Raw genomic sequence first — 111,884 nt, forward strand, 5'->3', positions numbered from 1 at the left:
CTGTCCAGCGGAACGAAGACCATTGAGCCGATCGGCAAAAAAGCCGGTCAGAACAAAACCGAACCCAAGGAAAGCCGCCAACTCAAGGCGTTCTGTCCCTTGCGTTCTTTCATTGGAGAAGCCATGTCCTCGCTGTTCTCAAACAAGGTCGCCGCGGTCACTGGCGCAGGTTCCGGAATTGGTCGCGCCATCGCGCGCGGCCTGGCCCGGGAGGGCGTGACTGTGCATATCGCCGATCGCAATGCCGACGGACTGGCCGAAACCGCCGAACTGATCCGCGCTGAAGATGGCCGGGCGTTCACCACCGAACTCGACGTATCGAACGAACTTCAGGTGGTCGGTTGGATCGAGCAGATTCGATCCACGTCCGACCGGCTTGATGCAGCCTTCAACAATGCCGGTATCACTGGGCCGGCGAAGCGGATCGAGGACTATCCCATCGGGGATTTCCAGCGGGTCATAGCCGTCAATCTGCAGAGCGTCTTTCTCGGAATGAAATACCAGATCCCGCTTATCAAGCGCAGTGGCGGTGGCGCGATTATCAACACAGCCTCTGTTGCAGCCCTGACAGGTCCAGGCGGCATGAGTGCTTACGCGGCCTCCAAGCACGGTGTTCACGGCCTTACCCGTGTCGTCGCCATGGAAAATGCCGCTCACGGTATTCGCGTCAACGCGATTGCGCCCGGTTGGACCGAAACTCCGATGGTTGCGGCAAACAGCCAGCAGAACCCAGGTTTTGCGGCGCTTGCCCAAAATGCCATCCCCGCCAAACGCGGCGGCAGACCAGAAGAAATCGCGGCGGCCGCGATCTGGCTCGCCTCTGACGCCGCATCCTATGTCACCGGACACATGCTGACCGTCGATGGCGGCATGACGATCGGTGGTTTTGAACTCTGACACCGAACCTAGAAAGGATCATCCCATGTCAGACCAGCATGAAGCCTTAAGAGCCGTCGTGCGCCGCAACACGCTCGAAGTGCAGTCCGGCGGCAATTTCGAGCTCTTCGACGAACTGTTTGCCGACGATTTTCTCGACAACACGCCGCAGCCAGGCGGAACGCCGGACAAGGACGGTGCGCGCCGCCTTTACCACGCCCTGCGTGAAGCATTCCCGGATTTCCATGCAGAGATCCACTGGCAGGCGGTCGAGGGCGACATCGTCACGACCTTCAAGACCTACCACGGCACTCACCAAGGCGTGGTTCTCGGCATCGAGCCGACTGGCCGGAAGATCAAGTTCGAAACCGTCGATGCCATGCGCATCCGCAACGGCAAGATTGTCGAGCATTGGGGTGTCGCCAACCTCTACTACCTTCTGCAGCAGCTCGACGCCCTTCCCCCCTCGGCTCCAAAAGTGCCGGAAATTTAAGGATCACCATCATGAGCAATAGTAACATTCTTGACGGCAAGGTCGTCATCGTAACCGGCGCATCAAGCGGTATCGGCCGTGCCATCGCCATTCGGGCAGCCGAGCATGGCGCGAAAGCGGTCATCGTCTCTGACGTCGTCGAGGCACCACGCGAAGGCGGTGAACCGACCGCCTCCGAGATCCAGAAGCTGGGAGCGCAATCCGTCTTCGTGAAAGCGGACGTTAGCCGTAAGGCTGACAATGACGCCTTGGTCGCTGCAGCCGAGGAATTCGGGGGCGTCGACATCATGGTCGCCAATGCTGGCATCACCCTCAAGACGGATGGTGCCGAGGTCCCTGAAGAGGATTACCGCCGACTGATGTCCGTCAATCTCGACGGCCCGCTGTTCGGGGCTCAGGGGCGGTGTGGTGCTGATGGCAAAATCATTGGCCGACGCTCTTGGGCCGGACGGTATCCGCGTGAACGCGGTCGCGCCCGGTACGATCGACACGGAGCTTCTTCGAACAAGCCCCGGGATTGCGCAGGCCTCGGAAGGCTTCCGCCAAAGGACGCCGCTTCGGCGGCTTGGTAGGCCCTCGGAAGTTGGAGATGCCGTAGCCTATCTTGGCTCGGACCTGTCGAGCTATGTCACGGGCACAGCCATGCTGGTTGATGGTGGCCTCTTATCTGTCATCTGATTTACACAGCCCTGAAGTCGGACCCGCGCCCTCAAGAGCGTGGGTTTTTCCTGGCATTACTATTCGAAAATACCGACGATTATCCGCGATATTATCCAGCTTTTTCGTTGGGTTGGTTGGTGGCAATTTCTTCTCACGACGCAGCCACGGTGGCTACGCCCCCACTCAGGAGAACATTCATGTCCTATTCCGATGCAATCGCTCAGCGTGTTGAAACGATTTCCCAATCGGCCCTTATCAACGGTGTGACGCCGCTTGTCGGGCGCTTCCTTCTGACAGCAATCTTTCTTCTTTCCGGCGTCAGCAAGATTTCCGATCCGGCTGGTACGATCGGCTACATCAACATGGTTGGCCTGCCGTTCCCGTCTCTGTCCTACGGCGCCGCAATCCTTACTGAGATCGTCGGCAGCATCGCTCTCATCCTTGGCTTCCACACCCGGATCGTTGCTCTGATCCTCGCCGTGTTCAGTGTTGCGACCGCCTTAGCCTTCCACAACAACCTCGGCGACCTAAACCAATTCATCCACTTCTTCAAAAACATCGCCATGGCCGGCGGCCTGCTGCAAGTGGTGGCGTTCGGCGCGGGACGATATAGCCTTGACGCCCGCCGCTAGTCAGACGATCAGTAAAAGGCCGAAGCCCGGGCGGGGAGCCCGGGCTTTTTTCGTTATTACTTGCCCCACTCGGGGCCGCCGTCCGTGCAGGTCTGTCCGCCGTCCACTGGCAGGATGATACCGGTAATCCAGGCGGCTTCGTCACTGGCAAGGAGGGCAACCGCGGCAGCAATCTCTTCCGGCTGGCCGGGGCCTCTTAATGGGATACGGTCCCACGCTTTTTGCAGAGCGCGTGATCATCCATGATCGCGTCCACCATCCCCGTGACCGTTAGCCCCGGAGCGACGGTGTTTGCTCTGACGCCAAACTGCCGAGATCGCAGGCTGCAGAGCGTGTAAGATTGGCGACGCCACCTTTCGCAGCATTGTCAGCGGCATGGCTCCAACCGCCGCCAAGAGATGACACCGAGCCGATATTGACGATCGAGCCCTTCGTTTCCTTCAGATACGGGACTGCAGCCCGGCTCACGTAGAAAACGCCGGAAAGATCGGAGGCTATACACTCTTCCCAATCCTGATCACTCGTCTCTTCTTGTTTCAGGCCTGCGGAGACCGTTGCTGGTACCCGCAGATTTCCACGTCTTCGACGCACAGGTCCGGGACCTTCTCCACGAAGGCCTGGACGTAATCCGCGCTCATGTGCAGTTTGAAGTCGGAGGCATGCCGCCAGTCTTCGATCACCATCCAGACGTCAGTGACGTCTTTGGACTGGTGGATCTCGTAGCGAAGGCAGCCTTCTTCCCTTCTGGAAGAGGCGACGAGCTGAAGTAGTTCGTCGCCGAGATCTTGTGAGCGGCCCGGCTTTGCGGTGAAGTAGGCCACGTTGGTCAGTTCAGCCATTTCGGGTCTCCTTGTTCAGTGAGGCCGATATGAAACCCCGCAAAAGACGACCTCGCGGCCTTTTGCGGACCCTGTCGGGATCTCGCTCTTTTCAGACCCCGGCAAGGGCAATGATACGGGAGCCTGCAGCCGCCTGGCGCTGGGCCGCAAGCGGTGCGTATTCTGGCGAAGCGAACAGCTGGCGGATCGCTTGCTTGTCGGGAAACTCAATGATCAGTATGTTGGACGCCTGCCAGGCTTCGAGCTCAAGCGGCTCGGCGTCGAGAGCGATGAGGCGCCCACCTGCCCTTGCGACAAGCGGCAATGCCTTGGATCGATAGTCTTCGATCGATTGGGGATCGTGGATGTCGAGATCGACAACGAGATATGCGGACATGACTGTCTCCAATGAAAGAACGCAAGGGGCAGAACGCCTTGAGTTGGCGGCTTTCCTTGGGTTCGGTTTTGTTCTGACCGGCTTTTTTGCCGATCGGCTCAATGGTCTTCACCGGCATCTCAGTGATCCGTTCTCTCAGCGGACGCGGTCTCTTTCATGCCACCTCCTTCTGATACCGGAAATGATGAGATTTGTCGTGAACGGCGCCTGTCAGGGAAGATGACGCCATTTCACCATGCGGTCCTTGAGATAGAGCGTGCCACCGTCGACAGTAAAGGTGCCGTCACCCCGATGATGCATCGTCCGGCGCTCTTTGCGGTCTTCGTTGATCCAGACCCTCGTCGCCTCAAGGACGAAGAGGTTGTAGGGATCAGTGAGGGTGGTATCGATGACCCGACACTCGATGTTTGCGAGGCAATCATTGATGAGGGGGGCGGAAACGTCATTGCCAGGCCGTGTCTTGAGGCCAAACCTCTGGAACTTGTCGACACGGTCGCCGGAGCAGTTTCCAACATCAACGACCGTCTCACCGAGATCGAGACCGGGAACAGCAATCACGCATTCGCCAGTGTTCCGAAGGGCTCGATAGCTGTGGTCCCAGGGACCAATCACGCATCCAATCAGCGGCGGAGCATGCTGGATCATCATGTGAAAGCCCATCGTCATCACGTTTGGCTTTCCATTTTGACTTGTCGTGACCAAGACAATGGGTCCTGGCTCGAGAAGACGATAGGCTTGAGATGCAGGTATTTCCTTCATTGTTTTCTCCCTCGAGGGGAGCCCCCGCGCTTAGGCGGGGTCCCCATTAGGGCCGGCTTTTACCAACCCTGTTCAACAGGCAGGACGAACAGCTCGGCGACATCGACGTGAGCCGGGGCCTGAGCGGCAAACACGATCGTGTCGCCGATATCCTCGCCCTGGAGGAAGGTCATCTGACCAGCAAGCTCATCCATCTGCTTGCGGTAGCCCGGATCGGTGATGTGGTCATAAAGCTCGGTTGCGACAGCGCCAGGCTGGATGCAGGTGACACGGATGCCGTGCTTCTGGCCGACTTCCATGCGCAGGCCGTCAGAGAAAGCCGTAACCGCATGTTTCGTCGCGCAGTAGACCGAGAGACCCTTGAAGACCTTGCGACCAGCGATCGACGACATATTGAAGATGTGGCCGGAATGCTGCTTGATCATCCGCGGAAGAACGGCAGCCGTCGTGTTCAGAAGGCCCTTCACATTCACGTCCACCATGCGGTGCCACTCATCGACCTTGAACTGGTCGATATCAGAGAGCGGCATCAGGCCGGCGTTGTTGATGAGGACGTCGATCGAGCCGTAGGCATCGACAAGCTTCTTGACGCCTGCTTCGATCGACGCCGTGTCTACGACATCCATCTCGATCACCAGAGCTTCACCGCCCTTGGCTTCGATCTGCTTCTTGAGCTCTTCGAGCTTTTCGGTGCGGCGAGCCGCGAGGCCGACCTTTGCGCCAGCTTCGGCGAGTTTTACGGCGGTAGCAGCGCCAATGCCACTCGACGCGCCGGTTACCAGTGCAATCTTTCCGTTGAGGTTGGTCATTGTCTTCATTCCTTGTCTTGAAGCCCACCACCGCGGTGGGCGTTTCGTTTCGACAAGGAGGAACCTAAGTGTTTCACGCCGGCCCTTCTCACGGGGCCTTGCTCGACCTGTCGCGATCTTGCTCAAATCGCAAGCCCGTCGTAACACTAGCCTCGACGATAGTGGCTCGGCGGCAGGCCCGTCTCGCGGCGGAAGACCTGGGCAAAGTGACTTGGGCTCGAATAGCCGACGGACATGCCGATCTCGATAATGCTCGTGTCCGTTTCCTGCAGGAGCTGCTGTGCCTTCGCGACGCGCTGGCGGATGAAGTATCGGGAGGGCGAAAGGCCTGTTGCCTTCTTGAACAGACGGCTGAAATGGAATTCGCTCATGCCAACTGTTTCGGCCAGCTGAGCGAGATTGAACGGGTCGGCCAGGTGGTCTTCGAGGTAGGCAATGGCCCGTCGAAGCTTGAAGCCTGGAAGTGCTGTCTGCCGGCCGATGTCGGTCTCGCTCGACGCATAGTTACGGATGAGGTGGACGGCCAGGCTCTGTGCCAGTCCCTGGACGAACAATTGGCTGCCTTTGCCTTCAGCGGTAAGTTCCTGATGAACCAACGCCAGAAGATGCGAGAGCTGCTCGTCTTTGCCGCCGGATACATCACGCAGCGCGGGAGGCGCATCGCCGCTAACGACCTCATTTGCCACACGTTCGAAGAGAGGAACTGAAAGATAAAGGTGCATCACCTCAAAAGGGGCCGGGCCGGTCGCGCGCCAACGCATCTCATAAGGTGTCGGAGAGCGGGTCAAAAAGAAGTTGCCGACTGCTACGGTATTGGCGACCCATTCTCCATCCAAGTCTCGTTCCTCGACGATGGCCTCCCCTGACATGACCCAAACGATGAGCGGTTCGGCTACGGCCGGTACAAGAAACGGCTCTTGCTTTTTGTGCCGGGAGTAGACCTGCACGAACATATCGGCCCATGCTGGACTGTCCCCGCTCACAAGAGTGCGACCGGCGATATATTGCTCAAGACCAAGGGCGGAAGTCCGATCCGGTGTGATTTCGTCTAGGAGAGCGGCGGGCGACGCAGCGTGGCGCCCGTCTCCAACGCGGTCGGGGATGGGCGGGAGTGCTTCCGATTTTGTGGCATCTGCGATTTCCAACATGAACCCCTTTGTGAGAAGGCATGAAGCCGCGCCCTCGTGCTTGACGAGCGAGCGTTCTGTGAAACCCCTGTTCACATCTGCGCCCATGACCCTTCTAAATGATGCAACGCAGTCTTTGGTTTCAGGAGCCGGGGAAAGAATCCCTCCTCGATCATAACAAGACAACTCATGTGCCGATAATATCCTACGGGGAACTCCGGGGTGGCCGGTAGAAAGCTGCTCTCGAACCATTGCCCATTTCTCCGACCGTCCACCCTTTACGATCACACTTCGAGCCCAATGATCCCGAGAAAGCGAAACGCCGCCCACACCTTCGTTGTAAATGGCGAAGCCCACCATGCTGTTGCGTTCGCGCAGCGACAATGTCGGACGTCATGTTCTTTCCGTCGCCGGCTCGGGATTCATCGGCAGGGGGATTGGTATGAAGATCCTTTCGGACCACCGCACACCCAAGGTCTTAAAGGATCTTATCGTCAACACGGCGATTATGCTTTCGCCAAATCTAGTCGCCGACGAGTTCCAGTCCCGAGGTCTGCCCCACAAGTTATCTGGGTTGCGCTAGAAGCGATCTGCGAGCAGGTTCCAAATCCGGCGAGCAGGGTCAGCCTCAGTGAGCGGAAGGACAAGTTCGCCGTAGCGCTCGCCAAGATCGATTGGCGCATTAGCGACCTCGAATACAAAACGTTGCTCAGGATCGCCGAATTATCGCATGAAGCTCTCGCCCGTGCAGAGCTCCCCACCCCGAAACTAGAATCTTGGGCCACAGAACGGCGAACACAGGATCTCGTCATCATCGATATGGCGCACACGCTTGGTATGACGCGCATGTCGACGAGCCCGAAAACGGGTATTGCTGACGTCAATTGCAGAGTTCATGGCATCAACAACTTTTACATCGGCGGCGGCTCGGTGTTCCCCGACCAGCGGTCACGCCAATCCGACGTTGATGATCCTGTCTCTTGCAATTCGATTGGCCGATCATTTGAATAGGGAGCTTGCGCAAGGTTAGGACATGAAAATGATTGTCGCCCTTTGCTTGCTAGACAGCGGACGACAGGTCGTTTGGAGGTTTGGGAGATCTATCTGGCATGTTCGAAAAACGCGGCCGCCAATCTATCGACTTTGGTGACGACAGCGACCTCGTTTCGTTCCGACTTGAAAACTGAAAGATCGCCGTTGCCGAGCAATGCAAGCGGATTATCCGTGCTCCTCGCTTTCCGAAGCATCAAAAGCACGCCTCATCTTACGCAACACCGCCCTTCGCGCCCTGTCACCCGGCTCACGATCGAGTTGATCCCGCAGGTCAAGAACGAGGGATTGGAAATCATTGTGCCAGTCATTGCGGCCCGTCCTTATAGGATCGATCCTTGGCGGCAACAGCGCCTGGGCAATTGCCGACGCTCCTTCCGGCCCGAGGACAAAGCCTGAATCGAGACGAGGCTGGATGAGCGTCTCCTCTGACAGGAAACCTGCCAGGCGCTCCTGGAGGCCAGCAAGCCCGGCTTCCTCGCCATGGACCAGAAAGACATCCCTCTTTATCGGTTGGCGCGCTCGAACCCATTCCGCCAATTCGCGACCGTCAGCGTGGCCACTATAGATATCCAGCTTGCGGATCCGGGCACGCACGGTGATTTCTTCTCCCTGAATGCGGACAACCGTTGCACCATCCTGAAGAATTCGGCCGAGGGTACCGGCTGCCTGATAGCCGACGAGGAGCACGGTGCCCTCCTCGCGCCAAAGCCAGTTTTTCAGTCGATGACGTATCCGGCCGGCTTCGCACATTCCGCTGGCTGCAATCACGATATGGAAGCCCTTGACAAAGTCGATCGCCTTCGACTGCTCGACAGTTTCGGTGAAACGCACGTTCTTCGCCCGCATCGCCCCAGACAACAACGTGCCGTTTTCAAGCTCTGAAGCATGTTTTTCGAAGACCTCGCTGGCGCGTGTCGCCAGGGGCGAGTCGATCAGGATCGGACAGGTCCTGATTGCCCCGGAACGCATGAGAACGATGAGGTCCGTAAGCAGTTCCTGTGTCCGCTCCACCGCAAACGATGGCACGATGAGCGCTCCGTTGGGATGGTCTGCAGCAAGCACCTCGTCGCGCAACTGTCGGCGGCGATCCTCATCGGTGAGATCGTCGCGATCGACCGCACCGTATGTGCTTTCGCATATGACGTAATCCAGATCCCTGGGGCCGTCGGCGTCGAACTGCAGCAGCTTGTGACGGGGCCCAATGTCACCTGAGAAAAGCAGGCGCCGAGGAGACGTCGCCGTTTCGACTTCCATCTCAACAGATGCAGAGCCCAACAGATGACCGGCATCCCAAAAACGAAAGCGAATGCCTTCGGCAGCTTTCTGCCATCTTCCCAACGGAACCTGGCGGAACAACGTAATGGCTCTTGCAGCATCGGCGGCGGTGTAGATTGGCGTGACAGCATGCTTGCCACGCCTCTGATTGCGGCGGTTGAGATATTCAACCTCGCTCTCCTGAATATGGGCCGCATCAGGAAGCATGACCGAACACAGATCGATGGTCGCAGGCGTTGCAAAGATTGGCCCGCTGTAGCCCATGCTCGAAAGCTTCGGCAACAGGCCGGAATGGTCGATATGCGCATGGGTCAGAATGACGGCATCAATATCATTGGGCTCGAACGGGAACCGCCGGTAGTTCAGTTCCTTTTCGGTCTTTGAACCCTGAAACAGGCCGCAGTCGACAAGTATTCTTGCATCCGACGTCTCGATGAGCTGGCAAGATCCGGTCACCGCGCCGGCGGCACCGTGAAAGTGAATGGTGGGGTCCATCGGCATCTCACATGCCTCCTGAGGATAGACTGCGGCCCTGCTGAACAAGGTCGCCGCGTTTTTTTTCGCCGCGTGATGTGCCGGCCGGTTAATGCGCCAGCGTCGCCACAAGGATTGCCTTCGTGGCGTGAATGCGGTTTTCAGCCTGGTCGAGAACAATGGAAGCCTTCGATTCCAGAACATTCCTGGATGCGTCCGGCGAGCCAGTTTCGTCGCTTGCTGACTTGTGCGCATGATGACAGATGAAATCGGGCACGAAGCGCATGAACTTGCAATGCGGGTTGCCGGTCACCTCAAGTGTCGCCATTCTGACGCCGAACGGCATAAGGAGTTCAACGGCGCGGTCATTACGGGCGTTGTCCTCCACGTGGGAAACCCAGCGACTGGCGTAAATGAAGTCCGCATCGAGCACGCCGGCCGCAATGTCTTCCAGAACGGCAAACTTGCCACCGTTTTTCCATGCTTCGGCTTTGACACGATCGATAAATTGATGATCCGGCCACAGTTCCTTGGGGGACACGAGGCGGAAATCCATCCCCACCTTCGCAGCACCCATCGCCAGCGATCGAGCGCCGCTGACCCGACCGTTTCCAACCACCGACAACGTCAAGTCTGAGAGGTGTTTATGCGTGAACTCACGCATGGTCTGGAAGTCAGCCACAAGCTGGCAAGGATCGCAATGCTGTGACAGGGCATTGTGGACAGGAATGCCCGCCCGTTCGGCAAGGGCAGCCATGACATCGTCGGCAAGCCCGCAGCATTCGATTGCATCGAATGTTCTTCCCAGCATGCCCGCCATTTGCCTGATTTCATCGGGCGCTGCTTTCGCATACTGGTCCGGCCCGATGCAGACGACATGGGCGCCTTGATCGTAGGCCGCAAGCTCGAACGCCGCACGCAGGAATGGCAATTCACGCTCATGCAAAAATGCCAGGCTCTTTTGGAAAAGGTGCTGGCGTTCACTACCACAGCGTTTTGCAACCTTCAGGTCGCCGGCCAACTGCACAAGAAACCGCAACTCGCCTGGGTCGAGCGCCTCCACTGAAAGTACGTTACGGCCATGGAGATTGATCGACATAGTGTTTAAGTACCTCCCATGATTGAACCGAAACTGGACTGCTCCGATTGAGCACCCCCAAATTGCCCTTGGATATTCTTGCTCTTTCGCAGTCACACCACCGACGACAAATCCAACAAACCACAGACCAACACCAACGGCATTGACCGGCGTCAATGATCTTTCTGGACGATTGCCCGATCCTCTGCGGGCACAGGCTGGGGTCAAGTGCTCGAGGAATCTTTGATGGCTCAGGCCGGCGCCACGTGAGATGCGGATTGACCGAGACGACATCAGGGAGGCGGTAATGGCAATGGCATATCGAACCGGACCGATCCTGCGTCATCAGGTCGATAAGGCGTACCGCCTGATTGAGATCATCGAGTATCCGATCGATCTCGCGCAATGGCGATCCATCTGCGAACGTGATTTCAACCGGCGACATGTTGCATCCACACATGGCTCCATCGTCACTGTCGAGAACTCAATCGGCTATGTTCAGGGCATCAGCATCGCCCGTCCGGGCAGCGACACGAACTATGGCCACATACTCGATGTGCCCGTTTTTATTGTGGCAACGGCTGCCGACACTGTCGGCGTCTCGAACGCACTTCTGAGTCATTTGAACGCGATGGGCCGAGCAGACAACTGCAGCTACATGATTGTCGCAAACATCGACCCGAATGTGTGGCCAGAGAAAGGATCTGATCCTCGAAAGGGTATCGTCATACCCATAACGGCGTGATCATTGCCGTACCGGTCGGGCACTGAAGACATATCCCACCCCCCGCACCGACTTGATCAGCGAAGGATTGGCGGGATTTTCTTCTATCTTTCTGCGCAACCGCGCAACCTGCGCATCGATGGTTCGGTCAAATGCCTCCAGATTTCGACTACGCGTAAGATCCATCAGGATTTCGCGCGCCATCACACGGCCGGCATGTTTGACGAAGACACAAAGCATGTCGAACTCACCTGTTGTTAGCCGGATCTCCTCTCCCGCACGCGACAAAAGTTCGCGTCGCGCCAAGTCCAGACGATAGCCATCAAAGCAAAAGACTTCTTCCTCCTGGACTTCAGTCCGGCCACCGCCGACCGGCAGCCGGCGACGCAACGCAACCTTGATCCGTGCAAGCAATTCGCGAAGATGGAAAGGTTTGGAGATGTAGTCATCTGCGCCGAGTTCCAGGCCGACGACCCGATCGACCACATCGTTGCGTCCGGTCAGCATGATAAACGGAATGTCTGATCGGGCGCGAAGATCGCGGGCGAGGGCAAACCCATCTGCGTCGGGAAGGACCACGTCGAGAAGCACGACGTCGATACCGCCACGCGCCAGGCAATCGCGCATTGCACGGCCATCGCCTGCGACACTTACTCGGAACCCTTCATCTTGAAGGTACCGATCAAGCATTTGGCGGATTCGCTCGTCATCGTCGACGACAAGAACATGGTCCGGCTGCTTGCGGGAGAGCATTTTGAAGCGCCTTGTCAGCGGCCAAGTGCCGCGAGCGGTTGCACTCTGTTACAGACCTGAACGAAGTCTAGCATGTTTGTCGTCCGCCCGTCACGCGTTGGGCATCAACTTGATCGGTCACGATCAAGGAGGATGTCTGATGAACATGCCACTAAGGCTGGTTCAGCCAACAAATCATATCTCGATTGAAGATGCTCCCTTTGGTACAGCCGGGCTATCGTCTCTCTTTGCTCACCAGTCGCGTGAACACTTCGCGGCGGGAACAAGCATCTTCTGGGAAGGAGACAAGGCAACCCAGATCTTCGAAGTTGTTTCTGGCATGGTGCGCGCTATCCGCTTACTGAGCGACGGTCGCCGCATAATCGTCGGCTTTTTGCGCCCCGGTGATCTCCTGGGAGTTTCCTTCAAGGACCAGTACGTCTACACCGTCGAAGCCGTGACAAAGGTAGAGTTGCGCCGCTTTCCCCGCCATCTTTTTGAGGTCGAGATCGCTCGTCAACCGATCTTGCGGGAACTGCTCTTTTCCAGACTCTGCGATGAAATGTCGGCAGCACAAGATCAGGCGGTGCTGCTGTCGCGGAGAAGCGCCGATGAAAAATTGGCAAGTTTTCTTCTCCGTATGGCAAGCCATCGTATCGGACAGCATATGGCTGTCGATCTTCCAATGACAAGGCAGGATATCGCCGATTACCTCGGCATGACGATCGAGACTGTCTCGCGCACCACGACCAAACTTTCAAACAGCGGTATTGTCGCTACTCCGGACAGACATATCATTACGATCTTGAGGATGGATGCGCTGCGCTCGATCGCTGAGGGTGAGGAATGCGAGACATGGTTTGCTCCCTCGACGTTTAATACGCCGCCAGGCGGGGGATCCGCAAAACGCAATGGATGAACATGATCGACAACCGCATTGACGAAATCCTCAAGGTGTTTGACGACGCGAACGTCATTGTGCACGCAAGCGACGGGACGATCAGCCGTTGGAGCAGAGGATGCGAGCAGCTTTACGGGTGGTCGCGCAATGAGGCGAAGGGACAGATCGCGAGCAAGTTGCTGAACACCTCGTTTCCGATCGCACCGGAGGTAATCCATGCCCACTTGGCCTCATCAGGGGGGTGGAGCGGTGAACTGAGACATACACACCGTGATTCCAGTTTCGTGTTCGTCGCAACACGCTGGGTGCGACTAGGACCGACTAACATGATCGTGCAGACAGACACCGACATTACCAGCCTGCGGAAAACGCAGTCGGAGCTTGCCGCCAGGGAAGCACATCTGCGGTCGATACTCGACACCGTGCCAGAAGCCATGGTGGTCATCGATGAAGATGCTAAAATCATATCGTTCAGCGCCGCGGCCGAAAGCCTGTTTGGATACACGGAAAAGGACGTTCGGGGCCTGAATGTGCGAATGCTGATGCCATCTCCCGATCGGGACGCACATGATCGCTATATCGAACACTATCTACGCACCGGCGAGCGTCGGATTATTGGCATCGGTCGCGTGGTGACGGGCCTGCGCCAGGATGGATCGAGCTTCCCGATGGAATTGTCCGTCGGCGAGGCGAACGCCGATGGCCAACGCATATTCACTGGCTTCATAAGAGACCTCACCAGCCGCCAGCGGACCGAAGAGGAACTCCGACAAGCACAGAAGATGGAAGCCGTGGGTCAATTGACCGGGGGATTGGCGCACGATTTCAACAACTTGCTAACGATCATCACCGGAAATCTGGAGATGCTCGAGGCCCGCATCGGCGATGATAAGCTGCTCGATCTGTTGAGGGATGCCCAAGTCGCAGCGGATGACGGCGCAAAACTAACCGCCCAACTGTTGGCCTTTGGACGAAGGCAACCGCTCAATCCGAAGATCGTCGACGTTGGCGGACTGGTGTCAGATTTCTCAAAATTGCTGGCTCGAACACTTGGCGAAACTGTCGAACTGCGCACAGCAACCACCGGTGTCGCCAATGCGGCCGTTGTCGACGCTTCGCAGCTTCAGAACGCTTTGTTGAATTTGGCGCTGAACGCGCGCGATGCCATGCCCGATGGCGGACGCGTCAGCATTGAGACATCCACTGCGACCCTCGACCGTGGCTATGTCCTTATGAACCCGCAAGCACGCATGGGTCAGTATATCCTCATCACCGTCACCGACACCGGCGTCGGCATGACTGACGAGGTGAGACAGCGCGCCTTCGAACCGTTCTTTACAACAAGGGCTGTTGGCGCTGGAAGCGGACTCGGCCTGAGTATGGTCTATGGTTTCGTCAAGCAATCGGGCGGCCATATCCAACTTGACAGCGAACCGGGACGCGGTACTTGCGCCCGCCTCTATCTGCCTGCAGCTCCGAGGTTGAAGATCTCAAGTGATGCTGACGTCCCCGTGGCCGACGCGGTGCTGCCTCAAGGACACGAGACAATTCTCGTGGTGGAGGACGAATCCCGCGTCCGCCGCGTGGTCGTCGCCCGCCTTCGTCAGGCGGGATACAGTATCGTTGAAGCAGCCGCCGGCACCGAAGCGCTTAGCCTCCTGGCAAAGCATCCGGAGGTAGCGTTGCTTTTTACGGACGTTATCATTCCGGGTGGGATGACCGGTGACGAATTGGCACGCCGTGCACGGTTGTTGCGGCCGGATATCAAGGTGCTCTTCACATCCGGCTACGCCGAGCCAACAATATCCGGTCGCCAACTGTCTGGCGATGAGGAATGGTTGGCGAAGCCTTATACAGCACGTGAACTGGAAAGTAGGCTGCGCAAACTGCTGGACAGTTGAAGATGCTGACGCGGCCATGGCGAATCTGACCTCGGTCGCTCTATGTCACGGCACAACCGCTCGCAACTCTGGACAAGGGAAGACTTCATTCGTCCTGATCGCATGCCTGCCGCCCCGTCATGGCGGCGATATCGATGCTGTAGAACACATGTTTGTAGCCGGATGCGATCTCCGGAGTAGTCGGCTTCAGGCCGCCAGGCTCCCACCAGTTGGTGTGTTTTTCGAGCAGCGACCACGCATGGAGGTATTCCCGACGCCATTGGCCTTCCGGTGAGAGTTCCTGAAATTGCCCATGGATCACGACGCTTCGCCATTGGCGCGGGCCAGCCATTTCTTCTACCAGAACACAGACCTTGGGATTGGTCCGCATCAATTCGATCTTCTTGCCCGGCATCGAGAAGCTGTAGAGACAATTTCCAGCCATCGCATAGTAGATCGGGACCACATAGGGATCGTTATCCATGCAGCAGGCAAGCCGTGCGACGTGAGAAGCGCCGACAAGGCTGCTGCATTCGTGATGAGACATCTCTCTGACGAACATGGCCTTTCCTTTCCGAAAACCGCTCGCCTTCAACCATGGCGACAGAAGCGAACGCTTGCATTGATGCCGCGCAATGACAGCATGGACGGCGCCGGTATTCTTCCATGGACAGAATCATAGTGAGGGACAAGCGCTATGAATGACCTCAGCCTTCGACAGGATATTATCGACGAACTCGAATATGAGCCAAGCATCGATGCCGCCTGTATCGGCATTGCCGTCGATCACGGCATCGTGACATTGAGCGGCCATGTGCGAAGCTTCATGGAGAAACACACCGTTGAGCGGATTGTTCGCGGCATGCTGGGTGTAAGGGCCATTGCCCTGGAGCTTGAAGTTCGCCTGCCTGAACATCAGAGTAGGTCAGACGATGAGATCGCCAGCCGCGTGCTCGCTGTACTTGCATGGGCCGCCACGGTGTCCAATCCACGGGATATCGAAGTGACGGTCAGGCGGGGATTCGTGATACTCAAGGGCATGGTCGATTGGCACTTCCAACGCACAGCCGCCGATGCCGCTGTGCGGCAGCTCGCCGGGGTGACGGGCTTGAGCAATCAGCTCGAGATCCGCCGGAGCGTCAACCGGTTTGCCATGGCGCGGGAGATCGAGGAGGCACTGAGACGAACCACCGAGATCGATGCTGACGACATCCGGATAGAGACCTCCGGCAGCCAAGTCACGTTGCGCGGCAGCGTACGGACGCTTCGCGAGCGCGCTTTGGCCGAGAGGGCAGCTTGGTCGGCCCGTGGCGTCACCGTTGTTGAGGATCGACTGCTCGTCGACGACCAACGGGACGGTCTGTCCACCTGAGCAAGCTCTGCGGGAAAGGGATGCGATCCATTGCAGTGAGGGTCAATGAATTGCCGAAGAGGAGCGCCGGTATTCTCGCCTACAAGTTCGACCTGGGCTTGCCCCGCGTCTTGCTGGTGCATCCAGGTGGACCCTTCTGGAGCAACCGCGACTGCGGCGCGTGGTCTATCCCTAAAGGCGAATATGGTGCTGACGAGGCAGCCGAAGATGCGGCCCGGCGCGAATTCGAGGAGGAAACCGGCCGAGCTTTGACCGAGCCCCTATTTTGTCTTGGAGAGGTCCGCCAGAAAAGTGGCAAGATCATCGTGGCTTATGCCGCAGCCGTCGATTCCACAACATCTTGGCTTCAAAGCAACGCTTTCGACTTGGAATGGCCGCCGCGAAGTGGATGCATTCAACAATTTCCCGAAGTTGACCGAGCCGATTGGTTCACGTTTGCCGAGGCGCGCGGTAGGATCAATATTGGCCAATTGCCTCTGCTTGATCGGCTCGAAAAAATGCTGACCACCGGCGTTCGTCCTTGACCGCCGTCAAAACGCCGATCGCGTTTGTCGGTAAGATCACCGACAAGAGGAACGCAAGCGACGCTCCCAAGTCCAACACGGCGATAGATGCTGATCGTGCTGTTGCCAAGGCGAACGGCGCCAACCAGGGAAGGACAATACCATGCAGGTGCCCAGCGACATCCAGGCAAACCTGACCACACGATCGGGGTTTCAGCTCCGCGTTCGGCAAGCGATCCCCGCGGATGAAATGCTTGTCGCGGACTTCTTCGCCCATGTCACGCCTGAGGATCTCTCGTTCCGGTTCCTGTCGGGCATGACGGAAGTCTCACACGAACGGCTACAGGCGATCACGCGTGCCGACGACCCGAGGCGCATCAATTTTCTGGCATTCTCACCCGCGGATATGCTGGTGGGAGTTGGGGCTCTTGCGATCGACGAAAGCCTCCTCCGCGGAGAAGTCGCCCTCTCGGTGCGCGCGGACCACAAACACCTTGGCGTCAGCTGGACACTACTTTCCCACATTGCGCACTATGCGGAGCGCCGGGGTCTCAAGAGCATCGAATCCGTGGAAAGTCGTGCGAACCGGGCCGCGATCAAACTGGAGCGGGAGATGGGCTTCGAGATAACCCAGGTTCCCGACGACCCAACGTTGGTCCTCGTCAGGCGGGAGTTGCAGTCAGGCATCTAGACGGTCTCGTGCTTTCCTGGCACGGCCCGCCCGCCCATTCGATCACAAAAACGCGTACGCGACCGCGCACCGCACTACCGGCAACGATTGTCGCAATACCCAGCTGGCCCCAATAGGCGAGCGGCGAAGCGATGGCCGCGAGCACCAGCCTGCCAAACGCATTCGCGACAAGCGCCACCAGGATCGCGGACGTGTCGATGTCGGCACTTGCGGAATGGCCGAGCAGGCGAAGGGTGCTTAGTACCGATACGTCGGCATCAAAAAGAGCCGATACGGCCGAGACCACGAGTATCCCGGCATTGCCGGCGCGATTGGCCAAGGCTGCACTGAGCGTCATAGTGATCGCAAACAGTGCGGCGAACATCAAAAGCGGTGGTAGGTTGAAGGGATTGTTGGCGACGACATGAGAGCCCTGTGTCAGATTGCCTCTGACCAGCAAACCGGTGCCGCAGAGTGCAAAAACCAGAGCTGCAGCAGACATGGGCGCAACCAATGGACAAGCACCAAAATAAACACACGCAGGAGCGACACGGTCGCTGCCAGCATTGCAGCCTCGCCAAGGGCAACGGCTGCTCGCCACCGGCCGCCTTTTGCCCAAAGCTTACGGTTGCCGCCGTCGATGAAACGAGTGCGCCGGCAAGGCTGCTGACGATCAACCCCTTTGTCGTCCCAAGCAAACGGACCGCGATATATCCGACGTAGGAAATCACCGCGCTTAGAACCGTAAAAAAACCTGACTGCGCGCGGATTGAAGTCACCCAGGGGTCGATCGGTCGATCCGGAAGCAAAGGCAGAATGATAGTCGTCATGACAGCCAGCAACAGCGCCGAGCGCAGTTCCGTCCACGTCAGGCGCTGGAGCAAGCCATGCAATAGGTCGCGGCTGGACAGGACCGTTGCCAAGGCAGCACCACCTGCGGCGCCGGCACGATAGTCGCCAGAGACTGCCAGTCCGCCGAAGGCAAAGACGCACAGCCCGGCAACGACGCCGGTCACACTATAATCCCTATCGTGTCTGGCTTCTCTGACCTTGAACCAGGAAAGACTGAACGCGAACCCGATAAAGCCGGCGGCAAAGATGATCCCCTGACCCTGCTCCTGCGACAAGGCCGCAAAGACACCACCGAGCAAACCCGCTATGCCGTAGGTGCGGATTCCCGCTGTGCGGCTTCCGGCCGGCGCGTCCCGTTCGCGCCATCCGCGTTCCAGCCCGACAAGCAAGCCAACCGCCAAGGCAATCCCGAGCCGAAAGATAAGCTCTTCCATCTTAATCCACCCGAACGAACTCAGTTGCGGCCAAGCTTTGTCACAGCGCAGCACTGCGCCCAAGGGGCGATGTTCAGGACGAGCGATTTCCTCCCACCATGCAAATGGGCACCTGCCCAGGTACCTTAACCCACTGTCGTGGCCCCCGGTTGACGCGGATCAATGCGCACGTCCTGCCCACGGCTAGATTCGACGAGATTGGCCCTTGGGCAAACCATCGGGAGAAACTGCGATGACTTATAAAACCATTCTCGCTGTTTTCAGCATTCATCACAAAGAGCAGAGCCTGCGCTCTGCAGCCGAAATTTGTGCCTCCGTCGGCGCCCATCTTTCACTGTTGATTGTCAAACTCGCGTCACCTCCGCCAATTGGCGAATATGCAGCCGCTGTGTCCGTCGATTGGCTCGATGAAAGGCAGCGCGATATCGTCAGGCTTGAGACATGTGTGGAAAAGGCAAAAGCGATCCTGGATCAGACGGGAATATCCTTCGACGTCGCCACGATGTACACAGAAAGTGCCTGGGCAGACGACGAAATCGGAGAGAGGGCGCGCTATTGCGATCTCACGCTTGTCGGCGATGGGCTGATGGCCGATCCCGAACTACGCTCCCGCACACTCGACGGAGCGTTGTTTCGTTCCGCACGTCCGGTACTGATCGTGCCCAGAGGCAAAACCGCGACACTTACTCCGAAAAAAGTCGTGCTGGCTTGGGATTCGGGTTTCGAGGCGGCTCGGGCGGCCCGCGAGGCAATGGGCATTCTGGCAGGCGCAGATGACGTGCAGGTCACGATGGTGGATCCCCGCGCCAGCTACGGTCGCAACGGCGAAGAACCCGGCGCCGACATTGCGGCATACCTTGTTCGACATGGCGTCTCGGTCGCCGTCGAGCGGTTGCCAAGCGGGGGGCAGAGCATTGACGAGGTGCTGAACCGATTTGCCCAGGACGCCTCGGCCGAGCTGATGGTGATGGGCGCCTATGGCCATTCAAGAATGCGCGAGCGGGTCTTTGGCGGGGTAACCCGCTCGATGCTCGAGACCGCGTCAGTGCCGGTTCTCATGGTACATTGAACAACTGCTGAGCGAAGCCTGCTGCTTGATGGGACGCTTGGCGTGCTGTTCGGAATCGAGCGGTCAATGGGGACTGCCGCGACGGTGCTCTATTGTGGCACAATCGCCTGAGTCACTGAATGGACAGCGGGAGGTGCGGGTTGCATGAGAGCGGGTTTCTTCCACCTTTCATTCCTGGCGGTCGCTCTTACAGGCATGCTTGCCGGCTTGCTGGTTCAATACTTCGGCTGGCCGCTAGCACCCGACCTCATTTGGAGCGCCGCGACGGTTCCGGTCGTCGCAGCGCTCGCTGTCACGATTGCGCGCGATTTCCTGGTCGGGCGCATGGGTGTGGACGCCATAGCGCTCGTTGCGATGATAGCTTCGATCGCCATGGGGGAGCCACTCGCGGGTGTGGTGGTCGCCATGATGTATACCGGCGGCAACCTGCTGGAAGACTACGCACGCGGCAAAGCCGAACGCGACCTCAGGTCGCTTCGTGATCGAACGCCCCGTATTGCCCACAAGGTCGCTGAGGGCGAAGTAACGGACATTGCGGCTGAGGCGATCGTCGTAGGTGACGACTTGCTGGTAAGAGCCGGCGAGCTGTTGCCCGTAGACGGACATCTTCTTGATGAACGGGCCAAGCTTGACGAGTCCGCCGTGACCGGCGAGCCTTTGCCGGAAATTCGGCGGAAGGGTGAACAGCTTAGAAGCGGCACCGTCAATGCCGGCGAAGCGTTACACTATCGAGCGTCTGCCCCGGCCAGTAAGAGCACCTATGCCGGCATTGTCCGCATGGTCGAAGAGGCACAGACCGCCAAGGCACCGTTCATCCGAATGGCCGATCGTTTCGCCCTGCTGCTTTTGCCGGCGGCGCTTCTCGTTGCAGGTCTTGCGTGGTGGCTATCGGGCGATCGCATCAGGGCACTCGCCGTGCTCGTTGTCGCAACCCCCTGTCCCCTTATACTCGCCGCACCCGTTGCCTTCATCGGCGGCGTCTCGCGCGCCGCACGCGCGGGCGTCCTGATGAAAGGAAGCTCCGCGCTCGAGGCGCTTGCCCTTGTCCGCACTGCCATTTTCGACAAGACAGGGACATTAACCGAAGGCGGGGCGCGCATCACTTTTTTCGAAACGGCGCCAAATAGCGACGCCGAAGAAATCTTGCGCCTTCTCGCGTCCCTCGAACAGGCCTCACACCATGTTCTGGCCGAGACCATCGTTGCCTTGGCGCGAGCAAAGGGAATGCCACTGTCATCGCCGACAAATGTCCGGGAGTTTCGCGGCTCCGGATTGGAGGGCATTGTCGAGGGTAGGCATGTGCGTGCCGGGTCGCGTGCCCTTGTCCTTGGAGACGGAGAGGCACCGCCATGGGCTTGTTCGGTTGCATCGGCTAGGGAAGGCAGTTCGGGACTCGCAATCTATGTGTCCGTGGACGGTCGGATCGCTGCATTCCTCGTTTTGGCCGACGCAATCCGCCGTGAAGCGCCGGCCGCATTGGCTCAGCTTCATGCAGCCGGCATTTCGCGTATCATCATGGTCACCGGCGACGACGCCTTGACCGCCAGCGTCGTTGGATCTTCCCTTGGGATCGATGAGGTCTATGCCGATCGTAGTCCGGCTGAAAAGCTTGCAGCGGTTGCGGCCGAACAGCGTCGCCAGCCGACGATGATGGTGGGTGACGGGATCAATGATGCGCCGGCACTGGCTGCGGCTGATATTGGCATCGCCCTGGGTGCTCGCGGGGCGACCGCCTCGTCAGAAGCTGCGGATGTCGTGATCCTGGTCGATCGGATTGATCGCGTACCTCATGCTGTCATGATCGCGCGGCGCACAAGGCAAATCGCCATGCAAAGCATCGTTGCCGGTCTGGCATTGTCGGGGATCGCGATGGTCTTCGCGGCCTTTGGATACATCACTCCGGTCGCCGGCGCCCTTTTGCAGGAAGGGATAGACATCGCGGTGATTGTCAACGCCTTGCGAGCCTTGAGCGGGCCGTCAAACATTTCCTCCACCGAAGGATCAGCCTCGCCTGCCCCGGCAATTTCGTAAGTGCATATTTTCCGGAAGGTAGCGAGGGTCGCCGATCGGGCTTCGGTCTATGCCATCGCCTTGCCTCAAAACCTGATCACCACACGCTGACCACAGCCGGCCCAATTTTCGATCGTAATGCGCAGCCCCCTAGTCGTCGGCCAACCCTATCGTTGTACGGATATTGACGCCTCTCGTGGGACCGCGTGCAACCAGCTCAGGGCGATGAACACCGGCTTTGCAGTCATGTGGATATCGCCGAACTCGTCAGCGATATAAGCCGCTGCAGCCCACTTGCGGGATCCGCCAGAAGCATGAAGTAGAACAAGGTGAGCATCGCCTGCACTGCCATTTCAAAGGCCCGGGAGGTTGCCGCCGGTTTGGCTACGCGTACCAGTATCTGCAGGATTACCAGTGCAAGGATGACAAGGCCGACCCAGAAGTCTGCGCTCGCGAGCATTTCGAAATCCGGACGATTTTGTTTCACTACGACGTATGCCAGTCTCCCTGTCTTCTTGCTATTTCCTGTATATCAGGACGGGGATGCTCGAATGCGTAAGAACCTTGGCTGCAACGCTGCCGATGATCAAGGCGCCGACACCGCCGCGGCCGTGCGAAGCCATGATGATGAGATCGGCACCGATATCCTCCGCTCTCCTGATGATCTCCAGGTTAACCTCGTGCGCGCTGGAATGATCGGCCACGCAGCGAACGCCGGCCGCTTCGGCCCCAGTCCGAGCGGCGCGAAGCGTCTCGGCAGCATGCACCTCGGAAAGCGCCTCATATTGCGCGCGGGTGTTGCTGACCTGCTCCGCATCTAGAGAAACGAGGTGAAAAGGTTCCGTCACGATAAAGATGGTGATGTTCGCGCCCACTTCCTTTGCGAATGTGATGGCGGCATCCACGGCCAGCGTCGCGAGCGGTGAGCCGTCGGTGGGTATGAGGATGTTGCTGAACATGAAAGCCTCCCGATTGAAATCGGAATCAAGGTAGCCGCATCGCCCTGAGCCACATTGACCCAGATCAAGTAATTTAGCTTTGGCTTATTTACTCGTGAGCAAGCAAAAATAAAATGAATGACAAGCTTGAGTCATGGGCGTGGGTTCGGTCGACAGCGACGGAACTTCCGAAAAACGTCATTTTCAGACGTCGCGTTTGTGGGTTCACAACATAGACAATTCAACTCACTGGGAGGGAGAAAGGGTTTTTCCTGTCCGCCTGATCGTGAGGCGATCGATATAGACGAGCGCCATCGAGTGTATCTGGATGGAGATGGTGATCACAAATTCCATCCCTACAGGGCCGATACGGTCTGCGGGTAACCTCCACCAGCGCGACGCGGACTTCGGATCGGCATGCTTCAGCATTACTTTCGTCCGCGTTTCGGGAATGTCGGCAACGGTTATCGTTTCGGCGTTGAACTGCGCTTGCCCCTCGTAGATCAAGCCATCAACCGCCTTCGGCGCGGGATACCGTTAGCATCTCGTCGGCAACAGCCTGCTCTGGACGGCGGCTTGTGCGAGACGAAGCGTGCGTTGTTTGCTCGTGCTGACGGAAAGATCACCATCAATCGATTGGAAGTACATCCCTCAAGCGAGCGGCATCGCTCGTCGTCAAACGAGGAAAATGAGATCGGTTTGGGCCGCGCATTTCTTTGACGCGCATCAATGCACGTTTCTCTGGATGTGGCGTCATAGATCGATAGCCGAGTGACTACCCGCTCGAGGGAATTGGAAGTCCACAGGGTTCGCGCCTCGGCGTCGCGGCCCTGTTTATCCGAAGGAGAACCAGTCATGGCTGAACCAGCAACCCCAATGCCCACCAAACCAGAAGAAAAGGCGATCAAGCGCGGCACCGAAGCATGGCTTCCATTTGAGAGCCTTCGGGCCGAAATCGACCGACTATTCGACGATTTTCCCCCGAACTTCTGGAGCCGCCCTCTTGGAGTCGGCCTCACCCGTCGAGCGCCTCTTCTGTCCAACTGGGTAATCGCTCCCGCCGTCGACCTGATCGAAAAGGAAAACAACTACGAGATGACCGCCGAACTTCCGGGAATGGAGGAAAAGGACGTTGAGGTCAGCGTTTCGAACGGAATCTTGACGATCCGCGGCGAGAAGCAGGAAGCGAAGGAGGAGAAGGAGAAGGACTACGTTCTGTCGGAACGACGGTTTGGCTCGTTCCGCCGCACGTTCAAGATTCCCGAGGACGTCAAAATCGACGACATCGCCGCCACCTTCTCGAAAGGCGTTCTGACGCTAACGCTGCCGAAAGCCGAGGAAGCACGGCAGGACGAGCGCAAGATCCAGATAAACACAGACTGATAGCGAGCTTCTCGCTCCGCAAACGCGCGAGTGCGTTTGCGGAGCGGAGCGCACTAAGTGGAGGGAACCGATGTCTTTCAAGACCATTCTCAACGTGACCGGCGTGTCGGAGATCGATCAGGATCTTCAAGTCGCGATGGACCTCTGCAGTCAAGTGGGCGCCCATCTCAGCGTTTTTCTTGCTGTGATGGCGCCGCAACCGACCGGGCGCTACACAACGCTGGCGCCGAGCTGGCTGGAACAGCGAGAGCGCAACCTGCAGGAACTCGCGGAACGGGTAGGCAACGTCCGCGACCGCATCGCCAAAACGGAACTGTCGTTTGACGTGGATAGCGTCTATGCGGAGGTGGCCGGAGCCAGCTATGCCATCGGCCAGCGGGCGCTCTATGCGGACCTGCTTCTGGTCGGCCCGGCTGTCTTTGGGAATGAGGATCTGAAGTCGCAGATCGTCAGCGGCAGCCTCTTTCAGGCGCAGCGTCCGGTCCTCTTCGTCCCACCCGGCAGCAAAGCGACCTTGCAACCGAGAAAAGTCCTGCTGGCATGGGATTCACGCCCGAGCGCGACCCATGCTGCCCGAGACGCACTCGAAATGATGAAGGCGGCGGAATCGGTTCACGTCACCATGGTCGATCCGGTATTAGCACCAACGGCAAGCGGCGAGGAACCAGGGGCCGATGTAGCTGCCTACCTCGCCCGCCACGGTATCGACGTGTCGGTGGAGAACCTGCCGAGCTCGGGACGAGCCGTACCTGAGGTGCTGCGCCAGCACGCAGTGGACATCGACGCCGACATGATTGTCATGGGCGCCTATGGCCATTCCCGACTGCTGGAGCTTCTCCTTGGAGGCGTCACGAAATCGACGCTCAAGCACGCGAAGTTCCCCGTCTTCATGGCGCATTGAAGCGATTGGGACCTGCTCGTGGCAGGACGAGAATAGGGACAAGCCCGTACTGGGTTTCGGTCGGACGGAGGTGCCCGCGCTCAGCCGATGGCAACCGACCCACGTGCAACGTGCTGCCGGCAAGAAAGAGGATGGTACCTAGAAATGCCCCGAACACTCAGCATGCTATGTGGCGCTGTAGTTGCCGTCTCGGTGTTAGTCGGTAGCGCGAGCGCTGCCGGCGATCTTGTCGACGGGCGCCGCATAGCACAGCGCTGGTGCAGCGCGTGTCACGTCGTGGCACCTGGGCAACGTCAAGGTTCGGACACCGTTCCAACATTCGCGCAGATCGCCGAAGCTGAGCGCTTCGATAAGGCAACCCTTGCAGCGTTCCTGGCGGTACCGCACCATTCTCGAATGCCCGACCTTTCGCTCACTCGCTCCGAGATTGCCGATCTCGTCGCCTATATCGCGGCGCAAAGACATTGACTCGGCCATTGCTGATCACGGCGACTGTCGATCTATCGGTTAAGTCCGTCCTGGGCAGCGCGCGGTCGCCTTGTCGGCTGTTTGCGGGCCAAGGATTGCATTTGACGCGGCTCATTGTAGGCCGCTCATCCTAGGGTTAGCATGCAGTTGTTCGCTGTGAGGTGTACATATGCTTGACGTGCCAAGTCAGAGCGTGAAGGAGTTCCACTTTCCTGCCGGAGCCAGATCGAACGATGTCGTCAAACAACGGCGGCAATCGCTTATCGGTCACCGCGTCCTGGTGGGCCGATGATGTTTACCCGGCGCTCCAAGGACCCGTCCGCTTCATTGAATGCTCTGAAGGTGAGCAGCGACGCAACCCTCACGACTTCTCGGATTGATCGGCTCCTGGCGGATGCAGACACCGAGGCCGAATTTACGATCGGGTGGGTGCGAATTGCTGCAGGCTTGTCGCTGTTTGCGGGTGGGCTTTTCGTTTCATCTGGGATTGGCTCCTTATCTCTGGATCCATTTGCTGAAAGGTCTGCCTTCGCCGCGTTACTAAGCGTGAGCGCGTTTGTTGCCCTGAGCGCCATGTCCTTGTTGTTGATCAGCCGTCGCTTGTTTAGACCGTGGATGTCATTTCTCCTCGTTGGCGGCGATACCGTCATACTTGGGTTAGCCCTGATAGTCAGTTTGGAAGATCATGCGCTGCGCGGAAATTGGATCGCAGCAATGCCGGTCGCTTGGGCTGCGCCGCTCGTTCTGACGGTGAGCGCATTGCGATATCGCGCCACCGTCCAGTTGTGCTTCGCAGCGTTTCTGACGGTCGGATTTTTCGCAGTTGCGTACGGCCTCGGATTTGAACCCTTTCTGGAAGCCAATGACGTCGGAGCGTCATCTCCCACAAGTGATGCAGTCGCACGGCTATTTTCGTTGCCCCCCTATTTAATGAGAGGGCTTCTATTCGTCATGCTCGGCCTCACGACAGTACTGACAATGTCGCGCGCCAGACGTCTACTCCTGCGCGCCGTCGGTGAGACAGTCCACGGGGCCAATCTCGCGCGCTTCCTGCCGTTGGAGATCGCATCGCTGGTTGGCACCGGTGGAATTGTCGCATTGCGTGAGGGACGCCGGCAACAAGCGACAATCATGTTCGTCGATATCAGAGGATTCACTGCTTTGGCCGAGGATATGGATCCGGCGAGGCTCTCAATATTCGTCTCATCGTTCCGCAGGCGTGTCATGGATGCCGCAGTTGCCCACGATGCAGTTGTCGACAAGTTCATCGGGGATGGGGCCCTGCTTGTATTCGGGATCCCTGAACCGAGGACTGACGATTCCGCCCGCGCCATTGCATGTGCCCACCACATCCTGGCCTCAGTGCAACGCTGGAATTCGAACCGACGATTCAATCCACCCGTTCGAGTCGGCATTGGTCTTCACAGCGGCGTCGTATATTTTGGGCTGCTCGGTGACGATCGACGTCTTGAATTCACCGTTCTTGGTGACGTCGTGAATGTTGCCGCGAGAATCGAGCAGGCGACAAAAGAATTCAATGTCCCGCTCCTGGCCTCAACAGCTGTAGTCGAGGAAGCTGGCCAACGTAGCGACTGGCGAGAAATTACGCACGAACCACTGCGGGGACGTGGCCACGTTTTAGGTCTCCTCGCACCTCGCTAAATCACTGCTGAAACACTCTAACGAACGACCTAGTCCCCATCGACCAAAGGAAGAGCCCTGCCCACGCCATACAGCGATCGGGAGCTTCAGTTGCGAAGCTGAGCGATTCTGAAGTGGCGCAAGCGGGCTACGGTCGAGGGTCTCAAAAACCGACCGAAGGAGCCGCGTTCAACTGTTCTCAGCGAAGAAGAGGAAGCCATCATCATCGGTCACTGCGGCCCTCGTTTTCTGAACGAAAACGACAAACGGTGAGCAATTGTTTTCACTATAACGCAGGCATTGTGCCAGCTCCAACGAGTTCTCATGTGGAATGGGCCAGACGCGCGATGAAGCCGCTGTGGGGACGCTTGCGAACGGACGGCTCTCCAGACCTTCGTATGGTCCGCATGCCGACAAAAAACGCCGGTTTCCAGGTCTCAATGATCGCGCATGAAGGCCTGCATCTCCTCGGGCGTCACCTTGCCGTCCTTGTTCGCATCGACCGTCTCGAAGATCCTCTTGTGGATCGTTGTGACTTCGTCGAACGACAGGGCGCCGTCGCCATCAACATCGGCAACGGCAAACATGATCTTCATCATGTGACCTTGCATCATGTTTTGGCGCATGCCACCCATCATGCCGCGTTGCCTCCACCCCATCATCTCGCCAGGCATCATCTCAGAATAACCAGGCTGTGCATCTTGTTTCTCGGCGGGGGCCGTTTGAGCCAAGGATGGCGTGGGGCTGTTTGGTAGGAGAGTGGCGCCAATCGCCACATATGCAAGTTTTGCCGTAGTCATGTGCGTTCTCCTTTCTAGAAGCAGAAGATCCGAGGCAAGACGCGGGTTTGCGTCCGCGCTTTGGCACTCACCTGGAGTCGTATGAACATGCGACAAACTACCAATAGAGCGGACCGGTTTCCTTGCGCCACGTCAATTGGAGCACGACATTTATGATCGCAGGTTCAAGGATCGAAGTTCAGAGACCGCCCTCCACTCCGGCGCAAAGCCGATGCCAAGACCGGCCGACAACCTTGCGCCAAAGACCGCCCGCCGCATCCGCAGCGATGGCACCGACGAGGATGTTGAGCTTGAGACTGTGGCAGTCGGCGACAAGCTGCGTGTCCGTCCCGGCGAAAAGGTGCCGGTCGATGGCACCCTTGTCGATGGCCGAAGCTCGGTCGATGAATCGATGATCACTGGGGAGTCGATGCCCGTTTCCAAGGAGTTGGGAGCGAAACTGATCGGCGGCACGATGAACAGGACGGGCGGCTTCGTCATGGAGGCCGGCAAGGTCGGCCGGGACACCATGCTGTCTCGGATCGTCCACATGGTCGCCGAGGCCCAGCGCTCCCGCGCCCCGATCCAGCGTCTCGCCGACGAGGTTTCCGGTTGGTTCGTGCCGGTCGTCATTCTGATCGCCGTCATCGCCTTTGGGGTATGGATGATGTTTGGCCCGGAACCGCGCTTTGCCCACGGGCTGGTCACTGCGGTTGCGGTGCTCATCATTGCCTGCCCCTGCGCTCTTGGGCTCGCCATGCCGATGTCGATCATGGTTGGCGTCGGCAACCCTTTTGAACAAGGGCGGCATCTACAATCCTCCTGAGCCATCCTCAAATGCTGCGGCAATCTGAAGAGCCTCGGGACCGATAAACTGATCTGACCGGCGTCGGCCGGCAGATGCAAGGTGCAATTGCAAACGATGAACCCATGGGACGACATCCCGGAACGGGTGAAGCCGCCAACCTCACTGCACTTAAAGTGCGTGGATGTGATTTAGCTCCTCGTTTCGCGGATCTCATCGAGGCCAGCGGTCATGTACCGCACTCAAAGGCCGTACATATGAACGCACCGTCCTCGTGTGTGAAAACGATTGCGAAGCCCCTTGCACCGCGGGCCGTTCCACATATGAGGTTGTATAGGCCCCAGGACGGGCCGGTAATTGCTATGGGCTCAGACCGTGGATCCGCCAAAACGGAGAAATTCGATGCCACTCGAATGACCAAATTGACAAAGATCCTGATGTGAAGGGATACGAACACAGAACCCGTTTGCAAAGCGACGTCACCAAAACCGCGAGCAACAACTCGACGCACTCGGCGATGTGCTAGCGATATGGCTCCGGCCCTTTCAATGGCGCAGCTTCCCCCTCGCGGACGCTACCACCCGACGATTGATGTTTACCTGCCGGTCGTGACAATAATTTCGAGGGATAACTCCTCAAGAAGGACTGGGACATGGCGAGCCAAGAGCGGCAGGTTCACTGGCAAGGGGTCTACACAAGTAAGGCGGATACCGATGTCAGTTGGTACGAAGAGACGCCCGCCCTGTCGCTTGCGCTGCTGCGCGCGGCCGGATTGTCTCCGGAAAAATCGGTCGTCGATATAGGAGGCGGGGCTTCGCATTTGGTAGATGCCCTGCTTACGCTCCATCAGGCTCACATCACTGTCCTTGATCTCTCCGCCGCCGCGCTGGAAAAAGCAAGGACACGACTTCAAGAAGGCGCACGTGTGAATTGGGTCGTATCCGATGTCATCGCGTGGAAGCCTGATCGAGGCTATGACTTCTGGCACGACCGTGCTGCTTTTCACTTTCTGACTTCCGAGGACGACCAGCGGTCGTATGTTCGCGTCCTGGAAGACACACTCAACCCCGGCGGCAAAGCGATCATCGGTACATTTGATCTTGATGGACCGGAAAAATGCAGCGGTCTGGCGGTCGCCCGTTACGACGCCGAACGTCTACAGCGGGTTCTCGGCAGTCGTTTCGAGCTCTCCGCCTCCTGTCAGAACGAACACGTGACGCCTTGGGGAGCCGTTCAGAAATTTCAATTTGGCACCTTTGTGAAAGTTTGAGTTAAATCAGGCTTAAGACACTTCGAGAACCTGCATCAGAGGCGGCGGGCTTTTGAAAGCTGAAAGCCTTCAATCCCGTTGGTCGCCCAAAAAGGATGGTTCGTATGCTGCGCCCTTGCCCGCTTTGGGCCGAAAGCTGACTGCCAAACTGGGAGGGTTCAAACAATCCCCCAGTGGCGGTTCTCGTGATGGGTAACACAACCCAGCGGCTCCCTTGATACTCACTGTACTCGTAGGGGCATCGAAAATAGTGCTTGCAGAAATAGCAAGCGCCACTATATTTGCTAGCATGAACAGCAAGCAGAAAAAGACCCTCGCGGCGGTGTTCAGAGATCCGGTCTCGGGAACCATTGAGTGGGCCGCTATAGAAAACTTGCTTGTGGCTGCCGGCGCGAAAGTCATCGAAGGAAACGGCTCTCGCGTTAAGTTCGAAAAGGACGGCATTATCGCGAGCTTCCATCGTCCTCATCCCGATAAGGAGGCAAAGCGTTATCAGGTTCGCGACGCGCGCGAATTCCTGACGCAAATTGGAGTAGAACCATGAACACCATGACTTACAACGGTTACCACGCTCGCATAGAATTCGACGCGGAGGACGAACTGTTCTTCGGTAAGATTGCTGGCATTTCTGACGTAGTCGGGTTTCACGGGGACAGCGTTGCCGAACTGAAGAAGGCGTTCCATGAGGCTGTCGATGATTACCTTGAGACCTGCAAGAGCATCGGCAAAGAGCCTCAAAGGCCCTATTCCGGCAAGATGATGTTTCGAGTCGCTCCCGAAGTGCATCGCCGAGCTGCTCTGGCTGCCGAACTTTCGGGAAAGAGTCTCAATCAGTGGGCCGAGGAGGCATTGGAAGAAGCGGCGGCGCACTTCGCAGAGGCCCGTCTTTCGGCATAGGCCATTCGCTTCCTCGCAAGGCCGGCATTCCAGTCGATACATTATCCGATCCTAAACGCACAAAACCTGAACATATGAAGGCCTCGGACTGATCCGTACGAAACCAAGCCAGGGCTTGCTTCGGCCTCTCGTCGACCCCCACAGCGAGCGCAAGGAAGACGCGGAGAAAGTGTCTCGGCAAACAAACTGAGCATCCGCGCCTCACAGGCTGCACGGTGCCAGCTTGTCCCCACTCCTGGCCGCAATGTCCTCGGCATTCTGGAAAACGAGCTCGTCGATCGGTGTTGCCAGGAGATATTCGGCAACCGCAAGCTCAGAGCGGCTAAGCTTGGCCTTGTGCCGCTGGAATCGATCTTAAGCGTATTCTAGCCATCCAAGGCCGTGTGCATCCCGTGGTTGTCGTTGTTGAGGAGCCTGGAACGTCTGTCCAATTCGCGAACTCATCGGATCGCCAGCTCTCAGGTTCTTCCCTGCAAGCTCTACTTCTAGCAGAACACACTCAACGAAGTCACCGGTCTACGGGCGCGGCCTTTCTCTTGCTTGAATACCACCGGCATTTGCGATCGCCGGCACGGCGACCTGGCCACCGCCTCTGGGAGCCGCCGTCCATCAATGGCGATCGCAGTTTCAGTCCGCCTTCAGCGCGGCCTCAATGGTCGTGAAGATCGTCTCGACCTCATGCTCACCGATGGTGAGCGGCGGCGACAGCACGATCGTGTTTGCCACCGGACGAACGAGCACTCCGTGTTCGAAGCAGTGCTCGTAGACTTTCCTGGCCAGCGCCTTGCCGCTGACGGGATCCTCTCCAAGTTCGATGCCGGCGAGCAGACCGAGGTTGCGGATGTCGACGACCCCTGGAAGACCCTTGAGGCTGTGGGCGCATGTTTGCCAATGCGGCTCAAGGCGCGCTGCCCTTTCGAACAGGCCTTCGGAAACATAGACATCGAGCGACGCGAGGCCGGCCGCCGCTGCCAGCGGATGGCCGGAATAGGTATAGCCGTGGGACAGTTCAACGGCACCCGAGGCCGCTTTCCCGATGACCGTGTTGTAGATGACGCTTGAGGCGATCACGCCGCCCATCGGAACCGCACCGTTGGTCATACCTTTCGCGACCATCAGGAGATCGGGTATGACCCCGAAGCGATCGGCCGCAAAGGGCCGGCCAAGCCGCCCGAAGCCGGTGACGACCTCGTCAAAGATCAACAGGATGCCATGGCGCGAGCAGAGATCGCGGAGCCGTTCGAGATAGCCGACCGGTGGTACGAGCACGCCGGTCGAACCGGCGACAGGTTCGACGATAACGGCTGCGATCGTCGAGGCGTCGTAGGTCGCGATCATCTGTTCGAGTGCATCGGCAAGCTCTGCACGGTGGCGAGGCTGACCCAGGCTGAAGGCGTTCCTTGCCGGATCGTGCGTATGGGGCAGGTGAACCGCGCCCGGCAAGAGCATGCCGAACTGCTTCTTGTGCGGCCCCATTCCGGCCGCCGACAGACCCCCGAAACCAACACCGTGATAGCCGCGCTGGCGCCCGACGATACGCTGGCGCTGCCCCTCCCCCCGTGCGTGATGATAGGCAAGCGCGATCTTGATCGCCGTATCGGCGGCTTCGGAACCCGAATTGGTAAAGAACACATGGTTCATATCCGCCGGAGCGATCGACGTCAGCCGATTGGCATATTCGAAGACCAGCGGATGCCCGAGGCCGAACGAGGAAGCAAAGTCCAGCCGCGCCGCCTGCTTCTGGATCGCCTCGACGATCCGCGGATGACCATGCCCGGCGTTGACGCACCAGAGACCGGCAATGGCGTCGAGCAGACGATGGCCGTTGCTGGTGAAGTAGTAGAGCCCTTCGGCATGCGAGATGAGTGCCGCATTCGCCTTGAAATCCCGGTTTGCCGTGAACGGCATCCAATAGGCATCGAGGCTGTTCGGGCCGGGCGTGGTGAGCGTGTCCATGTGATTGGGCCTTCTGTTCGCTGGGCAAACGCACCGGCAAGGCGCGCCGGTGGGCCTTCAGGCTGCGATTTCATCTCGGTAGGTCGGGTAGCTCTTGAAGCTCGGATTATCGGCCGGCAGCACCGCGAGTTCCATCTCGCCGGCCGCAGGCCGCATCACGATGGTCGCGACCGTCGCTGAGACATGGCCACGCGACGAACGATGTGGCGGACGGCAGACGGCGTACGGATAACCGAACTTGTCAGAAAGCGCGGCCTTGACTTCGGTGACGCCGATCTTGTCGGACTTTTCGAGAATGCGGCGAACGCGCCAGTCGCGATAAAAACTGTCCGACCAGCTTGAATGTGCCTGCTCGCGCAATTTCAGAAGCGCCGTTTGGCTCTGCCAATGGTTGGCATGCACGATGAGATCGTTTTCCGGATAGATGTTGAACGCTTCGTCCGGCGCGCATTCGAAGCTGACGGCAAAGCCATCCTTGTGGCTCACGATGATGTTGTTCGACGCCGACTTCCTCGTTCCAGCCACGGCGCGCATCGCCATCGCCAGATGTTCCTGCTGCAGGACCATGCGCCGGATGAGTGCCAGTGGCACGCCGTCGCCGGCAAAGTCGCGATCGCTCTCGAGATAATTGGCCGTGACGGCGATGCCCTTGTCGTTCATGCCGCTGCGTGCAAGGCCACCGGCCTCGGTGAACGTCTGGTAGGACGGACCTTCATCCGGCTTGACGCGCAAGACGATCGCGGTCTCCGCGCATTCTGCCATCCAGTCCCAGTTCTGCGCGTGCACGAGCTCTCCCGTGGCGCTGCGCTCGGGCAGGATAACGACACCGGTGCAGCCGTCGCCCGAATGCTCGGCCCTCGCCGCCCGGGTCCTTCGCGCCCTCGCAAGGATCTCGGTACGGGCATTGATCAGCACGACGTGCTCGAACGGCAAGTCCGCACCTTCGGCGATGCCCTTCATCTCCACCACGAAGTTTGGGTCGAATGCCTCGATGAGTGGCACATAGCCGGCAACGATCGATTTCAGGTCGTCGGCCAAGACCCCTAGCGTCGCAAGCCGGCCAGCATACAGTTCGACGCTGCGACGCACACGGTCCTTCGCCTGCTGCCCATACTGACGCCCACGCTCGAGCGGAGTTCCTGAGATCGAAACGAACGGAAACGGTGCGGCGGTCATCTGTCTTCTCTTTCACTCTATATTGCGTTTTGTGCTGTTAAAATGCACTATCACAAGCAATTGTCCAGAGGAAATCGAGCAGCTATGTCAGAAGCGCACTCTAAAGACCGACCAGACCCTGGAGCAAGTTGATGAGCACGGAAAGCAGCCCGAGCGCGTTGCAGATCGACATTGCCCGGCAGATCCTGCTTCAGGCACAAAAAGAGGGCTGGCGGGCCGGTCATCCGATTGTCGAGAAGACCCTGGCAACGATGTTCGGCGTATCGCGCACACCGATGCGGGCCGCCCTCGAGATCCTTGCGACCAAAGATCTGGTGCGCCTCATCCCCAACAAAGGCTTTGTCGCCGCCACCGATCTCGGCAACGGCACCTACATCGAGACATTCAGTGAGAGCGAAACGGAACGCCTGAAGCAGCAGATCCTGCGTGACCGCTCTGTCGGGACCATTCCGCAGGAAGTGTCGGAAAACGAGCTGACGGAACGCTACGGCATTGCGCGCGGCACGATCCGCAAGGCGTTGACGCAATTATCATCGCAGGGTCTCATTCACCGCCAGCGCGGCCACGGATGGGCATTTGTCGATTCGCTCGACAGCCCGGAAAGCCTGGCCGAAAGCTACCGTTTTCGCATTGCGATCGAGCTTGCGGGCCTTGCCGAGCCGAATTATCGCGCCGATCCGGATGCACTTGGGGCCCTCATTGCGGAACACGAAAACATGTTCGACCAGATCAATGCCGCCGGCAGCGTCAGCCGCGAGAGCTGGTTGAAGCTCAACGCCTCCTTTCACGAGGCGCTGGCTGCCTGGTCCGGAAACCGCTTCATCCTGCAATCCGTGCGCATGCAAAACGACCTCAGACTGCTGCGCGAGTCCTCGGTGTTCGATCGGCTCCGGCCCGAGCGCATGGAGAGGTCGCTGACGGAACACATCCAGATCCTCACGTACATCGGCTCCGGCGAGATCGAATTCGCCCAGCTTGCGCTGCGGCGCCACCTCGAATCCACGCTGCAGAAAGTCGAGGACCGTATCCGTAGCGAAAGATAACGCCTGCCGAGAGCGCATAACCTCCTCATTTGCAGAGGCGGAAAAGGTTCGCGATTTTTTGTATTGCATTATGAGTGAACAAAAGGCACAGTTCGATCAACCACAAAAAACGGGACAGACCACAAAGAGGAGAACTGAGGTGAACCGTAGACAGAGACGTGCCGCATCGGCCGCAGCAATAGCGCTGACCTTGACCTGCGGCCCGGCCGCAGCCGAAACGCTGAAGATCGCGCTTAATGCCGACATCCGCAGCCTCGACCCGGGCGTAAACCGAGACGCCAACAGCGACGCCGTCGTGTTGCACATCGTCGAGGGTCTTGTCGCATACAGCGAGGACGCCTCAGTAAAGCCGCTGCTCGCCAAGGAGGTCGCTGTCTCGGACGACGACCTGACCTACACCTTCACGCTCAGGGATGGCGTCAAGTTCCATAACGGCAACGTGCTCACATCAGCCGACGTCGTCTGGAACTGGAGCCGCTACATGAACGAAGCCACGAAATGGCGATGCCGCAACGACTTTGCCGAGGGCGGCGCCGCCCATGTCATATCCGTCACGGCACCCGACGACAAAACCGTCGTGTTCAAGCTCGAAAAGCCGAACGCCCTCTTTCAGGCAACGCTTGCCAGGACCGACTGCGGCATGACCGGCATTCTCGACAAATCATCGTTCAACGCCGACAGCTCGTTCAACGTGCCTGTCGGCACCGGTCCCTTCCGGTACAAGGAATGGCGCAAGGGCGAATTCATCCACCTCGAAGCCTTTGCCGACTATGCGGTACGCAGCGAAGAAAAGCGGGACGGCTACACCGGCGCCAAGCGTCCGCTTGTCGAGGCCGTCCGCTTCGCCGTTGTTCCCGACCGCTCCTCCGCCAAGGCTGCGCTGCTCAATGGCGATATCGATATCGTACCGGACGTTCCCTATGCCGATGTCGAGGAATTCAAGCGGAACGCCGATACCGCCGTCTCGCTGGCGACCAATCCCGGCATCGTCGCGCTCCTGTTGCAGACGCGCGATCCGCTGCTCAAGGACATGCGCATCCGCAAGGCGATCGCCATGGCTCTCGACACCAAGACCATGGTCGAGGGAATTACGCTCGGTCTCGGCAAGGCCAACAACTCGCTGATACCGCCGACCTCAATATACCATTCCCCAGCCCAGACCCAGGGCTACAGCTACGATCCCGAAGCGGCAAAGGCGCTGCTGCGGGAAGCCGGTTACAACGGCCAGCCGATCAAGCTCATCGCCAATACGCGCTATTCCAACACGTACGATGCGGCAATCGTGGCACAGGCAATGCTGCAACAGGTCGGCATTACCGCTGAACTCGAAGTGCTGGAATGGGCAGCACAGCTCGACCGGTATCAGAGCGGCAACTACACGGCGATGGTGTTTCCCTATTCGGGACGCTACGATCCCGCACTGACCATGGACTCCGTCATGGGCAACAAGGACAAGGAGCCGCGCAAAGTCTGGGACGATCCGGACGCACAGGCCATGCTCGCCGACGCCGTGCGTTATTCCGACCCGGCCAAGCGCCAGGAGCTTTTCGACAAGCTGCATGCGCGCTTCCTGGAAACCGTGCCCTTCATCATGATCTATAACGGGCTCGAGGCGTCGGCCTACCAGAAACACGTCCAGAACTACGCGGCTTCGATCTTCTCCATGCCCAGGGCATGGGAAGTCACGATCGCCGAGTAAGAAGGTACCGTCGAGATGCTGCGCTTCATCCTATCGCGAATAGGAATGGCCGTTCCGACGGTCTTCCTCGTCGCCGTCGTCGTCTTCTTCCTGATCCGCCTCGTTCCCGGTGATCCAGCCGCGCTCCTGCTTGGAGACATGGCGTCGCCCGAGAGCGTCGCCACCCTCCGGTCGGATCTCGGCCTGGACAAGAACATCCTGACGCAGTTTGCGATCTGGTTGACCAACGTGCTCCAGGGCGATCTCGGGACGTCGATCACGACGAAGGAGCCGGTGGCCCATCTCGTCATCGAGCGTTTCAAGGTGAGCGCCGGCATCGTCCTCGTTGCCGTCGCCCTTGCCTCGCTGGCTGCGGTCCCCGCCGGCTTCATTGCCGCGCTCCGGCAGAACTCGAAGCTTGATCTGACGCTCGTATCGGTTGCGGCCTTGCTCTTGTCGATCCCGACCTTCTGGCTCGGCCTCGTCATCCTGCTCATCTTCGGCCTCAAGCTCGGGTGGTTGCCGGTGGTCGGCTACGTATCGGTTGCCGAAGACCCGAGCCGGGGGCTGCTTTACGTACTGATGCCGATCCTCACCCTGTTCCTGCACGAGATCGGCGTGCTCCTGCGCATGGCGCGCGCGTCGGCGCTCGAAGTCCTAAGGCTCGACTACATTACCCATGCCCGCGCCAAGGGCCTTCCCCAGCGCACCGTGCTGTGGCGACACGTGTTTCCCAATGCCTTTGCGCCGACGCTGACGCTGATCGGTCTGGTTCTCGGCAATATGCTGGGCGGCATCGCCGTCGTCGAGACCGTGTTCACTATTCCTGGCCTCGGGCGACTTCTGGTCGATGCGATCTTCGGCCGTGACTATCCGGCGATTCAGGGATGCCTGCTGTTCATCGCTGTCATCTACGTGCTGGTCAATCTGATCGTCGACCTCTGCTATCCGCTCTTCGATCCGCGAGTGAAAATCACATGAAGTCCCTTTCTGCCAATGCGATGGTTGGCGGCCTGTTCGTCGGCACCTTCGTGATCGCAGCCTGCATCGGTTCGGTCTGGACGCCCTACGATCCGATGGCGCTCGACTTGAAGGCGCGCCTGGCCGGACCGTCGACCCAGCACCTGCTCGGCGCCGACGAGTTCGGGCGCGACGTGCTCAGTCGTCTGATGCTCGGCGCCTCGGCGAGCGGCATCGTCAGTCTCGCGACCGTCGCGATTGCGACCGTCCTCGGCACCGCGCTCGGCTCGATATCGGGCTATCTCGGCGGGTGGACCGACCGGGTGCTCGTCGCCGTCACCAACGCCCTGCTTGCTTTCCCCGGTATCTTGCTCGCACTCGGCCTGCTCGCGATCTTTGGCGCCAACAAATACGGCATCGTGCTGGCGCTCGGCATCGCCTACACGCCCTCGGTCGCCCGGATCGTGCGCGGCACCGTGCTTTCGCTACGGGAGAGGGAATTTATCGACGCCTCGCGGATATCAGGTGATTCCGAGATATACACGCTGCTTCGCCACATCCTGCCCAATTGCATCGCCCCGTTGACGGTTCTGACGACATCGATGTTCGGCTGGACCCTGCTTTCGGAGAGCGCCCTTTCCTTCCTCGGCCTCGGTGTACCCCCACCAGCGCCGACCTGGGGCAACATGCTGGCCGCTGCCCGCCCTTACCTCGCCCAGGCCGCCTGGCTTGCGATCTTCCCGGGCCTTTGCATCTCAATTGTGCTGCTCGGCATCAATCTGCTCGGCGACGCACTGCGGGATCGGCTCGATCCGAAAATGAGAGGCATGCAATGAACACGCCAACCCTCCTCACGGTCGACCGGCTGGTGCTCGGCGCCACGGCCGTCGCCACCCAGGTCGTCAACGGCGTCAGCCTGACGCTTCGCCGCGGCGAGCGCATCGGTATCGTCGGTGAATCCGGCTCCGGCAAGTCGATGCTGATGCGCGCCGTCATCGGCCTTCTTCCGGCCGGAATCTCCAAGCTCGGCGGCAGCGTCCGGTTCGAGGATCGCGACATGGGAGATCTTCAGCCTGAAGAACTGCGCAAGCTGCGCGGCAAGGGCATAGGGCTCATCTTTCAGGAGCCGATGACCTCACTCAACCCTGCGCTCACAATCGGCCGCCAGTTGGAGGAAGGCCTGGCACTGCATACCGCGATGGACGCCACGGGACGCCGGGACGCAATCCTTGCGATGTTGAGGCGTGTCGGCATTGCCGATCCCGATGCCGCCGTTCGCGCCTTTCCGCACGAGTTTTCAGGCGGCATGCGCCAGCGCATCATGATCGCATCCGTCATGTTGCTGGAGCCTGCGTTGTTGATCGCCGACGAGCCGACGACCGCGCTCGATGCCGTCGTCCAGCGAGAGGTGCTGGAACTGCTGCACGCACTGGTCGAAGAGAAAAGCACCGCAATGGTGCTCATAAGCCACGACATGGCGATGGTGGCCCAGTACACCGATCGTGTGCTGGTCATGCAGAAGGGCGTGTGCGTCGAGGAGGGAGCGACCAGCGAACTGTTGCGCGCTCCGCGCCATGAGTACACCCGGAAACTTATGTCCGCCCTTCCCCGCCGCGCGCCGGCACGCGCGATCGCACCCAACGCGCCGCTTGCTAGCGTCAGAAACATGAAACTTGCTTATGGCAGCGGCAGCAGCGCCAAGGCTGTGTTGCACGGCATTGACCTCGACATCCATCCCGGCGAGATCGTCGCGCTGGTCGGGGGATCGGGCTCCGGCAAGACGACGCTTGGCCGCATCATCGCAGGACTGCTACAGCCGAACGAAGGCACACTGACCTTCCGCGGCCAGGCGGTGAACCGGAAAAGCGGCGGCTACGCCGAATACCGTGCCAATTGCCAGATGGTGTTTCAGGATCCCTACTCCTCGCTTGATCCCAGGATGCGTGTGCGCGAGATCGTCGCCGCGCCGCTCCGGCACGAAAAGTCGATGCGCTCGACCGCCCGCCGCGAGCGGGTGAACGAAGTCTTGAGCGAGGTCGGGCTCGGTCCGCAATTCGCCGATCGTTTTCCGCATCAGCTCTCGGGCGGACAAAGGCAGCGTGTTGCCATCGCCCGTGCGCTCGCTCGCCGGCCGGACCTCGTCATCGCCGACGAAGCGGTCTCGGCTCTCGACATGACCGTAAAAGCCCAGATCCTCAAACTGTTGACGCAGTTGCAGGAACAGCAGGGATTTGCGTGCCTTTTCATCTCGCACGACCTTGGCGTCGTCGAACAGATCGCCGATCGCGTCGTGGTAATGCATCGCGGCGTCATCGAGGAGCAGGGCAGTCGTGATGAAATCTTCGACCGGCCGACGTCGTCCTACACGAGGAAGCTACTGTCGGCGGTTCCCATGCTTACTCCGGCTGACGGCGGTGGCATCGACCTCGTCTGGCGAGCAGCTTAGTCTAGGCGTTCACCAATAGCGGACGGCGCAGTATCGCCTGTCTTGCTCTGCGCCGCCAAGAATGCCCGGCAAGGCCCGCTCGCCGATCACTTCACCTCGCGAGAACGAGGCGATGAACATTCATCAAAGGCTCTCCATGACACAGTATCCGGACATTCTCCTTCACATCGATGGCAGCTGGCGCGCCGCACGCTCCGGTAAGACCATTCCGGTCGTCGATCCCGTAACTGAAGAGACGATCGGCCACGTGGCTTGGGCCGAGATTGCAGACCTCGATGAGGCACTCGCCGCTGCAAAGAAGGGCTTCGACGTATGGAGCAAGACCTCCGCCTCCGACCGTGCCAAGGTCATGCGGACGGCGGCAGCCCTGCTTCGCGAAAGGGCGAGCGACATCGCCTGGCTGATGACCCGCGAACAGGGCAAGCCCCTTGCCCAGTCGAAGGGCGAGATCCTCAGCGCCGCCGATATCATCGAATGGTTCGCCGAGGAAGGAAAACGCGCCTATGGCCAGATCATTCCGCCGCGTTCGCCCGATGTCACCCAGATGACGGTCAAGCTGCCGGTCGGTCCGGTGGCCGCGTTCACACCGTGGAACTTCCCGATCAACCAGGTGGTGCGCAAGCTCTCTGCGGCGCTCACGACCGGCTGCTCGATCATCGTCAAGGCGCCGGAGGAAACACCGGCTTCGCCAGCCGAACTCATCCGCTGCTTCGTCGACGCCGGACTTCCGGCCGGCGTCGTCAACCTCGTCTACGGCGTGCCGGCGGTGATCTCGGAATATCTGATCGCCCATCCGGTCATCCGCAAGATGTCGTTCACCGGCTCGACGCCGGTCGGCAAGATGCTCGCATCCCTCGCCGGCCAGCACATGAAGCGCGCCACGATGGAACTCGGCGGGCATGCGCCGGTCATCGTCACCGATGATGCCGATATCGAACAGGCCGTCGCGGTCATGTCCGGCAGCAAGTATCGTAATGCCGGCCAGGTCTGCGTGTCGCCGACGCGCTTCCTGGTGCAAGAACGGGTCGCCGACCGGTTCCTGGAAGGTTTTGTTGCCGCGTCGCAAAAGATCAAGGTCGGCAACGGTCTCGAAGCCGGCGTCGACATGGGTCCGCTGGCAAACGAACGGCGCATCCCGGCGATCGAGAGCCTGGTCGCCGACGCGGTGCAGCATGGCGCCCGCCTGGCAACCGGCGGCAATCGCATCGGCAACCGCGGCTACTTCTTCGAACCGACGGTTCTCGCCGATGTACCCGTGACGGCGCGGATCATGAATGACGAGCCGTTCGGCCCGGTTTCGATCATCAACCGCTTCGCCGATCTGGATGAGGCGATCCACGAGGCCAACCGCCTGCCCTTCGGCCTTGCTGCCTACGCCTTCACCGGGTCGGAGAGAAGCGCCCATCGCCTTGCAAGCGAGGTCGAAAGCGGCATGATCTCGATCAACCATCTCGGCCTGGCGCTGCCGGAAGTTCCCTTCGGCGGCACCAAGGATTCCGGCTACGGCACCGAAGGCGGTTCGGAGGCGATCCAGGCCTATCTGGAAACGCGCTTCGTCACGCGCAAGAGCATCTGAGCCGACAGAGCGAACGCGCCCGCCCTGGGCGCCATCCAAGTTCTTCTCATCCAGTGACGAGCGCTTCCTGCAGATCGCCGGTCGATTTAGGCTCAGGACGCATTGATCTGGCAGCCTGCAACCACTGCGGCGATTCCGCGTCAAAAAAACGAATATGAGTATATCATTATGACCCAAACGACTGCTGGCTCCTGTTTGTGTGGTACCGTTAAATTTCAAATCTCAGGTGAGTTTGAGAGCTTCTTTCTTTGTCACTGCAAGCGCTGTCGAAAGGACACGGGGTCTGCACATGCGGCCAATTTGTTTTCATCGACAGCGACTGTAATTTGGGTTTCTGGTCATGACAGCATCCAGACCTATCGGGTTCCAGAGACCCGACACGAAAAAAGCTTTTGCACTAAGTGCGGGTCTGCTCTTCCGAGTGTTCAATTGAAGGGCGCTTTGGTGGTTGTACCTGCTGGGAGTATTGATAGCGCGATCGACATCCGACCAAGTGCGCATATCTGCTTTGCAAGCCGAGCCGAATGGGACGCGCGTTTGGAAAACATCCCCCAAGTAGATGGTCTTCCAGGTTAGGTTCAATACCCACTAAAATGGTTGCGGGAGATCGGATCGGTTGATTTAATGGCGGTGCGAGGAGGCGTTGCCTTTCGCGGCACTGGCAGCCAAGGGGGCAAACGGGATCAACTGATGATCGACGCCACCCATCTCAAAGCGCACCGCACGGCGGCCAGCCTGCTCAAAAAGGGGCTGTTCCCCGACGTATCGGACGCACCAAGGGCGGTCTGAACTCCAAGCTTCACGCCGTCTGCGATGGCAAGGGCCGACCACTCATCATGGTGATCAGCGAAGGCCAGATGAGCGACTTCAAGGGCGCGGCACTGATGATCGACGCCTTGCCCAGGGCCAAGGCGTTGCTGGCTGACCGGGGCTACGAGGCCGACTGGTTCCGTGCTGCTCTAGCCGAGCGTGGCATTGCCGCCTGCATCCCGTCAAAAGTCAATCGGAAGATGCCGATCCAGCATGACAAGGTGCTCTATCGCCAGCGGCACAAAGTCGAGAACATGTTCGGAAAGCTCAAGGACTGGAGACGCATCCACACCCGCTACGACCGATGCGCCCACACCTTCATGTCCGCCATCTGCATCGCCGCAACCGTCATCTTCTGGCTCAATCAATGAGTCCTGAGCCTAGCACTACTTTGGCAGATTAACCGGCCATTTACGATGATGGGCCATCTTGGGCACTTTCACAGGGGTGCGCGAGATGGCGGAGCTGGATGTTGCACTGGCGGATTGGCTGAAGCCGTTCGTTGAGAAGCTTGGTCACAAGAAGCGGCGACATATGTGCCCGGTCTATGTTTCGGGCCTCATCGGACCTGGCGATCGCAAGAGTATCGAGCCGATGGCGGAACGTCTCGCGCCTGATCGCTATGACCGTCTGCATCATTTCATCTCGGATGGGATTTGGGATGCCGGTCCCCTTGAGGCGGAACTGGCGGTGCAGGCCGACAAGATTGTCGGGGCTTCGGATGCTTTTCTAGTGATCGACGACACAGGCCTGCCGAAGAAGGGCGACCATTCTGTTGGGGTTGCGCCGCAGTATGCGTCAATGCTCGGTAAGCGCGCCAATTGCCAGACGCTGGTGTCGTTGACGCTGGCCCGCGACGAGGTTCCCGTCCCAGTGGGCTTACGGCTGTTCCTGCCCGAGAGTTGGACCAGCGATCAGGATCGGATGGCCAAGGCCGGCGTTCCCGAGCCAATGCGCCTATCCCGCACCAAGCCGGAGATCGCGCTCGACGAGATCGATCGGCTGATTGCCGCGGGTGTGCGGTTTGGCACTGTGCTTGCCGATGCCGGCTATGGTTTATCGGCTGCGTTTCGCCAGGGGCTCAGTGCACGGGGCCTCACCTGGGCCGTCGGTATTCCCAAGCATCAGAAGGTTTATCCGCATGATGTTGCCTTGATCTTTCCGGTCGCCGGCCATGGACGACCGCGCAAGCATTCGATCCCCGACACCCTGTCGACGGCAGCCGAAACCATCCTGGAAGGAACGACCTGGAGGAAGGTCAGTTGGCGTCGCGGCACGAAAAGCCGATTGGCCGCACGCTTCGCTGCCCTGCGCATTCGGATTGCTGACGGCAATCCGCAACGTATTCTCGACAAGGGACAGCAACATATGCCAGGCGAGGACGCCTGGCTTGTTGGCGAATGGCGCTCAAACGACGAGCGCAAATACTACCTGTCCAATCTTCCAGCGGAGGCGACATTAAAGCAGCTGGCGGCGGCCATCAAAGCCCGTTGGGTCTGCGAGCAGGCCCATCAGCAGATGAAAGAAGAACTCGGTCTCGATCACTTCGAGGGCCGATCATGGCAGGGCCTCCACCGACACGCACTGATGACAATGATCGCTTACGCCTTCTTGCAACATCAGCGCCTACACAAGGCAAAGCGGGAAAAAAACCAAGAGGCACGGCCCGCCTAAGCAAACACTGCCGGCCATTCGACGCATGCTGATCGCCGCGCTGTCGCAGCACCAACCACCACAACGATGTCCCCATTGCCGAATTAGGTTCCAGCCATCCCGGAAATCGAATCTGCCAAAGTAGTGCTAGCCAACCGGTTTGTGAGGGTAAGTGGCAAGACACCATAACCCTTAAAACTCGGACTTCGACTTGCGTTACCATCGCCGCGATTATTTCGAAATTGAACGCTCTTCTGTCCACCTTCGCCAGCAAGAAGTCCATCCGCACAGGCGTCAGATTGAACCATTCGGGAAGCCGCGCGTTGCATGTCAAATGGTGAGGTAACGTCGTGCCACGAATCTTCAAAAGCAACAGCAACCGTGCGAATGCCTTCCACGTTGGTTTGGCCGTATTCGCACTGCTGATCATCGCGGCTATGGTCGCACTGTTGTAGGGCGAGATGCCGCATGCGAGCCGAAACGAGGCAGGCGATTGAAAGTCCTCTCCGTATGCATCTGTAAAGCAGAGGCACGACCCGGCAATCTCAAGACAGGGATCAACAAGCACGCGACAAGCGACAACCTGCTGGTTGGGCTTGAGGGGTTGGAACGCGACACTATCTGCAATCGCCACTATCACGGCGGACCCGAACAGGCCGTTTACATTGAGGGGGACCTGACACGGCTGTGGTGGGAACAGGAACTTGGGGTGCCTGTTCACCATGGCCTCTTCGGAGAAAATCTTTGTCTTGAAGGTCTGGATAACCGCGACGTTGCAGCGGGAGATCGCTTTTCTACCGCCCATCTAATCATGGAGGTTACAGCGCCACGAATGCCATGCCGCATCCTGTCCGAAAAAATGCGCGAACGTGGTTTCGCCAAGCGATACATAGAGGCTGCTCGTCCCGGATTTTACTGTCGGGTCGTCCAGCCGGGTTTCATCGCCGTTGGAGCGAAGGTGAAATACGAGCCCTTCGAAGGTCAGCGTATCTTGACGGCGGAGATGATGGCCCACCATGGAACGAGAGCGTCACCCGATCTAATCGAGCGCTATCGCAACGTTCCGGCCCATGCCAAGCTCCTGGGCTCACTTTCCCGAGGCACGGTAAAGTTCTAGAGTTGTGGGCGAGGCCGAGCACGATTTCATCGGCTTCGACGGCGACCAGCTCGTCGGTAGGATCTACCGCGTCGACCACTCTCCGCTAAACGGCAGATGGAAATGGCAGGTAGGCAGAATCCGAGGCGTTCGGGAACACGTGATGCCGCACAGTGGATGGGCCGATACAGCCCGCCAGGCCGCGGCGAAGGCAGAGGCCAACTACCGGGAAACGATCGCGCGGAACGCAGCGTATCTAGGTTAAGAAAGACTGGAACAATCATCGGGCATTGGCGTTTTTCGGGACACCCCATGGACAGTTGGCTTCCCCCAGCGCCGCTGTCGTTCTCTTGGGCCCCTCGTCCCCCAAGGGGCCTATTTTTTGATCTCGAAGACGTCGACGTTGTCCGCCAGCTCGCGCATACCCTTAAATGAGGGGTGGCGGAGCTTTCCGTCGCTGGTGATCTCGGTATAGGTGATTTCGGCGACAAATGCGGGCTCGCAGAACACGACGTTATTGCGCGTCAGTGCGATCGGCGGCACCTTCGGCGGGATGGCTGCCAACTGCTTGCGAAGATCGCGGCTCATCCTGTCCGTAAAGCCCGTTCCGACGCCCCCAACATAAACCAGCTCGTCGCCTCGCCTTGCCGCCAGCAGTAGCCGAGAGATTGCGCCCCGAACCTTCGTCGACGGCTCGTACCCAACGACGACAAAGCCGTCGCTCCGATTGCATTTAAGTTTGAGCCAATCGCCCTTCCGGCCGGATCGATAGGGAGCCCGCCTGTCCTTCGCGATGATCCCTTCAAAACCGAATTTGCAGGCCTGCGCCAAGATGGCCGCGCCCTCGCCTTCGATCTCTTCCGACACGCGAATGATAGGTGCACCCTCTTCGATCGTATCTTCCAGGATCATCCGCCGTTCTCGCTGACGCATGCCGCGCAGGTCGTTTCCGTCGAAGTAAAGAAGATCGAAGGCATAGAACAGCGCCTCGCCGGCGACGCGCTTGCCGCCACGGCCGCCGAGTGCAGCCTGCAGCATGCCGAAGTTCGAGCGGCCGGCCTCGTCGAGCACCACCGCCTCGCCGTCGAGGATCATGGTCGTCGGTCCAAGCGACATGGCCGCCGCCTCGATCCCCGGGAAACGATCCGTCCAGTCATAGCCGCCGCGCGTCAGTATGCGCACGCGGCTGGGCTCGATATGCACAGCCAGGCGATACCCATCCCATTTGATTTCGAAGGCCCAATCGCCAACGGAAGGCAACGTCTTGGCGAGCAGCGCAAGACAAGGTTCGATCCGATCAGGCATGGGATCAAAGGACAGACGCGGCTGGTCCGGATCCCGGGCTTTCTGCGGTTTCCCGCGCAGCACGGGGTCTTCATCGAGAAGCAAGTGTTTCCGGCGTTTTGGAGGTGCCTTAGCCATCGCTTATTAAATCCCGCATGCCGCTCTCATGGAGAGCGATTAGTCTGATAGCCAAACTCTCGGCTTCCCCGCCAGAGCGGATAAGCCCGTGCGATATGACACGTTCGTCGAACACGTCCTCTTTTATCGAACTGGTCGGCCGACGATCTGAGGGTGAAAAACCGCCGGGAACGGCATGACGCGATCTCCTCTCGTTGAGGCAACTTCACGCCGCAGTTGCCTTCAGTACAATTATAGATCACCGATCTCGATCATCCAGAGCCCGTGCCATTTCTCACTATCCATGCACTCTAAAGTGAAGCTTCGCCGCAGGAATGAAGGGTTGTGGTTTTGCGCATAGGAACCGCGTCGCAGTCTGGACGTAGAACAACTGCGGAACGGAACAAGCGATCCCGGATGGCGTTTAAGCCTTTACTCACGCTCCCGTGACCCTAAGGAAAAGCCATGACCGACCCTTTCTCGATCCATCCCGGCGCCATCGGCGATCCATCTGCCACAACGCTGTTCAACAAGATTTCGTGGGGTTCGATCTTCGCGGGTGTAGCCATTGCGCTGGCTGTCCAGTTTTTATTGAACCTATTGGGCGTCGGTATCGGCGCGGCGGTCCTTGATCCCGCAACGTCCGATAATCCCGAAGCAACCACCTTCTCGATCATGGGCGGCATATGGTTTGTCGTCGCTGGCATTATCGCTTCGTTTGTCGGCGGATATATTGCAAGTCGCCTTTCCGGTCGACCGAGCAATTCGACTGGCGGCTACCACGGCTTGACGACCTGGGCAGTCACCACTCTCGTCGTGCTCTATCTATTGACAACCTCAGTCGGTGCGCTGGTGGGCGGCGCCTTCAGCGGGTTGTCGAGCGTGGTGGGCGGCGTGGGACAGACAGCTGCCACTGCGGCGACCGCGGCAGTGCCCGCCCTTGCCAATTCTGCCAACCCCATGGCCGGGATAGAACAACAAATTCGCGGGTCGACCGGCAACGATCCCAAAGCCCTGCAGGATGCGGCAGTCGCCGCTGTGCAGGCTGTTGTGACGGGTGACGAAGCGACCGCCGAAGATGCGCGTGTTCGAGCGGCCGATGCCGTTGCCAAGGCCCAGGGCATTCCCGCCGATCAGGCGCGCACGCAGGTCGACCAATACGAAAAGGCATATAGAGAAAACGTCGCAGCTGCCAAGCAACAGGCCCTGGAGGCGGCCGAAGCCACAGCCACCGCAATCTCCGCCGGGGCCATCCTCGGCTTCCTCGCGCTCGTGCTTGGTGCCGTCGCAGCCTGGTTCGGAGGCGTCAGCGGAACGAAGCATACCCTCCTGCTCTCCGGCCCAGCAGCAACCCGCCCTCGTGTTTAACCAACTCCGGCCACCGGAATAGTTCGGTGGTCGGGTTTTACCACCATGGAGCCCATCATGGCCGACAGAAAGAAACTCGCCGACCTTTTCCACGATACACTGAAGGACGTGTACTTCGCCGAAAAGAAGATCGTCGCGACCCTGCCCAAAATGCAGGAGGCTGCCATTAGCCAGCAACTCAAGGACGCCTTCACCAAGCACCTTGGCGAAACGAAGGTCCATGTCGAACGCCTTGAGCAGGTGTTCGAGATGATCGGCAAGAAACCTGAAGCAAAGACCTGCAACGCCATTCTTGGAATTACCGAGGAAGGTGAGGAGGTCATGAAAGACTACGAGGGCTCGCCTGCCCTCGATGCCGGGCTGCTTGCTGCGGCACAGGCCGTCGAACATTACGAGATGTCCCGCTACGGCACGCTGAGAACATGGGCGCTCGAACTGGGCTACAACGAAGCCGCGGGGCACCTGCAGTCGACACTTAACGAAGAGCAGGCCACCGATCTCGCGCTCACGGCGATCGCCACGTCTGTCGTAAACCAGAAGGCAGAGGCCTAAGAGGCTTTCGCGACAAAGGAGGAGAAGCACATGGCAAGCACAGCACTGAAAGCCCTTCTCGGTGTCCTGGCGGTGGCGGGGTATCAGAACAGGGAGAAAATCGGGGAGCTTCTGCGAGGTCTGACGCAGAAACCACAAGGCGAAGGATCAATTGGCCAGCAGGAGGCGACAGGGGGAGTGGGCGACCTCCTTGGCGGTCTGACCGGCGGCTCGGGTGGCCTCGGCGGACTTGGCGGCCTGCTCGGCGGTTCAACGACAGGCGGCGTGTTAACGGGCGGTCTCGGCGATCTTCTCAAGCAGTTCCAGCAGAACGGACAAGGAGAGGCCGCCAAATCGTGGGTGCAAACCGGCCCAAACATCGAGCTCGATGATCGTGAGTTGTCCGAAGCGCTCGGGCCGGAAGTCCTGGAGGATCTCTCCGCAAGGACGGGTCTGTCTCCCGATGAGATTCTAAGCCGCCTCAGCCGTGATCTGCCAAAGGCCGTGGACGACCTCACACCCAATGGGGTGCTGCCTCAAGAAGACGAAATCTCGTTCGAGGGGAGGCAAACCATTCCTCCACCCAAAACACAGATAATCTAGCGCAAAAAACGCTTAAGGGCCGCTGCACAGCGGCCCTTAAGCACTGCCGATTAGAAGGCGCTGGCCAGAAGGCATCCGCTGAACCTTTTCAAAAGGAGCCGAACCCACTCAGGACGGGTCGCCGTGCGCACCCTTCACAAACCGCTTGTGCTTTGCGTTCGTAGCAGTTCCGACAGTCGCTTTGCATTCTTGAGCGCATGACCATCGCGGTCGTTGTTGAAATATGCCCAAACGGTTCCGGCACCACTTTGACGGATGCGCTCGGCCCAGATCCTCAATTCAGGGTCGGTGTAGTCATGGCGGTACCACTGGCTGAGCCCATGAAAGCGTATGTAGATATCATCAGCCGTCTTCACCAGTTCGTCGGGCAAGCGCGGGCCGCTGCAGGAGCAAAAGATAGTCCCGGCCTTCTGAAAAGCGCTGAAAACCTCGTCCTTCCACCAACTCTTGTGGCGAAATTCCACAACGTTTCTATGCCTAGGATCCAGTTGATCTAGAACAGCGTGCAACATCTCGGTGGAGTACCGAACGCTTGGGGGCAGTTGAAACAGAAAGCAGCCCATCTGGGGCCCGAGCAGATCGGCGATGTAGCCGAAGTCCCTGATCAAGGTGCTCGTGTCGTCAAACCGCTTTACGTGAGTAATCAACTCGCAGACTTTCACCGTGTAAACGAAGCCGGGCTCTGCTTGCCGCAGCCAGGTTTTCACCGCCGCGATTGTCGGCCAGGAATAGAACGGCGCGTTGAGTTCCACCGTGTCAAATTGTTGCGCATAGATGGAAAACCACTGGTTTGAAGGGACATCCGTGGGATAGAACTGCCCTTTCCAGTGCCAATAGTACCAACCGGAGCAACCGATATGGATGCCGTTCATCGGGGTCCGGGCTGCGGTGAAAGGGCCGCCAATCTCCTCTTTGGCAAGTCGGGCCACATGCATCTTCTCGGCGCGATCGCTATTCGCAAGCCGCTGCCTTTGCCTGCGCTCGGCATGCAGCGCGCGCCGTTTCAAAATCTCTTCTGGAGAGCGTTCCATCACCAGACAAACCTCGCGTTTCCAAACCGGAAGCGACGAGAGCGGTGTTTGTTCCTTTGCAGGGCCATCTTCTCGAAGGCCATACATGGCCAGCACTCGAGGTCGTGGTACGCGAGACACCAGGCTTCTTGCGCAGGCGCAGGCGTCCGGATTTAGAGATTACCCCCTGGACCTTTAGGGGCTGTGACCTCTCGTCGCGTTAAAGCCGCCATCGCTAACATCCGCCAAAGGCACGGATGAAAGCAGCTGAAGAAGGTATCTAACTGTCCGGCATGATGGCGCTGTCGAGGAAAGAAAAGCTACTCCCTCGCTCCTCACCGCCCCGGCCGGGCAATGTCGATGATGTCGCCGCTGTCGGATCCTCTTTATTCCACGCGACGCCGAGCCCGATCTTGAGATCGACGCCGCGCACGGGCCTGAGCTCGAAGTTGCGGTTCGGCAGATCCTTTCGTCCATTCTGGCGCAAACCCGATCCCGAGACCCGCGGAGACTAGCGACAAGAGAGAGAAGGTATCGTCACAGCTGTAGGCGACATTGCCCGTCAGCCCATGGGTCTCGAACATCTCCGTCGATTACTTTGCCGGGCTTACAGATCGACGGTCCCATGCTCCACCTTCAAGGCGACGATCCTCGATGAGTTTTCCGACCGGAAGCAAATCTGGCATACCGGCAAGCGCCTGCGCCATGGCGTCGTTTTGCGGATCCTTGCATCCGAAGTTGAAGATCAGTTGGTCAGTCCGTCCGGCCTCGCTCCAGGTGACCGATACGGAGGGATGGTTCGTGGCAAACTGCGCGCACCGCGGATGCCCGGCGGTAATGTCTTCGGTACCATGCGGTCGGAAGGCGAGTGCCGACTGGAACGCGGACCATTCCTTAGGCGTAATCGAAAAACGTTGTTCGCCGTGAACGTTGGTAAAGCCCCGACCCTCGAACAAACCCCCGCCGGCACTCACTTGGAAACGGTAAACTGGGCATTCCCCGAGACACGGCCCCCGTTCGACGATGATGCTCAGCGCTTGGCTTGGTTCCACCAAGGACGCGGCTAACGCCAGGACAACCTTTGCAATCAGCACCATATTGCGCCCCTTTCAGAAACCGATGACGGTAGTCGGCCCGCCCTGAGGATTGGTTTACGAGGCAAGGGTCGTGGAACGGCCGCATCTTCCGCGTGTCAAAGCGCCAAACCATCAACCAGCGCGCCTCAGCAGTCAACGCCTGCCTCGTAGCGTTCCGATCTCTGACCCTGGGGGCGAGACATGATGACTCCCCCAGGGGCGGTTGAGCGTTTCCGCGTTGACCGATGGCTAGCCAAGTTATCTCCGAGCCCTATTCTAGCGCAGTTAGCGCATGCCTGTCCGCATCGCGGCAGAAGGCGAGCTCATGCGTGCAGGAAACAGCTGCATCGGCGAATCGCATTGCCACCTGACACTGGCGAGAACCGGGCCCAACTAATTGAAGGAGCGGGCAATCGTCATCGCAACCGTGCGGTGGACCTGTTTTTCAGCTCCGTGGCGAAATATGTGCAACGGCCATGTCGTAGCCCTGGTCCTCCTGGTTGGCTTAAGGACGGGTCGCGCGATTGCGGAAATCGCAGGCAACGGCGGCCGTACATTCGTGATCGGCACTGCCGGAAAAGCCGAGATCCGCATGTGAAGCAGTGGCGCCTGCAGAGCATGATTTTGGAAATGGCGCCCAAAGATAGCCCGAACGGGGCCGGAGGTCGACCAGCCCAAACGCTAGTTTCTGTGGTTCGACAAAGAACCGGTCAGTGTAAAATTTGAGAAACCGAGAATGCGTAGGCTGCGCCGGTTGGTTGAAGTTGAACTCATCGACGGTGGCCCTTTTCACTCTGGCCAAGCGATGTCGCCCCAAGAGTTTGGGAAAACAAGGAGACGGCGCGGGGGCGCTGGCTCATTCCAGTCGACACATTATGTGTTTCTGCTCAGAAGGTGAACATACAGGAGTATCAGACGTAGCAGGCTGGCGCCAACTGCCCATCGGGCACGAGGACCACGAGCGGCAGAGGCGCCAGCCAAGCATCAGCACAGTCGGGGGAGAACTATTCGGCCACGATGACGCCGGGCGGCTGCCACGTCCCTTCCCCCGGCGGCAGGATGGATGGCGCTTCCGTCTTCGGCCAGTATAGGCGCATCACGAGATAGATCGTGCCATTTGGCGCAGGCAGCCAATTTGCCTCCTTGTCTGCGCCGGGGCTGTCTTTCTGGATGTAGAGGGAGAGCGAACCGTCGTCGTTCTTCTTCATGGCTGACAACATCGGCGAGTTGATGAGGTAGCGGTTGATCGGGTTTTCGATTAGGAGTTGGGACTTGCCATCATACATAGTTAGCGACCAGAACGAATTCACCGGCGGCAGCTGTCCCGCCGGGAAGGTCAGCGTGTAGTTGTGCTTGCTGCCGTCCAGCGTCTGGCCGTCGCTGTCGACGCGCGTGAACGGGTAGGTCGCTTCCTCCGGGTCGTTCCCATAAATGCCGGCTTGAGCGGCGACGGCACGCTTCAACCAGTCGCCATTGTAGTGGGCGCTGTCGCCTGGAAGACCGCTAACCCGCCAGCCATTGATCGCCTTGCCGACATTGGCGACGGCCTCGTCGACCTTCCGCTGGCCTTCCTTCATGCCGAGGCCAAGCTCCAGCTTGTGCTCCAGTGGTAGGTCCTTGAAGTTTAGGGTCTTGCCTGGCCCGACGCCGATGCGTGCCAGCTTGGCGCGTATCTCCTTCTCGTTCCCCTGCGCCGGCGCGAATTGCAGCGCAAAATCGAGATAATCCAAGAAGTTGGTCTTCACCAGTTCCTTATCGATCTTGGGGAATTCGATGGCTGGCGCGGCCGGCGGCGGCGTCTGCTTCAGATAGGCGGAGAGCATCTGCACCTTGTAGCCCGCCTGCACCTGCTTGACGTTGTCGAGGTCATCCGGGCCGAAAAGCTGGGTGCGATAGCCCGCGAGAGAAAACTGTGTGCTCGAACGAAATACCTGCTTGATGCCCGCCGGGGTGTCGCCCTCCCAATCGGGCCCGACCACCATATAGTCGCCGGCCTCGTTCCCTGTGGCACGGGTGCCAATATAGCCGTAATTGTATGTATTGCCGTCGCACAGCATGACCGAGTAGTAGCGCTTCGGATCGATCGCCGGTACCGAGAGCACCACCGGTTCCGCCCGCAAATCCATCCACACGAAGGAATAGGGTGTGTCGCTGTTGGGCGTGACGATTGCCGTATCTTTGTAGGTGAAGACGTTAGGTTCGTTCTTGATCTGATTGAACGGCGCCTTGAACTGCCCCGAATTGCGATCTACCGCGTACTCGTACATGATGGCATAGTTCATCACGAGCGGCAGACCGTAGATGAACCCTTCCTCGGCGATGTCCTTGGCCTCGATGATGCCCGGGTAGCTTTGCGCCATCAGGAGGCTTGGCCTCGCAATCGCCGCGCTAGCGGCGATCACCGCGGTGGATCGAAGTAGATCTCTCTTCGTCAGCATTTGCCGTACTCCATTATTGTTGGATCAGTTATCGAAACGCTGCCAGCTGTAGGGCAGCTCGGAAATTCTGGAATTGATTGTTCGCGGCCTTGTTGGCGAGGTACTAAACCGGAACTGAACTGTCATCAGGATCACCTCAAGGCCTTCACTGATCTGCATCCGCATGCTGCGAGGTATGCCGACCCTCATACGCCGGGCAGCCAGTTTGATTCCATCTCCGCTCCGGGGGCTTCATGCTGGATCAACAGGTCGATCGAGGTGAAGGCCGCCATAAGGTTGGTAATCCCCCCACCACACGATGGCGCGGTGATACTGGTTCTGACGAAACCGGCAGGGAGCGTGCGACCTCACTTGATGAAAAGCCAATCACTCGTGCTATTTGACGAGCCCGAGATTGATCAGTTGAACCCGTCGGTTTTCCGCCGCTTTCGGGTTGGCTGGATCGAGCGGCCATTCCTCGCCCACACCAATCGAGTACAAACGGTCCGGCTTGATCGCAAACGTGGTCGCAAGCGCCTCAGTTATGGCATTGGCGCGCTGCGCGCTGAGTTCGAGATTGTGTTTGGCGTCGCCCGTCGAGTTCGTGTGGCCCACGACGAGAAACTTATAGCGCCGCAGGTTGGGATGGTGCAGCGCGTCTGCAATCAGGCCTACCGTGCGATAGGACTTTGGTTCGATGGCGACGGAGTCGTTCTCGAATTCGATCTCGACGATCAGTTGCGACAGCTTGGAGAGTTTCTGCCAGTTCGGGAGGTTGACGACACCTTTGCCCGCATTCGCCGATGCCTCTTCCACCAGAAGCGCTATGTCGATCGCCGGCGCCGCGCTTTCTATCCGTCCGAGGGTGCGCACGAGTTGCGTGTCGTTGAGCTCCTGTGCCAACGCCTGCGCAGAGGACACTATTAGGCCCATTGTCAGCAAAGCGCTAAATCCAATGTTTTTCATTGCTTGTCTCCTGTTCCCGACATGGTTCAACGCCATCCGGCATCGATGATGGCCTGTCCGCACTGCCCCTCGTTCACACGCGTCGCCTTGTTCAGGCAGGAAAGGACATTGCCCTCTCCTTTGACGCTTTTGCAGTACTGAGCGATGTCATGTTTGCAGACCGTCGCGAAGGACGACTGCGCCGCCTCGCGTTGCTCGATCGACGCGAACACGTTTGCCAGTGTCACGGTGCAGGCCTGTGAGACTTTCCCCGCGTGCTGCTCGAGGCAGGTCTGGATGCGCCCGCCGCCGAGGTTGAGGCCTTTGCAGTATTTCTTAATATCCGAGCCGCAGTCGTTGGCGAGGGTGCTCACCGCGTCAGCATAACTGATGGTGTCCGCCCGACTGACGGCGGTGAAGGCAAAAGCCATGAGGGCTATCGCTCCTGCGAAAACTGCAAGTCTGTTCGTCATGGCAGGTCCGATCGAAAACAGCGTGGAAATCGGCCATCGCCTGGCCGCTGGGCAGGTGATGGCCAGCGCCGACATGCTCCACGCGATTTGCCGAAAGGAAAGTATGTTACAGTAGCTAACGCCCCCGCTGGCGCCGTGTCGTCATTTCCGCGGATGCGGAAACTGCACAACGGCAGCGTTGTCGAGGGCCGTCGTTATTTCGTCCCGGAGGACGTCCACGAGCTCCAGGTACTCTGCAAGACGCTCGTCCCCGTTGGGGCCGGAATTCTCTTCCAACGATAGTCGAAGATGATGCGCGGTGGCGAAGTCATCGCACAAGTCGCGGAAGTTTTCATCACGGGCGGCTAGTTCGTCGATCGAACTTGTTCGGGACGGGAAACATCGCTTGGCGAATGAGACGTCGTATCCCATGAATGGCTCCCCAAGGCCTGTGCCGCACCAAGCGAACGAACTTCCGTCAATGTCGCATGATGCACCAAGGTTCCGCTCTTGCATCGTATGTTACAGTAGCGACAATGTAGCGCACACCTGCAAGCTGGTGCCCCAACGCAGCGCAGACGACGAACACCACTCCCTACAGAGATCCTACCAGATGTTACGGGCGCGCGAGGCGAGCAGACGTAGGCTCCGGGCGAAACTTCCCCCAAAGGAGCAATTTATGAAGCGCATCTTCACCACCGCTGCCGCACTGACGCTGGCTACAGGTATTGCCCACGCAGAAGACCCGATCGTTGGCAACTGGAAGACCGAACTGGGCGATACCGCGGCGATTGCTTCTTGTGGCGGAGGCTACTGCATCACCTTGAATCCGGCAAGCATGCGGGCAAGCAGATCGGCACCTTCCACGGCAAGGACGGCAGCTATTCCGGAAAGATAACCGACCCCGACGCCAACAAGACCTATGATGGCTCCCTTACCGCCTCGGGCAACGCCCTGAAGATGAAGGGATGCGTCCTGAAGGTTGTCTGCGAATCTCAGACCTGGCCACGCCTCTGAAAAGAATAAGACTCGCCTCTCGCATGGGACGAGGACAAGCGGATGAGGCCTCTGTTTGCCATCACCCTGGTGCTGGCCCGCCACCCCGATCTTCTCGGTGTCGCCTGCGGAGGCCCGCCGCGCTGCCGCAGCCTGCGGTCGACACGGCTGCGCGGCTGCCGCCTGCGGCCCGCGTGGATGCGCTGGTGCTACTGCCACCCGGCCAGGCGGCGTCGTAATCGTCAGTCCGAACCGCTCCTGGCGGCGGGGTGGTGCTCCACAGATATGCCGACTCGCGCCCAGCGGCTGCATGGGCATACCCGCCGTCCCGTCCCAAACTGGGCGATACGCCCGATCATCCAGAATGCGGCCAGACCGCCGATTGTGTAGGATGCCGCGGCCCGCATTCCGCCGGCCTTAGCCTAGAATGCACGCACCCGTCGGGTCATCGCAACGCCCGACCTCCACGCTGACTTTGAACATCTGCAGCGCCGAGGGCACGCCCGAGGGAAGCCCGAGCTCGGCGCTTGGTGGCGCCGGATCAAGGCAACAATAACGTTACATTAGACCGGTATGTTTCTGGACGCGCCGGCCCGATCAGCGTAGGTTACACCGCCGGACGCTACTAAATCTGTGATTGTTGCGACTGCGTGCGTACTGGGGAGCAATTGATGGACATCTCTGTGGCACACGGGTCGGAGGACATGGAAGGATCGTCGCCAAGTCCAGCAGAGATTCGTGAGCAGCTCGCGCGGATCATTTCCAGTCCGGAATTTCCACGAGCTGGCCGCGGGGCGGCTTTCTTGGCTTTCGTCGTCGAGGAGGCCTTGGCGGGACGCGCTCAACGCTTGAAGGGCTACACCATCGCGATCGAGGTGTTCAAGCGCAGCGAAAACTTCACCCAGGACGATCCTGTCGTCCGTATCGAAGCCGGACGGCTGAGGCGTATTCTTGAGCGCTACTATCTTGTCGCCGGGCAGCGCGATCCTGTCAGAATAGATATTCCGAAAGGGCGTTACGCGCCTTCGTTCGCCTGGAATGGCGCTCTATCGACGAGATCCGAGGCTGAGCCGGTCGAGGACGGCGGCAAGCACCCGGGCCGATCCCGGCCACGTAGCTGGTGGCCGATGCTTGGTCTTTTCGGCATCATCGGCCTCGCCGCGCTGACATACTGGGCGAGCGAGCGTGTCATTGAGGCCGCGAAACGGGAGGGCACCACAAAGACGCCGGACGAGCCGACGCTGGTGATCGCGCCTTTTGCCAACCTCGGCGACGGCCCGCAGGCCCAGTTGTACACCGCCGGACTGACCGAGGAACTGCTCACCGCCCTGCCGCGGTTTAAGGAGATCAAAGTCTTCGGCCGCGAGACGTCGAAGTCGCTTTCCCCAGGGGTCGGAGCTTCTGAAGTTCGTGGAGGGCTGGGCGCTCGTTATCTGCTCGCAGGCGGCGTCAGGGTGTCCGGTTCCAAGGTCCGAGTGACGGCTCGCCTGTTGGCCACATCCGATGGAGCAATCCTTTGGTCGCAGAACTACGACGACGACCTGACCAGCCGCGAACTCTTCGCCATCCAATCAGACGTTGCGGGCAAGGTGGCGACCGCCATTGCCCAGCCTTACGGCATCATCGCGCAAGCGGCCTCGGCCACCCCTCCCCCGAACGACCTCGGCGTCTACGACTGCACACTTCGCTTCTATGCCTATCGCGCGGAACTGAGTCCGGAAACCCATCTGACCGCGCGAGACTGTCTTGAAAGCGCCGTTGCACGATACCCGGCCTATGCGACCGCATGGGCGATGTCGTCCATCGTGTATCTCGATGAAGACCGGTTCCGCTTCAACCTCAGGCCCGGTCAGCCGATGCCGATCGTGCGCGCGCTAAGCTCTGCCCGGCGGGCGAGTGAGCTGGAGCCGGGAAATACCCGCGCACTTCAGTCTCTGATGATCGCGCTGTTCTTCAATCAGCAACTGACGGAGGCGCTTCAAGTCGGTGAGGAGGCGCTTGCTACGAATCCGAACGACACCGAGCTGCTGGGCGAGTTCGGAACGCGGCTCGCGATCTGTGGTCAATGGCAGCGCGGCGCGGACCTGCTTGACCGTGCCCTAGCGCTCAACCCCGGCGGTGCGAGCTACTATCACGGCGCGCGAGCGCTCGCGGCCTACATGCTGAACGACAATGACAACGCTGTGAGCCTCATCCGGAAGACGGATCTGCAGAAGTTCCCGATGTTTCACTTGGTAGCAGCCGCCATCTACGCCGAGGCCGGTTTGTTGAATGATGCGAGGCGGGAGGGAGAGATCTTCATGAAGATGCGTCCGGATTATATTCCGAATGTCATCGAGGAACACCGAAAGCGTAACATCAAGCCGGAAGACAACATCCGGATGATCGCGTCGCTTCGCAAAGCGGGACTGCCTGTGCCGAGCGCAAAAGAAGTGGAAGCGACGCTATTGGCGTCCGCACCATCGCCCCAAGCGCCTTCGCAATAAGCAGATTCTACTGCTCGAGGTGCACAGAACCTACAAGAGGTTACGGGTGTTCGGTCTCAGCGGCACTTACAGTTGGCAGTGCAGGCCGCCAGCCGGCGACCAGTTCCGACCCTGCAAGCGAGAGACCTAGCCGATGAACTGCAAGAACACGACCCTTTTAGCAGCCAAGCTCGCTCTTACTTTGGGGCTGCTGGCACCACCAGAAGCCATGGCGGTGGAGGCCGAGGCCAAAAGCCTCCTCAAAGCGATGTCTGACTATCTGGCTTCGCAAAAGGCGATCTCGTTCACCTACGATTCAAACCTGGAAGTCGTCACAGGAGAACATCAGAAACTGCTGCTGGCGAGTTCTGGCAAGATCGAACTGGGGCGGCCGGACAAACTGCGCGCCACGCGATTTGGCGGCTTTGCCAATGTCGAAATGGTCTTCGACGGCAAGACCGTGACGCTCTTCGGTAAGGACGCCAACCTTTATACCCAGGTCGAACTCCCCGGCACGGTCGAGCATCTCGTCGACGAGATGCGCGACAAGCTCGGCAAGCCGGTCCCCGGCGCCGACCTGCTCCTGCCCGACGCCTATGACAAGCTGATGGAGGGCGTGACCGACGTAAAGGATCTCGGCAGTGGCGTGATCGGCGGTGTCGAATGCGACCACCTCGCCTTCCGGGCGAAAGACGTCGATTGGCAGATCTGGATTGCGCAGGGCGACCCCCCCCGTCCCTGCCGCTACATGATCACCGCCCGCCAGATCGATCAGGCTCCGCAATACAGCATCCAGTTTTCCGACTGGAAGGCCGGCGTCGATGTCGTGGCCGAGGACTACGGCTTCGTCAACGGCACCGACGCCAAAAAGGTCGACCTGAAGGATCTCGCCGACATCGACGAACTACCCGATCACCTGAACATGAGAGACAACAAATGACCGCTCAGGGGAAACTGAAGGCCATTCTGCTTATTGCCGCGTTGCTGCTCCCGGCGATTGATGCCACCGAGCAGGTATCGACCCGCGGGCTCTACAGTCTTTCGAAGCCCGCCGAGGCTCGTGTCGGTCGCCCGTTGACACCTGTCAGCGTCGCCGGCGTGGCGCGGCGAACCGTGCGGCGCTGCGCCGTCGGCGTCTACTACTGCTAGGGCCCAATGTCAGGGAAAGTTGGAAGCGTTTTGATCAATTCTGACACCGGCGATGCACGCGTTGCTTCATACTCATGCCGCCTGCGGCGGATGATCCTTTGCCTGACGCTCCTCACCGTTTCCGGATGCGGCGGCCACCCGAAGGGTGCGCTGACACCCGTGGCCGACACGTCCCCCGATGCAAGCCGGGTGGAAATGCTGATCACGACCACGCGGGGCCGCTCGGAAGTGCCAGGAGAGATGTTCACGGGCGAGCGGGCACGTGCCCCGACGTTTGCGGACATCACCGTATCCATCCCTCCTGTCCGCAAGGTCGGGGATGTCGCGTGGCCGAAAAAGCTCCCCCCCAATCCGGCCACCGATTTTGCGACCTTGAAAGCGGACGAGCTGACGAAGGATGAAGCCAAGGCCTGGCTGAATACCTCGGTCAGGAAGAGCCCCGACCGCAGCGTGCTCGTGTTCATCCACGGGTTCAACAATCGGTTCGAAGACTCGGTCTACCGTTTTGCCCAGATTGTCCAGGATTCCGGCGTCAAGAGCGCGCCCGTTCTGGTGACCTGGCCGTCGCGGGGCAGCCTGCTGGCCTATGGCTACGACCGCGAAAGCACCAACTACAGCCGCAACGCGCTGGAGTCGCTGTTCCAGTATCTGGCCGCGGACAAAGAAGTGAAGGAGGTGTCGATCCTCGCGCATTCCATGGGAAACTGGCTGACGCTGGAGGCCCTTCGCCAGATGGCGATCCGCAATGACGGCCTGCCGGCAAAATTCAAGAATGTGATGCTCGCAGCGCCCGACGTCGACGTCGATGTGTTCCGTTCGCAGATCGAGGACATGGGAGGCCAGCGCCCGCAGTTCACCCTCTTCGTGTCGCAGGATGACCGGGCGCTGGCTTTCTCGCGCAGGGTCTGGGGTGACATTCCTCGCCTGGGATCGATCGATCCGGAGCAGTCTCCTTACAAGCAGGAGCTGGCGGACAACGACATTACTGTCATCGATCTGACCAAGGTGAAGGCCGGAGACGGCATGCACCACGGCAAGTTCGCTGAATCTCCTCAAGTGGTTCAACTGATCGGCGCCCGGATCTCTGAGGGCCAGACGCTGACGGACAGCAAGACGGGCCTTGGGGATCACCTCATAGCTGGAACGACGGGGACAGCGGTGGCAGCAGGCAGCGCTGCGGGCCTGATCCTCGCCGCGCCAGTCGCTGTTGTCGATCAAGCGACGCGCGAAAATTACGCTCACCACGTCAGCGCGCTATCCGGTCAGCCGGACAGCAAGCAGAAGATCGCGGCCAGGGACTGTGGTTCAACACAGCGTGCGGTACTGAACCAGACGTGTCGCGCACAACAAAACTAAAGGGCAGTCAATGAACAGTTACATCCAACTCGGCCTGGCGGCAGCAATCGCGGCGCTGATTAGCGGCAGCGCCGTTGCCGCCGACGTCTCCCCTCTACTCACCCAGGATCAACAAGCGGAAGGCCAGAGCGGATGGACGTTCTCGGTTGCGCCGTACTTTTGGATGGCTGGGCTCTCGGGCGAAACGAAGCAATTCGGGCTTCCAACCGTGAATATGGATTCGGACTTCGACGACATCCTCGGTAATCTCGACTTCGCCTTCATGGCCGCCGGCGAGGCTCGCAACGGCCGCTTCAGCGTCATTGGCGACGTCATATATACGAAGCTGGGAGCCGATGGCGACACGCCAGGCGGCATCCTGGCGACCAGGGTCGATGTGACCTCTGAGACATTCTCGGGTCTGTTGGGCGCTGGATATGCCGTCATCGATACGCCGCAGGGACATTTGGATGTCGTTGGCGGCGTGAGAATCTGGTCGGTGGACACGACAATTCACTTCAATGGTGGCCTCCTTGGCGGCATCGAACGGAGCGACGACGCGACTTGGGTGGACGGTATAGTTGGGCTGCGAGGCAAGTACTCCCTTACCCCGGAAGTCTACCTAACGGGATGGGGACTAGTCGGCGGTGGTGGAGCTGACATCGATTGGGACGTTGCTCTGGGTATCGGCTACGAGATCAACGATCGGATTTCGGCAATCGCGGGCTACCGGGCACTCGGTGTCGACTATAGCGAGGATGGCTTCGTGTTTGATGCAGTCCAGCAGGGTCCAATTCTCGGGCTTGCCTTAAGATTCTAGGCCCCCTGTTTGCGGTTGCAGACGAGCATAAGCAGTTCGGCTCGGCCTAATTGGCGCAGAATGAGAATGTCCTATCGCCCTTGCTTTCTGGCCGGGGCCGTGGCGCTGTTTGCGCGCCGCGGCGTTGACGTGGTGGACTCAATGGGTGCCGATTTGGAAGGGGCAACATTGCTCCCGACCTTTTCGAAGGTGCTGAACTCGAATTTCTGTAGTGATCCCCATGGGGTTGTGTGTTGATGTAGCTTCGCCGCGAGGAGCTTAAAATGCGTGCCGAGAACAGCCTGCAATCCTTCCGCATCATGTCGGCATGGACCTGCTTCAGTGTTCGGCGCTGCTTGCGCGACTTTCCGGCTTCAGCCAAGCTGCCAGTTTGTCGGCAAATGGATCAAGCTTGCTCGGTCGTTCCGGTACCGTAAACGTCGGCTCGATCGTACCAGCGTTCAAATACTTTGCGATCGTGTTACGCGACAGCCCGGTGCGCCGGCTGATCTCGCGGATCGACTGCTTCTCGCGCAGCGCCATCCGACGGATGATGTTTAAAAGTCCCATGTGGATCACTCCGTTGCCCCCGTCGCTCACCGCGTTGGGGGAAGGTTCACATGGCTCAATTCTCAATGGAAATTATGCGCCTAACCGGCTCAGTTCCGCGTGAAAACCAACAGTATGGTTTTGCCTGGATTGTGCGACACGCTCCCCCAACCGCTAACACGCCCGCGCGACGTCAAACTTAGCCTGCGTGGCATCACTGGCCAGATCGTCAGTGCGGCCGACGATCGCCGGCCAGAACTAAAGATCTTGAAAAACCCAAGTTGTTAGGTTATTTTGCTTCATGGTTACCGTTCTGCGCGCCGCTGGCATGCGATTTGTCATTTACACCGACGACCACGAACCTGCGCACGCCCATGTCTACGGAGACGGTGAAGCTCGTATCAACATTCTCGATCTCACCGTCTTGTCGAACCGAGGGATGAAAAAGCGAGATTTGAGCGTGGCCCTCGCTATTGTCCAGGCCAGCGCTTGTTCATCGAAAAATGGGAGAGCATTCATGGGTGAAGTCATCTTTGAAGATCGTCACTATCGAGAAGCAACCTTGAAGGGGGATGCGGAGCGTGCACGCGCGCCGGTCCCATCGTCGGTCCGTTTTGATGAACCCTCCGGCCGCATTGTCGTGGATTTTACGAACGGCGCGGCGTTCATGGTGCCCGCCCGATCGATACAAGGCCTGGAGAACGCAACGCCTGGCCAGTTGGCCGAGGTCGAGCTCTTGGGCGAAACTGGCCTGCATTGGGAAACGTTAGACGTGGATTTCACCATCCTAGGATTGATGAAGGGCATTTTTGGAACGGCAAAGTTCATGGATGCCCAGCGCCGAGGCGGGCAATCTCGGTCTGCCGCGAAGATCGAGGCGAGCCGGTCCAACGGCGCGAAGGGTGGGCGTCCCCGGAAGATCAGCTAGGCTGGCCGATCGCAGCGTGTTCCGGTCGATACATTATGCGATGCGCACAAACCGGAAACATATCCGGGACATGATGTTGCGGCTTCCCGGATCGGGGGACACCACTCGAGCATCGTTCTCGAGTCCGAGCGAAAGCGCAACCCATCGTCGGTAAGCGTGCGGTTTAACGGGCTTCTCGGCTGAGCGAGGTCTTCAATGAGGTCGAAACCATTCGGTCAAGCCGACCAGCGCGATGTGTTTAAGGTCGGACCTGTAGTATTTTGGTGACCTACAGGAAGAGGCGCGCCATGGCCGTAGCTCCGCTCGATCGGAAGTTGCTCGCGATACTGGCGGCCGACATCGTTGGCTTTTCGGCGGCGATGGAGGCCGATGAGCCTGGAACCATTGCCCGTTTAATGGCCGTGCACAGCGAACTTCTCGACCGGCTGATCGATCAATACCACGGGCGGATTGTCAAGTTGATGGGAGACGGCACTCTCGTCACGTTCGACAGTGTCGTCGATGCAGTCGGCTGCGGTGCCAAGATCCAGGCCGCACTCGCCGAACGAAACGCCGGCTCCGCGCAACGCGATCGTGTGATGCTCCGCATCGGTGTGAACGTTGGTGATGTCACCCTGATTGAGGGTGACGTTTATGGCGATGCGGTCAACACTCGGCGAAATGCTCGCCCGTCAAGGAAAGTTCGATCGGGCAAGACCGAACTCGAAACGGCGCTGCGTTTGAACCCTGGATCGTTCTCGGTCCTGACCTATTACCTTTCTTGGGCCAGCGCCTTCGGCGAACCGGCGCGGGGTGCTGACCTCGCTGACCGAGCAGTCAAGCTCAATCCCAACTACCAGCCCTGGGCAAGCGGCGGCCTGCGCTATGCTTATTTCATGTCGGGCCGCTATGACGACGCACTGAAAGTGATGGAACGGCAGAAGCCCGAGAATTATAGCAAGTACGCCTGGGCCGAGCGCGCCGGAAGCTTGGCAATGCTCGGCAGAAAGACGGAAGCGGACGCGGCGGTAAAAGAGGCTCTGCAGCGGTTTCCCGATCTCTCCATCGAGGCCATTGCGAACGATCCGGCTTTCAATGCAGCCGAGCATCAACGTCATATTGAAACCATGCGTCTCGCCGGCTTTCCTCCCTGCGCTTCAGGGGAGGTTCTGGCGGGGCTGACAAAACCGTTGCGGCTGCCAGAATGCGTCGCGAAAACGACCCCCTAGAGGCGACCGTTCAACCTGGATTATGAGCGCGAGGCGGAAGGAGGCAGGGCGACGCGATGCGCCGGGTTTGCTCCTCCTGCACGGCCAACCCAGCTCATCATACAGTTTCCGCGACGTCATCGGCCCGTGGGCCAGCGTGGCGCGGGTCGTCTCCTTTCCAATGTAATCCCCCAGCGCCGGCGCATACTCGGCGGGGGCTAATGTCGGCCCTTTCCGCCCGGGCCCGGCTGGAATTAGTGGCGGCCTGCGGGCAGCCGAGATTTGTCCGCGACTCGGCTTCGTCGCTTTACCGCCAGAACCGTTTGCTATCGATCACATCGTCCAATGCACCTTGAGCTTTTCCAATCAACGAGGCCTTGTTGGCGTGGGAAACGAGCGCTTGTGCGTCGGGATGTTCAAGCAAGCCCTGCATCCGGAGCACGTCAGGCCCGGAAACAAGGTCGTTTAGGGCACCAAGTTCATCCTGCAGTAACCCCATCGAAGCGATGAAGCGCTTGAAACGGCGGCTACCACGCTTATCAGAGAACAATGAACCGAAGAATTCGGCGGCGTATCTCAGCTTCTTGGCATCCTTTCGCGCTTCATGGCGTTGTTCATCATCACGATGAGCCAAGTCACGCCCGTGCTTCTTCATTTTTTTCCGCGCCTTCTCCAACGCTTGGATGGCGAACTCAGCCACCGGTTTCTGTCTCGTCTCGCGTGTTTCTGGGCTATCGAGGTAGTCTCCGCAATGAATCCACTCGTTGAAATCGAGCATGAGCCCCCTCGCCCGCGCCGAGGCCAGTGCCGCCAACACGTTGTCGTACGTCAATGCGCGATTGTCGGCCAATTGCTCGCGCAAATCGCCGCGCGGTGCCTTTGAGAGCAGAACGTCCAGGTCCCGAGCTTCACCGAGGACACCAGCGAGCCATCGGAACTCTCCGGATATCCGCTTTGCGGTTTCATCAGCAAACAACGGTTTGAATAGTGTGATCGCGGAGCGCAATCGCCTGAGTGCAACCCGTGCCTGATGGAGCGCCTCGGGGGTTTTTCTTGCGACGACGATATTCTCATTCAACCGGAACTGTCGAAAGCATGACTGAGCGATCGCTTGAAATGCCTGGCACGACGTCATGCTGCGGGTGAGCTCAACAGGCTCCGCTTTCACGACGGTGCGGGCTGCTTCGAGGAGCCAAAAGCCTCGTTCAGCCTTCGAAAGAACACCTAATTTGATTGGGATGACGGCTTCGATCTTCCTTGCGAGCACGAACAGATCTTTCGGCTGGCCATCCTTAAGCTCGAGTTCGAGTTCCAGAATCTGCGTCCGACGTTCTGCAGCGGTCGCGGCACCCTCATCCAGAACGGCTTCAATCTTGGAACTACCCTCATCCACACCCCAGACGCGTCGATCGATGGAAATCTCGAACTGAGGTTTCACATCGATCCCGGCACCAAACTCATTCAGCAATGGCGTCGAGTGATCGATCACCGGGTTCTCGCCGGTAATATTAACCTCCCATTCGCTGCGAGCGAATATCGACGCACCGGCCCCAGTGGCCTTGACGGTCTGGATCCGCGCCTCACCCGCCTTGCGGACACGAAGGGTGAACCCGGCGTCAAGCATCGTCCGGTCACTCGTGTCGAAATATGTGTCGTGCTGTTGGACGATCCGAACAGGTTCGCCCAGCATGTCCGATCCAACAAGTCTGTCGAGATCAGCAGGTAGAACTTCAAGTTTCAGTTCGATTTCCGCCATCGTGTCCCGTACTTCCATAACGCGTGTTAAACCAGTCTGATCGATATAGTTCACTCGTTTGCGATGGCTATGACGTGCGTAAGAACGAACGAATATTCAACAGCCGCTCGAGGCGGTGGCCATCTTGGAAGCCGGCGGTTTGCAAAGGTTCAGCATGGCGACGGCCAACGACCGGGATCCGGGAAGCCTGGGCCCGGCAAGTTGCTCCGCTGGCAAACTCCCGGCACCTCGCCCTAACCTGCCCGCCCTGACCAGCGAGCGCGCGACCGCCTACAGTATAGAGCTACGGTCGCTGTAGTTCAGCAAGGTATCGCACGTCGCCAAAAGCACCTGATCGAACAGGGTGACGCCAGCCGAACGGCCGTTCGGCCAAGACGTCTCGGTGTCGTGAGTACGCCGGCTGCACGAGGAAAGGCCCCTTTGCGCCATCATCCGAACGTGCGTCCAGGTTTTGGTCGGGCACCCCTGTTGGCTGGCGCTAGTCGTGGCAAGCCCCACACACGCATCAGCGTTGTTGGAGCGGAAATCGCTGCTGGAAGCACGAAAGAGTCTGTAGGGCGCTTCGTGATGAGATTGTCACTTTTTTTGATCGGAAGCCCGTGGCCCATGTCGTTGATCGAATAGAGCGCTAACTTCCACGACTGCAGCCTTCCCCATGGTTTTTTCTCTGAACGTCTGTCATCATCTGTAATACCGAAAACGTGAAGCCATTGGGCGACGCACGCAGTGGCATTGAGAGGGTTCACAACCCTGTCACCCGTCCCTTGCCATATGGTGATCGAAGGCCATGACTTTGCGCCTGAGGAAATCTGTGTGACCGGATAGTCCCATCCCGCTGGGGGTGGCGTCGCCCCCGACTTCATCGCACGCAGAGCGGACATCGCGTCGCGCGCCGATCCGAGGGGCATCCCGGCGAAGATCGCGGCGCCTGCGAAGAGCTCCGGATAGTTTGCGACAAGCGCACCCGTCATGGCTCCGCCGGCGGAAAGACCCGCGACATAGATCCTCGAACGGTCGACTCGGTTCCGCACGCACGCGTATTCTATCATCTGCTTGATGGACAACACCTCGCCACGGTCTCGGACGACAGCGCTCGGACGAAACCAATTGAAGCATTTTTGTCGGTTGTTGCTCAACGTCTGCTCGGGGTAGAGAAGAACGAAGCCCCTCTCTTTGCCAGTTTGGAGAAGCTGCTTGCAGCGTCCAGGCTCTCGGGTGTCTGGTGGCACCCGTGAAGCAGGACGACGAGTGCCGGTCTTTTCTGCAGCCGCGGTGGGACGAAGGACTTCATTACCAGTCGTCCCGGGTTGCTTCCGAACGCGGACGTCTCTTGCAGCACGAACCTCTTCGGACGGCTTGAGGTGTGCCGGGCGCCTTTTGTTTTGCCGCGAGGAACCTTGAGAGCAGCCTCGATCAGCGTGCCGATCTTCTTTTGCGCTCGAAGAGCTCTCGAAATCGTTTTACCCAGAGTGATTTTCATATGCCGGCTTCTTTAAGCTGCAATAGCAACGTTCTGAGGCCCGGCTGTGCATCTTCCAGCGAGAACCATTGCGTCTTGCGGATGCCTTTCTCCGGAAATCTGGTGACGATCTTTGACACCTCCAGCAGATGGACCGCCACAATGAACCGGTTCAGGCAGGTGTCCTTTCGATAAGAAGACCTACCGAACACCGCCTTGTTGACAATTCCGATTGCGCCGGCGGCCGCGCTACTCGACTCGCCAACCTCAATGTGACCTTTGGGCACGAAGCAAGGTGACGGTTGTCAGCAGTCCCGCGGGCGCAGAAGCTCGGAGAAGCGCGGATTGCCGGCGAATGGTGTCAAAATCGGCATCGCTACGCAGCATGTCGATCGTATTCTGCTTCCTCGCAACAAAGCCGTCCACAGGGCCGGACAAGAACGGCTTCCCTTGACCCTATGCAGACAGCGGCGTCCGGGACGATAAGTGGCTTGGCTCCAAGCGGTCTTCCCATCTTGGCAGGCAGCGGGGTACGTTTTGCGCGTTGAGCTTAGAAAGCTGGATCACACTATAGCGAGCTAAATCCACGTTCGATCACCCGTTTGACATCGTCGGCGCGCCTTGCAAAATCAGCTACCCCACAAGTCAGTAATCCCGACCTTCGGGCCGACCAACAGCCATGTCGTCATCTTGCCCTTGCCTTTCACATCGACCGGCCCCCGACATTCGAAATCGAATTGATCGTTCGCCTGTGCGTAGGTCTCAGGAGAAACCTGGATCCGCCCGGGCACGCCTGTAGTTTCCATTCGCGATGCGACGTTCACAGCATCGCCCCAGACATCATAGAAGAATTTTTTCACTCCTACGACGCCCGCAACACCCGGGCCGGTGGCGATGCCGATACGAATCGACACGGTGCGTTCTTGCGGATCATGCAATCGGCCGGCAGCATTGAGCATTTCGATCCCAAGACGAATCAGGGCTGCGGCGTGATCCGATCGCGCCACGGGCACGCCGCTGACAACCATGTAGTTGTCGCCTGTGGTTTTGATTTTCTCTAGGCCATGGCGCTCAACCAGCTGATCAAAGGCCGTGAAAACGTCGTTGAGGAATCCGACAAGTTGGACGGGGGAAATCTGGCTGGCCTCCGCGGTGAACCCTGCCATGTCGGCGAAAAGAATCGAAGCGTGCTCGTGCTTGTCGGCGATGACCTGTGCGACACTGGACCTAAGCCGATCTGCGATCGCCTTAGGCAAGACGTTCGCCAACAACGATTCGGATCGCGCATATTCAAACTCTGCGATTGCCTCGGAGCGGGCGGCCTCGCGAACCGCATAGAACACGACGGCGAACATGACCGTTGTGGTGGCGGTCACAAGGGCAATGAAGCCGCCTAGCATTGCTGTCTCGTCCAGAAGTCCGCCATTTTGGGGAGCAAAGATTTCCAGTGCCAGGATTAACGCCAAGGAGAAAATGCCGAGGATGAGTGGAAGTGCTAGGGGTTCCACACCCAGGATTAGCACCGCGCCGGCAGCAAATGCCAAATACTCCATTTGCATGCCGCTATCGGTCCCGACCAGGAAGCAAACGACAAAAATTACTGGGTAACTCACGAAAACAAAGGCCATAGCAGCGGCTTTGGGTCCAATGCGATGCAGCAGAGGAACGCAGAACAGGAGAACTGCCGTTCCTATATCAATGAGGGCGACTGTGCGCATCTTGAGGTCTGTCAGATGGAAAGCGCCGAATCCCAACCAAACCAGAGCCGTGCTCCAACACGTAATATTGAGGACGCGAAGTCGTCTGGCTACCTTCATCGGATATCGTTCGGTTCCGTAGCTGAGGGCTTCAAGCAGACGCATTGGAATTATCCGCGAAGAAATGACCGAAGGCCTCGCTCTGGCCGGCCTTTGGCTGGCGTTTCCCGGTCAATGTCGGCCTGCCGCGCCCCACCAGCGGCCGCAGGCCCGCAGTTCGACATGAAGCCCGCGTCAGGCCGAAATGATCGCCCACAGCCGCGTGACCCCCATTGCAAGGACGAGGACGACGCTTAGTCCGGTGAACAGTGCCATAGGTATCTGCTTCAGGTGAGCGCCGAAGCTGCTGCCCGAGAAGTCGTCGACTGCATCGTTCAGCATTGCGTTTAAATCGTCCAGAGCGGACTTGGCTGCCAAGACCCCGTAAACCGTGATTGCGACCACAATCGTCGCGAGCGCGAACCTGGCGGCTTGTCCCGCTGATGATGCGTAAGCCAGTATCGCGACCATGGTCGCGATACTGGCGAGAAAAATGATCGCGTATGTCTGTGTCAGATGGGCAAGTCGCGCAGCCACCGCTAGGTATTGATCAATGTTGAGTTTCGCCATGTGCTCCTCCGGAAGGTGACCCGCCTGGGTACCTAGTTGCAAATGAACCAAAAGAGTGAAGAGCTCTTTCGCACTTGGTGAAGGTCCCCAGAACGGCATCGAAATTCCATTCTGGTCGCACCGCTCCATCCCAACAACTGTAGCACAAGTTGAAGATAACATCAGCATCTACTAATAATCGTAGGCCGTGCTCCAGCCTCTGAATGTCCGAAAATGGCGCGATCCAGCCGCTCCGTAGCCCGCACGATCGGCATGCCTCCCGCTCGAGATGATCGGCGCTTACCCACGCGACACAGTGGCAGGCCGACTGCGAATCCTTCGCCTTGAACCCATTTGAACCCGAGACCCACCCCATGGCGAGTCTATAGGTGGTTCCAAGGATTGACGACCGGGACTCCTGCCGCCTCAAAGGGGCTTGTATCGCGCGTCGCGATTGTAAATCCCTTGGAGGCTGCAATAGCCGCAATATATCCATCAGGTGTCGGGAATCCCTTCCCCCCTGCTCGCGCGGTTGCCGCAAGGTCCGCATAGTGCCGAGCGGCCGCAGTGTCGAATGACAACACGCGATCGCCGAACAGTTCGAGCAGGCCATCAAGCGTGTCGGCCAACGCCTTTTTGCGCCGGCCCTCCGGTAGCGCAGCGATGCCAAACAGTAGCTCCGCCAGCGTTACACTAGACAGATACAAGGTTTCGGCTACCTGGTCATTCAACCAATTGCGTACAGCCAAATCCGGGGCCGGCTTCATCGCCTCCGAGACGACATTCGTGTCCAGGACGATCATTCAAACCTCATTGGCTCCGCCGGCGCTTTCTCTCGCATCTGGTCGAACACTTCAAAATCATCATTGGTCAAGCCAAGCCGCCCGCTCAACTCGGCCAAGGCATCGCCGATGCGAACACGCTGTTCGGGCTTTACCGCACGTTCCAGAATCTCGCGGACTTCCGCCTCTGTGCTACGGCCGTGAATCGCCGCCCGGACGCGTAAAGCCCGGTGCACTTCATCAGGTACATTTCGTACTGTCAGGATAGCCATAGTCAGACCCTCGCAGTCGCCTTCATTGACTGCAATATAGTTCCGGCGCAGTCATTCTGCAAGTTTCGGAGTTTGAGATTCTTGAGCGTTGGCTTTCAGCCCGGCTTCTGGCTCGGTCACGGTCAAGGCCACGCCCAAGTTCCCGTCGATACATATGCGACTGTCGAGGCACTAGCGAACAGACCCCGATCAAGAAGCGTCCGCCACCTGTTGTTGGCCAACCGAGAGCCGCCGAGCCAATTGTCGATCCGCACTTCCTGGAGATGAGGCGCGAAGGCGCGCGTGTCTTAGTTTGCGCCAAACCGCTCAAGCATCTTTCGAAGCAGAGCATTCTCCTGTCGAAGCCGCCGAGCCAGAAGCCCTTTCAGTCTGCGGTTTTCTTCCTCGAGCGCAGCGAGCTCGTCCACCGCGACTGGAACGGCAGTCGCCACCTTCTTGCTTCGTGGGCTGCGCACGAAACGCGTTGGACGAGGACGCTTCGGAACCTGCAGCGCCTTAATCGGAAGTATCGCGTTTACGAGCGAGCCCGAAGCCTCTTCGGGGTGAGCTGGCAGGACAACAGCCTCTTCTGCCACGGCTGCAGGTCCGGCGACTGGTAGAGTTCCACTGACTGTGCACCCGATTTGATCGCAGCCTTCGGCGCTCTGCCGCGGCGCAGGCTCGACGGCTTGACCGACAGCTGCGAAGAGATGCGGCGCTTCGCTCTCGGCCTCGCGCACCAGCGCCTTCAGATCGGTATCGCCCCAAATAGAGGCTGGTCGCACTGCCGAACGCCGACGGCCCGACTTCACTTCGACGATAAAATTTCGCTGCTGTGGTTTCATCGATATCCGATGGTCAAGAGCGGCAGATACGAGCAGGACGCATCAAAATCGCTCGAGCATCTTCTTGAGTTGCGCGTTCTGCAAAGACAGTTTTTTCGCCAGCTGCCGCCTCAGTTGTCTGATGTCCTCGTCCAGTGCGGCAACCTCATCGGCAAAGGCGATCGGCGGCACACGGGCGTCGGAGTTTGGAGCTCCATACTCTACCCCGGCAGCCACGGCAACTTTTGGAGCGCTCGACTTCCTGGCTCGTGTTTGCCGTCTGGGCCGATCTATCCGTTCGGTGGCACGCGCCAGCTTGGGCGAAATGTTGGAGCGGACTTTGTCGCTGCCAGCCTCGACAACAACGCCCCCCGTTCCTTCGATGCGAAGATCGTTTTCGACATCGATCGCCGCCGCCTCTACGGCCGTTGCGGCCTCGTCAGGCGTTGGAGCGACGAGAGGGGCATCCGTCGCCATCGACGGCGCGACCGGTTTTTCGGTCTCGGCGTCAGGCACCCTCTCTGTCTGCTCGACAGCTCTTCCTCTCGACGCCAGATCAAGCAAGAACTTCCATGGTGATTTCATGATGTTTCGTCACCCAGGATTTATGCCAGACCCATCTCGAAAGACGCGATAACGAAGGCCGACCGCATGAACGATCGGCCTTTGACCGCGTAATCAGTTAAGCCCGAGTCGCTTGCGGAGATCGGCATTCTCTGCCCGCAGTTTCTCACCGAGCGCCTTGCGCAGCTGCGCATTTTCTTCTTCCAATCGAAGAAGATCCGCAATCTCGTCAAGGATTGACGCAGGGGCTTCTGCCGACAGTTTCGGCGCAGCCCTTTTTCCGGTGCCCTTCGCGACGGCCTTTGCCCTTGCCTTTGCAGCTGGCGTCGGCTGGCTTGCCGCCTTCACCTCACCGGACGTTTCCTTGCGTTTCCGGCCCCTCTTGGCGATCGGAGCAACAGTTGCCTCTGCCGTGGTTCCATCCGGAGCTACTTTCTTTGCCCGCGGCCCGCGCTTCTTGGGCGCAGCCACGTCTGCCAGCGTGGTCGCTTCGACGACGGCGTCTATCTCGACCGGTTTGTTTTCGTCTGCCATGAGTTGTCATCCCTCTCCAGCTTTAAAGGACTTTTCCGACGAGAGAAGCGCAGTGTCAATGATCACAGTGACAACGCGGTCTGGACTCCCTGTATATCGGTAGTACATTGCGTGACGGCGTCAGGCGATCCTCACAAGCCTCGTCTCGGAGGGTCAGCATAGATGGGGTAATCGGCTTCGTGCCCCATCTTCGCCGATCGGAGGAAGGTGCTGCGCTCCGAGCTGATGATAAAACGTGGTCTGTAAGAAACAGCCACAAACATCAGAAAGAGGAAGCGCAGCCATGAAACATTACGCCGGCCTCGATGTCTCTGTCAAAGAAACCAGCGTTTGTATTGTCGATGCAAGCGGAAAGACCTGCCGGGAGAAAAAGGTAGTGTCTCACCCGGAAGATTTGGTCGCCATCCTGAGCGATCCCGCATTCAGCTTGGAACGGGTAGGCCTCGAGGCCGGGCCAATGTCTCAATGGCTGTTCGAAGGACTAGCAAAGGCCGGCCTTCCGGTATTCTGCATCGAGACGCGCCACACGAAGGCCTTCCTAAAGGCTTCGCAAACGAACAAGAGCGACCGCAACGATGCGCGCGGCATTGCGCAAATGATGCGGGTCGGTCTTTTCAAGAACGTGCACGTGAAGACGCTCACGAGCCAGAAGCGCCACGCTCTGTTGACGGCTCGCTCGCTATTACAGGAAAAAGCGATCGCTCTCGAGAACGATATGCGTGGGCTGCTGCGCAATTTCGGGCTGAAGGTCGGCGTGGTCTCGGGGGGTACGTTCGAGGAGAAGATACGCGAACTCATTGAGGCGGAACCCCGATCTGGCGGAAATCATAGAGCCTTTGCTCGCTGGACGGCGCAAGCTGCGCGAAGAATTCGCCAAACTGGACAAGAAGGTTGTCCACGAGGCGAAGTGTGATGAAGTCTGCAAGCGGCTGATGACGGTGCCCGGGGTCGGACCGCTTGTCTCGCTCGCCTATGCCTCGACGATCGACATTCCCAGCCGGTTCCGCCATTCGCGGGCGGTGGGAGCCGTACTGGGCTCACGCCGGTGCTCAACCAATCCGGCGAAAGCAAACGGATCGGTCATGTCTCCCTATGCGAGGATGCCATGATGCGAGCGCTTCTGTATGAGGCGGCGCAGACGATGCTGACGCGTGTGGTGAAATGGTGCTGGCTCAAAGCATGGGCAATGAGCATCGCCAGGCGGCATGGCAGAAAAAAAGCCAACGTTGCATTGGCGCGCAGGCTTGCTGTGGTAATGCATCGGATGTGGCTGGACGGCTCAGAATTCCGCTGGACGTGGGAGGAGACGGCCGGCGCCAGGGAACGATCGGATGTGAAATCCTGCAGGACCTGGACGATGTAGATACGGTCATTGTTCGTAGGCGGCGGAGGCCTAATCTCGGGAATCGCTACCGCCATAAAAGAAACGAAACCATCGGTGCGCGTTATGGGGCAGAGCCTGCCTTGACACCGAAGTATTTTCACAGCCGGATAAAAAAGGAGCGCACATCGCTTCCCCTGAAGAACACAATTGCGGATGGCTTGAGGATAAGCGTTCCGGGTCAAAACCCGTATCCGATTATCGAAAAGTATGTGGACGAGATTGTTCTTGTTGAAGACGAGCACATCATCGCCGGGATGCGTGCTCTTGCCAAGGATGCGAAATTGATCGCTGAACCAGCCGCCTCGATTGGCGTCGGAGCACTGTTGGCGGGCAGCATAGACGTCAAGCCCGATGAAAAAGTCTGCGCGGTGTTGTCTGGCGGGAATTGGGATCTACGCGACCTTGCCGAGATATACAATCTAGCGGGGTAATCAGTTCCAGCTTCGGTCAGTTCACCACCGGCCGCAGTTAACCTTCTGCGATCCTCATCGCCAGGAATCTGCCCGTCCGGAATGCGGCCCGAAACACGTCATTCGGGGATCCGCTTGGCGAGGACCGCTCTCTACCCGCTACCGCCGTCGAGAGCAGCGAAGCTAAAGGTCGTCTTCGGGCCAAAAGTTAAGGCTCGCCCAAGACGCGGGAACGACTGCTTTGGTAGGTCGGCTCCCAGAACCCGCCAATCCGCAACCGGCCCCAATTGAGACGCTCGGGCCACACTGGCCAAGTATCCGCTCCTGACGCTCCTCGGGCGTTCAGATCATAGGTAGTAACGCGAACTCTCCATTCGACGACCGGAGGCCGGCTGTAAGGATGTCTCCTACCCCTCGCCTTGAAGGGAACCGAACCGCAGTTGGTTCAGTAGGTGGATCAAATTGGAACCTACACGAGGTGCGACCCGAACGCTGGCTAGTACGATGCCGCTAATCCCCACACGCTTTGAGCACTGCGACTTTCCCTCCAGGAGCGAGCGCAAAATGGCAAACAACTGTCGTACCTGACGAAAAAGTCGCGGTACCCTCAAGCTCAACGCGTGCTCCATCTCGGGAAAATTCGATCTCGGGGGCGCCAACGCTGTAGAATCCGCCTTTGACGAGTTCCAGGGAATGAACAATCTGGGCTCGTTCTTTTTCGTTCGACCCTAGCTTCCATTCCGCCACGACGCGCGACGAAACGTGTTCGAAACCCTGGTTTACAACGATGATTCGATAGCTGCCTTCGCCAATGCCGTCTTCTCTCCAGTACCCGCCTTCCACGACCGCCGTAACGTCGGGATCCACCAGCGCCTCGGCGAGGGCCTCGTGGGCAGTGAAAAGAACAAGGCATCCGAACAACTGGCGAAGAATGCGGCTCCTTCCTGCAATGCTCATTGATCGTTCCCCCCTTGAGGTTGATGGGCTGATCTCGCGGTTCCTATCGTATGTTTACTCCTGGTTGATCCGGAGCGCCATCAATTCAGGTTCTGGTCTGCCGCCAACAGTGCGGCCTTGAAGGGGATGCCCACCCAACGCTTGCTTTGAGATCGATGCGTGCGTTCGGCGAAGGAGCGACTGGCGTTGAAAACGCGGATTTCGACCTTTCCAACGACGAAGATCCGGCGCTGGCACAAAGCCCATGGCGCTGGCCGATGCCGATGTCCTCACCCGAACGCGCGATCCTCGAAATGCTCGACGAGGTCCCGAAGGGCGAAAGCTTCCACAAGGTGGACGTGGCGTTCGAGAGCCTTGCCAATCTGCGCCCGAGACTGCTGACGACGCTCCTCACCCTATGCCGAAGTGTCAAAACGAAACGCCTCTTCTTCGTGTTTGCCGACAAGCATAATCACGCCTGGCGCCGGCACATCGACATCTCCTCCGTCGATCTCGGCAAGGGTGACCGGGCGCTGACGCCGGGCGGCCGGCTGCACCCTATCTACCGCATCACAGTCCCGGCCGACTTGATGCCAAAGGAGACCCCGAATGGCCCGTGAACAATACATGCGCCAGGTCGACCTCCTGGTGCGGACCCTTCCTTTCATCGCCCGCCACGAGGACTTCGCGCTGAAGGGCGGGACTGCGATCAACCTCTTCTATCGCGACATGCCGCGGCTCTCTGTCGATATCGATCTGACCTATCTGCCGATCGAGGACCGCGAAACGACGCTGAAAAACATCGACACGACACTGGAGCACATCCGTGAAGAGTTGACCCGCAATCTGCGCGGTGTGAGCGTCCAGAGGATCGCCGGCGGCGGGAACAACGACACGCGCGTTCTCGCCCGGCAGGAAATGCCGAAATCAAGATCGAGACGTCACCAGTTGCGCGAGGAACGGTCCATCCGCCCCAACGCCGCCGTGTAAGCGCGGCCGTCGAGGACGCATTCGGGTTCGCCGAAATGCAGGTCGTCTCATTCGAGGACCTGTTCGGCGGAAAGCTGCACGCGGCGGTGGACCGGCAGCATCCGCGAGACCTATTCGATGTGAAGCTGCTCTATGAAAACGAGGGGCTGACCGACGCCCTGTTCCGGACTTTCCTGATCTATGTCGCCAGCTCCGGGCGCCCGCCGCACGAGCTGGTCAGGCCTTCGCTCGCAGACCTCGACGAAGCCTTCGTGAAGGAGTTCGAGGGGATGACCATCGAGCCCGTCGGCCTCGACGATCTGAAAGCAGCGAGGACCCGGATGACGGCGGATATCCTCTCAAAGCTCGACGACAAGGCGATGCGCTTTCGGAAAAGCACCCAAGGTCGCCCTAACAGCCGTCATGCGAGAGCTGATCATCCTTGCAAATGCCCTCCTGCGCCACAATCGAAAATGGACCCCAAAAACCGCTTGATCAAAACGGATACTTTAGGTGGCAAATGCGCGACGCTTGCAGACCTCATCGCTTCGTCTGTCTGGCATCGGCCGTTCGCCAGAAAGGACGTTTGATTTCGATGAGTTGACGTCGGGAGTCGCCAGCTTTCGCCCTATCGCGAATTAGTGCGACCAAGTCCGCCTTAATAATCGCGTCGGACAAGAAGTAGCTATGACCAATGAAGCCGCCCTGATCGGAAAACTCAATGAAATCGACCAACTCCCCCATGTGCGATCCGGCCCATTTGGACGCACTTTCAATCTTGTCCTTCGGAATTCTGCCTATATCGAGCTGGCCCAGCCGCAATGCGCTGCCTGACATCAGCGTTGATGCCTTCAACGCTTCATCCCGGGGAGATGAGTAAACTGTGAGGTGGGTGGCACCCTGGGACAGCAACTTGCTTGGAGCTGATTTGCTGCCGAAGGCAAGGTCCGGGTCCGATATCCATGCAAACAACTTGGACGAAGCCACATCCAGATCGATATCAGGCGCGAAGAACACCGCATTCGCGATCTTGAAACGCTGCCATAGAGAGGATCGGCTTACATAGGCTTCGATAGCGAGTTGCTGGATCACGCTCGCAAGCACATCGGTTCCACGGCTATGCGCCAGAAGGTGAAGCCGCTCGACACCTGTCGTTCTTGCGATGATCCGAATGGCCTTCTTGAAGTCAGCGACGGCGAACTCGCCCGACTCGCGGTCGATGTTGTAGCCAAAGAAAGAACCGCCCGAGCCAGCGGCAGGCCATGTCATGACAACGCAGACAAACTCGTCCTGCAGCGATCTGCAGATTTCGGCAGTGGCGAGCGCGGCGTCGTCGAAGCTGTTGTTGTATCCGTGAATGAAGACGACGACTTCCTTGCGTTTGGCTGTTGCGAGACGACCAGCCACTTCGGCCTGGAGCAATGCGACAGCTTCTTCATGCGCGGCGACTGCCTGCGGCGTTCGGCGTAGCCCGTTCGCCGTTGCCACGACGCCATAGGGCGTTGCCGGAAACCGTCCGGTCTCAAATGCGGCGCTGACACGCCGTTTGCTCTTACTGGTGGAAGAGTTGTCTCCCGAAGCGATCGACACGGTACCGAAGCTCAAAAATATCGCTCGCTCGGAACCGTACGACAGCGAATTGCCTGAAACGATTACGGGTGCTCGATCCGTGATGTAAAGGAAGCTGGAGGCTCCTGAATTGTGTTGCGACCGGACGGTCTGTGCGCTCTGCTTTACCGATGATGCGGTCGCGGGCATGGTTGCAACCTGCAGATCCTGCGTGGCGCACCCGGCAAGGCAGACAAGCAAGAATGCTTTCAATGCCCGACAGGAACTCATCTGGAGACAAGCCTTGTCCAGCCCGAACGACTTGGCGGCGGAACCTGGATGGTGCGCGCCGCCACACTCATGCTGTGCCAGGTGTTGATCGCCATGATCAGTCCAAGAAGGGCGGCGCATTCATGGGGCGAGAACATTGTCTCGCCCTGGATGATCGCTTCTTTGGCATGCATATCTATGCGAAACGCAGATCCGATCATCTGAGATGCGCGCATGTGGACAAGGATCAGTATTGTCTCTTCGATCGATCCCTTCTTGATCTCGTTGCCAAGCGCCATCACGGCTTTGACCAGGTTGGGCGAAAGCTGGAAGTAATTGAACCGTTGGGTCATGGCGCTTCACCCTTCAGCGCGAGGATATGGACGGACACCTTCGCATTCGCGGCGGTCGCTTGTTATCGTGGCCGAAGTGCACTCAATCCGTCAGATATACATTCGTATGTTCTACGTCCGGCTAAGGGGCGGCCCAGACAGGGCGTCGGATTGAAAACGAAGCCCTTCGAGCTATAATGCAGCCATTCATTCATAAAGGCTGTCGTCGGACAGTATCGGGGTGATGTCCTGCTTGTTAACCGTCGTCGTCTTCAGCGGAGCGACAGATGTCCAACGACAATGGACTGACGAAAGACGCCTCTTTTCGCGAAATCGCACCGGATTGCGCCGAACTCGCGCTCGATCTTCTCGAAAACATTCCTGGTCACGTGTGGTCGATGGATTCGGCTGGGCGGTTCATCTATCGCAACAGGAGCATGGACGCCTATTTTGGCGGTGGCCTGTTTGACCACGGCGCATGGCTTGAATGCGTTCACAGCGATGATCGACGCTATGTCGCTAACAGCTGGCAGCAAAGCATGGAGACCGGCGAACCATTCGACAACGCCCACCGTCTCCGTGGCTTCGACGGCGAGTTTCGATGGTTTCGGGCTTCGGGCCGTCCCTCAAGGGATGCACGCGCACGCGTCACGGCCTGGCACGGACAGACCATCGACATCGAGCACCAAAAGAAGGCCGAGGAGAACTTGCGCGCGCGTTCGGTCGAACTATCGCTGCTGGTCGACATGGTTCCGAGCAATCTTTGGCGCCTGACACCTGACGGCACCACGACGCTCGTCAACAGACGCATGGCGGACTATCTGGGCCTTGACCTGCCGAATGTGAGCGACATTGCATCCGTCATGGACACGATCTTCCATCCGGATGACGCTGATGCCGTCTATGCCGAGCTAACCCGCTGCCTTGCCACCGGAGAAAGATTTTCGATGAGGTATCGGCTGCTTCGGGCGGACGGAGTTTATCGCTGGATGTCTGGCCGCGCGGAACCACTTCGGGATCAGGACGGTACCATCGTCCAGTGGTTCGGCCTGTGCCACGACATCGAAGACCAGGTGCAGACAACAGCCGCCTTGCGCCGTTCCGCCGAGAAGCTCGCTCGCGCAACCCAGGCCGCCAATCTGTCGCAGCTTTCCGCCTCGATCGCCCACGAAGTCAACCAGCCGCTGGCAGCCATCGCCACGGATACCGACGCATGCCTGCGCTGGCTTTCGGCCGATCCTCCAAACGTCGAGCGGGGAAAGCTGGCGGCGCGACGCATCACCCAGGATGTCGTGGCGGCAACGGAGGTCATCAGTCGCATTCGCGCACTTTTCCAGCACGAGCCTCAGGCGAGGACCGTCGAAGATGTAAACCGCCTCATTCATGAGGTGCTCGACCTAATGTCGGACGAGATCGTGGCGACGACGACGCGCATCGACATGGACCTCGACGTCCATCTTCCGCCGGTTTCGCTCGATCGGGTGCAGGTGCAGCAGGTTCTGGTGAACCTCATCCGCAACGGCATCCAGGCGATGGACGCGACAAATCCCCTGCGTTCGCTCAAGATCATGTCGAGCAGCGAGCGCCCTGGCACCATCCGGATTTCCGTGGAGGACGCCGGAAACGGTTTCAAGGACCCCGAGCGCGTGTTCGAACCGTTCTTCACGACCAAGAGCAACGGCATGGGGATGGGGCTTCCGATCTGCCGGTCAATCGTCGAAGCCCATGGCGGTCGTCTCTGGGTCGCAAACAACGGAACTATCGGCGCGACGGTCGCTTTCACTCTGCCCGTCGCCTAAGCCGTACCCGGTCCAGCCGGTCGACCAAACCTCCTGCCGCGAAGGCTCGAGCGACCACGTACACGGAAAGGGCCCAGGCCACTACCGTCATCGCGATGCACACGGTTGCGAGGGTTGCGTAGCCCGAGGCGTCAATCACTGCCCCGGCAAAAAACGGCCCTGCGGCAAATCCGAGCAGGTAGGCAGACCCAGCCGCGGCCGCCCAACGTCCGCTCCGGTCCAGCGCCGCTGCCATACCGAACAGATAAGGGAGGGAAAAGTAGTACAGGACGGCGGAGGCAATGACCGCGACGCTGTAGGCCACTGGGTCTTTCCAAAGGCAAAGGATGAGGGCGACGATCCCGTAGCCGAGGCAGAACGCGGAGATCGGGATCGCTCGTCCCCAGCGGACATTGAGTGCGGTGGCCGCGCCCGCGCCGGCAAGGCTGACGATGGTGGACACCGTGAGGATGTAGCCGACCGTGGCCGTGTTCAGACCGATGCGCTCGCCCATGGGCCCGCTGAACGCGAAGAGACCGGCTGTGACTGCCACGTAGAGAACGATTGCGGCAAAGAGCAGGCCTCCGAGAAGCGGGACGGACGGCACCGCAAGGGTCTCTGCATGCCTCAAGGCGCGAAGATCAGGTATGAGAAGCAGAAGCGGTGAAAATGCCAGCGTCAGGCCCGCGATGAGAGCGAATACGCCCCTATGGGCATAGGCCGCCGTCAATTCGCCGCCCATGCTGAAAAGCGCCACGCTGCCGACTACCCAGACCAGTTGGAACCAGCCGAAGACCCTTTACGGGTTGCGGCAACGCGAAGCGACGATGCAGAGCGACATGGCATAGAGCGCACCCTCGCCAATGCCGGCCAGGCTCCGAAGAAGGATAAGCGCGGCCCAACCGTCGGCGGCAACCGAAGCTGTCTGGGCCACCAAGGTGAATACCAGCGCAAATATTGCGGCGCGCCGGGAGAAGACCCGCGGTAGCACCGGCGCAATCAAGATCGCGGTGGTGGCCAGCGCCAGAAGTTCGGCAGAGGCGACCATACCAGCGTCGCGCTCGGTCAATGCGAGACCGTCGATCAGTCCTGCGACGACAAAGGGCGACATCTGAGGGACAAGACCGCCGATCACTTGGCAGGCCGTTGCGCCAACCACGAGCGAAGTCGGATCGCGAGGCGTGAAGGAATTGATTGCAAGATTGGCCATGGCTCGGTCTCCCGGCCGGTTCCGCGATCGCCAGCTTCCAAACCTACCATGCTTGAGGAGGATGTGGACATCCCCTCCCCTAAACAGTCAATCGCCTGCAAATGCCGCAAGCCCTGTGTCGAGATGTCCGAAGATCTCGCATGCACTCCCGATTGGACAGATGCGGCGTCCCCATCGGATGGCGTCCCTCCGGAGGGTCGTCGGTTCCCTCAATCCGTAGCGAAGCCGTGCAGAAGGGCTGCAAGCGATCAACGGTGTTTTCTGGCGGCAACCGCCGCAACGCGTGGGTTTTCAAGCATCTGGCTTTTGTGCCGCTGTCACTGCGGTCTTTGCCTCTCGGTGTGGCCGCGCGGCGGCACCGGAGGCAATGGCGGGTGCCGATGCGCAATCTATCCGCGCACCGGCAGGACGTCGGGCCTCAGGCAGCGGCCTGTGCCTGCTGCGCATTCCAGGTCCTGAGGTCAAGTTTGCCGAGCTTGGCCGGCCCGAGAGGAACCAACGACTGATCATCGACACGCGAGCCGAAATACTTGGCGTCGGGGTCGGGAACAACATTGCGACCATCGCCGATAGCGACCAGGTACTCGGCAATGAAGTCGTTCATCGGCTTCTTTTCGGGACCGGCGATTTCGATTGTCCGGTTGTCCGGCTTGCCGATCGCCGCTTCCGCAACAAAGCCGGCGACGTCGTCTGCCGCGATGGGCTGGAACGCGCCCGACGAGACACGAACCGTCCTGTCCACCGTCGCTTCGTCGGCAATGCCGCCGAGGAACTCCATGAACTGGGTCGAACGCACGATGGTATAGGGAACGCCGCCCTTCTTGATCAGGTTCTCCTGCGCGACTTTCGCGGGGAAATAGCCGTTGTCGGGCGACCGCTCGATACCGACGATAGAAAGCGCAACGTGGTGGGCGACACCGGCCGCCAGTTCGGCCTTCAGCAGGTTTGAGGTCGACCGTTCGAAGAACGAAAGGACGGCGCTCGGCTCGAAGGAGGGTGAATTGCTGACGTCGATCACCACCTGGGCGTCGGCCAGAACATCGGCCAGTCCTTCACCCGTGAGCGTATCGACGCCCGTCGATGGCGCTGACTGTACGACATCGTGGCCTTTGCTTCTGAGGCGCTCTGCAACCTTTGATCCGATGCGGCCGGTGCCGCCGATAATGACGATTTTCATGGTTATGCTCCTTGCAAGCTCGGCGATGGTTCATCGCGACTGGTTTTGACGAAGGATGCTATTCCGCGGGCAACACCATCTCCGTTTCGGTAGTGTCGAGAACGAATACCGCCAGGATCTTCGCCGGTTCGCTGTCGCTCGCGTTGGCGCTTACGCGGTGTTGGTCACCCGGAACCTCGGTCCAGTTCTCGCCGGTCCTGTAGACCTTGACCGGACCATCGTTGATCTGGCTCTTGATGCTGCCTTCGATCACCGTGGCGTAGATGAAAGCGCTCTTCGGGTGCGTGTGTGACGGGTTGTGCCCGCCCGGGCCGTATTCGACCAGAACGCCGCGCATGCTCTTGCCGGGTACGTTCGGAAGCACCTGGTCGAACACCACCGTGACCTTGGCGTTATGGGGCTCGTCGGAAGCGGCGACAGGCCCTGGGATCAGCGTCGTTAACAGCAAGACACTCGCTAATCTTCGCATCGATTTCTCCTCCCTTCGCATCGTTGGTAACGCGTGGGATGGTATGACCGGCATCAGGCACGCGACAGATATACGTAGGTTTGCCGTCCGGAGAGGGGCAGCCTTGACCGAGAATGCCCGCGTGAAAAGGGCGTCAGCCCTTCGCGCTCTCCTGGGGGCCTCGAAAGATGGAACGGATTGCATGAAGCAGATCCAGTCTGCGCCGCTCACTCTGGTTCGCAGGCAATTGCGGGCTTTCTCCAGCCGCCTCACGCTGCGCCAGGTGGGCCGCCAGATCCTCCGCAATTTCCGGACGCTTCGACAACAGCGGCGCAAACGCGTCAGGACCGATCTCGTAGACAGCGAGACGGGTAACCGCATGGAGGCCATGCTCCTCTTTAATTCCGGCAAGCAAGCCATCTTCACCAAAGAAATCGCCGGGAGCCAAGCGCACGATCTCCGCCTCGCCGCTCTTCATCGCTACCACGCCATTCTTGATGATCATCAGGCTGGCAAGCGGCCGGCCCTCTCCGACAATTTCGGTTCCCGCGGGAAAGCTGCGTAGCGCCGCCGCGGTGGCAAGTGCGTCGCGTTCTTCCTGGCTCAGGTTCGAGAAGATCGGGATCGCGTCGATCAGGTCCCGTGCCGGCGCGCCTGAGCGACGCGGATCGGAGCTGGTGAAATCCAGCGCCAGCGGGCTGTTGGCGGGCATGGCCAATTGCACCCCGTTTGCGCGCCAACCCGCGTTGGGCCCGGCTCGTCACCCGGAACTGGAGCTCCACCGTGATGGCGCTCGCATCGATCCCCACCACTGCGACAATCGGGGGCGGCTGTTTCACGATAGCACTGCAACTGTCGAGGACCGCATGCATCACGTCGACGATCACCCTTTGCATCCGGGTCGGGGCCACGCGTATCGAGACGCGACCTTCAGTTCCGTCACTCAGATCCAGTCGCCAAGGACGTAGGGGCGACCGAGGGTCAGCGCTATTCCCGAGAAGACATCGCTCAACGTGCTCTGCAAGGCGAGCCCGAGGATGATCGCGATGATGCCCGAAGTCGCCAGCAAGCCGCCAATCGGCACGCCGAAGACGAACGCCAGGATGGAAAGCAGATAGACGACGGCACCACGAGATCCTGGATCAATCGCGCTTCTCGCGGTCGACCGTCGAGGACCAGGTAAAGCCTGACGAACCCGATCACGGCCCAGGAAAGATGGACCCACCACAGCGTCTTGGCCGCCATGAACAGCGTTTGTGTCTTGCCGAGATTTGCCGGATCGAAGCGAAACGGATTGATGCCGCTGTAAGCGAGCGCCGCGGTCATTGCCGCAAAGAAGGCAATCTGCACCACCAGCCGCGCCGTCGGACGCAGCCTGCCCTGAAGATGCCAGACAACGATTCCAGCGACGCCAAGAATACAGACGAGCATGAGAAGAAGTTGCGTTTGTTGGTCCATATTCAGTCTCCGGCGAAACCGTGCGTGCTCCGTCGTTCAAGCCAGGGTGGCGCGCATTGGACGCGAGAGCCCCGATCTTCGGATCTGGCCCCAAGCAGGTTCGCGACCGGATCAAATCCCCTGGCGGCAAAAACGCTCGTCGACCGGGATCGCGCTACAGCCGTCGGATGGAACTGATCAGCCTGTTGCTGTTCAACGGCTTGCTCAGAAACTCCAATGCCCCGCCCTTCAACGCTGCCGTCTCGGCTTCGGCATCCGCGTAGGATGTCATGATCAATACGGGCTGTTGGTGCCCTTGCGCCCTGAGGACTTTAAGCAGCTCCAGCCCGGACATGCCCGGCATACGCAGATCGCTCAGAACGCAGTCGGCCGTTCTATAGCCTTCCCGAGAGATGAAATCTTCAGCGGACTCGTAGACTTCGCCGACGATACCTTCCGTTTCCAAAAGATCCTGCACCGCCAACCGCAGATTGCGATCGTCATCGATTATCGCGACAGTCTTCGCTCGAGATCCGGACATCCGTGGCAATCTCTTCTGAAACGGGGCCGTGTCGGGGGTCGTCTCGCACGTTCAAGCCGGCACAAGCACAATGAGCGGCGTCTTCTCAGCTTACCTTCGCCAGCGTATCACGATTGTATTCGTCCAAAAGATATACCAACGTTTGCATCGCCTTTAATGCGTTGGAAGAGACGAGGGCGTGGCCGCCCTCGGCGCCATATGTATGGTCCGGCGCCTTGAACCGGCACTCCGGTATTTGCGGACGCTCGGCGCGCGAAGGACAAGACGAAGCGATGGCCTCCATGACGCCATCGCTCGGCAGAACCAGCGGTCAGTAATCCCAGAAGATCGGCACCCACCGGAAGCGGTCGCCTTCGACCGCCACATGCCCTACGGACGGGAATGGCAGGTGGGTGGCCACCAGTGACGATCCTGTCGCCGCCAGTTCGGTCAAAAGACGGACCCGAACGCGCGCTGCCTCCTCCGGGTCGTGTTCGAAGCCGTTGTACCAGTCGGGGTGGTCGAAGGCGACCGCGAACAAGGCGTCGCCGGCAAACATCAGCCGGTCGCCGCCCGAGGCCACCCGGACCACGCAGTGTCCCGGCGTATGACCGCCGGTGCGCTGGGCAACCACACCCGGCGCCACCTGACACTCATCGTCGAACGGTTGCAGGTGATTGCGGTACTCGTTCGCGAACCGCTTGGCCGTGGCCCGCAGCGCATCCGGGAACCCTTGCGGCATGACGGCGTGGGTGAAATCCGGCGCTTCCCAGAATTTGATCTCGGCGGCTGCCACGTGGATCCGCAAGTCCGGGCGCAGTTGCTCCTTCACGCCGTCGACGAGCAGTCCGCCGATATGGTCCATGTGCATGTGGGTCAGGACCACATCGGTCACGGCGCCAAGATCGACGCCCGCGGCCTCCAGCCGCCGGATCAGCTGACCCGCGCGCGGCAGGTTCAAATCCGGGTCCAGGCCGAGCCCCGCGTCGATGAGGATGGTTTGGGCGCCGCTGCGCACCACGACCACGTTCAAAGCCCAGTCGAGCGTATCCGGCGGCAGGAACATGTCGTCGAGCCAGGAGGCCCGATCGGCCGCTTCCACATTGTGTCCCAACATCGTGGTCGGCAACGGCAGCACGCCGTCGCTGATCACCAGCACCTCGATGTCGCCGACCCGTACCGCATAACGCGACGGAACCAGTTCGTCGCGCGCCGCCCGGCCGCGGCGGGTGGGGTCAAAGGTCGTGTCTTTATCCTGCTCACCTATCGCATGGGATCTTGCTTCGGCCTGCGCCATGATACCCTCCTGTTTGCCTGATCGAGACGTGTCGCCACGGTTACGCGGTGGACTCTAAGGTCGCGGAGCGTCGAGGGTCGAGCTATACCTGGGTTTAGGACGGTCGCTTGCGGCCAACGATCGTCACCCCGCTCAGACGTCATGCATTCGTGCGCGGATGCATCTGGCGCGCCTTCGCGCGGCGCGCAAACCCGACCTTGATTGCCACCAGCAGGGGTGCGGCGACGACAAACAGAAGGGCCACAGCGTTGAATGCGGTGTCGAACGCTATCACGACGGACTGACCGGTCACGGAGCGGCCCAGAAGTGCGATCGCGGCGCGGCTGGCGGGAACGGCATCCATGCCCCTCGCCGCCAGCATGGCCGTGGTGCTCGTCAGACGTTCGATGACGGCCTGGCCTCCCGCATTGATGCTGGAACCGAGGACCGCAACATTGCCGGCCACGTTGTGGTCGATGAGCGTCTGCAGGCCGGCAACGCCGATCAGACCGCCAAGCTGGCGCCCGGTGTTGAAAAGCCCGATGCCGGACGCGAGGTTTCGGCCGCTGAGATTGCTGAAGGCGATCAGCGTGATCGACAGAAACAGGAAACCAAGGCCAAGGCCACGCAGGAGGATCGCAGCCATCATGTCGTCCGCGCCGCTTTCACTGGTCGACCCCGACAGCATCCACATCGCGACCATGATCAGGAGGATACCGAAGGGCACGGTTGCGAACGGAGCGATACCACGCACCTGCATGAGAAAGGCGGCAAAGAGCAGCGCCCCGACAAAGAGCGCGCCGCTCGGCAGGAGCAACAGGCCCGCTTCCGTCGGCGTGAACGCCAGAACGGATACGGCAAAGGACGGGATCAGGAATGCGCTCCCGAACAGGGCCGCCCCGGCGACGAAACTGACGATGAAGGCGAAGGCGAAGTCTTCCGACCTGAACAGGGTGAGATCGAGGAGGCCATTGCCCTTGCGCAGCGCCTGCTGCCCCAGAAACATGAGCAACGAGGCCACGCCCGTAACCGAGAGCCAGAAGATGCGTGGTTCTTCGAACCAGTCCCAGCGGCTTCCCTGGCTGAGGACATAGGCGCAGCAGAAAAGTGCGACCGAGATCAGTAGCAGGCCGATCCCATCAAAGGGACGAGGCCGCGCCGTGTGCGGCGCCGGATCGTCGACCATCAACAGAAGTCCACCGGCGGCGAGCGACAGGATGACATTGCAGTAGAAGATCCAGGTCCACGACTGGCTGTCCAGCAGCCACCCCTGAAGCGCCGGGGCAAGCGTTGCGGGAGCGACCACGGCACCCATTGCAAACAGCGCCTGGAGAATGGGCTGATGCGCTCTGGGAAAGGCAAAGAAAATGGTGGCCTGGCCTGCAACAAGCAGGATGCCGCCAGCGAGGCCTTGCACGACCCTGAGGGCAATCAACAGATCGAGCGATGTGTTCACGGAGGCGATCCCGGACGCAAGTCCCATGATCAGCGTCGAGGCGATGATGAGACCGAGCGGTCGCACACGGCCCAGTATCGAAGCGGCAACCATGAAGCCGATGAGCTTGAACGCCGTGTAACCGACGTCGAGCCAGGCAAACTCGTCCGGGGTGGCATAGATATCGCCGATGATATCGCCGCGTCCGAGCGAAAGAACGGTGCTGGCGATCGCCTCGGTCAATGCCGCCAGCACGATACCGACCACAAGCAGCGTGCCCGACGCAGACGCCTCGCGGGTGCTCGCCGTGGTGACGGACGTGGTCATGGCCGGCTCCCGAGGTCCACGTCGACCCGTGCGGACAGACCCGGCACGAGGCGCCCGGTCAATGGATTGCTGGCAAATCGGATTTTGACCGGCACCCGCTGGACGACACGAACGAAATTGCCGGTCGCATTGTCCGAGGGCAGCAGGCTGAAGGCCGAGCCGCTGCCCGGCGCAAAACTGTCGACCGTGCCCACGAGGACCTGGTCCGGATAGCCGTCGATCTTGATGCGGACGCGCTGTCCTGGCTGGATCTGCTCCAGTTGCGTTTCCTTGAAATTGGCAACAACCCACACGTCGCCGACCGGAACGATATCGAGCAGGGCGGTTCCCGGAGCAACGAAGCGACCGACGCGAACCTGACGGTTGCCTATAACCCCACCGACCGGGGCGCGAACGACCGTGCTCTCCAGATCGATCTGAGAAAGGTCGCGCGCTGCTTCCGCCTGTGCCACGGCGGCGACGGCGGCTTGCCGTTGTGCTGCGAGAACGGCGATGCGCTGCTTCTGCGCCTCGACCGTCGCAGAGGCCGCCGACACGCTTGCCTCGGTTCTCGATCGCGCCGCATCGCTTTCGTCGACATGCGCCTGGCTGATGGTGTTGCTGCGGATCAGTTCGCGCCGCCGTTCATAGGCCTTGGCGGCCAGGTTCATCTCGGCAACGGCCGATCGTTTCTGGGCTTCGGCCTGACGAATGAGGGCGTGCTGAAGCTCGGTCTCCGCATCGACATTGACAAGTCGCGCCCTGGCGGCCTCGACATTGGCCACCGCCTGCGCAAGGCGGGCCCGATGGTCCCTGTTATCGATCCGGAAAAGCACGTCGCCCGCCCGAACACTCTGGTTGTCCCGCACTTCGACGGCCACGACGTACCCGGCAACCTTCGGTGCAAGCGAGGTTACATCGCCGCGGACGTAGGCGTTGTCTGTCGACGCCTCATCGCCCGGACGGGCCCAGGCCCAGCCGCCGGCGACGGCCACGACAGCACCGAGGCACAGCAGCGCGCCAAGTTTTTTCCTCTTGCTGGATCGCTTCGGGGCGACGCCGGCTGCGGCAGTTCCTGTAGCGGTGGCAATCTTGTCCTCAAGCGTATCCATTGTCCCAGTCCCTGTTAGATGTCGGCGGCTGCAAAGCGACCTCACGGCAAGGAGGATCCCAGCGCCGCCTGTCGAAGCGCGATCGCGGCCCGCGTTCCGGTGTCTGCCACTTCAGTGCCCGACCTGTTGGCCGACCCAATCATCGAACCGAATGGCGCCGAGCCGGGGGCTCTTGCCAGGGGTCAGAGATTGATCGTCGAGCAGCGCGCCGAAATAGCGTGCGTGAACGTCCGGCACGACCTTCCGGTCGTCCTTTGTCGCCCGCAGGAAATGCCTGACCACCTCGTCAAGCGGTATGGCCTCCGGTCCGGCGACTTCGATCGTTGCGTTGTGCGGCGGCGCCAGCGCGACATCGGCAAGAGCCACTGCCACGTCGTCGGAAGCGATGGGCTGGAACAGCGCCGGCGACAGGCGAATCTCTCCGTCCACCGTTGCCGATTGCGCAATGCCGCCGACGAACTCGAAAAACTGCGTGGCCCGCAGGATGGTATAGGGGATGCCGGATGCCTTGATGAGGTTTTCCTGCGCGACCTTCGCCCGGAAGTAGCCGTTATCGGGCAACCGTTCGCTGCCGACGATTGACAGCGCGATGTGGTGGCGCACGCCGGCGGCAGCCTCCGCCGCCAGAAGGTTGCGCCCCGACGTCTCGAAGAATTCGAGAACAGCGTTGTCTTCCCAGACCGGGGCGTTGGCGACATCGACGACGACGTCGGTCCGATCCATCGCTGCGGCAAGGCCTTCGCGCGTAATCGTGTTGACGCCGGTATTCGGCGCGGCGGCGAGCACATCGTGGCCGCGCTCGCGCAGGCTCTTTACAAGTTTCGATCCGATAAGGCCGGTGCCTCCGATGACGACGATCTTCATGGGTTCACTCTGCTTTTTCTCGACCGCACTATTGCCGCCGATCCGCACCGAGAGTGCCCCCATGCTGCAGGGAAGTCCTTGGGTCTGTCTTGAATTACCCTTGAGGATAGCTTGATTGTCTGTCCAAGCGATTGTGTGATCGTGGCAGGATGCTCCAACGACGCGATGGCGTGGTAGGTATTCGCGGATGGGTATCGTCGGCCGGGGGAAAGCCGGCCAGGAGGGCTTACGGTGCAATTCAAGTTCGCAGACTATCTGCTCGATCCGGAACGCCGGGAATTGACCCTCAGCGGGCGGGTTGTCGCCGTCGGTCCGCAGGTCTTCGACCTGTTGGTCCATCTCATCGAGAATCGCGACCGGGTCGTCGGCAAGGATGATCTGCTGCTCGCCATTTGGGGCGGCCGGATCGTTTCGGAATCGACGATCACCAGCCACATCAACGCCGTTCGCAAGGCCATCGGCGATAGCGGAGAAGAACAGCGCATGGTGCGCACGGTTGCTCGTAAGGGCTTCCGCTTCGTCGGCGAGGTCTGTCTTGTCGATGTTGGAAACAGCACCCTTTCGCAAGGTCCGGGACTTGCCGTCGGCAGTTCCGACGAGGCAAGCTTGGCGCCGACCGCGCTCCCCCTGCCCGACAAGCCCTCCATAACCGTCTTGCCCTTCCAGAATCTCAGCGGCGATCCGGAGCAGGAGTATTTTACCGACGGCGTGGTGGAGGACATCATCACCGCGCTGTCACGGTTCCGCTGGCTCTTCGTCATCGCGCGCAATTCCAGCTTCACCTACAAGGATCGTGCCGTGGAAGCGAGCGAGGTGGGCCGCGAGCTTGGCGTGCGCTATGTCCTGGAAGGAAGCGTGCGCAAATCCGGGAAGAAAGTGCGCATCACCGGCCAGCTCGTCGACGCCACGACCGGAGCGCATCTCTGGGCGGAGCGTTTCGAAGGAGCGTTCTACAACCTATTCGAGCTGCAGGACAGCATCGCTGAAAGCGTCGTCGGCGCGATCTCGCCGCAACTCGAACGGATCGAGATCGAGCGCGCCAAGCGCAAGCCGACCGAAAGCCTCGATGCCTACGACTACTATCTTCGCGGCATGGCGAATCTGCACAGCGGGACCCGCGAGGCGCTCGAGGCAGCGCTGCCGCTGTTCTACAAGGCCATTGCGCTCGATCAGGAGTTTGCCTCCGCCTATGCAGGCGCTGCCTGGTGCTACTTCTGGCGAAAGCTCAACGGATGGATGGTCGACCGCACGGCCGAGATCGCCGAAGGCGCGCGACTGGCGCGGCTTGCTGTGGAGCTTGGCCGGGACGACGCCGTAGCCCTGACGCGAGGCGGCCATGCACTCGGCCATCTCGCCGACGACCTCGATGGCGGCATTGCTTTGATCGACAGGGCGCGACTCCTCAATCCCAACTTCGCGCTTGCGTGGTTTCTGGGCGGCGTGTTGCGGGTCTTCCGCGGCGAGGCGGACAACGCGATCAAGGACCTCACCCATGCCGTCCGCCTGAGCCCGCTCGATCCGGAGATGTTCCGAATGCAGATCGGAACAGCCATCGCCCATTTCTTTTCCGGGCATTACGACGACGCGCAGGTCTGGGCCGAAAAGGCACTGGCAAATCTTCCCAGCCTACTGCCGGCGGTCGCAGTGGCTGCGGCGAGCCACGCGCTTGCGGGCCGCTCCGAAGAGGCAGGCCGCTACATGCAGCGACTGCGGTCGCTGGATCCGGCGTTGCGCGTTTCAAATCTCAGGGATTGGCTGCCGATCCATCGGCCGGACGACTTGGCGCGGTTTGCGGAAGGATTACGTCTGGCAGGGTTGCCGGAGTGACGGCGGTCCCGAGCAATCGGCATGGCTAGAGCGAACCTGGGTCCGCGCCAGCGATACGTGGCCAGAGCGGTCCATGACATCGCCCGGCACATCGAGCGCAATCGTGCCGGACCTGTCGGTCCGTCGATCGCAGCAGGGTTTGGCGGCGCGTCCTTTCGGCTTTTGGCTAGCGCGCACGCGATCGACGCCCGACGACGTTCATTTGAAGCTCGTGGCAGGAGGCATGCCGCCCAAGGAGCAAAAGCAGCCTTCGCTCTTCCACTTCGCAGATGCCCGTTCGTCTGCAGTATTCGGACACGTCGAACAACGGTCGCGCTTCCGGAGCAATCAAGCTTATCTCAGTGGATGTCATGGAGTGCAATCCGCCTGCCGTCGTCCCGAGCGCGATGTGATGGATAGATCCACATCGCCGCCGATGCATGTTTGCAGGCAGGCTAGGCGATTGAACCAGTCGCCGGAACTATACGGTCGTTTGGTCCGTGCTGCGTCGGGCACGGCGCCATGGCGCAAACACCGACAGACGCAGCGCCGATCGAACCGCGCAGAGCAAACGTTGGTTCTATAGCCAGGCTCTCTTCATCCTGTAGAATCGGAGCGCCAATGGATTGGCAGGTCGACCTGGAGGAAGAGACGATGTCGGAGTATCACACAACCGATATGCGAGACCCCACCGACGCGCTGGTCTGCATCATCGACGACGATGAGCAATTGCGGGCGTCACTGGTCGATTTCTTCCAGTCGGTCGGCATCGAATCGGACGCCTTCGAGGATACGAACGACTTCAATCGCCGTGCTGACCCGGAAAGGACCGGATGCCTTCTTCTGGATGTGCAACTGCCCGGTGTCAGCGGCATTGAGTTCCAAAGAAAGCTGTCAGCGGCGGGCACTGAGGTCCCGATCGTGTTCATGACCGGTCATGGCGATGTTTCGACGAGTGTTTCGGCCATGAAAGCCGGGGCGGTCGATTTCCTGTTGAAGCCATTCTGCACCGACGATCTGCTCGTTGCCGTCAACGCCGCCATCACGCGGGGGCGAGAGCAACGCCAGCTGGCGTCCAGGCGCAGATCTGTCGCGGAATGCGCGGCAAGTCTCACGCCCCGGGAGCGCCAGGTGATGGCGTTCGTCACGGACGGCCTGATGAACAAACAGATCGCCTACGAGCTCGGGATCAGCGAAATCATGGTCAAGCTCCATCGTGGCAGTGCCATGAGGAAGATGCAGGCGCGCTCGCTCGCGGACCTGGTCAAGAAAGCCGAACTCCTCCAGTAACTGCCTGCCGGCGGCCAAGAGCGCGCCAAAAAATTCCCGCTCTCCGGCCGCTCGACGCGCCTTCAGCGTCGTGCGTGCTCGACTGTGCGGACCAGCTCCGCCAACGATCTGACCTGCATCTTGCGCATGAGGCTCATGCGGTGCAGCTTGACCGTCATCTCGCTGATCCCCAGCTCGAAGGCGATCTGCTTGTTCATCAGCCCACGGACGACAGCCTGCAGTACTTCGGTTTCGCGCGGCGTGAGCGACGCCATCAGTCCGTCTATGCGGTCTTTTTCCACGGCTTCGTTGCGTTGCTTGCGGTTGAGCTCGATGGCGTTGTCGATCGCCTCAAGAAGGAGCCCGCTGTCGAATGGCTTTGTTATGAAATCGGCGGCACCGGCTTTCATTGCACGCACGCTGGTCGGCACGTCGGCGAAGGCCGTCAGGAAAATCACCGGAAGATGGCTGCCCATGGTCGCCAACTGATCCTGAAGGTCCAGTCCGTTCAGCCCCGGCATTCTGAAGTCGACGAGAATGCATCCCGCCGCATCGGTATCAGCCCTTTCCAGGAACGCCTTGCCGCTGGCAAAGGCGGCCGCTCGCCTGTTGGTCGCGGCAAAGAGGTCCAGCAACGCGTCACGAAGCGCCGGGTCGTCATCGACGACATAGATGACCGGATCGAGGTCGACCGCGATGTCAGGTTGCTTCCGCATTGCGCTTCCTGATTCTTCCGATTTCACACGGCGGGCGGGACGCACGGCCAACCGCTTTTCCCTCAGCCCGGTGTGACGGCCTTGCCTTCGACACCGAGCCGACGGCCATCAGGGCTCGGCCGACAAAGCTCAGCAAACCGTCACGCAAACCTATACCATGGTAAAGTTCACCCCGCGCCCTCTTCGGACACGGCGTCTGGCGAAAACGAGGGCCAGATCGCCTGCGGACCCACAGGTTCTGCCCGTGGCTGGAAACGCAACGCGGCAAGCCCTCGATCTCGTTGACCGACCCCTTCACTCCAGCCTTTCGGACGCGCGACGCCGGCTCAAACGGCAGGGCGAAAACGAATATGCTTCCATGCGGGTCGTTCTGTCTGGCGAAAAGATGTCCCCCGTGAGCCTCCACGATCGTGCGGCAGATGACCAGTCCCATCCCCATGCCCTAACTTCGTCGTGCATATCGGGATCGTCGGGGCTGATCTGGACGCCCTCCTGGCGGGAAATATCCACCATGGTAACCTCCTCGATGAGCGAACTCGCTTCTTGCCATGGCCGGGTCGCGACCGGCACATCCAGATGTGTCAGGCATTTGAGAGCGACACCCTCGCGGACGCCGCTAAGACAAAGCTGCATCAGGGTTTTGCGATTGCTTCAGCCGCGCCACACTGCCGTGTCAATCCACCCTCGCGCAAGATATCTTTGAAGATCCGTTCGACCCGGTTCAAATTCGTGGAGAAGAAGCGTCCTTGGACGTATCGCGAGATACATCGCGACCTCCTGCACTGGGGCGAAAGCGCGGATGATCGTCCACCCGCTGAAGCAGTTGTTACTTTCCAGCGATGTAGACAGTATGGGCCGATCTGGCGACAAGGCAACCCACCCGACACATGTGCGCAGGCACTTCCGCATGTGGGCGCCGTAATAGCCGGCAGCCCACAGGGTTCAATGCAGCGAGGCGCTTGCGGCCCGCCGCTCTTCCTTGTCGTAAAGGGCGAAGCGGTCGACCATGTCGGCGCTGGCTTCGTTGAAGCCGAGCACTTCGACCTCGACGCCGAGACGGCGGAACTTGATCACCACCTTGTCGAGCGCGCCAACGGCGGTGATGTCCCACAGGTGTGCCACGTTCAGATCGATCACCACTTTCTTGGCCGCGTGCGAGTAGTCAAACGCCTGCACGAAGCTTTCGGCAGAGGCGAAAAAGATCTGGCCCTTTACGACGTAGGTCGTGGCTCCGGCGGTCTCCTCCCGTTTCGTCACGCTGAAGAGCTTTGCGACCTTGCCGGCGAAAAAGATGCCGGAGAGAAGCACGCCGGTCACGACGCCCTTGGCGAGATCATGCGTCGCGACGACGGTTGCGACGGTTGCCAGCATGACGACGGACGAGGGCAACGGATTGCGCCTAAGGTCGAGGATCGAACGCCAAGAGAAAGTGCCGATCGAAACCATGATCATCACCGCGACCAGTGCCGCCATGGGAATGATGCGGACGAGATCGTTGAGAACGACAATCAGGAACAAAAGGAAAGCTCCTGCAACGAACGTCGATAGCCGACCGTGGCCGCCTGACGTGACATTGATGACGGACTGGCCGATCATGGCGCAGCCGCCATACCGCCGATGAAAGCAGAGGCGATATTGCCCGCGCCTTGGCCGATACATTCCTGGCTCTTGTTGCTCGGCGTATCCGTCATGTCGTCGACGATCTGCGCAGTCAGCAGGGATTCGAGAAGGCCCACGGCTGCAAGCGTCACCGAATAGGGCAGGATGATCTGAAGGGTTTCGAAGGTGAGCGGCACGAGCGGCAGCGTGAAGACGGGCAGCGACGAGGGAAGTTCACCAAGGTCGCCAACAGTGCGCAGGTCCATGCCCGTCCACCGGACGATGAGCGTGAGCACGATGATCGAAATGAGCGGCGAGGGCACCGCCCTCGTGACGAAGGGGAAGAGATAGATGATCGCCAGTCCGGCGGCGATCATGAAGTAGGTCTCTACGGGCACGCCGATGAGCTCCGGCAGCTGGGCCATGAAGATGAGGATCGCCAGTGCGTTGACGAAGCCGGTGATGACCGAACGGGACACGAAGCGCATCACCCGGCCGAGCTTCAGAATGCCGGCTGCAATCTGGATGATGCCCATCAGGATCGTGGCGGCAAAGAGATATTGAAGCCCATGTTCCTTGACGAGGGTGACCATCACCACGGCCGTTGCAGCCGTTGCCGCCGAAATCATGCCGGGACGGCCGCCGGTGATGGCAGCGACGCAGGCGATGGCAAAGGAAGCGTAGAGGCCGACCTTGGGGTCCACGCCGGCGATTACCGAGAAGCCGATGGCTTCCGGAATGAGGGCGAGGGCGACGACGATGCCAGAAAGGATGTCGCCACGGATGTTGGAGAACCACTCCTGGCGGTAGTTTGAAAAAGCTCGCATGGGAAAATTTCACAGTTGAATGCAACGGGCCGAGGGGACACGGTCCTGTGGGTACAGAGGTTGCGTTGCTGTGTTGTCTGGCGGATCGGCGGCCAGAAGAGCCACCCGGAGTTTCACCGGGTCCATGTGGATGTGTTCTGCTAACCCAAACATTGGCGCGACGCAACTTGGCATCGCAGTGACGCCGTCGTTTCCGCAATGCGTAGTCGGCTCAAGACGCGGCATCGGCGTCCACCTGGACGTCATCGGCCGAACCTAACAGCGGGTCAACCACCATGATCTCGCAACTGAGCAGCCCCGCGTCCTCCAGCCGTTCGAGATCGGGCAAGTCGCGCAGCATCTCGGCGAAAAGCCCCGCCCCTCTTCCCTGTCATCTTCATTCATCTTAATCCAGCTTGTTTGCGTGGAAGCCAGTACCTTTGTCAGCTTCTGAACGTCAAAGTTGAGCAATACGGTAATGTTCTGACGCTAATACGCAAAGAACGGTGTGAAAACGCATTGAGTACGAAGCAAGGCTTCTTACCCCTCTGAATTAGGGGGGTCGGCAAAGCCTCACCTGCACAATCCCTGGTCACGCCGCGCGCTCGCTCGGAGCGGTCCGGTTTTGCGCACGACCGCTTCTGCGTTTGCCTTATAGGTCCGTTACCGGAGTTGAGTATGTTCTTGCGCTACCCAGGAAGTAGTCGCTAGATCTTTTTCCGGATTTTGAGGGCCCTTATGGCCGTGCAACGGCCTCGGCCGAATCCAATTCGAGGATCAAAAGCAATCCGATGACCAGAACTTTCTCTCTTTCACGCGATCGCATTTCCGTACTTCTGCTGGAAGGCATCAGTCAGAGCGCTGTGGATTACTTTTTATCTTCAGGTTACGTCAATCTGACCCATCTGGCGAAAGCGCTGAATGACAAGGATCTCAAAAGTCTGATAGCCGAGGCGCATATAGTCGGCATTCGTTCGCGTACCCACCTGACAGATGAGATTTTCAGTTCCGCCAATAAGCTTATGGCCGTTCGATGTTTTTCTGTCGGGACAAATCAGGTCGACCTGGATGCAGCCCGCAGACGTGGGATCCCCGTATTCAACGCACCCTACTCCAATACACGCTCGGTCGCCGAGCTTGTGATCGGTGAGATCATCATGCTGACAATGAGAATCCTTCCGCGTTCGGCTTCTGCCCATGAAGGAGGATGGGAAAAATCCGCTGACGGCAGCCGTGAAGTGCGTGGGAAAACGCTCGGAATCGTAGGCTACGGCAATATCGGCTCGCAGCTTAGCGTACTTGCGGAAAGCATGGGGACGTTCGCTATTTTGATCCTTCAGACAAGCTTCGCCACGGCAATTCAGAATCCATGGCGTCACTCGGTGAACTGCTTGAAATTTCAGATTTCGTAACGATGCATGTTCCTGAAACAAGTTCGACTCAAAACATGATAACCGAGGCCGAACTGCGCAGGATGAAGAGGGGAGCCTTTTTCATCAACAATTCCCGCGGCACGGTGGCGGATCTTGAAGCGCTTGCGAAGTATCTCGAATCTCGGCCGGCTTCTCGCTAGCTGGCGCCGCTCGGAGCGGTCGCTCAAGGACAGCCCGATCAGCCCGGGGAGAAGGGTCGATGCTAGAAACAGGGCTCCGAGGCGTCACGCACTACCGGGCGGAAGGCCAAACCAACCTCAACGCGCTCGGCGTTGATCGGCTGGTGCCGCTCCAGCCATTGCGCGGCACTAGTCACGCTCCGGTCGTCAAGGATATCGACAACCGAACGGCGCTCCAGGTCGACGATCGCCGTGCCGTAGCGCCAGTATCGCCGCCAATTCCAGTCATCTATGCCAACGATCCGGATCGTGGCGTCGCAACGCGCGAGCGCGGCATCCCGCTTCAGCTGCCGCAGGATCGTGTCGTCGCTGACAGCCATGCCGAGCCGTCGCATCAAGTACTGGCCAGGAAAAATGCCGAACCTTGGTCCGGTAGCGGAAACACCCACCTGTCATCAGCGGTCGAGCCGGACACCCAGGACTTTTTGCCCCTGGGCCGGCGACCATTTCGTTTTCCTTTGCGTGCCCGGCCATAGCGGCATCATGTCTAACGCTGAGTAAACCACACAAAATGAGGAAGACCCCGTTTAAATGCACAGCAGTTGAGGGCCGGCTCCACCGTTTCGCGAATAGCAATCCCGGAAGCACATTTTTTTGATTGCCGACGCAGATTTATTTGTTTTATTGGAGTATATAATGCAAAAATCCGATCTGGTGGGACAGAATCTGTCCCTTCGAAATAGCGGACGTCAATGTTAGATGCTTGATACCAGTAATCTCAGTTCCTTACAGGTCGAAGTCGCTCGCAAGCTCATGCCGATCATTCATGCCGGGCGATGGTCGGTCGGTGAGAAGATCTCCGACGCGGCCCTTGCGCGCGAGTTCGGAATCTCGCGCACACCTGTCCGTCAGGTGATGCAGTTTTTCGCCGAAAAGGGCATCATCGCACAAACGGAAAACCGGGGTTTCACGCTGATCCGTCGGCCCGCACCGGAAGAAAACATCGATGAACTCGTGCCGCCGTCAGAGGTAGACTCGCTGTACAAGCGCATCATGCACGCCCGCGCAAACGGCCAGATCGGAAGCGAGGCGTCGGAGAGCGAGCTTCTGGAGCATTTCAACACCTCCCGCGGTGTCATACGCCGCACGTTGGCGCGGCTGTCTGCGGAAGGCCTTGCCGAACGGCGCGACGGGCACGGATGGCGCTTTGCCGAATGCCTCGACAACCGGCAGGCCGTGAACGAAAGTTATGCCTTCCGAACAATCATCGAATGCGGCGCAGTCACGGAAGACACGTTCCGCGCCGATCTCGAGGAGCTTGCGGCCTTGGAGGAGGCACAGCGCGCACTTCTCAATGCGCCGCTCCCCTCGATCGAGGGCTCGGCGTGGTTCGAAGCCAATGCGCAGTTTCATGAAACGGTCGTCTCATGGTCGCACAACCGGTTTCTCGTCCAAGCGATCCGGCGGCAAAACAGCCTGCGTCGGATGACCGAATATGCGGAATTTGCCGAATTAAGCGAGGCGGGCGTGCGCAAGGCGGCACGCGATCACCTAGCCATTCTCGACGCGATCAAGGCCGACGACCGAAAGCTCGCCTCGGCAATCCTGTTCCGTCATCTCAGCCGTTCCTGGGCCGGATCCGAGAGCCACGCCGAAAAACGCGGAGACTGAGGGGAAGGAGTATGGAACCACGCACCTTCTGCCGCAATCTCTGCATCGACCGAGTCGAACCGTTGGCCGGCATGGGCGCCGCCCCGAAGCGTTATGTCCTCCTGCACTGGCCAAGGAAGCACTGGCGCGTTCCCAGAACACAATCGCACCTGATGCCGGACGACCTCGGCAACGCCATTCTGACCGCGAATGCGGCCGGCATTCACGTCGCCCTTGTCGACGGTGACGAAATCGCCTTTTCTCATGATGGCCTTATCCGTAGGCAGGTTACTCCGCATGAGGCGAGCGATCTGCTGTCGCAGCTGGCCGATGGCGGCTCGCTCGATGGGGAGCCGGACCCGCGCATCGTCGTGGTCTGCTGCACGGACGGCAAGCAGGATCCGTGCTGCGCGCGATATGGCTTTGCCATGTGGAAGGAATTGCGCACCCGGGCCGATCCCGCGCAGTTCCGTATCTTGCAGTCCACGCATCTTGGCGGCTGCCGCTTCGCCGCATCGGTCGTCGTTCTGCCGCAACGCGCGCGCTACGGCAGGCTTGAGCCCACGCAGATAACCGATTTTCTCACCTGCCTTCGCGATGGAGTGCCTTTCTTGCCCGCCTATCGGGGTAATCCGGCCCACGACGCCCCTCGTCAGGTTGTCGAGCACGCGGTACTTCTCTGGGCCGCGCGGCACGGATTTTCAGGTGATGTTGTGCTCGAGGATGAGACCCCGAACATACCAGAAGCCATCGTGTTCGACTGCGGTGCGACCATCGCGGGACACCATATGCGCGTACGCGCGGAAAACGTGGTGTTCGAGGTGAACACGCGATGCGCAACACTCGACACGTATGGCAGCCCAGCGCGCATCAGACGCTGGGTTACCATGTCGGTGGATGCCTCCGCGGACGAAACAAGCCCGCGCCTTCTCCCTGATAACGCCGAATAGAGGTGCCTATTTCGAAATGCCGCCGTCGGGCACCGAGGCGAGAACCTCGGAGAAGAATGCCTTGACCGGCCCCTGTATGCCGGTTCCATCATGGCTCATGCCGGGTACAGTATCGAAACGCGCCTCGACGCCGATCGCCAACAGACCCTTTTCCAGGGTTCGCAGGCGTTCCACCCGTGTTGCCCCGCTATCGTTGATGCCTTCGAGCCAGAAGGGAGATTGCGGCCCCACCGTCACGTCCCAGGTTTCGATATCCTGGTCACCGATGACGAGCTGCACGGCCACACGGCGCATGCCTTCCACATCGAACGGCCGGTCAAAGAGCTCTTCCATTCCCTTGACGCCGACCCACCACGTCGTCCGATCATCCGGAAGCGTGACGGTACCCGGCGCGCCAACAGAGACGGCGCGAAGACGGTCGGGGTGGAGATAGAAAAAACGATGGGCAAATTGCGCCCCGCCTGAAAAACCGTGCATCAGCACCTTGTCTTTCGCCACCCGGTAGCGTGCCGCAAGCTCTTCGATCATGTCCAGCAGGATCAGGTCATAGCGGATGCCGTTGTAGATGATGTGCTTGTAATTGTGCAGGTCTTCCGAGTCGTTGATCGCAGCCGGAAAAAGAGGCGCCAGCAGCACGCACTGATGGTTCTCGGAAAAATCGATAAACTCGTCGCGCAGGATGTCGGCGTCGCGCAGGCTGCCATGGACGAGAACGGCCAGCGGATGGACTTGCTCGGCGCTCGGATCGTATCCCGAGGGAATGTAGCAACACCAGGAAAAGCGCTGGTCCATCCGCGATGCAAAGATCGGCGTGCGGCCCCGCCGGTAAAAGTTCAACTGTTCTGCCTTCTCATCTTTCGGCACGATCAATCCTCCGTCGTGTTCGTTCGTCACTGCGCGACCGCATAGTCGGCAAGTCTTCTGTTCATTCGCGCGAGAACCTGCTTCAGGCCGGCATAACCCTCCGTGCGTTCGCGCGTGGTCTCATCCATGTAAAGCCTGCGGTTGATCTCGAACTGAACGCTGTGGCGATTGTGCGCCGGGTTCGAGTAGGCGGTGACCAGTTCGGCGCCGCGGAACGGCCTGTTGAGCGCCACCTCGAGCCCCTCACCCGCCAGGGTTTCGGCGATCAGTGCGACGAACTCCCGAGAGGCTGCGGTTCCGTGCATGTCGCCAAGGCAGATATCGGCGCGCGCCGTGCCTGCCGGATCCGAGGATATCGCGTGGCCAGTCGCAGTCATCGAATGGCAGTTGATGTGATAGACCCGCCCGAAGCGGGCATAGACCCCGTTGAGCAGCGCTGCCAGTTGCTGGTGGTAGGGCTGCCAGTAGTGGCGAATGCGGTCTTCCGCTTCGCGCACGGAGATCGGCTCGGCATACATCGGCTCATCACCCCAGGCGAAACGCCACATCAGGCCCATGCCGCGTTTCGCGGTCGGGCTGGCGCGCACGGGGTGGGGCCATTTTCCGCTGACGATCTCGGTATCCATGTCGAGCAGCGAGCGGTTCACATCAAGGAAACTGCGCGGAAAATGAGCTTTGAGCAGCGGGGCCCCGATCATCGATGCGGACGCAAACAGATCGTCGACATGCGTGTCCGCAGCAACGCGCACGCGCTCCGCCGAAACGGCAGGCTTGAAATCGGCGGGCAAGTCCAACCCGCTATGGGGACTGTCGAACACCATCGGCACCAATGGCGTGCGCGGCGCGATCACCGACAGCACCCCTGCAAGCGTCAAATCCTGAAATTCATCGAGCATCGACATGATCCATTCTATTCGTTGCTGGCTGCGGGCCCCAGGCGCGCACTCACTTTTTCGACCGCGCGCGTGATGTCGCCGAGTTTCTCGCCGCGTGCGAGCCGCTCCATCGTGCGGGCGACGCGCGCCTCACGGGCGATGCAAACGGCCGCGATCTCAGCCGCCTCATCGGGCGGCAGGACGACGACGCCGGATGCATCCGCCAGCACGATGTCGCCCGGCAGCACCGGCACGCCACCGCAGGCCACCGGCCGGTTGAACGTTCCGCCGAGATCCAGCTGGCGGGTAGTCACCGCAGAAACGCCACGGCACCAGACGGGCAGGCCCTCGTTCAAGATTTCCGCCACATCCGTGCAGGGTCCGTCGATGACGACGCCGGCGATACCGGCTTGTTTTGCCGCCCGCGCCACTGCGCCGCCAAGGCAGGCGTGACGGGTGTCGCCCAGTCGATCTATCACCAGCATGTCGCCGGGGCGCAGGTGGCTGAGCGCGTAGTGAAGCAGGGTCGAGCACATGGCAGGCAAGGCGAGCGTCACCGCCGTGCCGACCCGCGCCCGCTGCCCTCGGTCGACCGGCAGGACCCCACCATCCATGAACCCGGTGTAGCGAAGATGACCAACGCTGGCGGTTTCGATTTTTTCCAGTTCTTCCAGCAGCCCCGATGATGCGGACGTGGGCATGGGTTCAACGCGGAATTCAGGCATTTTTTGCTCCTTCTCCGACTGCGGCAAGGGATGGGGTGACCGCGTTGCGCGGATCAAGAACCACGAGATGGCGCATCAGACGCGCCGTGTGACCGACGATATGATTGCTGATTGCCCTGCCCTTTTCCGCACTTGCCAGGGAGGCAAGACCGCCGAGCATGCCGTTCGCGTCGACTTCGTCGCAATCAAGCGGGATTTGCAATGGCAGATCCTCGAAACGGCTGCCGGAGACGCCACCGATCGGAAGGCCGAAGACCGTGCCGCGCGGCGTTGGCTCGCGCATCAATTCCGCCCGGACCAGTTGCGGGAAGAGATGCATATAGACCGATGTCATCGGTTCGCCGCCGTGGCCGCGCACCGACTTGGCATCAGCACCGTAGAGCTCCGTCCACAGGCTCTCCGGGATAATTTGCCAAACGTTCAGCGATGGAATGAGAACGCCGCGCTCGCGCCGGATCTTGCGGCACACCTGATCGATCAACGCTGCGTTGGTCGTGTGGCCATTGAAGATCAGGAGCCTTTCATGCGCGTGATCGAGGAATGAGGAAAGCACGTCTTCGAGCACCCGGCAGAAAGTGTCGGCGCGCAACTGAATTCCTCCCGCCATGGCGCGGAAGAAATCGGCATAGCCGAAGGGCAAGGTGGGGGCACAAAGGCCGTCGCCGGCCTTGGCGCTCAGCTCCGCCAGCCGTTCCGTCAGCATAAAATCGCCCATCGGCGCGTGAGGCCCCTGCACTTCCTGCGAGGCCAGCGGTATGAGAACGATGGCGGGCCGCTTCATCCGGTCAGCGAAAGCCGCATGGCTCATCCGGGCAATGGCGACCGGACCAACCTCTGGGTCATTGTGGTCATCCATGCTCTTTTTCCCTTGTTATTGCCGTCCGCGCGGCAAGGCGGCCGGCGAGATCAGACAAGGCCAGTTCCGAAGAATTGACATTCACCTGCCGCGTCAGACGCAGCTCGCCATCACGAAAATACAGCCGGACAGTGTCGCGGAAGGCCGTCTCTACGAAGATCCAGTCCATCTCCAGCACACGTTCGCCCGCCGTTGCCGAAAGCCAGCGCGCGCAGGCAAGGACACGTAAACCCGCCTCCGGCTGGTAGGAATGGTGCAGGCGCGCACCAGGCATGGTCGTCACCGTTTCAAGGAAGCAGCCGAAGCCGGCTATGACCTCATGAGTTCCGCCCGCATCGCACAGCACAAACCGCACCGCGCTTGTCTCCTGCGCGATTAAAACCCGCTCGACCGCTTGGTCGTTCGGCATCATCTCATAGAGTCCGCACAACGCGTCGGCTGCCGGGTCGCTGCGCGCGATACCAGGGCGGGTCTTGAGCCGAAGCCCCGCAAGGCGCGCCTTCAGCGTCTCAGCGGTCTGCCGCCCCGCGCCGGCTCCAAGCGCTGGACGCAGCCCCTCATAGATCAGCGCATGGACGCGACGGTCGCTGTCGTCAAGGCCGCCCGTGAAAGCAACGACGGCCTTCTCGTTCGGAAGCACGATGCAATACTGCCCGAACAGGCCGTTGGCGGAAAAACTCTCATGCGGACCGCGCCACCACTGATAGCCGTAGCCCTCCCGGCGGGTGGCGGGTGGGCCGTCGACCTCGTTTGGTCCCAGATAGTGATCGCCGGTAAAGACGCCGAGGACGACGTCGCGCATTTGCATGCCCGTTGCCTCCCGCACCCATTTGCGCGGCAGAAGCTGGCGTCCCTGCCAGGCGCCGTCCTGTAGATGCAGGATACCGAGCTTGAGCATGTCGGCGCTAGTGCAGCTCAGGCCGTTGCCTCCCGTGTTGACGCCGTCAGTGCCGACATCCCAGGTCATGGCTGCTGACATGCCCATCGGCCCGAAGATGCGTTCGCTTAAGTAGTCATGGATTTGCCGCCCGGTGACCTGTTGGACGATGGCGGAAAGCATGTAGCTGGCCGCGCTGTCATAGACGAATACATCGCCGGGCGTGAAAGGCGTGGGTTGATGCAGGAAATCCTCGATCCAGCTCGAACGCATCCGCCGCCAGGAGCCGCCAGAAATGCCGCGCGCGTGCCCGCTGGTCATGGTCAGGAGGTGGCGGACTTTCATGGCCCGCAGGTTGGTTTCCATTGGCCCCGAAAAGCCAGGAAAAAAACTGACGACGGCATCGTCCACCGAGAGCAGACCATCGGCCACCGCCAGCCCAACCGCCATGGAGGTAAAACTCTTGGTCACAGAATGCATCATATGCGGGCGGGCGGCGGCATAGGGCGCCCAATAGGCATCGGCGATCAGGGCGCCATCCTGCCAGATGAGCAGGCTGTGCATTTCGATGCCCTGTCGCTCGATGTCGTCCAGCAGGCCCAATAAGATGGCGGGGTCGGTTCCGCGCGACTGAGGGGTGGCGCGCGGCAGGTCCTGGGTCATATTTCCTGTCTTCATGGCAATGCTTCCGCCACAGCATTATCGGTGGGCGCAAATCGCCAGTTCAGCGAGACGCCGGTTGCCGTGCGGGTGAGCGTGGGAATGGCCGAGAGTAGTGCACGGGTGTAATCGGAACGCGGGGTATCGAAGATGGCATCGCGGCCGCCTTCTTCAACGATCGCACCATCGCGCATCACCACAACCCTGTCGGCAAGCTGTTCCACGACCCCGAGATCGTGGCTGATGAACAGGCAGGAGAAGCCGTAGCGGCGCTGAAGATCGGCCAGAAGCTCCAGCACCTTGGCGCGCACGGTCACGTCGAGCGCCGAAACCGCTTCGTCTGCGATCACGAACTGCGGACGCCCCACGACGGCACGGGCAATGGCCACGCGCTGGCGCTGGCCGCCGGAAAGCTCGTGCGGAAAACGCTCTAGGTAGCGGCCATCGAGCCCCACTTCATCCAGGACGGCACGCACGCGCGCTTGCTTGGTTGTCTTGTCCGTCACAAGATCGTGCCTCAGCGTTTCCGCAACGATGTCGCCGATCTTCATGCGCGGATCGAGCGAGCCGAAGGGGTCCTGAAAAATCATTTGGCAATTGAGCCGATAGTGACGCCAGTTGGGGCCCCCAGGCTTGACCTCCTCGCCGGCGAAAAGGATCTGGCCTGAGGAAGCCGGCGTCAGTCCCGCGATACAGCGACCAAGCGTCGTCTTGCCAGAGCCGGACGCCCCGACCAGCGCGACGATCTCGCCCGGGCGCACGAAAAGGTTCACGCCATTCAGCGCCTTCTTCGTAGCCTTGCGCGCCAGAAGACCCGTCTTCACGGGATACTCGACCTGGAGATCGCGCACTTCGACCATCGGCTGCGCGCCGGCGTCGATTTGGCGTGAAGGGCCGCGCGCCGGCATCGAGTGAAGCAGTTCCCTCGTATAGTGATGCTTGGGCCTTGAAATGATGGCGGCCACCGGCCCCTGCTCGACGATCTCGCCCTGACGCATCACGATGATGCGGTCGCAGTAGCGTGCTACCATCGGCAGATCGTGGCTGATCATCAGAAGCGCCGTGTTCTGGCCGCGTACCATTTCCAGCATCAGTTCCAGGACCTCGCGCTGAACGAGGGCATCGAGCGCGGTGGTCGGCTCGTCTGCGATCAGCAGGGCGGGCTTCAGGAGCATGGCCGAGGCCAGCATGATGCGCTGACGCATGCCGCCGGAAAACTGGTGCGGAAAGGCCGTCAACGCCGCTTCGGGATCGCGGATCTTCACCCGGTCGAGAATTTCGAGAATACGGGCACGCCTTGCTGCAGCGTCCAGTTGCGCATGCAGCTTCAGCGGTTCCTCCAACTGCTTGCCGATGCTCATGGACGGGTTGAGCGAGGTCATCGGCTCCTGAAACACCATGCCAAGGCGCCGGCCGCGCAAGGCGCGCAACTGACGGGGCGAAAGTCCAGGCACCGAAAGACCCTCGAAGCGGATATCACCGCCGGCGATGGCAATGGGCGGCGGCTGGAGGCCCATGAGGCTACGCGCCACCATGGTCTTGCCCGAGCCGGATTCGCCGACGATGCCAACGATTTCGCCGGCACCGACGCGCAAGGAGACGTTGCGGACAATCAGGTGACCGGCACTGCCGCTCATGCCCAGACTGAGGTCATCGACCTCAAGGAGAGGCTGGTTCATCAGATTACAATCCTCTCATGCGGGGGTCGAAACGGTCACGGATGGCATCGCCGAAAAGATTAATGCCGAGCAGGGTGAGCGAGATGCACAGGCCGGGGAAAATGCCAAGCCATATGGCTTCCGCTATGTGCGGGCGGGCGCTGGCCAGCATGTTGCCCCAGGTTGGCGCCGGTGGCGGCACACCGAGGCCGAGGAAGCTGAGCGCACTCTCCGTCAAAAGCACGGAGCCGAACATGGACGTGGCGAGCACGATGACCGGCGCAAGGCAATTGGGCAGGATGTGGCGGAACATCGTATACGCAGGCGAATTGCCCATGATCCGCGAGGCTTCGATGAACTCCCGCTCCCTGAGCGACAGCACCGAGCCGCGTACGACGCGCACCATCGAAGGCGTATAGGCCATGCCCAGCGCGAGAATGATGCCGTACATGTTGGCACCCGTGATCGACAGCAGCGCCAGCGCGAGCAGCATGCTTGGAAAAGCGAGCAAAGCATCGTTGAGCGCCATGATCACGCGGTCGGTCCAACCGCGGGCATAGCCGGCGATAACCCCGAGCGTGACGCCCGCAGCAACCGCCAGGAAAACCGTGGTGAGGCTGATGGAGACGCTGCTGCCTGCGGCCGCCATAAGGCGCGAAAGCACGTCGCGCCCGAACTCGTCGGTGCCCAGCCAATGTGTCGCGTCCGGCGCCTGCAATTTGGAGCGCAGTTCGATACGCAAGGGGTTGAAGGGCGTCCAGAAGCGTCCGACGAGCGCGGAGCCGAAGAAGCAGGCCAGAAGCATGCCGCCAAGAATGCGGTTTTGTTGATGCCGTCTCATTCTGCAGTCACTCTCGGATCGAAAAGGGGATAGAGGAGGTCGACCAGCAGGTTGACGAACAGGTAGGTGACCGCGACGAAGAGCAGGCAGCCCTGAACAACCGCGTAATCGCGGGCATAGATCGCATCGATGATCAGGCGTCCCAGCCCGGGGATGGTGAACACCGTTTCGACCACGGCGACGCCACCGAGCAGATTGCCGAGGATGAGCCCTATCAATGTCCAGGTCGGACCGAAGGCGTTGCGCGCCGCGTGCCGGAGCAGCACCGCAGTTTCGCTGAGCCCCTTGGCGCGCGCATGCGTGATGTAATCGAGCCGCAATACGTCGAGCGTCGAAGCACGGGCCATGCGCACGATGATGCCCGCCTCATGCAACACCAATGTCAGCACCGGCATGATGAGATAGAGCAGGCCCGCGACGGGATTGTCGGCGATGGAAACATAGCCCAGGACCGGCAGCCAACCGAGCTTCAGCCCGAGGGCCAGGAGGATCATCAGCCCCAGCCAGAAGGTGGGAATGGAAAGCAGCAGGGTCGACATCGCGACGATGGCGAGATCGAGGCTGCTGTTCTGTCGCCAGGCGGCGAGCATGCCCAGCGGCACGGCAACGAGCACCGAAAGGCCAACGGCGATGAGCACCATTTGGGCGCTGGTGGCGAACCGGTGCAGGACCAGATCCAGGACCGGTTGTCCGTTCAGGACGGATCGGCCGAGATCGCCCTGCACCACATTGCCGAGCCACAGGGCGAACTGGGCCGGAATGGGACGATCCAACCCCATGGCCTGCCGGGCCGCGGCAAGCGCGTCGGCATCGGCCAGATCGCCAAGCATTAGGCTGGCCGGATCGCCGGGGATGAGCCGGATGAGACCGAACACCGCCACAGAGACGATAAACAGCGTGGGGATTGCTGACAGCAATCGGGACAGGGCGAACTTCAGCATGTCTTTATCCAGCAGCCGGTCTTATTCGCTGCGCTCGACGCCCCAGAAGCGGGCGAAGCCCTGCCAGGTGCGATAGCCCTTGACCTTGGGACCGGAGACGCCCACGTCCAGACCGTTGGCCAACATCACCAACGGTACCTGGTCGAGAAAGCGGGCGTGAAGATCATCGAAGATCGCCTGGCGTTTGGCCGGGTCGGCCTCCTGCAGCGATTTGTCGACCAGTTCGCTGACCTGCGGATCGTCCCATACCGCATTGACCTTCTTGGCTTTCGAGCCAACCACCGTCTGATAGGCCAGCCCCGGATCCGTACGGTTGGAGTAATTGAACGCCATGATTTGATATTTGCCGCTGTTGAAGCGATCGAGCTGGCTTGCCCATTCCAGAACTTCGATTTCCGCATTGATGCCGACGGACTGAAGCATCGCCTGCGCGATGACGGCGGTATCGTAATTGATCGCCGAGCGGCGGTTGGTGAGAATGTTGATCTTTTCGCCGTTGTAGCCCGCCTCCTTCAGCAGGGCCGGAACCGCGGAAGGATCGTAGGCATAGCCTTTGTCCTGTGCGGCCGTATGGTAGAAGGAACTTGTCGCGACCAGCGAGTTGTTCGGCACACCAAGGCCGTAGGTAACGGATTCGACGATCTGCGGCGTATCGAGCGCAGCAATGACGGCCCGGCGCATCGCAACCTTCGACATCAGCGGATCGGCGGTCTGGAACAACATGGTCACCAGACCTCCATGCGGCGCGGCAACCACGGTGAAGTCATTTTCGTCCTTCAGCTTCGCCGCCTCGCTCGGCGGCAGATACGGCAGAACATCCAGCGCGCCGCTGCGCAGCCCCGCCACTGCCGTTGCCGTATCCGGCACCACCACATATTTCACTTCATCGATCAGGACTTCCTTGCGGCCACCGTAGCCGTCCGGCTTGTCACCGGTGATCGAGTAATCGGCGAACTTCTTTAGTGTCAGGCCCTCGCCTCGCTTCCACTCGCCGAACACGAATGGTCCGGTGGCCACCGGTGCCCTCCAGGTGCCGTCTTCGTTGAAAGAGGCGCGATGCACGATCCCGGCCGAGCCGCATTGGGCCTGCGCCATGTAGTTCAAAAGCATGACATTGGGGCGGTCGAGTCGGATGACGATCGTATTGGCGTCCGGTGCATCTATTCCTTCCACCTTGGCGTCACGGCTACCGTCGAAAAAAGTCTTGCAGTTGTATTCTGGATCAGTCAGCAGTTTTTCCAGGCTTCCTTGGACATCCGCGGCCGTCATCGTCGCGCCATTGTGGAATTTTACGCCCTGGCGCAGCTTGAACGTATAAGCCTTGCCGTTCTCGGAGACCGTCCAGCTCTCGGCAAGCATGGGGCGGATCTCACCCTTTTCGTTTGCGGCAACCAGACCCTCCACCACATTGAGCATGACGGAATCGGTCCCCGCGTCACGATTGATCCCGGGCTGTGAACTGCGAATATCGGCGGTGATCTGAACAGTCAGCGTCTTGGCGGCGGCCAGGCCGGGGACGACGAGAACGATAGAGGACATGAGTGCGCAAAGGAGTGGACTATACGGTGTCATAAGCTCGCCCTTTTGTTTTATTTTGCTGAAAAAAACATTTCATACCCATAAAACATAGTCAAGCATGTTTCCGTATGGTTTATGAAAACATGTCCACTATAGAGGGTGCGGGGTTCGCGCCGCCCATGGAGAAGCACGTGAAGCTCGATTCCATCGATCTGCGCATCATCGAGGCGATGAGGAGCAATGGCCGTTTGACAAAACAGGCTCTTGCCGAAGCGGTAGGCCTCTCGGCAACACCGGCATGGACGCGCCTCAAACGACTTGAGGCCAGTGGCGTCATCACCGGCTATCATGCGCGTGTCGCCCGGAAGGCGGCCAATCCTTCCGTTCGGGTATTGATGGAAGTGACCCTCGCCAGTCATCGCCATGCCGATTTCAAGCGGTTCGAAGCAGTGGTAGACCAAGTGTCGGAAATCGTTTCCTGCTGGTCGGTCGGCGGCGGCGTCGACTATTTTCTCACCGTCGAAACGGCGGACATCGACAGCTACCAGCGACTGGTCGACCGGTTGCTTGGCATGGAAATCGGCATACAGCGCTATTTCACCTATATCGTCACCAAAACCGTCAAGGATCGGGTGGACTGAAAACGACCTAAAACAAAGCCCGGACGGACTGCGATCTGGTCATCTTCAGTCCAACCTCACGGCGCCTTATCTGCGATGTTCGTGGTCGTTTCAAAAGACAGCCGAGGACAGATGCAATGAGGAAGGCCCGACTGAGCCCCCGCGAGAGGCGGCATGCCGCGGTCGACACCTTAAGGGACCACAGCCTTCTGCGAGAGTTGGCCTATGTCGCCGGGCGCTGGATGGCCGGGTTGATGGATTTCCCGGTGAACGATCCTGCCACCGGTCAGCAGGTGGCGCGCGTCACCAGCATCGATGCCGATGGCACACGCGAAGCGATTTCGGCCGCCGCGGCAGCCTTTCCCTCTTGGCAGGCCCTGCTGCCGCAGGAGCGCGCCGCCGGTCTGCGGCGCTGGGCAGCGCTCATGTGCGAAAACCGCGACGATCTCGCCCACATCATGGTGCTGGAGCAGGGCAAGCCGATCGCCGAGGCACGCGGAGAGATCGACTACGCTGCGTCCTTCCTCGACTGGTACGCCGAAGAAGGCAAACGGCTGAATGCCGAAAGCGTCACCAGCCACCTTGCCGGCGCTGAGATGATCGTGCGCCGAGAGGCGCTCGGCGTCGTCGGAATCGTGACGCCCTGGAACTTCCCCTCGGCCATGGTGACGCGTAAAACCGCCGCAGCGCTTGCCGCCGGGTGCACGGTGGTGGCCCACCCGTCCAGCGAAACGCCGCTCTCGGCGCTGGCGCTGGCCGAACTCGCGGAACGAGCCGGCATTCCCGCCGGCGTGTTCAACGTCGTCACCGGCGATGCCGCGACGATCGTTGGGCAGATGAGCGCGGACAAGCGCTTGCGCGCCATGAGCTTTACCGGGTCCACCGAGAT

At 59.8% G+C, this 111,884-nt stretch carries 103 protein-coding genes, 18 pseudogenes and 1 other annotated feature; of the genes and pseudogenes, 58 read left to right on the forward strand and 63 right to left on the reverse strand.

Going from position 1 to position 111,884, the window contains the following annotated elements:
- Positions 1-123 precede the first annotated feature (123 nt).
- The 4 genes and pseudogenes from ABIE33_RS29580 (at position 124) to ABIE33_RS29595 (ending at position 2,661) form a co-directional block, all read left to right on the forward strand.
- Positions 124-897, forward strand: coding sequence for an SDR family NAD(P)-dependent oxidoreductase (locus tag ABIE33_RS29580; RefSeq protein WP_429131879.1), 774 nt, complete (start codon positions 124-126; stop codon positions 895-897).
- A gap of 25 nt (positions 898-922) precedes the next feature.
- Positions 923-1,369, forward strand: a complete 447-nt coding sequence (locus ABIE33_RS29585; protein ID WP_429131708.1) for an ester cyclase — start codon at positions 923-925, stop codon at positions 1,367-1,369.
- Positions 1,370-1,380: 11 nt separating this feature from the next.
- Positions 1,381-2,047 (forward strand): annotated as a pseudogene (locus ABIE33_RS29590) (SDR family oxidoreductase).
- A gap of 179 nt (positions 2,048-2,226) precedes the next feature.
- Positions 2,227-2,661 (forward strand): DoxX family protein, encoded by a 435-nt coding sequence (locus ABIE33_RS29595; protein ID WP_429131711.1) that lies wholly within the window; start codon positions 2,227-2,229, stop codon positions 2,659-2,661.
- Positions 2,662-2,717: 56 nt separating this feature from the next.
- Here the strand turns inward: ABIE33_RS29595 and ABIE33_RS29600 are convergent, their stop codons facing one another.
- The 7 genes from ABIE33_RS29600 to ABIE33_RS29630 form a co-directional block, all read right to left on the reverse strand.
- On the reverse strand, positions 2,718-2,888 hold the full coding sequence (locus ABIE33_RS29600) for an SDR family oxidoreductase (protein WP_429131881.1): 171 nt from the start codon (positions 2,886-2,888) through the stop codon (positions 2,718-2,720).
- Between the two features lie 43 nt (positions 2,889-2,931).
- A complete protein-coding gene (locus ABIE33_RS29605; RefSeq protein ID WP_429131713.1) occupies positions 2,932-3,252 on the reverse strand; it encodes an SDR family NAD(P)-dependent oxidoreductase in 321 nt (106 codons plus the stop codon).
- Positions 3,198-3,500 carry a putative quinol monooxygenase gene (locus tag ABIE33_RS29610; RefSeq protein WP_429131715.1) on the reverse strand — a complete coding sequence of 101 codons (303 nt, stop codon included), beginning with the start codon at positions 3,498-3,500 and terminating at the stop codon, positions 3,198-3,200. The genes ABIE33_RS29605 and ABIE33_RS29610 overlap by 55 nt, the downstream gene beginning before the upstream one ends.
- A 91-nt stretch (positions 3,501-3,591) precedes the next feature.
- Positions 3,592-3,876 carry a DUF1330 domain-containing protein gene (locus tag ABIE33_RS29615; protein ID WP_429131717.1) on the reverse strand — a complete coding sequence of 95 codons (285 nt, stop codon included), beginning with the start codon at positions 3,874-3,876 and terminating at the stop codon, positions 3,592-3,594.
- A gap of 210 nt (positions 3,877-4,086) precedes the next feature.
- Complete coding sequence (locus ABIE33_RS29620; protein WP_429131719.1) at positions 4,087-4,635, reverse strand: flavin reductase family protein; 549 nt, start codon at positions 4,633-4,635, stop codon at positions 4,087-4,089.
- 59 nt (positions 4,636-4,694) lie between these two features.
- Positions 4,695-5,444 carry an SDR family oxidoreductase gene (locus tag ABIE33_RS29625; protein ID WP_429131720.1) on the reverse strand — a complete coding sequence of 250 codons (750 nt, stop codon included), beginning with the start codon at positions 5,442-5,444 and terminating at the stop codon, positions 4,695-4,697.
- Between the two features lie 146 nt (positions 5,445-5,590).
- On the reverse strand, positions 5,591-6,592 hold the full coding sequence (locus ABIE33_RS29630; RefSeq protein WP_429131722.1) for a helix-turn-helix domain-containing protein: 1,002 nt from the start codon (positions 6,590-6,592) through the stop codon (positions 5,591-5,593).
- Positions 6,593-6,871: 279 nt separating this feature from the next.
- Between ABIE33_RS29630 and ABIE33_RS29635 the strand changes: the two genes are divergently transcribed.
- A complete protein-coding gene (locus ABIE33_RS29635; RefSeq protein WP_429131724.1) occupies positions 6,872-7,582 on the forward strand; it encodes a GMC oxidoreductase in 711 nt (236 codons plus the stop codon).
- Between the two features lie 207 nt (positions 7,583-7,789).
- Here the strand turns inward: ABIE33_RS29635 and ABIE33_RS29640 are convergent, their stop codons facing one another.
- Together ABIE33_RS29640 and ABIE33_RS29645 are read right to left on the reverse strand one after the other, a co-directional pair.
- Positions 7,790-9,400: an MBL fold metallo-hydrolase gene (locus ABIE33_RS29640; RefSeq protein WP_429131726.1), complete on the reverse strand. Its 1,611-nt coding sequence runs from the start codon at positions 9,398-9,400 to the stop codon at positions 7,790-7,792.
- An 82-nt stretch (positions 9,401-9,482) separates the two neighbouring features.
- A complete protein-coding gene (locus ABIE33_RS29645) occupies positions 9,483-10,472 on the reverse strand; it encodes an ornithine carbamoyltransferase (protein WP_429131727.1) in 990 nt (329 codons plus the stop codon).
- Between the two features lie 286 nt (positions 10,473-10,758).
- Here ABIE33_RS29645 and ABIE33_RS29650 point away from each other — a divergent pair, with 286 nt between their 5' ends.
- On the forward strand, positions 10,759-11,196 hold the full coding sequence (locus tag ABIE33_RS29650; protein ID WP_429131729.1) for a hypothetical protein: 438 nt from the start codon (positions 10,759-10,761) through the stop codon (positions 11,194-11,196).
- Here the strand turns inward: ABIE33_RS29650 and ABIE33_RS29655 are convergent, their stop codons facing one another.
- The gene (locus ABIE33_RS29655; RefSeq protein WP_429131731.1) at positions 11,197-11,928 is read right to left on the reverse strand and encodes a response regulator; all 732 of its coding nucleotides are present in this window, start codon (positions 11,926-11,928) and stop codon (positions 11,197-11,199) included.
- Between the two features lie 139 nt (positions 11,929-12,067).
- On the opposite strand from ABIE33_RS29655, the gene ABIE33_RS29660 reads away from it, so the two are divergent.
- Both ABIE33_RS29660 and ABIE33_RS29665 read left to right on the forward strand, forming a co-directional pair.
- Complete coding sequence (locus tag ABIE33_RS29660) at positions 12,068-12,826, forward strand: Crp/Fnr family transcriptional regulator (protein ID WP_429131733.1); 759 nt, start codon at positions 12,068-12,070, stop codon at positions 12,824-12,826.
- Complete coding sequence (locus ABIE33_RS29665) at positions 12,823-14,709, forward strand: PAS domain S-box protein (RefSeq protein WP_429131735.1); 1,887 nt, start codon at positions 12,823-12,825, stop codon at positions 14,707-14,709. Before ABIE33_RS29660 ends, ABIE33_RS29665 begins: the two co-directional genes overlap by 4 nt.
- Positions 14,710-14,794: 85 nt before the next feature.
- Here the strand turns inward: ABIE33_RS29665 and ABIE33_RS29670 are convergent, their stop codons facing one another.
- Positions 14,795-15,250: a pyridoxamine 5'-phosphate oxidase family protein gene (locus ABIE33_RS29670; protein ID WP_429131737.1), complete on the reverse strand. Its 456-nt coding sequence runs from the start codon at positions 15,248-15,250 to the stop codon at positions 14,795-14,797.
- A gap of 135 nt (positions 15,251-15,385) precedes the next feature.
- Here ABIE33_RS29670 and ABIE33_RS29675 point away from each other — a divergent pair, with 135 nt between their 5' ends.
- From ABIE33_RS29675 to ABIE33_RS29685, 3 genes are all read left to right on the forward strand, one after another.
- On the forward strand, positions 15,386-16,060 hold the full coding sequence (locus ABIE33_RS29675; RefSeq protein WP_429131739.1) for a BON domain-containing protein: 675 nt from the start codon (positions 15,386-15,388) through the stop codon (positions 16,058-16,060).
- A 50-nt stretch (positions 16,061-16,110) separates the two neighbouring features.
- Positions 16,111-16,584, forward strand: coding sequence for an NUDIX domain-containing protein (locus ABIE33_RS29680; RefSeq protein ID WP_429131883.1), 474 nt, complete (start codon positions 16,111-16,113; stop codon positions 16,582-16,584).
- 142 nt (positions 16,585-16,726) lie between these two features.
- Complete coding sequence (locus tag ABIE33_RS29685) at positions 16,727-17,254, forward strand: N-acetyltransferase family protein (protein WP_429131741.1); 528 nt, start codon at positions 16,727-16,729, stop codon at positions 17,252-17,254.
- On the opposite strand, the gene ABIE33_RS29690 is transcribed toward ABIE33_RS29685, so the two are convergent.
- The gene (locus ABIE33_RS29690) at positions 17,226-17,735 is read right to left on the reverse strand and encodes a DUF4010 domain-containing protein (RefSeq protein ID WP_429131743.1); all 510 of its coding nucleotides are present in this window, start codon (positions 17,733-17,735) and stop codon (positions 17,226-17,228) included. The two genes, ABIE33_RS29685 and ABIE33_RS29690, sit on opposite strands and share 29 nt — an antisense overlap.
- A gap of 151 nt (positions 17,736-17,886) precedes the next feature.
- Positions 17,887-18,519 (reverse strand): annotated as a pseudogene (locus tag ABIE33_RS29695) (MgtC/SapB family protein); the annotation flags it as partial.
- 232 nt (positions 18,520-18,751) lie between these two features.
- Between ABIE33_RS29695 and ABIE33_RS29700 the strand changes: the two are divergent.
- Together ABIE33_RS29700 and ABIE33_RS29705 are read left to right on the forward strand one after the other, a co-directional pair.
- Positions 18,752-19,588 carry a universal stress protein gene (locus ABIE33_RS29700; protein ID WP_429131885.1) on the forward strand — a complete coding sequence of 279 codons (837 nt, stop codon included), beginning with the start codon at positions 18,752-18,754 and terminating at the stop codon, positions 19,586-19,588.
- 144 nt (positions 19,589-19,732) lie between these two features.
- A complete protein-coding gene (locus ABIE33_RS29705) occupies positions 19,733-21,619 on the forward strand; it encodes a heavy metal translocating P-type ATPase (RefSeq protein ID WP_429131745.1) in 1,887 nt (628 codons plus the stop codon).
- A 223-nt stretch (positions 21,620-21,842) separates the two neighbouring features.
- Here the strand turns inward: ABIE33_RS29705 and ABIE33_RS29710 are convergent, their stop codons facing one another.
- From ABIE33_RS29710 to ABIE33_RS29720, 3 genes are all read right to left on the reverse strand, one after another.
- Positions 21,843-22,058, reverse strand: coding sequence for a hypothetical protein (locus tag ABIE33_RS29710; protein WP_429131747.1), 216 nt, complete (start codon positions 22,056-22,058; stop codon positions 21,843-21,845).
- Between the two features lie 58 nt (positions 22,059-22,116).
- On the reverse strand, positions 22,117-22,557 hold the full coding sequence (locus tag ABIE33_RS29715; RefSeq protein WP_429131749.1) for a universal stress protein: 441 nt from the start codon (positions 22,555-22,557) through the stop codon (positions 22,117-22,119).
- Between the two features lie 225 nt (positions 22,558-22,782).
- A complete protein-coding gene (locus ABIE33_RS29720; protein WP_429131751.1) occupies positions 22,783-23,043 on the reverse strand; it encodes a hypothetical protein in 261 nt (86 codons plus the stop codon).
- Positions 23,044-23,391: 348 nt separating this feature from the next.
- Here ABIE33_RS29720 and ABIE33_RS29725 point away from each other — a divergent pair, with 348 nt between their 5' ends.
- Complete coding sequence (locus ABIE33_RS29725; RefSeq protein WP_429131886.1) at positions 23,392-23,919, forward strand: Hsp20/alpha crystallin family protein; 528 nt, start codon at positions 23,392-23,394, stop codon at positions 23,917-23,919.
- A 70-nt stretch (positions 23,920-23,989) separates the two neighbouring features.
- Complete coding sequence (locus tag ABIE33_RS29730; RefSeq protein ID WP_429131752.1) at positions 23,990-24,820, forward strand: universal stress protein; 831 nt, start codon at positions 23,990-23,992, stop codon at positions 24,818-24,820.
- Positions 24,821-25,015: 195 nt separating this feature from the next.
- On the opposite strand, the gene ABIE33_RS29735 is transcribed toward ABIE33_RS29730, so the two are convergent.
- A complete protein-coding gene (locus tag ABIE33_RS29735; RefSeq protein ID WP_429131754.1) occupies positions 25,016-25,285 on the reverse strand; it encodes a hypothetical protein in 270 nt (89 codons plus the stop codon).
- A 291-nt stretch (positions 25,286-25,576) separates the two neighbouring features.
- On the opposite strand from ABIE33_RS29735, the gene ABIE33_RS29740 reads away from it, so the two are divergent.
- Complete coding sequence (locus tag ABIE33_RS29740) at positions 25,577-26,950, forward strand: adenylate/guanylate cyclase domain-containing protein (protein WP_429131755.1); 1,374 nt, start codon at positions 25,577-25,579, stop codon at positions 26,948-26,950.
- A gap of 105 nt (positions 26,951-27,055) precedes the next feature.
- A pseudogene (locus tag ABIE33_RS29745) lies at positions 27,056-27,157 on the forward strand (IS481 family transposase); the annotation flags it as partial.
- A 209-nt stretch (positions 27,158-27,366) separates the two neighbouring features.
- Here ABIE33_RS29745 and ABIE33_RS29750 read toward each other — a convergent pair.
- Positions 27,367-27,729 (reverse strand): EF-hand domain-containing protein, encoded by a 363-nt coding sequence (locus ABIE33_RS29750; protein ID WP_429131757.1) that lies wholly within the window; start codon positions 27,727-27,729, stop codon positions 27,367-27,369.
- Positions 27,730-27,958: 229 nt separating this feature from the next.
- Between ABIE33_RS29750 and ABIE33_RS29755 the strand changes: the two are divergent.
- The 4 genes and pseudogenes from ABIE33_RS29755 to ABIE33_RS29770 form a co-directional block, all read left to right on the forward strand.
- Positions 27,959-28,513: pseudogene (locus ABIE33_RS29755) on the forward strand (HAD-IC family P-type ATPase); the annotation flags it as partial.
- A 652-nt stretch (positions 28,514-29,165) separates the two neighbouring features.
- The gene (locus tag ABIE33_RS29760) at positions 29,166-29,783 is read left to right on the forward strand and encodes a class I SAM-dependent methyltransferase (protein WP_429131760.1); all 618 of its coding nucleotides are present in this window, start codon (positions 29,166-29,168) and stop codon (positions 29,781-29,783) included.
- 289 nt (positions 29,784-30,072) lie between these two features.
- Positions 30,073-30,327 carry a type II toxin-antitoxin system HicA family toxin gene (locus ABIE33_RS29765; protein WP_093235109.1) on the forward strand — a complete coding sequence of 85 codons (255 nt, stop codon included), beginning with the start codon at positions 30,073-30,075 and terminating at the stop codon, positions 30,325-30,327.
- Positions 30,324-30,680, forward strand: a complete 357-nt coding sequence (locus ABIE33_RS29770) for a type II toxin-antitoxin system HicB family antitoxin (protein WP_060606947.1) — start codon at positions 30,324-30,326, stop codon at positions 30,678-30,680. The genes ABIE33_RS29765 and ABIE33_RS29770 overlap by 4 nt, the downstream gene beginning before the upstream one ends.
- Positions 30,681-31,307: 627 nt before the next feature.
- On the opposite strand, the gene ABIE33_RS29775 is transcribed toward ABIE33_RS29770, so the two are convergent.
- Both ABIE33_RS29775 and ABIE33_RS29780 read right to left on the reverse strand, forming a co-directional pair.
- Positions 31,308-32,636 carry an aminotransferase class III-fold pyridoxal phosphate-dependent enzyme gene (locus ABIE33_RS29775; RefSeq protein WP_429131763.1) on the reverse strand — a complete coding sequence of 443 codons (1,329 nt, stop codon included), beginning with the start codon at positions 32,634-32,636 and terminating at the stop codon, positions 31,308-31,310.
- Positions 32,637-32,693: 57 nt separating this feature from the next.
- Positions 32,694-33,812 carry a C45 family autoproteolytic acyltransferase/hydolase gene (locus ABIE33_RS29780; RefSeq protein ID WP_429131765.1) on the reverse strand — a complete coding sequence of 373 codons (1,119 nt, stop codon included), beginning with the start codon at positions 33,810-33,812 and terminating at the stop codon, positions 32,694-32,696.
- Between the two features lie 131 nt (positions 33,813-33,943).
- On the opposite strand from ABIE33_RS29780, the gene ABIE33_RS29785 reads away from it, so the two are divergent.
- From ABIE33_RS29785 to ABIE33_RS29830, 10 genes and pseudogenes are all read left to right on the forward strand, one after another.
- Positions 33,944-34,855 carry a GntR family transcriptional regulator gene (locus tag ABIE33_RS29785; RefSeq protein WP_429131767.1) on the forward strand — a complete coding sequence of 304 codons (912 nt, stop codon included), beginning with the start codon at positions 33,944-33,946 and terminating at the stop codon, positions 34,853-34,855.
- A 139-nt stretch (positions 34,856-34,994) separates the two neighbouring features.
- Positions 34,995-36,554, forward strand: a complete 1,560-nt coding sequence (locus ABIE33_RS29790) for an ABC transporter substrate-binding protein (protein ID WP_429131769.1) — start codon at positions 34,995-34,997, stop codon at positions 36,552-36,554.
- 15 nt (positions 36,555-36,569) lie between these two features.
- A complete protein-coding gene (locus ABIE33_RS29795) occupies positions 36,570-37,514 on the forward strand; it encodes an ABC transporter permease (protein ID WP_429131771.1) in 945 nt (314 codons plus the stop codon).
- Positions 37,511-38,329: an ABC transporter permease gene (locus tag ABIE33_RS29800; RefSeq protein ID WP_429131773.1), complete on the forward strand. Its 819-nt coding sequence runs from the start codon at positions 37,511-37,513 to the stop codon at positions 38,327-38,329. The genes ABIE33_RS29795 and ABIE33_RS29800 overlap by 4 nt, the downstream gene beginning before the upstream one ends.
- Positions 38,326-39,939 carry a dipeptide ABC transporter ATP-binding protein gene (locus ABIE33_RS29805; RefSeq protein WP_429131775.1) on the forward strand — a complete coding sequence of 538 codons (1,614 nt, stop codon included), beginning with the start codon at positions 38,326-38,328 and terminating at the stop codon, positions 39,937-39,939. Before ABIE33_RS29800 ends, ABIE33_RS29805 begins: the two co-directional genes overlap by 4 nt.
- Positions 39,940-40,075: 136 nt before the next feature.
- Positions 40,076-41,515 carry an NAD-dependent succinate-semialdehyde dehydrogenase gene (locus tag ABIE33_RS29810; protein WP_429131888.1) on the forward strand — a complete coding sequence of 480 codons (1,440 nt, stop codon included), beginning with the start codon at positions 40,076-40,078 and terminating at the stop codon, positions 41,513-41,515.
- Positions 41,516-41,683: 168 nt separating this feature from the next.
- Positions 41,684-42,091, forward strand: a complete 408-nt coding sequence (locus ABIE33_RS29815) for a GFA family protein (protein WP_429131890.1) — start codon at positions 41,684-41,686, stop codon at positions 42,089-42,091.
- Between the two features lie 72 nt (positions 42,092-42,163).
- Positions 42,164-42,696, forward strand: a pseudogene (locus tag ABIE33_RS29820) (IS5 family transposase); the annotation flags it as partial.
- Positions 42,697-42,781: 85 nt separating this feature from the next.
- Positions 42,782-44,086 (forward strand): annotated as a pseudogene (locus tag ABIE33_RS29825) (IS701 family transposase).
- A gap of 385 nt (positions 44,087-44,471) precedes the next feature.
- The gene (locus ABIE33_RS29830) at positions 44,472-45,095 is read left to right on the forward strand and encodes an MOSC domain-containing protein (RefSeq protein ID WP_429131777.1); all 624 of its coding nucleotides are present in this window, start codon (positions 44,472-44,474) and stop codon (positions 45,093-45,095) included.
- 354 nt (positions 45,096-45,449) lie between these two features.
- Here the strand turns inward: ABIE33_RS29830 and ligD are convergent, their stop codons facing one another.
- Positions 45,450-46,496 (reverse strand): non-homologous end-joining DNA ligase, encoded by a 1,047-nt coding sequence (ligD, locus tag ABIE33_RS29835; RefSeq protein ID WP_429131779.1) that lies wholly within the window; start codon positions 46,494-46,496, stop codon positions 45,450-45,452.
- 444 nt (positions 46,497-46,940) lie between these two features.
- On the opposite strand from ligD, the gene ABIE33_RS29840 reads away from it, so the two are divergent.
- Genes ABIE33_RS29840 through ABIE33_RS29850 form a run of 3 tightly spaced genes read left to right on the forward strand, consistent with a single transcriptional unit; the run spans position 46,941 to position 48,977 of the window.
- Positions 46,941-47,843 (forward strand): PhnA-like protein, encoded by a 903-nt coding sequence (locus tag ABIE33_RS29840; protein ID WP_429131781.1) that lies wholly within the window; start codon positions 46,941-46,943, stop codon positions 47,841-47,843.
- A gap of 57 nt (positions 47,844-47,900) precedes the next feature.
- Positions 47,901-48,395, forward strand: a complete 495-nt coding sequence (locus ABIE33_RS29845; RefSeq protein WP_429131783.1) for a ferritin-like domain-containing protein — start codon at positions 47,901-47,903, stop codon at positions 48,393-48,395.
- A gap of 30 nt (positions 48,396-48,425) precedes the next feature.
- A complete protein-coding gene (locus ABIE33_RS29850) occupies positions 48,426-48,977 on the forward strand; it encodes a YidB family protein (RefSeq protein WP_429131785.1) in 552 nt (183 codons plus the stop codon).
- A 134-nt stretch (positions 48,978-49,111) separates the two neighbouring features.
- On the opposite strand, the gene ABIE33_RS29855 is transcribed toward ABIE33_RS29850, so the two are convergent.
- The 7 genes and pseudogenes from ABIE33_RS29855 to ABIE33_RS29885 form a co-directional block, all read right to left on the reverse strand.
- Positions 49,112-49,912, reverse strand: coding sequence for a DUF72 domain-containing protein (locus ABIE33_RS29855; RefSeq protein WP_429131892.1), 801 nt, complete (start codon positions 49,910-49,912; stop codon positions 49,112-49,114).
- A 355-nt stretch (positions 49,913-50,267) separates the two neighbouring features.
- Positions 50,268-50,574: pseudogene (locus ABIE33_RS29860) on the reverse strand (LysR substrate-binding domain-containing protein); the annotation flags it as partial.
- 6 nt (positions 50,575-50,580) lie between these two features.
- The gene (locus ABIE33_RS29865; protein WP_429131787.1) at positions 50,581-51,084 is read right to left on the reverse strand and encodes a DUF6438 domain-containing protein; all 504 of its coding nucleotides are present in this window, start codon (positions 51,082-51,084) and stop codon (positions 50,581-50,583) included.
- Positions 51,085-52,067: 983 nt separating this feature from the next.
- Positions 52,068-53,501 carry a DUF1254 domain-containing protein gene (locus tag ABIE33_RS29870; protein ID WP_429131789.1) on the reverse strand — a complete coding sequence of 478 codons (1,434 nt, stop codon included), beginning with the start codon at positions 53,499-53,501 and terminating at the stop codon, positions 52,068-52,070.
- A gap of 375 nt (positions 53,502-53,876) precedes the next feature.
- Entirely contained in the window at positions 53,877-54,413 is a 537-nt protein-coding gene (locus ABIE33_RS29875) for an OmpA family protein (RefSeq protein ID WP_429131894.1), read from the reverse strand.
- 59 nt (positions 54,414-54,472) lie between these two features.
- Positions 54,473-54,856 (reverse strand): cysteine rich repeat-containing protein, encoded by a 384-nt coding sequence (locus ABIE33_RS29880; RefSeq protein WP_429131791.1) that lies wholly within the window; start codon positions 54,854-54,856, stop codon positions 54,473-54,475.
- A gap of 183 nt (positions 54,857-55,039) precedes the next feature.
- Positions 55,040-55,309: a hypothetical protein gene (locus ABIE33_RS29885; protein WP_429131793.1), complete on the reverse strand. Its 270-nt coding sequence runs from the start codon at positions 55,307-55,309 to the stop codon at positions 55,040-55,042.
- Positions 55,310-55,556: 247 nt separating this feature from the next.
- Between ABIE33_RS29885 and ABIE33_RS29890 the strand changes: the two are divergent.
- The 6 genes and pseudogenes from ABIE33_RS29890 to ABIE33_RS29915 all read left to right on the forward strand — a co-directional run bounded on the left by ABIE33_RS29890 (position 55,557) and on the right by ABIE33_RS29915 (position 61,642).
- Positions 55,557-55,894, forward strand: a pseudogene (locus ABIE33_RS29890) (DUF2147 domain-containing protein).
- Between the two features lie 650 nt (positions 55,895-56,544).
- Positions 56,545-58,359: an adenylate cyclase gene (locus ABIE33_RS29895; RefSeq protein ID WP_429131794.1), complete on the forward strand. Its 1,815-nt coding sequence runs from the start codon at positions 56,545-56,547 to the stop codon at positions 58,357-58,359.
- A 133-nt stretch (positions 58,360-58,492) separates the two neighbouring features.
- Complete coding sequence (locus ABIE33_RS29900; RefSeq protein ID WP_429131796.1) at positions 58,493-59,278, forward strand: DUF2092 domain-containing protein; 786 nt, start codon at positions 58,493-58,495, stop codon at positions 59,276-59,278.
- Positions 59,275-59,487 (forward strand): hypothetical protein, encoded by a 213-nt coding sequence (locus ABIE33_RS29905; RefSeq protein WP_429131799.1) that lies wholly within the window; start codon positions 59,275-59,277, stop codon positions 59,485-59,487. Before ABIE33_RS29900 ends, ABIE33_RS29905 begins: the two co-directional genes overlap by 4 nt.
- Positions 59,488-59,577: 90 nt before the next feature.
- Positions 59,578-60,843, forward strand: coding sequence for an alpha/beta hydrolase (locus ABIE33_RS29910; RefSeq protein WP_429131896.1), 1,266 nt, complete (start codon positions 59,578-59,580; stop codon positions 60,841-60,843).
- 10 nt (positions 60,844-60,853) lie between these two features.
- Positions 60,854-61,642 (forward strand): hypothetical protein, encoded by a 789-nt coding sequence (locus tag ABIE33_RS29915; RefSeq protein ID WP_429131801.1) that lies wholly within the window; start codon positions 60,854-60,856, stop codon positions 61,640-61,642.
- Between the two features lie 295 nt (positions 61,643-61,937).
- Here ABIE33_RS29915 and ABIE33_RS29920 read toward each other — a convergent pair.
- Positions 61,938-62,191: pseudogene (locus ABIE33_RS29920) on the reverse strand (IS21 family transposase); the annotation flags it as partial.
- A 307-nt stretch (positions 62,192-62,498) separates the two neighbouring features.
- Here ABIE33_RS29920 and ABIE33_RS29925 point away from each other — a divergent pair.
- The 3 genes and pseudogenes from ABIE33_RS29925 to ABIE33_RS29935 form a co-directional block, all read left to right on the forward strand.
- Positions 62,499-62,594, forward strand: a pseudogene (locus ABIE33_RS29925) (DUF4160 domain-containing protein); the annotation flags it as partial.
- Positions 62,595-62,687: 93 nt separating this feature from the next.
- Positions 62,688-63,098 (forward strand): DUF2442 domain-containing protein, encoded by a 411-nt coding sequence (locus ABIE33_RS29930; RefSeq protein ID WP_429131898.1) that lies wholly within the window; start codon positions 62,688-62,690, stop codon positions 63,096-63,098.
- 287 nt (positions 63,099-63,385) lie between these two features.
- Complete coding sequence (locus tag ABIE33_RS29935; protein ID WP_429131803.1) at positions 63,386-64,306, forward strand: adenylate/guanylate cyclase domain-containing protein; 921 nt, start codon at positions 63,386-63,388, stop codon at positions 64,304-64,306.
- Between the two features lie 286 nt (positions 64,307-64,592).
- On the opposite strand, the gene ABIE33_RS29940 is transcribed toward ABIE33_RS29935, so the two are convergent.
- From ABIE33_RS29940 to ABIE33_RS29970, 7 genes and pseudogenes are all read right to left on the reverse strand, one after another.
- Entirely contained in the window at positions 64,593-66,041 is a 1,449-nt protein-coding gene (locus ABIE33_RS29940; RefSeq protein WP_429131805.1) for a CHAD domain-containing protein, read from the reverse strand.
- Between the two features lie 428 nt (positions 66,042-66,469).
- A pseudogene (locus ABIE33_RS29945) lies at positions 66,470-67,521 on the reverse strand (extracellular catalytic domain type 1 short-chain-length polyhydroxyalkanoate depolymerase).
- On the reverse strand, positions 67,518-67,787 hold the full coding sequence (locus ABIE33_RS29950; protein WP_429131807.1) for a DNA mismatch repair protein MutT: 270 nt from the start codon (positions 67,785-67,787) through the stop codon (positions 67,518-67,520). The pseudogene ABIE33_RS29945 and the gene ABIE33_RS29950 overlap by 4 nt, the downstream one beginning before the upstream one ends.
- Before the next feature lie 342 nt (positions 67,788-68,129).
- Positions 68,130-69,362 (reverse strand): adenylate/guanylate cyclase domain-containing protein, encoded by a 1,233-nt coding sequence (locus ABIE33_RS29955; protein ID WP_429131808.1) that lies wholly within the window; start codon positions 69,360-69,362, stop codon positions 68,130-68,132.
- Between the two features lie 129 nt (positions 69,363-69,491).
- Positions 69,492-69,866 (reverse strand): hypothetical protein, encoded by a 375-nt coding sequence (locus tag ABIE33_RS29960; RefSeq protein WP_429131810.1) that lies wholly within the window; start codon positions 69,864-69,866, stop codon positions 69,492-69,494.
- 362 nt (positions 69,867-70,228) lie between these two features.
- Positions 70,229-70,648, reverse strand: coding sequence for a type II toxin-antitoxin system VapC family toxin (locus tag ABIE33_RS29965; RefSeq protein ID WP_429131812.1), 420 nt, complete (start codon positions 70,646-70,648; stop codon positions 70,229-70,231).
- The gene (locus tag ABIE33_RS29970; RefSeq protein ID WP_057210311.1) at positions 70,645-70,899 is read right to left on the reverse strand and encodes a FitA-like ribbon-helix-helix domain-containing protein; all 255 of its coding nucleotides are present in this window, start codon (positions 70,897-70,899) and stop codon (positions 70,645-70,647) included. Before ABIE33_RS29970 ends, ABIE33_RS29965 begins: the two co-directional genes overlap by 4 nt.
- 623 nt (positions 70,900-71,522) lie before the next feature.
- Here ABIE33_RS29970 and ABIE33_RS29975 point away from each other — a divergent pair.
- A complete protein-coding gene (locus ABIE33_RS29975) occupies positions 71,523-72,281 on the forward strand; it encodes a hypothetical protein (RefSeq protein ID WP_429131814.1) in 759 nt (252 codons plus the stop codon).
- 99 nt (positions 72,282-72,380) lie between these two features.
- On the opposite strand, the gene ABIE33_RS29980 is transcribed toward ABIE33_RS29975, so the two are convergent.
- Positions 72,381-72,800, reverse strand: a complete 420-nt coding sequence (locus ABIE33_RS29980; RefSeq protein ID WP_429131816.1) for a SyrB-like regulator — start codon at positions 72,798-72,800, stop codon at positions 72,381-72,383.
- Between the two features lie 283 nt (positions 72,801-73,083).
- Here ABIE33_RS29980 and ABIE33_RS29985 point away from each other — a divergent pair.
- Both ABIE33_RS29985 and ABIE33_RS29990 read left to right on the forward strand, forming a co-directional pair.
- A pseudogene (locus ABIE33_RS29985) lies at positions 73,084-74,163 on the forward strand (IS110 family transposase).
- Positions 74,097-74,615: a pyridoxal-phosphate dependent enzyme gene (locus ABIE33_RS29990; protein WP_429131817.1), complete on the forward strand. Its 519-nt coding sequence runs from the start codon at positions 74,097-74,099 to the stop codon at positions 74,613-74,615. Before ABIE33_RS29985 ends, ABIE33_RS29990 begins: the two are co-directional and overlap by 67 nt.
- A gap of 489 nt (positions 74,616-75,104) precedes the next feature.
- Here the strand turns inward: ABIE33_RS29990 and ABIE33_RS29995 are convergent, their stop codons facing one another.
- Positions 75,105-75,551, reverse strand: a complete 447-nt coding sequence (locus tag ABIE33_RS29995) for a hypothetical protein (protein WP_429131819.1) — start codon at positions 75,549-75,551, stop codon at positions 75,105-75,107.
- Positions 75,552-75,706: 155 nt separating this feature from the next.
- Here ABIE33_RS29995 and ABIE33_RS30000 point away from each other — a divergent pair, with 155 nt between their 5' ends.
- The 4 genes and pseudogenes from ABIE33_RS30000 to ABIE33_RS30015 form a co-directional block, all read left to right on the forward strand.
- Positions 75,707-76,150 (forward strand): type IV toxin-antitoxin system AbiEi family antitoxin domain-containing protein, encoded by a 444-nt coding sequence (locus ABIE33_RS30000; RefSeq protein ID WP_429131821.1) that lies wholly within the window; start codon positions 75,707-75,709, stop codon positions 76,148-76,150.
- Entirely contained in the window at positions 76,140-76,520 is a 381-nt protein-coding gene (locus tag ABIE33_RS30005; protein ID WP_429131823.1) for a nucleotidyl transferase AbiEii/AbiGii toxin family protein, read from the forward strand. Before ABIE33_RS30000 ends, ABIE33_RS30005 begins: the two co-directional genes overlap by 11 nt.
- Positions 76,463-76,798, forward strand: a pseudogene (locus ABIE33_RS30010) (nucleotidyl transferase AbiEii/AbiGii toxin family protein); the annotation flags it as partial. The gene ABIE33_RS30005 and the pseudogene ABIE33_RS30010, both read left to right, overlap by 58 nt.
- Before the next feature lie 91 nt (positions 76,799-76,889).
- A pseudogene (locus ABIE33_RS30015) lies at positions 76,890-76,994 on the forward strand (IS110 family transposase); the annotation flags it as partial.
- A 45-nt stretch (positions 76,995-77,039) separates the two neighbouring features.
- Here ABIE33_RS30015 and ABIE33_RS30020 read toward each other — a convergent pair.
- Together ABIE33_RS30020 and ABIE33_RS30025 are read right to left on the reverse strand one after the other, a co-directional pair.
- On the reverse strand, positions 77,040-78,338 hold the full coding sequence (locus tag ABIE33_RS30020) for an alpha/beta hydrolase (protein ID WP_429131825.1): 1,299 nt from the start codon (positions 78,336-78,338) through the stop codon (positions 77,040-77,042).
- Positions 78,335-78,670: a carboxymuconolactone decarboxylase family protein gene (locus ABIE33_RS30025; RefSeq protein ID WP_429131827.1), complete on the reverse strand. Its 336-nt coding sequence runs from the start codon at positions 78,668-78,670 to the stop codon at positions 78,335-78,337. The genes ABIE33_RS30020 and ABIE33_RS30025 overlap by 4 nt, the downstream gene beginning before the upstream one ends.
- A gap of 266 nt (positions 78,671-78,936) precedes the next feature.
- Here ABIE33_RS30025 and ABIE33_RS30030 point away from each other — a divergent pair, with 266 nt between their 5' ends.
- Complete coding sequence (locus ABIE33_RS30030) at positions 78,937-80,448, forward strand: PAS domain-containing protein (protein WP_429131829.1); 1,512 nt, start codon at positions 78,937-78,939, stop codon at positions 80,446-80,448.
- On the opposite strand, the gene ABIE33_RS30035 is transcribed toward ABIE33_RS30030, so the two are convergent.
- From ABIE33_RS30035 to ABIE33_RS30080, 10 genes and pseudogenes are all read right to left on the reverse strand, one after another.
- On the reverse strand, positions 80,429-81,184 hold the full coding sequence (locus ABIE33_RS30035) for a hypothetical protein (RefSeq protein WP_429131831.1): 756 nt from the start codon (positions 81,182-81,184) through the stop codon (positions 80,429-80,431). The two genes, ABIE33_RS30030 and ABIE33_RS30035, sit on opposite strands and share 20 nt — an antisense overlap.
- A gap of 42 nt (positions 81,185-81,226) precedes the next feature.
- Positions 81,227-81,637 carry a hypothetical protein gene (locus ABIE33_RS30040; protein ID WP_429131833.1) on the reverse strand — a complete coding sequence of 137 codons (411 nt, stop codon included), beginning with the start codon at positions 81,635-81,637 and terminating at the stop codon, positions 81,227-81,229.
- 418 nt (positions 81,638-82,055) lie between these two features.
- Positions 82,056-82,814, reverse strand: a complete 759-nt coding sequence (locus tag ABIE33_RS30045; protein WP_429131835.1) for an SDR family oxidoreductase — start codon at positions 82,812-82,814, stop codon at positions 82,056-82,058.
- A gap of 58 nt (positions 82,815-82,872) precedes the next feature.
- A complete protein-coding gene (locus tag ABIE33_RS30050; RefSeq protein ID WP_429131837.1) occupies positions 82,873-83,283 on the reverse strand; it encodes a cupin domain-containing protein in 411 nt (136 codons plus the stop codon).
- Between the two features lie 133 nt (positions 83,284-83,416).
- A pseudogene (locus ABIE33_RS30055) lies at positions 83,417-84,720 on the reverse strand (mechanosensitive ion channel family protein).
- Positions 84,721-84,874: 154 nt separating this feature from the next.
- Complete coding sequence (locus tag ABIE33_RS30060) at positions 84,875-85,240, reverse strand: response regulator transcription factor (protein ID WP_429131839.1); 366 nt, start codon at positions 85,238-85,240, stop codon at positions 84,875-84,877.
- A 310-nt stretch (positions 85,241-85,550) separates the two neighbouring features.
- Complete coding sequence (locus tag ABIE33_RS30065; RefSeq protein WP_429131841.1) at positions 85,551-86,516, reverse strand: MBL fold metallo-hydrolase; 966 nt, start codon at positions 86,514-86,516, stop codon at positions 85,551-85,553.
- A gap of 139 nt (positions 86,517-86,655) precedes the next feature.
- The gene (locus ABIE33_RS30070) at positions 86,656-88,257 is read right to left on the reverse strand and encodes a DHA2 family efflux MFS transporter permease subunit (RefSeq protein WP_429131842.1); all 1,602 of its coding nucleotides are present in this window, start codon (positions 88,255-88,257) and stop codon (positions 86,656-86,658) included.
- A complete protein-coding gene (locus ABIE33_RS30075; RefSeq protein WP_429131844.1) occupies positions 88,254-89,348 on the reverse strand; it encodes an HlyD family secretion protein in 1,095 nt (364 codons plus the stop codon). Before ABIE33_RS30075 ends, ABIE33_RS30070 begins: the two co-directional genes overlap by 4 nt.
- A 111-nt stretch (positions 89,349-89,459) precedes the next feature.
- Entirely contained in the window at positions 89,460-90,212 is a 753-nt protein-coding gene (locus ABIE33_RS30080; RefSeq protein ID WP_429131846.1) for an SDR family oxidoreductase, read from the reverse strand.
- A 231-nt stretch (positions 90,213-90,443) separates the two neighbouring features.
- Here ABIE33_RS30080 and ABIE33_RS30085 point away from each other — a divergent pair, with 231 nt between their 5' ends.
- Together ABIE33_RS30085 and ABIE33_RS30090 are read left to right on the forward strand one after the other, a co-directional pair.
- A complete protein-coding gene (locus tag ABIE33_RS30085) occupies positions 90,444-92,039 on the forward strand; it encodes a winged helix-turn-helix domain-containing tetratricopeptide repeat protein (protein ID WP_429131848.1) in 1,596 nt (531 codons plus the stop codon).
- Positions 92,040-92,672: 633 nt separating this feature from the next.
- On the forward strand, positions 92,673-93,308 hold the full coding sequence (locus tag ABIE33_RS30090) for a response regulator transcription factor (protein ID WP_429131900.1): 636 nt from the start codon (positions 92,673-92,675) through the stop codon (positions 93,306-93,308).
- Between the two features lie 62 nt (positions 93,309-93,370).
- On the opposite strand, the gene ABIE33_RS30095 is transcribed toward ABIE33_RS30090, so the two are convergent.
- The 3 genes and pseudogenes from ABIE33_RS30095 to ABIE33_RS30105 form a co-directional block, all read right to left on the reverse strand.
- The gene (locus ABIE33_RS30095) at positions 93,371-94,003 is read right to left on the reverse strand and encodes a response regulator transcription factor (protein ID WP_429131850.1); all 633 of its coding nucleotides are present in this window, start codon (positions 94,001-94,003) and stop codon (positions 93,371-93,373) included.
- A 942-nt stretch (positions 94,004-94,945) separates the two neighbouring features.
- Positions 94,946-96,429: pseudogene (locus ABIE33_RS30100) on the reverse strand (SulP family inorganic anion transporter).
- Positions 96,430-96,500: 71 nt separating this feature from the next.
- Positions 96,501-96,556: a sequence feature (sul1 is cis-regulatory element that is thought to sense ions involved in sulfur or methionine metabolism; They are found in Alphaproteobacteria), on the reverse strand.
- A gap of 84 nt (positions 96,557-96,640) precedes the next feature.
- Positions 96,641-96,769, reverse strand: a complete 129-nt coding sequence (locus tag ABIE33_RS30105) for a hypothetical protein (protein WP_429131852.1) — start codon at positions 96,767-96,769, stop codon at positions 96,641-96,643.
- Positions 96,770-97,199: 430 nt separating this feature from the next.
- Here ABIE33_RS30105 and ABIE33_RS30110 point away from each other — a divergent pair.
- Positions 97,200-97,960, forward strand: a pseudogene (locus tag ABIE33_RS30110) (NAD(P)-dependent oxidoreductase); the annotation flags it as partial.
- A gap of 155 nt (positions 97,961-98,115) precedes the next feature.
- Here the strand turns inward: ABIE33_RS30110 and ABIE33_RS30115 are convergent.
- A pseudogene (locus ABIE33_RS30115) lies at positions 98,116-98,379 on the reverse strand (ISL3 family transposase); the annotation flags it as partial.
- A gap of 340 nt (positions 98,380-98,719) precedes the next feature.
- On the opposite strand from ABIE33_RS30115, the gene ABIE33_RS30120 reads away from it, so the two are divergent.
- Together ABIE33_RS30120 and ABIE33_RS30125 are read left to right on the forward strand one after the other, a co-directional pair.
- Entirely contained in the window at positions 98,720-99,631 is a 912-nt protein-coding gene (locus tag ABIE33_RS30120; RefSeq protein ID WP_429131854.1) for a GntR family transcriptional regulator, read from the forward strand.
- 11 nt (positions 99,632-99,642) lie between these two features.
- Entirely contained in the window at positions 99,643-100,560 is a 918-nt protein-coding gene (locus ABIE33_RS30125; RefSeq protein ID WP_429131855.1) for a sucrase ferredoxin, read from the forward strand.
- 6 nt (positions 100,561-100,566) lie between these two features.
- Here the strand turns inward: ABIE33_RS30125 and ABIE33_RS30130 are convergent, their stop codons facing one another.
- From ABIE33_RS30130 to ABIE33_RS30170, 9 genes are read right to left on the reverse strand one after another with little or no spacing between them, the layout of a single operon-like run.
- Entirely contained in the window at positions 100,567-101,424 is an 858-nt protein-coding gene (locus tag ABIE33_RS30130; protein ID WP_429131857.1) for an alpha/beta hydrolase, read from the reverse strand.
- Positions 101,425-101,450: 26 nt separating this feature from the next.
- On the reverse strand, positions 101,451-102,326 hold the full coding sequence (locus tag ABIE33_RS30135; RefSeq protein WP_429131858.1) for an N-formylglutamate amidohydrolase: 876 nt from the start codon (positions 102,324-102,326) through the stop codon (positions 101,451-101,453).
- A gap of 8 nt (positions 102,327-102,334) precedes the next feature.
- Positions 102,335-103,024, reverse strand: coding sequence for an RraA family protein (locus ABIE33_RS30140; RefSeq protein WP_429131861.1), 690 nt, complete (start codon positions 103,022-103,024; stop codon positions 102,335-102,337).
- The gene (locus ABIE33_RS30145) at positions 103,017-103,880 is read right to left on the reverse strand and encodes a creatininase family protein (RefSeq protein WP_429131862.1); all 864 of its coding nucleotides are present in this window, start codon (positions 103,878-103,880) and stop codon (positions 103,017-103,019) included. Before ABIE33_RS30145 ends, ABIE33_RS30140 begins: the two co-directional genes overlap by 8 nt.
- The gene (locus tag ABIE33_RS30150) at positions 103,873-105,435 is read right to left on the reverse strand and encodes a serine hydrolase domain-containing protein (RefSeq protein ID WP_429131864.1); all 1,563 of its coding nucleotides are present in this window, start codon (positions 105,433-105,435) and stop codon (positions 103,873-103,875) included. Before ABIE33_RS30150 ends, ABIE33_RS30145 begins: the two co-directional genes overlap by 8 nt.
- The gene (locus ABIE33_RS30155; protein ID WP_429131866.1) at positions 105,432-107,096 is read right to left on the reverse strand and encodes an ABC transporter ATP-binding protein; all 1,665 of its coding nucleotides are present in this window, start codon (positions 107,094-107,096) and stop codon (positions 105,432-105,434) included. Before ABIE33_RS30155 ends, ABIE33_RS30150 begins: the two co-directional genes overlap by 4 nt.
- A gap of 4 nt (positions 107,097-107,100) precedes the next feature.
- Entirely contained in the window at positions 107,101-107,916 is an 816-nt protein-coding gene (locus tag ABIE33_RS30160; RefSeq protein ID WP_429131868.1) for an ABC transporter permease, read from the reverse strand.
- Complete coding sequence (locus tag ABIE33_RS30165; protein WP_429131871.1) at positions 107,913-108,857, reverse strand: ABC transporter permease; 945 nt, start codon at positions 108,855-108,857, stop codon at positions 107,913-107,915. Before ABIE33_RS30165 ends, ABIE33_RS30160 begins: the two co-directional genes overlap by 4 nt.
- Before the next feature lie 21 nt (positions 108,858-108,878).
- A complete protein-coding gene (locus ABIE33_RS30170) occupies positions 108,879-110,396 on the reverse strand; it encodes an ABC transporter substrate-binding protein (protein WP_429131873.1) in 1,518 nt (505 codons plus the stop codon).
- Between the two features lie 170 nt (positions 110,397-110,566).
- Here ABIE33_RS30170 and ABIE33_RS30175 point away from each other — a divergent pair, with 170 nt between their 5' ends.
- Positions 110,567-111,016, forward strand: a complete 450-nt coding sequence (locus ABIE33_RS30175) for an Lrp/AsnC family transcriptional regulator (RefSeq protein WP_429131875.1) — start codon at positions 110,567-110,569, stop codon at positions 111,014-111,016.
- Positions 111,017-111,132: 116 nt separating this feature from the next.
- On the forward strand, positions 111,133-111,884 hold a 752-nt coding region (locus ABIE33_RS30180; RefSeq protein ID WP_429131877.1), incomplete at its 3' end, for an aldehyde dehydrogenase family protein.

It is taken from the genome of Ensifer sp. 4252, from assembly GCF_050434565.1.
Lineage (GTDB): Bacteria > Pseudomonadota > Alphaproteobacteria > Rhizobiales > Rhizobiaceae > Ensifer.

Bases quoted from the DNA above. Each gene is read 5' to 3' on its own strand.
- ABIE33_RS29840 (WP_429131781.1), top strand. From the start codon at position 46,941: ATGACCGACCCTTTCTCGATCCATCCCGGCGCCATCGGCGATCCATCT.
- ABIE33_RS30135 (WP_429131858.1), bottom strand. From the start codon at position 102,326: ATGTCGATGCTCGATGAATTTCAGGATTTGACGCTTGCAGGGGTGCTG.
- ABIE33_RS30060 (WP_429131839.1), bottom strand. From the start codon at position 85,240: ATGTCCGGATCTCGAGCGAAGACTGTCGCGATAATCGATGACGATCGC.
- ABIE33_RS29795 (WP_429131771.1), top strand. From the start codon at position 36,570: ATGCTGCGCTTCATCCTATCGCGAATAGGAATGGCCGTTCCGACGGTC.
- ABIE33_RS30045 (WP_429131835.1), bottom strand. From the start codon at position 82,814: ATGAAAATCGTCATTATCGGCGGCACCGGCCGCATCGGATCAAAGGTT.
- ABIE33_RS30105 (WP_429131852.1), bottom strand. From the start codon at position 96,769: ATGCTGCGCGACTTGCCCGATCTCGAACGGCTGGAGGACGCGGGGCTG.
- ABIE33_RS29625 (WP_429131720.1), bottom strand. From the start codon at position 5,444: ATGACCAACCTCAACGGAAAGATTGCACTGGTAACCGGCGCGTCGAGT.
- ABIE33_RS30000 (WP_429131821.1), top strand. From the start codon at position 75,707: ATGCGTGCGTTCGGCGAAGGAGCGACTGGCGTTGAAAACGCGGATTTC.
- ABIE33_RS30050 (WP_429131837.1), bottom strand. From the start codon at position 83,283: ATGCGAAGATTAGCGAGTGTCTTGCTGTTAACGACGCTGATCCCAGGG.
- ABIE33_RS29705 (WP_429131745.1), top strand. From the start codon at position 19,733: ATGAGAGCGGGTTTCTTCCACCTTTCATTCCTGGCGGTCGCTCTTACA.
- ABIE33_RS29660 (WP_429131733.1), top strand. From the start codon at position 12,068: ATGAACATGCCACTAAGGCTGGTTCAGCCAACAAATCATATCTCGATT.
- ABIE33_RS30145 (WP_429131862.1), bottom strand. From the start codon at position 103,880: ATGGATGACCACAATGACCCAGAGGTTGGTCCGGTCGCCATTGCCCGG.
- ABIE33_RS29635 (WP_429131724.1), top strand. From the start codon at position 6,872: ATGATCCCGAGAAAGCGAAACGCCGCCCACACCTTCGTTGTAAATGGC.
- ABIE33_RS29725 (WP_429131886.1), top strand. From the start codon at position 23,392: ATGGCTGAACCAGCAACCCCAATGCCCACCAAACCAGAAGAAAAGGCG.
- ABIE33_RS29905 (WP_429131799.1), top strand. From the start codon at position 59,275: ATGACCGCTCAGGGGAAACTGAAGGCCATTCTGCTTATTGCCGCGTTG.
- ABIE33_RS29665 (WP_429131735.1), top strand. From the start codon at position 12,823: ATGAACATGATCGACAACCGCATTGACGAAATCCTCAAGGTGTTTGAC.
- ABIE33_RS30020 (WP_429131825.1), bottom strand. From the start codon at position 78,338: ATGAGTTCCTGTCGGGCATTGAAAGCATTCTTGCTTGTCTGCCTTGCC.
- ABIE33_RS29935 (WP_429131803.1), top strand. From the start codon at position 63,386: ATGGCCGTAGCTCCGCTCGATCGGAAGTTGCTCGCGATACTGGCGGCC.
- ABIE33_RS30030 (WP_429131829.1), top strand. From the start codon at position 78,937: ATGTCCAACGACAATGGACTGACGAAAGACGCCTCTTTTCGCGAAATC.
- ABIE33_RS29875 (WP_429131894.1), bottom strand. From the start codon at position 54,413: ATGGGCCTAATAGTGTCCTCTGCGCAGGCGTTGGCACAGGAGCTCAAC.
- ABIE33_RS29730 (WP_429131752.1), top strand. From the start codon at position 23,990: ATGTCTTTCAAGACCATTCTCAACGTGACCGGCGTGTCGGAGATCGAT.
- ABIE33_RS30040 (WP_429131833.1), bottom strand. From the start codon at position 81,637: ATGGCCAATCTTGCAATCAATTCCTTCACGCCTCGCGATCCGACTTCG.
- ABIE33_RS29700 (WP_429131885.1), top strand. From the start codon at position 18,752: ATGACTTATAAAACCATTCTCGCTGTTTTCAGCATTCATCACAAAGAG.
- ABIE33_RS30005 (WP_429131823.1), top strand. From the start codon at position 76,140: ATGGCCCGTGAACAATACATGCGCCAGGTCGACCTCCTGGTGCGGACC.
- ABIE33_RS29770 (WP_060606947.1), top strand. From the start codon at position 30,324: ATGAACACCATGACTTACAACGGTTACCACGCTCGCATAGAATTCGAC.
- ABIE33_RS29645 (WP_429131727.1), bottom strand. From the start codon at position 10,472: ATGTCGATCAATCTCCATGGCCGTAACGTACTTTCAGTGGAGGCGCTC.
- ABIE33_RS29780 (WP_429131765.1), bottom strand. From the start codon at position 33,812: ATGACCGCCGCACCGTTTCCGTTCGTTTCGATCTCAGGAACTCCGCTC.
- ABIE33_RS29735 (WP_429131754.1), bottom strand. From the start codon at position 25,285: ATGTCTTTGCGCCGCGATATAGGCGACGAGATCGGCAATCTCGGAGCG.
- ABIE33_RS29710 (WP_429131747.1), bottom strand. From the start codon at position 22,058: ATGCTCGCGAGCGCAGACTTCTGGGTCGGCCTTGTCATCCTTGCACTG.
- ABIE33_RS30070 (WP_429131842.1), bottom strand. From the start codon at position 88,257: ATGACCACGTCCGTCACCACGGCGAGCACCCGCGAGGCGTCTGCGTCG.
- ABIE33_RS30090 (WP_429131900.1), top strand. From the start codon at position 92,673: ATGTCGGAGTATCACACAACCGATATGCGAGACCCCACCGACGCGCTG.
- ABIE33_RS30140 (WP_429131861.1), bottom strand. From the start codon at position 103,024: ATGCCTGAATTCCGCGTTGAACCCATGCCCACGTCCGCATCATCGGGG.
- ABIE33_RS30120 (WP_429131854.1), top strand. From the start codon at position 98,720: ATGCTTGATACCAGTAATCTCAGTTCCTTACAGGTCGAAGTCGCTCGC.
- ABIE33_RS29845 (WP_429131783.1), top strand. From the start codon at position 47,901: ATGGCCGACAGAAAGAAACTCGCCGACCTTTTCCACGATACACTGAAG.
- ABIE33_RS30065 (WP_429131841.1), bottom strand. From the start codon at position 86,516: ATGGCGCAGGCCGAAGCAAGATCCCATGCGATAGGTGAGCAGGATAAA.
- ABIE33_RS29685 (WP_429131741.1), top strand. From the start codon at position 16,727: ATGCAGGTGCCCAGCGACATCCAGGCAAACCTGACCACACGATCGGGG.
- ABIE33_RS29900 (WP_429131796.1), top strand. From the start codon at position 58,493: ATGAACTGCAAGAACACGACCCTTTTAGCAGCCAAGCTCGCTCTTACT.
- ABIE33_RS29785 (WP_429131767.1), top strand. From the start codon at position 33,944: ATGAGCACGGAAAGCAGCCCGAGCGCGTTGCAGATCGACATTGCCCGG.
- ABIE33_RS29585 (WP_429131708.1), top strand. From the start codon at position 923: ATGTCAGACCAGCATGAAGCCTTAAGAGCCGTCGTGCGCCGCAACACG.
- ABIE33_RS29895 (WP_429131794.1), top strand. From the start codon at position 56,545: ATGGACATCTCTGTGGCACACGGGTCGGAGGACATGGAAGGATCGTCG.
- ABIE33_RS30095 (WP_429131850.1), bottom strand. From the start codon at position 94,003: ATGCGGAAGCAACCTGACATCGCGGTCGACCTCGATCCGGTCATCTAT.
- ABIE33_RS29850 (WP_429131785.1), top strand. From the start codon at position 48,426: ATGGCAAGCACAGCACTGAAAGCCCTTCTCGGTGTCCTGGCGGTGGCG.
- ABIE33_RS30125 (WP_429131855.1), top strand. From the start codon at position 99,643: ATGGAACCACGCACCTTCTGCCGCAATCTCTGCATCGACCGAGTCGAA.
- ABIE33_RS29715 (WP_429131749.1), bottom strand. From the start codon at position 22,557: ATGTTCAGCAACATCCTCATACCCACCGACGGCTCACCGCTCGCGACG.
- ABIE33_RS29940 (WP_429131805.1), bottom strand. From the start codon at position 66,041: ATGGCGGAAATCGAACTGAAACTTGAAGTTCTACCTGCTGATCTCGAC.
- ABIE33_RS29915 (WP_429131801.1), top strand. From the start codon at position 60,854: ATGAACAGTTACATCCAACTCGGCCTGGCGGCAGCAATCGCGGCGCTG.
- ABIE33_RS29855 (WP_429131892.1), bottom strand. From the start codon at position 49,912: ATGCATGTGGCCCGACTTGCCAAAGAGGAGATTGGCGGCCCTTTCACC.
- ABIE33_RS30160 (WP_429131868.1), bottom strand. From the start codon at position 107,916: ATGAGACGGCATCAACAAAACCGCATTCTTGGCGGCATGCTTCTGGCC.
- ABIE33_RS29815 (WP_429131890.1), top strand. From the start codon at position 41,684: ATGACCCAAACGACTGCTGGCTCCTGTTTGTGTGGTACCGTTAAATTT.
- ABIE33_RS29970 (WP_057210311.1), bottom strand. From the start codon at position 70,899: ATGGCTATCCTGACAGTACGAAATGTACCTGATGAAGTGCACCGGGCT.
- ABIE33_RS29760 (WP_429131760.1), top strand. From the start codon at position 29,166: ATGGCGAGCCAAGAGCGGCAGGTTCACTGGCAAGGGGTCTACACAAGT.
- ABIE33_RS29615 (WP_429131717.1), bottom strand. From the start codon at position 3,876: ATGTCCGCATATCTCGTTGTCGATCTCGACATCCACGATCCCCAATCG.
- ABIE33_RS29980 (WP_429131816.1), bottom strand. From the start codon at position 72,800: ATGGCAGACGAAAACAAACCGGTCGAGATAGACGCCGTCGTCGAAGCG.
- ABIE33_RS30155 (WP_429131866.1), bottom strand. From the start codon at position 107,096: ATGAACCAGCCTCTCCTTGAGGTCGATGACCTCAGTCTGGGCATGAGC.
- ABIE33_RS29955 (WP_429131808.1), bottom strand. From the start codon at position 69,362: ATGCGTCTGCTTGAAGCCCTCAGCTACGGAACCGAACGATATCCGATG.
- ligD (WP_429131779.1), bottom strand. From the start codon at position 46,496: ATGGCTAAGGCACCTCCAAAACGCCGGAAACACTTGCTTCTCGATGAA.
- ABIE33_RS30080 (WP_429131846.1), bottom strand. From the start codon at position 90,212: ATGAAGATCGTCGTCATCGGAGGCACCGGCCTTATCGGATCGAAACTT.
- ABIE33_RS29960 (WP_429131810.1), bottom strand. From the start codon at position 69,866: ATGGCGAAACTCAACATTGATCAATACCTAGCGGTGGCTGCGCGACTT.
- ABIE33_RS30170 (WP_429131873.1), bottom strand. From the start codon at position 110,396: ATGTCCTCTATCGTTCTCGTCGTCCCCGGCCTGGCCGCCGCCAAGACG.
- ABIE33_RS29750 (WP_429131757.1), bottom strand. From the start codon at position 27,729: ATGACTACGGCAAAACTTGCATATGTGGCGATTGGCGCCACTCTCCTA.
- ABIE33_RS30025 (WP_429131827.1), bottom strand. From the start codon at position 78,670: ATGACCCAACGGTTCAATTACTTCCAGCTTTCGCCCAACCTGGTCAAA.
- ABIE33_RS29965 (WP_429131812.1), bottom strand. From the start codon at position 70,648: ATGATCGTCCTGGACACGAATGTCGTCTCGGAGGCGATGAAGCCGGCC.
- ABIE33_RS29810 (WP_429131888.1), top strand. From the start codon at position 40,076: ATGACACAGTATCCGGACATTCTCCTTCACATCGATGGCAGCTGGCGC.
- ABIE33_RS29800 (WP_429131773.1), top strand. From the start codon at position 37,511: ATGAAGTCCCTTTCTGCCAATGCGATGGTTGGCGGCCTGTTCGTCGGC.
- ABIE33_RS29865 (WP_429131787.1), bottom strand. From the start codon at position 51,084: ATGGTGCTGATTGCAAAGGTTGTCCTGGCGTTAGCCGCGTCCTTGGTG.
- ABIE33_RS29640 (WP_429131726.1), bottom strand. From the start codon at position 9,400: ATGCCGATGGACCCCACCATTCACTTTCACGGTGCCGCCGGCGCGGTG.
- ABIE33_RS29630 (WP_429131722.1), bottom strand. From the start codon at position 6,592: ATGTTGGAAATCGCAGATGCCACAAAATCGGAAGCACTCCCGCCCATC.
- ABIE33_RS30150 (WP_429131864.1), bottom strand. From the start codon at position 105,435: ATGAAGACAGGAAATATGACCCAGGACCTGCCGCGCGCCACCCCTCAG.
- ABIE33_RS29580 (WP_429131879.1), top strand. From the start codon at position 124: ATGTCCTCGCTGTTCTCAAACAAGGTCGCCGCGGTCACTGGCGCAGGT.
- ABIE33_RS29690 (WP_429131743.1), bottom strand. From the start codon at position 17,735: ATGTCTGCTGCAGCTCTGGTTTTTGCACTCTGCGGCACCGGTTTGCTG.
- ABIE33_RS29610 (WP_429131715.1), bottom strand. From the start codon at position 3,500: ATGGCTGAACTGACCAACGTGGCCTACTTCACCGCAAAGCCGGGCCGC.
- ABIE33_RS29595 (WP_429131711.1), top strand. From the start codon at position 2,227: ATGTCCTATTCCGATGCAATCGCTCAGCGTGTTGAAACGATTTCCCAA.
- ABIE33_RS29740 (WP_429131755.1), top strand. From the start codon at position 25,577: ATGATGTTTACCCGGCGCTCCAAGGACCCGTCCGCTTCATTGAATGCT.
- ABIE33_RS30165 (WP_429131871.1), bottom strand. From the start codon at position 108,857: ATGCTGAAGTTCGCCCTGTCCCGATTGCTGTCAGCAATCCCCACGCTG.
- ABIE33_RS29775 (WP_429131763.1), bottom strand. From the start codon at position 32,636: ATGGACACGCTCACCACGCCCGGCCCGAACAGCCTCGATGCCTATTGG.
- ABIE33_RS29620 (WP_429131719.1), bottom strand. From the start codon at position 4,635: ATGAAGGAAATACCTGCATCTCAAGCCTATCGTCTTCTCGAGCCAGGA.
- ABIE33_RS29670 (WP_429131737.1), bottom strand. From the start codon at position 15,250: ATGTTCGTCAGAGAGATGTCTCATCACGAATGCAGCAGCCTTGTCGGC.
- ABIE33_RS29880 (WP_429131791.1), bottom strand. From the start codon at position 54,856: ATGGCTTTTGCCTTCACCGCCGTCAGTCGGGCGGACACCATCAGTTAT.
- ABIE33_RS29995 (WP_429131819.1), bottom strand. From the start codon at position 75,551: ATGAGCATTGCAGGAAGGAGCCGCATTCTTCGCCAGTTGTTCGGATGC.
- ABIE33_RS29805 (WP_429131775.1), top strand. From the start codon at position 38,326: ATGAACACGCCAACCCTCCTCACGGTCGACCGGCTGGTGCTCGGCGCC.
- ABIE33_RS29870 (WP_429131789.1), bottom strand. From the start codon at position 53,501: ATGCTGACGAAGAGAGATCTACTTCGATCCACCGCGGTGATCGCCGCT.
- ABIE33_RS29910 (WP_429131896.1), top strand. From the start codon at position 59,578: ATGATCCTTTGCCTGACGCTCCTCACCGTTTCCGGATGCGGCGGCCAC.
- ABIE33_RS29675 (WP_429131739.1), top strand. From the start codon at position 15,386: ATGAATGACCTCAGCCTTCGACAGGATATTATCGACGAACTCGAATAT.
- ABIE33_RS29655 (WP_429131731.1), bottom strand. From the start codon at position 11,928: ATGCTCTCCCGCAAGCAGCCGGACCATGTTCTTGTCGTCGACGATGAC.
- ABIE33_RS29885 (WP_429131793.1), bottom strand. From the start codon at position 55,309: ATGGGATACGACGTCTCATTCGCCAAGCGATGTTTCCCGTCCCGAACA.
- ABIE33_RS29930 (WP_429131898.1), top strand. From the start codon at position 62,688: ATGGGTGAAGTCATCTTTGAAGATCGTCACTATCGAGAAGCAACCTTG.
- ABIE33_RS29650 (WP_429131729.1), top strand. From the start codon at position 10,759: ATGGCAATGGCATATCGAACCGGACCGATCCTGCGTCATCAGGTCGAT.
- ABIE33_RS30075 (WP_429131844.1), bottom strand. From the start codon at position 89,348: ATGGATACGCTTGAGGACAAGATTGCCACCGCTACAGGAACTGCCGCA.
- ABIE33_RS29765 (WP_093235109.1), top strand. From the start codon at position 30,073: ATGAACAGCAAGCAGAAAAAGACCCTCGCGGCGGTGTTCAGAGATCCG.